This is a genomic window from Methanothermobacter sp. KEPCO-1 (assembly GCF_008033705.1).
Taxonomy (GTDB): domain Archaea; phylum Methanobacteriota; class Methanobacteria; order Methanobacteriales; family Methanothermobacteraceae; genus Methanothermobacter; species Methanothermobacter marburgensis.
In genome coordinates this window covers 427,501-532,500 of sequence record NZ_CP042937.1, presented here as the reverse complement: position 1 = coordinate 532,500, position 105,000 = coordinate 427,501, and the positions used below count along the sequence as shown (strand labels likewise).

At 48.2% G+C, this 105,000-nt stretch carries 121 protein-coding genes (2 of these 121 cut by a window edge); 60 read left to right on the top strand and 61 right to left on the bottom strand.

What is annotated here, in order from left to right:
- The 8 genes from FVF72_RS02875 to FVF72_RS09385 all read right to left on the bottom strand — a co-directional run.
- Positions 1 to 180, bottom strand: the beginning of a protein-coding gene (locus FVF72_RS02875; RefSeq protein WP_255503778.1) for a phosphomannomutase. Its footprint begins 1,122 nt before the window's first position; 180 of the gene's 1,302 nt are visible here — the first part of the coding sequence; the start codon lies at positions 178 to 180; the stop codon falls past the left edge of the window.
- A gap of 5 nt (positions 181 to 185) precedes the next feature.
- Positions 186 to 1,340 (bottom strand): sugar phosphate nucleotidyltransferase, encoded by a 1,155-nt coding sequence (locus FVF72_RS02870; protein ID WP_147671147.1) that lies wholly within the window; start codon positions 1,338 to 1,340, stop codon positions 186 to 188.
- A 92-nt stretch (positions 1,341 to 1,432) separates the two neighbouring features.
- Positions 1,433 to 2,227 carry a trehalose-phosphatase gene (gene otsB / locus FVF72_RS02865; protein WP_013295165.1) on the bottom strand — a complete coding sequence of 265 codons (795 nt, stop codon included), beginning with the start codon at positions 2,225 to 2,227 and terminating at the stop codon, positions 1,433 to 1,435.
- Positions 2,220 to 3,287, bottom strand: a complete 1,068-nt coding sequence (locus FVF72_RS02860) for a hypothetical protein (RefSeq protein ID WP_147671146.1) — start codon at positions 3,285 to 3,287, stop codon at positions 2,220 to 2,222. Before FVF72_RS02860 ends, otsB begins: the two co-directional genes overlap by 8 nt.
- Positions 3,288 to 3,311: 24 nt before the next feature.
- Positions 3,312 to 5,240, bottom strand: a complete 1,929-nt coding sequence (locus FVF72_RS02855) for an endonuclease MutS2 (RefSeq protein ID WP_147671145.1) — start codon at positions 5,238 to 5,240, stop codon at positions 3,312 to 3,314.
- A gap of 82 nt (positions 5,241 to 5,322) precedes the next feature.
- Positions 5,323 to 7,719, bottom strand: coding sequence for a U32 family peptidase (locus FVF72_RS02850; protein ID WP_147671144.1), 2,397 nt, complete (start codon positions 7,717 to 7,719; stop codon positions 5,323 to 5,325).
- A 29-nt stretch (positions 7,720 to 7,748) separates the two neighbouring features.
- The gene (locus FVF72_RS09390; protein WP_255503810.1) at positions 7,749 to 8,219 is read right to left on the bottom strand and encodes a GAF domain-containing protein; all 471 of its coding nucleotides are present in this window, start codon (positions 8,217 to 8,219) and stop codon (positions 7,749 to 7,751) included.
- A gap of 17 nt (positions 8,220 to 8,236) precedes the next feature.
- Complete coding sequence (locus tag FVF72_RS09385) at positions 8,237 to 9,073, bottom strand: response regulator (RefSeq protein WP_255503777.1); 837 nt, start codon at positions 9,071 to 9,073, stop codon at positions 8,237 to 8,239.
- Between the two features lie 132 nt (positions 9,074 to 9,205).
- Here FVF72_RS09385 and tmk point away from each other — a divergent pair, with 132 nt between their 5' ends.
- Positions 9,206 to 9,790: a dTMP kinase gene (gene tmk, locus FVF72_RS02840; protein WP_147671143.1), complete on the top strand. Its 585-nt coding sequence runs from the start codon at positions 9,206 to 9,208 to the stop codon at positions 9,788 to 9,790.
- A gap of 19 nt (positions 9,791 to 9,809) precedes the next feature.
- Here tmk and FVF72_RS02835 read toward each other — a convergent pair whose 3' ends face one another.
- Genes FVF72_RS02835 through mcm form a run of 5 tightly spaced genes read right to left on the bottom strand, consistent with a single transcriptional unit; the run spans position 9,810 to position 14,508 of the window.
- Positions 9,810 to 10,019: a hypothetical protein gene (locus FVF72_RS02835; RefSeq protein ID WP_147671142.1), complete on the bottom strand. Its 210-nt coding sequence runs from the start codon at positions 10,017 to 10,019 to the stop codon at positions 9,810 to 9,812.
- A complete protein-coding gene (locus FVF72_RS02830) occupies positions 10,020 to 10,979 on the bottom strand; it encodes a tyrosine--tRNA ligase (RefSeq protein ID WP_147671141.1) in 960 nt (319 codons plus the stop codon).
- A 4-nt stretch (positions 10,980 to 10,983) separates the two neighbouring features.
- Positions 10,984 to 12,039, bottom strand: a complete 1,056-nt coding sequence (locus FVF72_RS02825) for a 60S ribosomal export protein NMD3 (RefSeq protein ID WP_147671140.1) — start codon at positions 12,037 to 12,039, stop codon at positions 10,984 to 10,986.
- Between the two features lie 26 nt (positions 12,040 to 12,065).
- Positions 12,066 to 12,473 carry a translation initiation factor IF-2 subunit beta gene (locus FVF72_RS02820; protein ID WP_013295174.1) on the bottom strand — a complete coding sequence of 136 codons (408 nt, stop codon included), beginning with the start codon at positions 12,471 to 12,473 and terminating at the stop codon, positions 12,066 to 12,068.
- Between the two features lie 37 nt (positions 12,474 to 12,510).
- Positions 12,511 to 14,508, bottom strand: coding sequence for a minichromosome maintenance protein MCM (gene mcm, locus FVF72_RS02815; RefSeq protein WP_370511837.1), 1,998 nt, complete (start codon positions 14,506 to 14,508; stop codon positions 12,511 to 12,513).
- 111 nt (positions 14,509 to 14,619) lie between these two features.
- Here mcm and FVF72_RS02810 point away from each other — a divergent pair, with 111 nt between their 5' ends.
- Entirely contained in the window at positions 14,620 to 15,054 is a 435-nt protein-coding gene (locus FVF72_RS02810; protein WP_013295176.1) for a hypothetical protein, read from the top strand.
- A gap of 45 nt (positions 15,055 to 15,099) precedes the next feature.
- Here FVF72_RS02810 and FVF72_RS02805 read toward each other — a convergent pair whose 3' ends face one another.
- From FVF72_RS02805 to FVF72_RS02790, 4 genes are all read right to left on the bottom strand, one after another.
- Positions 15,100 to 15,735 (bottom strand): RlmE family RNA methyltransferase, encoded by a 636-nt coding sequence (locus FVF72_RS02805; protein WP_013295177.1) that lies wholly within the window; start codon positions 15,733 to 15,735, stop codon positions 15,100 to 15,102.
- A 4-nt stretch (positions 15,736 to 15,739) separates the two neighbouring features.
- Positions 15,740 to 16,258: a metallophosphoesterase gene (locus FVF72_RS02800; RefSeq protein ID WP_147671138.1), complete on the bottom strand. Its 519-nt coding sequence runs from the start codon at positions 16,256 to 16,258 to the stop codon at positions 15,740 to 15,742.
- Positions 16,259 to 16,499: 241 nt separating this feature from the next.
- Positions 16,500 to 16,931 (bottom strand): DUF2507 domain-containing protein, encoded by a 432-nt coding sequence (locus tag FVF72_RS02795; RefSeq protein WP_147671137.1) that lies wholly within the window; start codon positions 16,929 to 16,931, stop codon positions 16,500 to 16,502.
- 146 nt (positions 16,932 to 17,077) lie between these two features.
- Complete coding sequence (locus FVF72_RS02790) at positions 17,078 to 17,434, bottom strand: DUF5518 domain-containing protein (protein WP_013295179.1); 357 nt, start codon at positions 17,432 to 17,434, stop codon at positions 17,078 to 17,080.
- 95 nt (positions 17,435 to 17,529) lie between these two features.
- Here FVF72_RS02790 and FVF72_RS02785 point away from each other — a divergent pair, with 95 nt between their 5' ends.
- Positions 17,530 to 18,975, top strand: a complete 1,446-nt coding sequence (locus tag FVF72_RS02785) for a cryptochrome/photolyase family protein (RefSeq protein WP_147671136.1) — start codon at positions 17,530 to 17,532, stop codon at positions 18,973 to 18,975.
- Between the two features lie 4 nt (positions 18,976 to 18,979).
- Here FVF72_RS02785 and FVF72_RS02780 read toward each other — a convergent pair whose 3' ends face one another.
- On the bottom strand, positions 18,980 to 19,675 hold the full coding sequence (locus tag FVF72_RS02780; RefSeq protein ID WP_147671135.1) for a hypothetical protein: 696 nt from the start codon (positions 19,673 to 19,675) through the stop codon (positions 18,980 to 18,982).
- 94 nt (positions 19,676 to 19,769) lie between these two features.
- Positions 19,770 to 20,495: an ion transporter gene (locus FVF72_RS02775; RefSeq protein ID WP_013295182.1), complete on the bottom strand. Its 726-nt coding sequence runs from the start codon at positions 20,493 to 20,495 to the stop codon at positions 19,770 to 19,772.
- Between the two features lie 432 nt (positions 20,496 to 20,927).
- Between FVF72_RS02775 and FVF72_RS02770 the strand changes: the two genes are divergently transcribed.
- Together FVF72_RS02770 and FVF72_RS02765 are read left to right on the top strand one after the other, a co-directional pair.
- Positions 20,928 to 21,485, top strand: coding sequence for a YIP1 family protein (locus tag FVF72_RS02770; protein ID WP_013295183.1), 558 nt, complete (start codon positions 20,928 to 20,930; stop codon positions 21,483 to 21,485).
- Positions 21,485 to 22,315 carry a hypothetical protein gene (locus FVF72_RS02765; protein WP_013295184.1) on the top strand — a complete coding sequence of 277 codons (831 nt, stop codon included), beginning with the start codon at positions 21,485 to 21,487 and terminating at the stop codon, positions 22,313 to 22,315. Before FVF72_RS02770 ends, FVF72_RS02765 begins: the two co-directional genes overlap by 1 nt.
- A 6-nt stretch (positions 22,316 to 22,321) precedes the next feature.
- Here the strand turns inward: FVF72_RS02765 and FVF72_RS02760 are convergent, their stop codons facing one another.
- The 3 genes from FVF72_RS02760 to FVF72_RS02750 all read right to left on the bottom strand — a co-directional run bounded on the left by FVF72_RS02760 (position 22,322) and on the right by FVF72_RS02750 (position 25,772).
- Positions 22,322 to 23,710 carry a B12-binding domain-containing radical SAM protein gene (locus FVF72_RS02760; RefSeq protein WP_147671133.1) on the bottom strand — a complete coding sequence of 463 codons (1,389 nt, stop codon included), beginning with the start codon at positions 23,708 to 23,710 and terminating at the stop codon, positions 22,322 to 22,324.
- Positions 23,711 to 25,075, bottom strand: coding sequence for a radical SAM/SPASM domain-containing protein (locus tag FVF72_RS02755; protein WP_083772480.1), 1,365 nt, complete (start codon positions 25,073 to 25,075; stop codon positions 23,711 to 23,713).
- An 82-nt stretch (positions 25,076 to 25,157) separates the two neighbouring features.
- Positions 25,158 to 25,772: a TetR/AcrR family transcriptional regulator gene (locus FVF72_RS02750; protein WP_013295187.1), complete on the bottom strand. Its 615-nt coding sequence runs from the start codon at positions 25,770 to 25,772 to the stop codon at positions 25,158 to 25,160.
- A 44-nt stretch (positions 25,773 to 25,816) separates the two neighbouring features.
- Between FVF72_RS02750 and FVF72_RS02745 the strand changes: the two genes are divergently transcribed.
- Positions 25,817 to 26,158 carry a hypothetical protein gene (locus tag FVF72_RS02745; protein ID WP_013295188.1) on the top strand — a complete coding sequence of 114 codons (342 nt, stop codon included), beginning with the start codon at positions 25,817 to 25,819 and terminating at the stop codon, positions 26,156 to 26,158.
- On the opposite strand, the gene rfbB is transcribed toward FVF72_RS02745, so the two are convergent.
- Genes rfbB through FVF72_RS02715 form a run of 6 tightly spaced genes read right to left on the bottom strand, consistent with a single transcriptional unit; the run spans position 26,155 to position 30,380 of the window.
- Positions 26,155 to 27,165: a dTDP-glucose 4,6-dehydratase gene (gene rfbB / locus FVF72_RS02740; protein ID WP_013295189.1), complete on the bottom strand. Its 1,011-nt coding sequence runs from the start codon at positions 27,163 to 27,165 to the stop codon at positions 26,155 to 26,157. The two genes, FVF72_RS02745 and rfbB, sit on opposite strands and share 4 nt — an antisense overlap.
- Before the next feature lie 10 nt (positions 27,166 to 27,175).
- Entirely contained in the window at positions 27,176 to 27,733 is a 558-nt protein-coding gene (gene rfbC / locus FVF72_RS02735; RefSeq protein ID WP_013295190.1) for a dTDP-4-dehydrorhamnose 3,5-epimerase, read from the bottom strand.
- Entirely contained in the window at positions 27,726 to 28,604 is an 879-nt protein-coding gene (gene rfbA, locus FVF72_RS02730) for a glucose-1-phosphate thymidylyltransferase RfbA (RefSeq protein ID WP_013295191.1), read from the bottom strand. The genes rfbC and rfbA overlap by 8 nt, the downstream gene beginning before the upstream one ends.
- Positions 28,601 to 29,455, bottom strand: a complete 855-nt coding sequence (gene rfbD / locus FVF72_RS02725) for a dTDP-4-dehydrorhamnose reductase (RefSeq protein ID WP_013295192.1) — start codon at positions 29,453 to 29,455, stop codon at positions 28,601 to 28,603. Before rfbD ends, rfbA begins: the two co-directional genes overlap by 4 nt.
- On the bottom strand, positions 29,456 to 30,172 hold the full coding sequence (locus FVF72_RS02720) for an HAD family hydrolase (RefSeq protein WP_238523388.1): 717 nt from the start codon (positions 30,170 to 30,172) through the stop codon (positions 29,456 to 29,458).
- Complete coding sequence (locus tag FVF72_RS02715) at positions 30,156 to 30,380, bottom strand: hypothetical protein (protein WP_013295194.1); 225 nt, start codon at positions 30,378 to 30,380, stop codon at positions 30,156 to 30,158. The genes FVF72_RS02720 and FVF72_RS02715 overlap by 17 nt, the downstream gene beginning before the upstream one ends.
- Positions 30,381 to 30,461: 81 nt before the next feature.
- On the opposite strand from FVF72_RS02715, the gene FVF72_RS02710 reads away from it, so the two are divergent.
- Genes FVF72_RS02710 through tsaA form a run of 3 tightly spaced genes read left to right on the top strand, consistent with a single transcriptional unit; the run spans position 30,462 to position 31,909 of the window.
- Positions 30,462 to 30,809 (top strand): metalloregulator ArsR/SmtB family transcription factor, encoded by a 348-nt coding sequence (locus FVF72_RS02710; protein WP_013295195.1) that lies wholly within the window; start codon positions 30,462 to 30,464, stop codon positions 30,807 to 30,809.
- Positions 30,810 to 30,824: 15 nt separating this feature from the next.
- Positions 30,825 to 31,478, top strand: coding sequence for a cyclase family protein (locus FVF72_RS02705; protein WP_013295196.1), 654 nt, complete (start codon positions 30,825 to 30,827; stop codon positions 31,476 to 31,478).
- Between the two features lie 26 nt (positions 31,479 to 31,504).
- Positions 31,505 to 31,909 carry a tRNA (N6-threonylcarbamoyladenosine(37)-N6)-methyltransferase TrmO gene (tsaA, locus tag FVF72_RS02700; protein WP_147671132.1) on the top strand — a complete coding sequence of 135 codons (405 nt, stop codon included), beginning with the start codon at positions 31,505 to 31,507 and terminating at the stop codon, positions 31,907 to 31,909.
- Positions 31,910 to 31,974: 65 nt separating this feature from the next.
- On the opposite strand, the gene FVF72_RS02695 is transcribed toward tsaA, so the two are convergent.
- A complete protein-coding gene (locus tag FVF72_RS02695; RefSeq protein ID WP_052292714.1) occupies positions 31,975 to 32,463 on the bottom strand; it encodes a flavodoxin in 489 nt (162 codons plus the stop codon).
- A gap of 472 nt (positions 32,464 to 32,935) precedes the next feature.
- On the opposite strand from FVF72_RS02695, the gene FVF72_RS02690 reads away from it, so the two are divergent.
- Complete coding sequence (locus tag FVF72_RS02690; protein WP_013295199.1) at positions 32,936 to 33,610, top strand: class I SAM-dependent methyltransferase; 675 nt, start codon at positions 32,936 to 32,938, stop codon at positions 33,608 to 33,610.
- Between the two features lie 200 nt (positions 33,611 to 33,810).
- On the opposite strand, the gene FVF72_RS02685 is transcribed toward FVF72_RS02690, so the two are convergent.
- From FVF72_RS02685 to FVF72_RS02675, 3 genes are read right to left on the bottom strand one after another with little or no spacing between them, the layout of a single operon-like run.
- Positions 33,811 to 36,396 carry an ATP-dependent helicase gene (locus tag FVF72_RS02685; protein WP_147671130.1) on the bottom strand — a complete coding sequence of 862 codons (2,586 nt, stop codon included), beginning with the start codon at positions 36,394 to 36,396 and terminating at the stop codon, positions 33,811 to 33,813.
- A gap of 5 nt (positions 36,397 to 36,401) precedes the next feature.
- A complete protein-coding gene (locus FVF72_RS02680; protein WP_147671129.1) occupies positions 36,402 to 37,148 on the bottom strand; it encodes a metallophosphoesterase in 747 nt (248 codons plus the stop codon).
- Positions 37,145 to 38,089, bottom strand: a complete 945-nt coding sequence (locus tag FVF72_RS02675) for a prenyltransferase (RefSeq protein WP_147671128.1) — start codon at positions 38,087 to 38,089, stop codon at positions 37,145 to 37,147. The genes FVF72_RS02680 and FVF72_RS02675 overlap by 4 nt, the downstream gene beginning before the upstream one ends.
- A 122-nt stretch (positions 38,090 to 38,211) precedes the next feature.
- Between FVF72_RS02675 and FVF72_RS02670 the strand changes: the two genes are divergently transcribed.
- The 4 genes from FVF72_RS02670 to FVF72_RS02655 all read left to right on the top strand — a co-directional run bounded on the left by FVF72_RS02670 (position 38,212) and on the right by FVF72_RS02655 (position 42,189).
- The gene (locus tag FVF72_RS02670) at positions 38,212 to 38,760 is read left to right on the top strand and encodes a HEAT repeat domain-containing protein (protein ID WP_147671127.1); all 549 of its coding nucleotides are present in this window, start codon (positions 38,212 to 38,214) and stop codon (positions 38,758 to 38,760) included.
- A gap of 134 nt (positions 38,761 to 38,894) precedes the next feature.
- A complete protein-coding gene (locus tag FVF72_RS02665; RefSeq protein WP_147671126.1) occupies positions 38,895 to 40,370 on the top strand; it encodes an NAD(P)/FAD-dependent oxidoreductase in 1,476 nt (491 codons plus the stop codon).
- A gap of 53 nt (positions 40,371 to 40,423) precedes the next feature.
- Positions 40,424 to 41,284 carry a phytoene/squalene synthase family protein gene (locus FVF72_RS02660; protein WP_255503775.1) on the top strand — a complete coding sequence of 287 codons (861 nt, stop codon included), beginning with the start codon at positions 40,424 to 40,426 and terminating at the stop codon, positions 41,282 to 41,284.
- Between the two features lie 20 nt (positions 41,285 to 41,304).
- On the top strand, positions 41,305 to 42,189 hold the full coding sequence (locus FVF72_RS02655; RefSeq protein WP_255503774.1) for a prenyltransferase: 885 nt from the start codon (positions 41,305 to 41,307) through the stop codon (positions 42,187 to 42,189).
- A 48-nt stretch (positions 42,190 to 42,237) separates the two neighbouring features.
- Here FVF72_RS02655 and cruF read toward each other — a convergent pair whose 3' ends face one another.
- Genes cruF through FVF72_RS02640 form a run of 3 tightly spaced genes read right to left on the bottom strand, consistent with a single transcriptional unit; the run spans position 42,238 to position 44,369 of the window.
- Positions 42,238 to 42,972: a bisanhydrobacterioruberin hydratase CruF gene (cruF, locus tag FVF72_RS02650; protein ID WP_147671123.1), complete on the bottom strand. Its 735-nt coding sequence runs from the start codon at positions 42,970 to 42,972 to the stop codon at positions 42,238 to 42,240.
- Positions 42,965 to 43,807: a carbon-nitrogen hydrolase family protein gene (locus FVF72_RS02645; protein ID WP_147671122.1), complete on the bottom strand. Its 843-nt coding sequence runs from the start codon at positions 43,805 to 43,807 to the stop codon at positions 42,965 to 42,967. Before FVF72_RS02645 ends, cruF begins: the two co-directional genes overlap by 8 nt.
- A 10-nt stretch (positions 43,808 to 43,817) precedes the next feature.
- Positions 43,818 to 44,369: a manganese efflux pump MntP family protein gene (locus FVF72_RS02640; protein ID WP_147671121.1), complete on the bottom strand. Its 552-nt coding sequence runs from the start codon at positions 44,367 to 44,369 to the stop codon at positions 43,818 to 43,820.
- Between the two features lie 247 nt (positions 44,370 to 44,616).
- On the opposite strand from FVF72_RS02640, the gene FVF72_RS02635 reads away from it, so the two are divergent.
- Genes FVF72_RS02635 through FVF72_RS02625 form a run of 3 tightly spaced genes read left to right on the top strand, consistent with a single transcriptional unit; the run spans position 44,617 to position 47,583 of the window.
- Positions 44,617 to 45,534: a S1C family serine protease gene (locus FVF72_RS02635; RefSeq protein WP_238523390.1), complete on the top strand. Its 918-nt coding sequence runs from the start codon at positions 44,617 to 44,619 to the stop codon at positions 45,532 to 45,534.
- 53 nt (positions 45,535 to 45,587) lie between these two features.
- Complete coding sequence (locus FVF72_RS02630) at positions 45,588 to 46,445, top strand: MoxR family ATPase (protein ID WP_147671120.1); 858 nt, start codon at positions 45,588 to 45,590, stop codon at positions 46,443 to 46,445.
- Between the two features lie 28 nt (positions 46,446 to 46,473).
- Entirely contained in the window at positions 46,474 to 47,583 is a 1,110-nt protein-coding gene (locus tag FVF72_RS02625) for a VWA domain-containing protein (RefSeq protein WP_147671119.1), read from the top strand.
- 110 nt (positions 47,584 to 47,693) lie between these two features.
- Here FVF72_RS02625 and FVF72_RS02620 read toward each other — a convergent pair whose 3' ends face one another.
- Both FVF72_RS02620 and nucS read right to left on the bottom strand, forming a co-directional pair.
- Complete coding sequence (locus FVF72_RS02620) at positions 47,694 to 47,975, bottom strand: hypothetical protein (RefSeq protein WP_147671118.1); 282 nt, start codon at positions 47,973 to 47,975, stop codon at positions 47,694 to 47,696.
- A 229-nt stretch (positions 47,976 to 48,204) separates the two neighbouring features.
- Positions 48,205 to 48,957: an endonuclease NucS gene (nucS, locus tag FVF72_RS02615; protein WP_147671117.1), complete on the bottom strand. Its 753-nt coding sequence runs from the start codon at positions 48,955 to 48,957 to the stop codon at positions 48,205 to 48,207.
- Positions 48,958 to 49,100: 143 nt separating this feature from the next.
- On the opposite strand from nucS, the gene FVF72_RS02610 reads away from it, so the two are divergent.
- Positions 49,101 to 50,495 carry a M48 family metallopeptidase gene (locus tag FVF72_RS02610; protein WP_147671116.1) on the top strand — a complete coding sequence of 465 codons (1,395 nt, stop codon included), beginning with the start codon at positions 49,101 to 49,103 and terminating at the stop codon, positions 50,493 to 50,495.
- Between the two features lie 40 nt (positions 50,496 to 50,535).
- Here FVF72_RS02610 and FVF72_RS02605 read toward each other — a convergent pair whose 3' ends face one another.
- The gene (locus FVF72_RS02605; RefSeq protein ID WP_147671115.1) at positions 50,536 to 50,862 is read right to left on the bottom strand and encodes a hypothetical protein; all 327 of its coding nucleotides are present in this window, start codon (positions 50,860 to 50,862) and stop codon (positions 50,536 to 50,538) included.
- 108 nt (positions 50,863 to 50,970) lie between these two features.
- On the opposite strand from FVF72_RS02605, the gene FVF72_RS02600 reads away from it, so the two are divergent.
- The 5 genes from FVF72_RS02600 to FVF72_RS02580 all read left to right on the top strand — a co-directional run bounded on the left by FVF72_RS02600 (position 50,971) and on the right by FVF72_RS02580 (position 53,255).
- Complete coding sequence (locus FVF72_RS02600; RefSeq protein ID WP_147671114.1) at positions 50,971 to 51,201, top strand: ferredoxin; 231 nt, start codon at positions 50,971 to 50,973, stop codon at positions 51,199 to 51,201.
- A 25-nt stretch (positions 51,202 to 51,226) separates the two neighbouring features.
- On the top strand, positions 51,227 to 52,189 hold the full coding sequence (locus tag FVF72_RS02595; RefSeq protein ID WP_147671113.1) for an alpha/beta fold hydrolase: 963 nt from the start codon (positions 51,227 to 51,229) through the stop codon (positions 52,187 to 52,189).
- Between the two features lie 22 nt (positions 52,190 to 52,211).
- Positions 52,212 to 52,484 (top strand): DUF5750 family protein, encoded by a 273-nt coding sequence (locus tag FVF72_RS02590; RefSeq protein ID WP_242451264.1) that lies wholly within the window; start codon positions 52,212 to 52,214, stop codon positions 52,482 to 52,484.
- Between the two features lie 67 nt (positions 52,485 to 52,551).
- Positions 52,552 to 52,818 carry a hypothetical protein gene (locus FVF72_RS02585; RefSeq protein WP_147671111.1) on the top strand — a complete coding sequence of 89 codons (267 nt, stop codon included), beginning with the start codon at positions 52,552 to 52,554 and terminating at the stop codon, positions 52,816 to 52,818.
- Positions 52,815 to 53,255 (top strand): HIT family protein, encoded by a 441-nt coding sequence (locus tag FVF72_RS02580; RefSeq protein WP_147671110.1) that lies wholly within the window; start codon positions 52,815 to 52,817, stop codon positions 53,253 to 53,255. The genes FVF72_RS02585 and FVF72_RS02580 overlap by 4 nt, the downstream gene beginning before the upstream one ends.
- Positions 53,256 to 53,377: 122 nt before the next feature.
- On the opposite strand, the gene FVF72_RS02575 is transcribed toward FVF72_RS02580, so the two are convergent.
- Positions 53,378 to 53,785: a ferritin-like domain-containing protein gene (locus FVF72_RS02575; RefSeq protein WP_147671109.1), complete on the bottom strand. Its 408-nt coding sequence runs from the start codon at positions 53,783 to 53,785 to the stop codon at positions 53,378 to 53,380.
- Positions 53,786 to 53,891: 106 nt separating this feature from the next.
- Here FVF72_RS02575 and FVF72_RS02570 point away from each other — a divergent pair, with 106 nt between their 5' ends.
- The gene (locus FVF72_RS02570; protein ID WP_147671108.1) at positions 53,892 to 54,992 is read left to right on the top strand and encodes a DUF362 domain-containing protein; all 1,101 of its coding nucleotides are present in this window, start codon (positions 53,892 to 53,894) and stop codon (positions 54,990 to 54,992) included.
- Positions 54,993 to 55,040: 48 nt separating this feature from the next.
- Here the strand turns inward: FVF72_RS02570 and nadA are convergent, their stop codons facing one another.
- The 5 genes from nadA to rnz all read right to left on the bottom strand — a co-directional run bounded on the left by nadA (position 55,041) and on the right by rnz (position 59,528).
- Positions 55,041 to 55,958: a quinolinate synthase gene (nadA, locus tag FVF72_RS02565; protein ID WP_147671107.1), complete on the bottom strand. Its 918-nt coding sequence runs from the start codon at positions 55,956 to 55,958 to the stop codon at positions 55,041 to 55,043.
- A 139-nt stretch (positions 55,959 to 56,097) separates the two neighbouring features.
- Entirely contained in the window at positions 56,098 to 57,126 is a 1,029-nt protein-coding gene (locus FVF72_RS02560) for a roadblock/LC7 domain-containing protein (protein WP_187239659.1), read from the bottom strand.
- A 134-nt stretch (positions 57,127 to 57,260) separates the two neighbouring features.
- Positions 57,261 to 57,869, bottom strand: a complete 609-nt coding sequence (locus tag FVF72_RS02555) for a class E sortase (RefSeq protein ID WP_147671105.1) — start codon at positions 57,867 to 57,869, stop codon at positions 57,261 to 57,263.
- A complete protein-coding gene (locus FVF72_RS02550; protein ID WP_147671104.1) occupies positions 57,866 to 58,630 on the bottom strand; it encodes a mechanosensitive ion channel family protein in 765 nt (254 codons plus the stop codon). Before FVF72_RS02550 ends, FVF72_RS02555 begins: the two co-directional genes overlap by 4 nt.
- Positions 58,608 to 59,528 carry a ribonuclease Z gene (rnz, locus tag FVF72_RS02545; RefSeq protein WP_013295229.1) on the bottom strand — a complete coding sequence of 307 codons (921 nt, stop codon included), beginning with the start codon at positions 59,526 to 59,528 and terminating at the stop codon, positions 58,608 to 58,610. The genes FVF72_RS02550 and rnz overlap by 23 nt, the downstream gene beginning before the upstream one ends.
- 101 nt (positions 59,529 to 59,629) lie before the next feature.
- Between rnz and nadC the strand changes: the two genes are divergently transcribed.
- Both nadC and FVF72_RS02535 read left to right on the top strand, forming a co-directional pair.
- On the top strand, positions 59,630 to 60,469 hold the full coding sequence (gene nadC, locus FVF72_RS02540) for a carboxylating nicotinate-nucleotide diphosphorylase (RefSeq protein ID WP_147671103.1): 840 nt from the start codon (positions 59,630 to 59,632) through the stop codon (positions 60,467 to 60,469).
- A 140-nt stretch (positions 60,470 to 60,609) separates the two neighbouring features.
- Entirely contained in the window at positions 60,610 to 60,999 is a 390-nt protein-coding gene (locus tag FVF72_RS02535) for a hypothetical protein (RefSeq protein WP_147671102.1), read from the top strand.
- On the opposite strand, the gene FVF72_RS02530 is transcribed toward FVF72_RS02535, so the two are convergent.
- The 3 genes from FVF72_RS02530 to FVF72_RS02520 all read right to left on the bottom strand — a co-directional run bounded on the left by FVF72_RS02530 (position 60,996) and on the right by FVF72_RS02520 (position 62,994).
- The gene (locus FVF72_RS02530) at positions 60,996 to 61,586 is read right to left on the bottom strand and encodes a ZPR1 zinc finger domain-containing protein (protein WP_147671101.1); all 591 of its coding nucleotides are present in this window, start codon (positions 61,584 to 61,586) and stop codon (positions 60,996 to 60,998) included. The genes FVF72_RS02535 and FVF72_RS02530 overlap by 4 nt on opposite strands.
- Before the next feature lie 72 nt (positions 61,587 to 61,658).
- Positions 61,659 to 62,618, bottom strand: a complete 960-nt coding sequence (locus FVF72_RS02525) for a 3H domain-containing protein (RefSeq protein WP_147671100.1) — start codon at positions 62,616 to 62,618, stop codon at positions 61,659 to 61,661.
- Between the two features lie 28 nt (positions 62,619 to 62,646).
- On the bottom strand, positions 62,647 to 62,994 hold the full coding sequence (locus FVF72_RS02520) for a roadblock/LC7 domain-containing protein (protein WP_010877438.1): 348 nt from the start codon (positions 62,992 to 62,994) through the stop codon (positions 62,647 to 62,649).
- A 128-nt stretch (positions 62,995 to 63,122) separates the two neighbouring features.
- On the opposite strand from FVF72_RS02520, the gene FVF72_RS02515 reads away from it, so the two are divergent.
- The 5 genes from FVF72_RS02515 to FVF72_RS02495 all read left to right on the top strand — a co-directional run bounded on the left by FVF72_RS02515 (position 63,123) and on the right by FVF72_RS02495 (position 67,343).
- Positions 63,123 to 64,175 carry a DUF1611 domain-containing protein gene (locus tag FVF72_RS02515; RefSeq protein WP_147671099.1) on the top strand — a complete coding sequence of 351 codons (1,053 nt, stop codon included), beginning with the start codon at positions 63,123 to 63,125 and terminating at the stop codon, positions 64,173 to 64,175.
- Positions 64,176 to 64,535, top strand: coding sequence for a cell division protein SepF (locus FVF72_RS02510; protein WP_013295235.1), 360 nt, complete (start codon positions 64,176 to 64,178; stop codon positions 64,533 to 64,535).
- 7 nt (positions 64,536 to 64,542) lie between these two features.
- Positions 64,543 to 65,637: a DUF2226 domain-containing protein gene (locus FVF72_RS02505; protein WP_147671098.1), complete on the top strand. Its 1,095-nt coding sequence runs from the start codon at positions 64,543 to 64,545 to the stop codon at positions 65,635 to 65,637.
- 72 nt (positions 65,638 to 65,709) lie between these two features.
- A complete protein-coding gene (locus tag FVF72_RS02500; protein WP_147671097.1) occupies positions 65,710 to 66,489 on the top strand; it encodes a septum site-determining protein MinD in 780 nt (259 codons plus the stop codon).
- A gap of 20 nt (positions 66,490 to 66,509) precedes the next feature.
- Positions 66,510 to 67,343, top strand: a complete 834-nt coding sequence (locus tag FVF72_RS02495) for a carbohydrate kinase family protein (RefSeq protein WP_147671974.1) — start codon at positions 66,510 to 66,512, stop codon at positions 67,341 to 67,343.
- On the opposite strand, the gene FVF72_RS02490 is transcribed toward FVF72_RS02495, so the two are convergent.
- Positions 67,340 to 68,089, bottom strand: a complete 750-nt coding sequence (locus FVF72_RS02490) for a TatD family hydrolase (protein WP_255503809.1) — start codon at positions 68,087 to 68,089, stop codon at positions 67,340 to 67,342. The two genes, FVF72_RS02495 and FVF72_RS02490, sit on opposite strands and share 4 nt — an antisense overlap.
- A 105-nt stretch (positions 68,090 to 68,194) precedes the next feature.
- Between FVF72_RS02490 and FVF72_RS02485 the strand changes: the two genes are divergently transcribed.
- Together FVF72_RS02485 and FVF72_RS02480 are read left to right on the top strand one after the other, a co-directional pair.
- Positions 68,195 to 69,043, top strand: a complete 849-nt coding sequence (locus FVF72_RS02485; RefSeq protein ID WP_147671095.1) for a winged helix-turn-helix domain-containing protein — start codon at positions 68,195 to 68,197, stop codon at positions 69,041 to 69,043.
- Between the two features lie 130 nt (positions 69,044 to 69,173).
- Positions 69,174 to 69,941, top strand: a complete 768-nt coding sequence (locus FVF72_RS02480; protein ID WP_255503773.1) for a winged helix-turn-helix domain-containing protein — start codon at positions 69,174 to 69,176, stop codon at positions 69,939 to 69,941.
- A 2-nt stretch (positions 69,942 to 69,943) separates the two neighbouring features.
- Here FVF72_RS02480 and glyS read toward each other — a convergent pair whose 3' ends face one another.
- The 5 genes from glyS to tfrB all read right to left on the bottom strand — a co-directional run bounded on the left by glyS (position 69,944) and on the right by tfrB (position 75,633).
- The gene (gene glyS, locus FVF72_RS02475) at positions 69,944 to 71,635 is read right to left on the bottom strand and encodes a glycine--tRNA ligase (RefSeq protein ID WP_147671973.1); all 1,692 of its coding nucleotides are present in this window, start codon (positions 71,633 to 71,635) and stop codon (positions 69,944 to 69,946) included.
- 18 nt (positions 71,636 to 71,653) lie between these two features.
- Entirely contained in the window at positions 71,654 to 72,247 is a 594-nt protein-coding gene (gene dcd / locus FVF72_RS02470) for a dCTP deaminase (protein ID WP_013295244.1), read from the bottom strand.
- A 66-nt stretch (positions 72,248 to 72,313) separates the two neighbouring features.
- Positions 72,314 to 73,390 carry a DUF1512 family protein gene (locus FVF72_RS02465; RefSeq protein ID WP_147671093.1) on the bottom strand — a complete coding sequence of 359 codons (1,077 nt, stop codon included), beginning with the start codon at positions 73,388 to 73,390 and terminating at the stop codon, positions 72,314 to 72,316.
- Between the two features lie 39 nt (positions 73,391 to 73,429).
- On the bottom strand, positions 73,430 to 74,152 hold the full coding sequence (locus tag FVF72_RS02460; RefSeq protein WP_147671092.1) for a TrmJ/YjtD family RNA methyltransferase: 723 nt from the start codon (positions 74,150 to 74,152) through the stop codon (positions 73,430 to 73,432).
- An 11-nt stretch (positions 74,153 to 74,163) separates the two neighbouring features.
- Positions 74,164 to 75,633 (bottom strand): fumarate reductase (CoM/CoB) subunit TfrB, encoded by a 1,470-nt coding sequence (tfrB, locus tag FVF72_RS02455; RefSeq protein WP_013295248.1) that lies wholly within the window; start codon positions 75,631 to 75,633, stop codon positions 74,164 to 74,166.
- A 218-nt stretch (positions 75,634 to 75,851) separates the two neighbouring features.
- Here tfrB and iorA point away from each other — a divergent pair, with 218 nt between their 5' ends.
- The gene (gene iorA / locus FVF72_RS02450) at positions 75,852 to 77,708 is read left to right on the top strand and encodes an indolepyruvate ferredoxin oxidoreductase subunit alpha (RefSeq protein WP_147671091.1); all 1,857 of its coding nucleotides are present in this window, start codon (positions 75,852 to 75,854) and stop codon (positions 77,706 to 77,708) included.
- A complete protein-coding gene (locus FVF72_RS02445; RefSeq protein ID WP_147671090.1) occupies positions 77,705 to 78,295 on the top strand; it encodes an indolepyruvate oxidoreductase subunit beta in 591 nt (196 codons plus the stop codon). Before iorA ends, FVF72_RS02445 begins: the two co-directional genes overlap by 4 nt.
- Before the next feature lie 185 nt (positions 78,296 to 78,480).
- On the opposite strand, the gene FVF72_RS02440 is transcribed toward FVF72_RS02445, so the two are convergent.
- Together FVF72_RS02440 and FVF72_RS02435 are read right to left on the bottom strand one after the other, a co-directional pair.
- Positions 78,481 to 78,912, bottom strand: coding sequence for an ACT domain-containing protein (locus FVF72_RS02440; protein WP_147671089.1), 432 nt, complete (start codon positions 78,910 to 78,912; stop codon positions 78,481 to 78,483).
- A 14-nt stretch (positions 78,913 to 78,926) separates the two neighbouring features.
- Positions 78,927 to 80,228, bottom strand: a complete 1,302-nt coding sequence (locus FVF72_RS02435) for a phenylacetate--CoA ligase (protein ID WP_147671088.1) — start codon at positions 80,226 to 80,228, stop codon at positions 78,927 to 78,929.
- A gap of 113 nt (positions 80,229 to 80,341) precedes the next feature.
- On the opposite strand from FVF72_RS02435, the gene FVF72_RS02430 reads away from it, so the two are divergent.
- Together FVF72_RS02430 and FVF72_RS02425 are read left to right on the top strand one after the other, a co-directional pair.
- Positions 80,342 to 81,922 (top strand): sodium:solute symporter, encoded by a 1,581-nt coding sequence (locus FVF72_RS02430; RefSeq protein ID WP_013295253.1) that lies wholly within the window; start codon positions 80,342 to 80,344, stop codon positions 81,920 to 81,922.
- A 65-nt stretch (positions 81,923 to 81,987) separates the two neighbouring features.
- Entirely contained in the window at positions 81,988 to 82,179 is a 192-nt protein-coding gene (locus FVF72_RS02425; protein ID WP_013295254.1) for a symporter small accessory protein, read from the top strand.
- Positions 82,180 to 82,372: 193 nt separating this feature from the next.
- On the opposite strand, the gene FVF72_RS02420 is transcribed toward FVF72_RS02425, so the two are convergent.
- Positions 82,373 to 84,268, bottom strand: a complete 1,896-nt coding sequence (locus tag FVF72_RS02420) for a YhgE/Pip domain-containing protein (protein WP_147671087.1) — start codon at positions 84,266 to 84,268, stop codon at positions 82,373 to 82,375.
- Between the two features lie 148 nt (positions 84,269 to 84,416).
- Between FVF72_RS02420 and FVF72_RS02415 the strand changes: the two genes are divergently transcribed.
- Both FVF72_RS02415 and pyrE read left to right on the top strand, forming a co-directional pair.
- On the top strand, positions 84,417 to 84,650 hold the full coding sequence (locus FVF72_RS02415; protein ID WP_013295256.1) for a PRC-barrel domain-containing protein: 234 nt from the start codon (positions 84,417 to 84,419) through the stop codon (positions 84,648 to 84,650).
- Between the two features lie 133 nt (positions 84,651 to 84,783).
- Positions 84,784 to 85,329, top strand: coding sequence for an orotate phosphoribosyltransferase (gene pyrE, locus FVF72_RS02405; protein ID WP_147671086.1), 546 nt, complete (start codon positions 84,784 to 84,786; stop codon positions 85,327 to 85,329).
- A gap of 148 nt (positions 85,330 to 85,477) precedes the next feature.
- Here the strand turns inward: pyrE and FVF72_RS02400 are convergent, their stop codons facing one another.
- On the bottom strand, positions 85,478 to 86,008 hold the full coding sequence (locus tag FVF72_RS02400) for a molybdenum cofactor biosynthesis protein B (RefSeq protein ID WP_147671085.1): 531 nt from the start codon (positions 86,006 to 86,008) through the stop codon (positions 85,478 to 85,480).
- Between the two features lie 41 nt (positions 86,009 to 86,049).
- On the opposite strand from FVF72_RS02400, the gene FVF72_RS09245 reads away from it, so the two are divergent.
- The 12 genes from FVF72_RS09245 to mtnA all read left to right on the top strand — a co-directional run bounded on the left by FVF72_RS09245 (position 86,050) and on the right by mtnA (position 95,647).
- Entirely contained in the window at positions 86,050 to 86,214 is a 165-nt protein-coding gene (locus FVF72_RS09245; RefSeq protein ID WP_187239658.1) for a hypothetical protein, read from the top strand.
- A 367-nt stretch (positions 86,215 to 86,581) separates the two neighbouring features.
- The gene (locus FVF72_RS02395) at positions 86,582 to 87,079 is read left to right on the top strand and encodes a type II toxin-antitoxin system VapC family toxin (protein ID WP_147671084.1); all 498 of its coding nucleotides are present in this window, start codon (positions 86,582 to 86,584) and stop codon (positions 87,077 to 87,079) included.
- Between the two features lie 31 nt (positions 87,080 to 87,110).
- Entirely contained in the window at positions 87,111 to 88,232 is a 1,122-nt protein-coding gene (locus FVF72_RS02390; RefSeq protein WP_147671083.1) for a DUF2117 family protein, read from the top strand.
- A 22-nt stretch (positions 88,233 to 88,254) separates the two neighbouring features.
- Complete coding sequence (locus FVF72_RS02385) at positions 88,255 to 89,241, top strand: methanogenesis marker 2 protein (RefSeq protein WP_147671082.1); 987 nt, start codon at positions 88,255 to 88,257, stop codon at positions 89,239 to 89,241.
- 10 nt (positions 89,242 to 89,251) lie between these two features.
- A complete protein-coding gene (locus tag FVF72_RS02380) occupies positions 89,252 to 90,793 on the top strand; it encodes a methanogenesis marker 3 protein (protein WP_147671081.1) in 1,542 nt (513 codons plus the stop codon).
- Positions 90,768 to 91,214, top strand: a complete 447-nt coding sequence (locus tag FVF72_RS02375; RefSeq protein ID WP_147671080.1) for a methanogenesis marker 6 protein — start codon at positions 90,768 to 90,770, stop codon at positions 91,212 to 91,214. The genes FVF72_RS02380 and FVF72_RS02375 overlap by 26 nt, the downstream gene beginning before the upstream one ends.
- Positions 91,215 to 91,225: 11 nt before the next feature.
- Positions 91,226 to 91,597 carry a DUF2111 domain-containing protein gene (locus FVF72_RS02370; RefSeq protein WP_147671079.1) on the top strand — a complete coding sequence of 124 codons (372 nt, stop codon included), beginning with the start codon at positions 91,226 to 91,228 and terminating at the stop codon, positions 91,595 to 91,597.
- Complete coding sequence (locus FVF72_RS02365) at positions 91,594 to 92,040, top strand: methanogenesis marker 5 protein (RefSeq protein WP_147671078.1); 447 nt, start codon at positions 91,594 to 91,596, stop codon at positions 92,038 to 92,040. Before FVF72_RS02370 ends, FVF72_RS02365 begins: the two co-directional genes overlap by 4 nt.
- Positions 92,033 to 93,271: a methanogenesis marker 15 protein gene (locus tag FVF72_RS02360; protein WP_147671077.1), complete on the top strand. Its 1,239-nt coding sequence runs from the start codon at positions 92,033 to 92,035 to the stop codon at positions 93,269 to 93,271. Before FVF72_RS02365 ends, FVF72_RS02360 begins: the two co-directional genes overlap by 8 nt.
- A gap of 1 nt (position 93,272) precedes the next feature.
- Positions 93,273 to 93,830 carry a methanogenesis marker 17 protein gene (locus FVF72_RS02355; RefSeq protein ID WP_147671972.1) on the top strand — a complete coding sequence of 186 codons (558 nt, stop codon included), beginning with the start codon at positions 93,273 to 93,275 and terminating at the stop codon, positions 93,828 to 93,830.
- Between the two features lie 4 nt (positions 93,831 to 93,834).
- Positions 93,835 to 94,701 (top strand): FeMo cofactor biosynthesis protein NifB, encoded by an 867-nt coding sequence (gene nifB, locus FVF72_RS02350; RefSeq protein WP_147671076.1) that lies wholly within the window; start codon positions 93,835 to 93,837, stop codon positions 94,699 to 94,701.
- Positions 94,702 to 94,717: 16 nt separating this feature from the next.
- Positions 94,718 to 95,647 (top strand): S-methyl-5-thioribose-1-phosphate isomerase, encoded by a 930-nt coding sequence (gene mtnA / locus FVF72_RS02345; protein WP_147671075.1) that lies wholly within the window; start codon positions 94,718 to 94,720, stop codon positions 95,645 to 95,647.
- 49 nt (positions 95,648 to 95,696) lie between these two features.
- Here mtnA and FVF72_RS02340 read toward each other — a convergent pair whose 3' ends face one another.
- Positions 95,697 to 96,713 (bottom strand): class I SAM-dependent methyltransferase family protein, encoded by a 1,017-nt coding sequence (locus FVF72_RS02340; protein WP_013295271.1) that lies wholly within the window; start codon positions 96,711 to 96,713, stop codon positions 95,697 to 95,699.
- Positions 96,714 to 96,800: 87 nt separating this feature from the next.
- On the opposite strand from FVF72_RS02340, the gene dph5 reads away from it, so the two are divergent.
- Positions 96,801 to 97,595: a diphthine synthase gene (gene dph5 / locus FVF72_RS02335; protein WP_013295272.1), complete on the top strand. Its 795-nt coding sequence runs from the start codon at positions 96,801 to 96,803 to the stop codon at positions 97,593 to 97,595.
- Here the strand turns inward: dph5 and FVF72_RS02330 are convergent, their stop codons facing one another.
- On the bottom strand, positions 97,596 to 97,793 hold the full coding sequence (locus FVF72_RS02330; RefSeq protein ID WP_013295273.1) for a hypothetical protein: 198 nt from the start codon (positions 97,791 to 97,793) through the stop codon (positions 97,596 to 97,598). It lies immediately after the preceding gene.
- 223 nt (positions 97,794 to 98,016) lie between these two features.
- Between FVF72_RS02330 and FVF72_RS02325 the strand changes: the two genes are divergently transcribed.
- Positions 98,017 to 98,601, top strand: coding sequence for a class I SAM-dependent methyltransferase (locus FVF72_RS02325; protein ID WP_013295274.1), 585 nt, complete (start codon positions 98,017 to 98,019; stop codon positions 98,599 to 98,601).
- On the opposite strand, the gene FVF72_RS02320 is transcribed toward FVF72_RS02325, so the two are convergent.
- Positions 98,595 to 99,332 carry an archaeosine tRNA-ribosyltransferase gene (locus FVF72_RS02320; protein WP_147671074.1) on the bottom strand — a complete coding sequence of 246 codons (738 nt, stop codon included), beginning with the start codon at positions 99,330 to 99,332 and terminating at the stop codon, positions 98,595 to 98,597. The genes FVF72_RS02325 and FVF72_RS02320 overlap by 7 nt on opposite strands.
- Positions 99,333 to 99,560: 228 nt before the next feature.
- Between FVF72_RS02320 and hdrC the strand changes: the two genes are divergently transcribed.
- The 7 genes from hdrC to FVF72_RS02285 are packed head-to-tail and all read left to right on the top strand — an operon-like array spanning position 99,561 to position 104,330.
- On the top strand, positions 99,561 to 100,514 hold the full coding sequence (gene hdrC / locus FVF72_RS09380; RefSeq protein ID WP_255503771.1) for a CoB--CoM heterodisulfide reductase subunit C: 954 nt from the start codon (positions 99,561 to 99,563) through the stop codon (positions 100,512 to 100,514).
- Positions 100,515 to 100,526: 12 nt separating this feature from the next.
- Positions 100,527 to 101,435: a CoB--CoM heterodisulfide reductase subunit B gene (gene hdrB, locus FVF72_RS02310; RefSeq protein WP_013295277.1), complete on the top strand. Its 909-nt coding sequence runs from the start codon at positions 100,527 to 100,529 to the stop codon at positions 101,433 to 101,435.
- Between the two features lie 56 nt (positions 101,436 to 101,491).
- The gene (locus FVF72_RS02305) at positions 101,492 to 101,758 is read left to right on the top strand and encodes a DUF749 domain-containing protein (RefSeq protein ID WP_147671073.1); all 267 of its coding nucleotides are present in this window, start codon (positions 101,492 to 101,494) and stop codon (positions 101,756 to 101,758) included.
- A complete protein-coding gene (locus FVF72_RS02300) occupies positions 101,755 to 102,279 on the top strand; it encodes a DUF2096 domain-containing protein (RefSeq protein WP_147671072.1) in 525 nt (174 codons plus the stop codon). The genes FVF72_RS02305 and FVF72_RS02300 overlap by 4 nt, the downstream gene beginning before the upstream one ends.
- 18 nt (positions 102,280 to 102,297) lie before the next feature.
- Positions 102,298 to 102,969, top strand: coding sequence for a metallophosphoesterase (locus tag FVF72_RS02295; RefSeq protein WP_147671071.1), 672 nt, complete (start codon positions 102,298 to 102,300; stop codon positions 102,967 to 102,969).
- A 52-nt stretch (positions 102,970 to 103,021) separates the two neighbouring features.
- Complete coding sequence (locus FVF72_RS02290) at positions 103,022 to 103,942, top strand: 2-phosphoglycerate kinase (RefSeq protein ID WP_048176423.1); 921 nt, start codon at positions 103,022 to 103,024, stop codon at positions 103,940 to 103,942.
- A 19-nt stretch (positions 103,943 to 103,961) separates the two neighbouring features.
- On the top strand, positions 103,962 to 104,330 hold the full coding sequence (locus tag FVF72_RS02285; RefSeq protein ID WP_048901268.1) for a CBS domain-containing protein: 369 nt from the start codon (positions 103,962 to 103,964) through the stop codon (positions 104,328 to 104,330).
- Here the strand turns inward: FVF72_RS02285 and FVF72_RS02280 are convergent.
- Positions 104,317 to 105,000: the 3' portion of an inorganic phosphate transporter gene (locus FVF72_RS02280; RefSeq protein WP_147671070.1), read on the bottom strand. It continues 306 nt past the right edge of the window; only the last 684 of its 990 coding nucleotides appear in the window; the start codon falls outside the window, past its right edge — the gene reads right to left on this strand; its stop codon occupies positions 104,317 to 104,319. The two genes, FVF72_RS02285 and FVF72_RS02280, sit on opposite strands and share 14 nt — an antisense overlap.

Sequence of the window (105,000 nt, the reverse complement as noted above, 5' to 3'; positions counted from 1 at the left end):
AGCCATCAAACCTGTCCCTATGGCCCTCTTTATCATCTGAGATGGTGTATGCGCGTCTCTGCCTATCAGGACACGCTTGCAGCTTACATAGTCGCCTATCAACATTCCAAGGTTGAGGGCAAATGAACAGTCTATGTCTCTGTTAACAGAGCCCCTTATATCCTGGACGTACCTCGCCATTGGAATCACTGTTCAGCCACAAGGGGGTAATCTGAGTCAAGCAGGGAACCTGAAAGTATCCTGAGGTTGTTGCTGACGCTACAGTGGGATCTGATAATGGTTGATGGTTCCAGAAGGGCACCGCGACCGATCATGGCGCACCTTTCAACGATGCAGTTCTCTCTGATATCGCAGAATTCATCAACAATACAGTTTACAAGCTGGGAACCCTTCTCAATTCTGCTGCCATCAAGAATAACGGACCCCCTCACAAAACTATCACTTCCCACGTAAACTCCCGATCCAATCACGGTTCCTCTGCCTATGAATGCCCCATCCTCTATCATGGTACCATCACCTATGACCACCGGTCCAGCTATACGAACCCCCTCACCTATAAGCACATCCTGACCTACCCATATATCTCCAAATCGACCAGGAACCTCATTTAGAAGTTCACCTTCAGGCGTGGGGGTTATCTGGCCATTGAGAGCATCATGGTTGGCCTTAAGGAATGTGTCCGGTTTACCCGCATCATTCCAGTAACCAGTGAAAACAAATCCGTATAATTCCTTGTTTTCATTTATCAAAGCAGGAAAGATATCAGATGAAAAGTCAGAGTTTCCTTCAGGTACGTAATCGAAGATCTCAGGTTCCATCACGTATATACCTGCATTTGCGATTTTGCTGAAGACTTCCTCTGGACGGGGTTTCTCATGAAAACGTGTTATCCTTCTATCATCATCGAGAACTGCTATGCCGTAATGTGAAGGGTCCTCAACTGGTGTGAGGGCCATGGTAACAATTGCATCCTTCTTTCTGTGGAACCGAACCATTTGCTGGAGGTCAAGGTCAAAGAGCACATCTCCGCTGATGACGATGAAGGTATCATCTATATCACTTGCCGCTGCCCTCACACCCCCTGCGGTTCCAAGGGGCTTCTTCTCGGATGAAAATCTGAAATCAAGGTCCGGGTACCTTGAGGAGACATATGAGCTTATCTGACCCTTAAGATATCCCAGTGTCATTATAATCTTACTGTAACCGGAATCAATGACCCTCTGAATTATATAATCCAGCATAGGTCTATTTGCAACAGGTACAAGTGGTTTGGGTCTTGAAAATGTTAGAGGCCTTATCCTTGTACCCTTACCCCCCGCCATGACAACCACAGATGTCATGGATAATATTATGTTGCCCTCATCTAATAAGTATTTTCAGCCAACCGGGCATATCATTAAAAAAATGAACATATAAATTACAAAAGGGTAACCTATTTTAAGAGCCACCTAAAGAATCTGAGGACCTCAGGAACCCCCGACACATAAAAGGAGGCCGAATCCTTTATTTCATCGGGTATCTCCTCTGAAAGTACAATTACAGATGCGGCTTTTATCATCATTTCAGATTCAAGTTTTCTGAGTTCCCTGAAGGCATCGGCATCGGTGACGTCGTCTCCAAGGTACACTGCCGATGATACGTCTGATTCCTCTATGATTTTTCTAACTATAAGGCCCTTGTTGTACTCCACTGGGGGTTTGAGCTCAACGAGCATTCTCCCGTGATCCACACGTATTCTTCTGGATTCCGGCATCTCTCTTAGGGTATCCATTATCCTTTCCTCTGTAAGTTTCGGGTCAGGGCACTGCCTGTAGTGTATGGAATAACAGATACCCTTGTCCTCAAATATGATATTCTCATCGGGGGTTTTCTTCTTAAGTTCAATGGCACATTTCCTGATAATGGGAAGGTAGTCATCAACCTCTCTCAAGCGTTCGTACCTTCCATTTATGATGTACTCAAGCCCATGGTTTCCAACATATATTGCCTCAGGGACCCCAACCATCCTGAGTGCCTCATGCACAGGCCTTCCACTTATAAATGCAAGTACCCTGTAGCGTTCTGAGATTTTCCTGAGAATTTTCCTCATCTCTTCATCCACATGGGCTTCCTGGGGTGTTGGAGCTATTTCACTTATTGTACCATCGATGTCGGTGATTATAGCTGTCCTCTGGGGATCCTTCAGGTATTCAAGCTCATCAAGAAAATCAAATAAATACTCAGGCATCAAGGGCACCTTTAATTCTTTCAAATATGATGTAGGGGTCGCTTCCGATGACTGAACTTCCAAAGAGTTCCATACCACCCATATCAGATGATGCTGATGCAATGTTTCCGCGGTCTACGATTCTTATAATGCCCGGGATCTCCATTTCTGCATTAAATGGGTGCATCGACAGGTTGAAGCTGTAGACACCACATTCATCTATCAGGCACCTTAATATCTTGAAGAGGTGATTCTGGAGATCAGAATCCTTGGAGGCATCTGTCTTAAATGTTATGATGATCTCCTTTTCCTTAAGGGGGGTTATAGTTGCATATACACGCGCTTCTCCTGATTCAGCACCAAGTCCAAGGGCACGGTGGACTGAAAAGACATCATCATGGTATGATGAACCATAACGTTCCCTGTATCTCCTGGAGACATCATCAAGGAATGCAATCCTTGCATAGGGTCTCCTGCCCAGGAGAAGCTGCATGTGACCGTGGATCTGGGATGCCCCCGCCCGTGGAAGGCAGTTCCATACCAGGAATGGAAAATGAAATCCCGAGGATTTCTCTGCCATTTTAAACCATTCTGAGGCTGTCATGATGTAATCTGAGAATTCCTCAAGGGTGAAGTCAAGGGGGTCATGTTTTCTGAATATCAGAAGGCCGCTCCATGCATCGTACTTGGCTATGTTTGATGCTGTAATGGAGTGCCTTCCCACAACACGTCCGAAATTATCTTCAGGGGTGTACAGTTCTGGTTTGCAGAAGTCACACCTCTTTTTATCCTTGATAAGTTCATCAAGAACCTTTCTGGCGGTTTCAGTATCCGTAACGGGCTTTTTAAGGCGCATGGAATTAAAAAGTGATCCTTCACCAGTCCAGCGGTTGTATGTGCTTATTATCCTTTGATTTTCAGCGGATTCAATAAATTTTGTCCCAAACCTCTCTTTGAGGCCTTCACTCACCTTAAAGTGTCCTTCACCACATTCAAAATCGTATATGCGGTTGAATATCTCATGGATGTCCTTCTGCTCTCTTTTAAGATCCAGGAGATAGTCCCTGAGATGGGTTATCATGGTAAATGATATATATTTTCAGATTTATCCGTTTTTCTGAAACTTTTCAAGTATCCTCTGGTAAACCATCCTCTCCTCGTCACATGACTTCTCATATATCATCCTTATGATCAGTTCAGGGGTGCTCCTTGCAAGATAGTCTATCCTGGGTGTTCTATCCACAATGAGATTATAGTTCTCATCAAGCCCCCGCGCCTCGATACCATCAACCCGCACATCCACGTACTTGAGTATTTCACGGGCCATGTGGGTCACAATAACTGCGATGGATTCAGATTCCCTTATGAACTCTATGAAGGTTGCTATGATCTTCACTGCGGCATCAAGTTCTGTTATCGCCTCAAGTTCATCGAGGAGTATGAGCTTTGAGCTTCCACTCATTGTTACGGGGGTGAAAGTCCTTATGAATGACTCGAAGGCACCGGCATCCAGGGACCTCTTCTTTGAGATGAAGTGAATCTCCTCAACTGGTCTTACCATGGCCTCAAGGGCACATACCGGAAGCCCCATCTGGGCCATCATGGTCACCTGGGCAAGTGTCTCAAGAAGGGTTGTTTTTCCCCCACTGTTGGCACCGGTGAGGAGCACAACATTATCGGGGTTACCCAGTTTGTAGTCAATTCGCTGCGGGTTTTCTGATCCAACAAGGCTGAGGTGCAGTGCCCCCCTGAGGATGATCTCATCACCGAATTCTGGTTCAACGAGCCCGTAATCATGGGCGAAGAGACCAAGGGCGAAGCGGTAGTCGAATTCCATCAGCTCCCTTATTTCATTTTCAACAGCCTCTCTGAGTTCACTGAGCCTTGATGCCGCATCGACCCTCCTTTCAAACCTCCTTATATTTCTTGATGCCGATTCAAGACGTTTAACCCTTTCAAGTTCCTGCTGATCGATCTTGAGGGGATACGACTTTATGAAGGGATCGAACTCAACACCTGTCTTTCTCTTTATCATCTCACAGGCCTTTTTGAGGACATCATCGAATATCCTCTCCAGTTTACCAGTCATACCCTGGTTGAGGAGGGCCAGGACCTCCTCGCCTTTAAGGTCGATATCCTTTATGAGGTCCCTTAATTCTGAATCAGCCCATGCCTTCACAGAGTTCACGGCCTCATCAATGTCAACTTCTTCCTCTTCGAGACTACCCAGCTCGTCCATTATTGCAAGGACCTCATCAAGACAGGTTTCCATACCCAGAATCCGTTTGATTTCAAGGGCGCCACGCAGGAGGTCAGTGTTCTCCCTGAAATATCCGAGGACATCCTCCGGCACGATCTCATGTCTTTCTGAATCTGCGGTAACCATTACCGTGTTGAATGTGTCCTCAAGGTCAATCATTCCCTCGGAGTAGACATAGATTATCAGTTCGTATTCATCGAGTTCGCCCTGTTCAGGGTTCATTATCACTGGATGGTAACGGTTGAGGCCCATGTCTATCATGTGATCATAGTCCTCTCTTGTCTCCACCAGTATGGCCCTGGATGGATTGAATGGGGGCTGGGGGTTTTCGGGCCTCTTAATTTTTTTCAGAAGATCCCTTAAATCTTCAACAGGAAGTTCAGAGACAATTTTCTTTGATTCAATGACCATTTCAATATGGCTCCTCATGGCATCAGTATCTGTTGAGGGGTGGAGGAGCATTAGCCGGTTACGGGCATAGTCGGTATGGGCATATGAACTGATGGTCTCAACTATTTCCTGGTAAATCTGAAACGCCCTTTCAGTTTTCAGGAAGGATGGAACAGGATTTCCCAGGAGCTCACTGGTTATTTCGATGGCCTTACGCTGACTTATACCTTCAATTGATGCGATTCTATCAATTTCAAGGTTTTCAACCGCCTTTAAAAGCTCCTTTTCTCCCCCGAGTTCGTCTATTATCTTCTGCGCCAGCCTTTCCCCTATCCCGCTGACATCTGTGAGGGCTTCCCCGACAGAATTCATGGACTTCATCATGCCCACTATGTGGAGTACTGGAATATATATGAATTCAGAGTGCACATGGAAAGTATTCCAGGTGGGCATCTGTAAGGACCCATTATTCCGCAAGACCCCTCCTGAAGTGTGATGCCGTTACCCCTGAGGGACTTTCCATTACAGTGCGCTCCTTGATATCAGGGATCCTTTCGGGTGATTCAAGGGCACTCACATATGATTCAACAAGTAACCCGGTCCTCCTGGGGGATTGAATACGGCAGTCGATGGAGAAGTTCCTGAAGCCCGCATCAAGAAGGGAGGGCAAAAAGTCAATGAGGCAGGTCTCCCTTGAATTCATGATTACCGTTTCACAGCCAAGGAGCTGATTTATGGGAAAGACGTCGCCCCTCCTATCCATGATCCCCCACCTGGAACCGGTGGATGTATCTAAGTCATGGGGTGCAAGTTTCCAGAGGTTGTCCCGGGTCACCATTGCGGTGAGGTTCCCATGCACGATGATTTCAGAGGGGACCTGAATCCTCTGGAGATCCTTCCAGGATAGTTCAGGTGAGAGGGTCAGGAGGTGAAACTTGCCTGATAGGAGGGACGCTGATCGGTTGTTGAATATGTTGAGGGCGGGTGATCCATAAAACTTCACATCACGGTTTATCAGGTCAGGGATACCGTAACCACCCACCATGAGGTCCATGGAGAGTTCCCCTTCAATTTCAAGGAGTCTTTCAAGGAGCCAGTCATGGGTTATGTCAGGCCACTTCCATACAGTTTCAGCACCGTATCTGGATGAAACATCAGAGGCCCTCTCCAGAACACTGATGACGTCGTCACCGTCACAGCTTCTGAAGTCACCATGAACCTGGGGTTCCAGGTAAACCCTACCTGCACCGGCCCTGAGGGCGGATTTCATTGCCTTGAGGTCCTCAACATAGACTGATATACAGGGGTCCTCTGGAAGTCTCATGGCAGGGTGATCAGATGCAGGTTTGGGATTGTGATGGTGGGGTCTTCTCTCTCTGAGTATCCTTCTTTCGACCCTCATCAGAAGTTCCCTTCTGAGGGCGTTGAGGCGGCTGATGGGGTAGAAGAGCCCTCCGGGGTACCTGAATTCGGTCAAGGTAAGCCTGAATGGTTTATCCCCGACCCTCAGCAGGTGGTCCTTTATTGTATCCTCATTGAGGGGTCTTTTGAGGGCCCTCTCAAACTGTGTTTCAACCGATTCCCTGAGCTTCAACCCATTCATCATCCATTCTGCGGTTAGATTCACCATTCCCTCTTTATCTGCAGTGAATTTCAGTTCAATATCCCAGCACTTTCCTGGAGATGATCTTCTGAGTTTTTCAGTGAATTTCTGTAGGCTCTTCCTCCCTGTGAGGTAAACCCGTGTACCCTCTTTTACAGGTCCTGAAGGAACGGAGAGTAAGCTGCCATCGTACCTATGGTCATGGACATACATTCCTTTACCTGTTCCCTGGAAGAAGAGTCCATCACCTGGTTCTGGTTTTATACGGGAGGTTATCCTTATATGGGCCCTGCCACCTGCGTACCTTTCAACATGGCCCACAGGGAGGCCCCTGTCACCAGGGTATTCCCGTCCCATGAAGTTCTCCCTGAAGAGGTGTCCTCCTGTGAGTGTCCTGTTGAAGGTAAGCCTTAGCTTTTCAAACTCCTCCTTTGATGGCTTCCACCCACCCCTCTTTATCTCATCAAGGGCCCTTCTGTAGACGCTCACTGTTGTGGCAACGTATTCAGGGGACCTCATCCGCCCCTCTATCTTAAGGGATCGGACTCCGGCTTCAACCAGTTCCCTGAGGTGCATGTAGGCTGAGATGTCCCTTGTGGATAGGAGGTACTCCTCCCTTAGCGGCACACTCCTCTTTGAGGGTTTTAACTGAACGAGTTCATACCTCTTCCTGCATGGCTGGGCGCACCGGCCCCTGTTGCCGCTTCTACCACCTATAAATGAGGATAGAAGACACTGGCCAGAGTAACTGTAGCACAGGGCTCCATGTATGAAAACCTCAAGCTCCATGTCTGATTCAGCCGCCAGGGCTCTGACCTCATCAATGGAGAGCTCCCTTGCAGGTATAACCCTATCAAGGCCCATCTTCTCAGCCCATCTTATCCCCGCCCTGTTGTGTATGGTCATCTGGGTTGAGGCATGGAATGGGAGGTCAAGGGATAAGTCATCCCTCAGAACCAGGAGTGCTGGGTCCTGTATGATAACAGCGTCTGCACCTGCACTGGAGAGTTCCTGGAGGTATTCAGCAACATCTGAAAGTTCAGAGTCCCTTAGGAGGGTATTGACAGTTACATACACGTTTCTGTCATGCAGGTGGGCGTATTCCACTGCCTCCTGGATTTCCTGCAGGCTGAAATTCTCTGCATAGTGCCGTGCACCGAAGTCCTTCCCTGAGAGGTAGACGGCATCGGCCCCTGCATTGATGGCGACCCTGAAGGAGTCAGGTGAACCTGCAGGTGCAAGGAGTTCCGGGATTTCCAAGTACTGTTACCTCCAAACAGAATAAGGATTTATTTTATCTCCTCAAGGACCTCGGTAACTATCTTGAGGAATTTCTGTACAAGGGCCCTGTTCTTCTCCTCACTGGCCCTGACACGGTCCTCTTCAATTTTTCTGTGAATCGCAATTGCATATATATCTGCAAGGCGCTCCATTACCTCAAGATCCCTTTCATCGTAGTCCCCATCCTTCCCTGAAACTGCGAGTATTCCAACAAGTTCATCGTTGAGTAGCGCGGGGCATGCCAGGAAGTTCTTTATTTCAATGTGGCCCTCAGGGACCCCAGTGGATTCAGGGTGTGAGGAGGGATCATTTACGAGAACCGGTTCCCTTTTCCTGAGCACAAGGTTCCAGAGACCACCCATCTCTGTGGATTCGGCGTCTGGATGACATTCCTCCCCCACCTCCTCTGAGGGGAAGTAATTCCTCAGGTTGCCATCTGATTCAAAGAAGCCCGCCATGCAGTATCTGCTGCCTGTCAGTTTTTTTGCCCTTTCAATTATGCTCGCAGATATCTCCTCGAGTGAAGGGGGGGTAGGAGTTTCTTTGATATCTCTGCAAGGCTTTTGTTTATGGCAGTCTCCCTTTCAAGCGCCCTTCTTGCAAGTTCCTTTTCGGTGACATCCCTGTGGACACCCACAACCCCATTTATATTGCCCTCAAAGTCACGGAGCGGTGATAGGGTTGTTTCAAAATGAAATTTACCCTTGGGCTTCCAGACCCACTCATAGCTAACGGTTTCCCCCCTGAGCGCCCTTTCAATCATTTCGCTGTGAATCCCGTCACCGAAGACCTCGCTAACCTTTTTTCCCTGAACTTCATCTGCATCAAGGCCGTATTCTGCAAGCGGCCCTGGTGATATCATGGTTAGGCTTTCATCACTGTCGGCAGTGAACAGTATATCCCTTATTGATGAGATTATGGCCCTGAAGAGTTCATCGTTCTCTGCAAGCCTCCTCTCCAGCTGGTGTTTGTGGAGTGCGACCTCTATGACGCTGTGAAGTTCCCGGTCCTCAAAGGGCTTTATTATGTATCCAAAGGATCCTGTTATCTTGGCCCTTTTGAGGGTTTCCTCGTCGGAATAGGCGGTTATATAGATTATGGGAACCTTCATCCTTTTGGTTATCTCCTCGGCAGCCTCTATACCATCCATGTCCCCCTTGAGGACAATATCCATCAGTATGATGTCTGGCCTTGTTTTTTCAGCCATCTCAACGGCCTTTTCACCGGTGGAAACTGTGGCTGTAACCTGGTAACCCAGGGCTTCAAGGCGCTGGCTTATATCAATGGCAACTATGCTCTCATCCTCAACCACCATGACCTTGGCTTTTGACATGTTCCACCTCTATAAACTAAAATAACCTTAAACAACTTTGTAACTAAAGCATTATAAAGTTATGTCATGCTTTCATGTCGTGATTCAAAGCATAGGGGAAGATATTTTACCTTCACCGATAGATTAATCTCTATGTACATATGCTTTGAGGGAATTGACGGATCAGGTAAGACGACACATTCCGTCCTCACCGCGGAGTGGCTCAGGGAAAACGGATACAGGGTCTTTACCGTCAGGGAACCAACAGACTCCAGGATAGGGGGCATCATAAGGGAGATGCTCTCCAGTCCAGATGCCAGGACCCCTGATGGGCAGAGGATACTGGCACTACTCTTTGCAGCGGACCGCCTGACCCTCAGGGGCAAAATAGAGGGGGAATGGGGTGGAAGTGTTGTGGTGAGTGACAGGTGCTACTATTCCAGCATGGTTTACCAGGAACCCGCGGAATGGGTTTCTGAGATAAACAGGTTTGCACCACAACCTGATATGGTCATACTCCTTGACCTTGATGTTGAACTGGCAATGGAGAGATGTGGCGGTACCGATGAATTCGAGGACCCCTCATTTCTTTCACGTGTGAGGGAGAGGTACCTTGAACTGGCCGATAAAAATGAATTTTACATTGTTGATGCGGGGAGGGGCGTTAACATCATCCAGAGGGATATAAGGAGGATAATCGCCCCCCACCTTGGAATATGCCCTGATGGGATAAAATAGATTCAGTGGATTGATACACTCATTTTTCCATGGAACCTGGATTCTCGAGTTCCTCTATCCTCTTCCTGATGGACTCAAGGATACGTTCCCTTGCCCTTTCAAGTTCCTCCAGCTCACCCCTCAGCACGGGTCCATCGTCTGTCTGTATCAGTTCAACCTCATATTCATCAATTATCTCAGCCATTGTTGTGTGTGTTATACCTGGCGGGAGTCTCATGTCGTACAGCATCTAAACACCTTCCATGTATTCCCTTACGGGTCCCAGCATGTCAATAAGGTAATCTGAGACCGCATTCTTAAGATCCAGCGGGTGAAGGTCTCCACTGGAGTAGGTATTAAGGAGATCTTCAAGTCCCAGCTCAAGGTCGCCCCCGAATTTCTCCGGGCGCCTTATGGTCATCCTGCCATATTCTGGCATTATAAAGTACTTCACGATTTCGATGATGGGGTTACCCTCCAGCTCCCCCATGGGACAGTAACTCCCCTTCACCTTTTCCCTTATCTCATCGGGGGAGTCGTCCACTGCAATGAAGTTACCCTTGCTGGAGGACATCTTATCTGAACCGTCGGTCCCGTGGAGCAGTGGGGTGTGTATGCATACCGGTGCATCGAAACCGAGCCTGGGGAGGTTCTCACGTGCCAGCATATGTATCTTTCGCTGCTCCATTCCCCCCAGCGCCACATCCACATCAAGGTAGACCATGTCGATGACCTGCATGAGGGGGTAGATAACCTCTGCAACCTTGTGGTCCTCTGATTCCCTTGTTATCTGGGCCATGCTCCTCCTGGCCCGAAGGAGTGTTGTTATGAGGGCCATTCTGTATACCAGATCTGTGTACTCTGGCTGAGTCTGGAAGGATGAACCCAGAATGAACTCGGTTCTATCAGGGGAGAGTCCAAGCGCCAGGAAGCATTTCCTGTTGTAATCGGCCATCTCCCTTATCCGCTCCATGCTGCCCTTACCATTGAGGTATGCGTGGTAGTCGGCAAGGAGTATCTTGACCCTGAAGCCAGCATCCTGCAGTTCCCTCAGTTTCCTTATGGTTATGGCGTGTCCCAGATGAACCTTACCCGAGGGCTCGTAGCCTGTGTAGACAACAGGTTCATCCTTCTTCAGCACCTCCAGCAGTTCATCGGGTGTTATGACCTCAAGAACATCACGGGTTATGGTTTCGAGCGTATCATCCATCAGATCATTCCTCCGCCTCATCAATGATGTAGAGTCTCTTCTCAATTTCTATAACAGGAACCTGTTCTCCTATCTCAAGTTTTGATGTGTAACTGTCAGCTTCAAGGTCCACTGGTTCAAATGTTTCGGGGTGAAGCACCTGTATCCTTCCAGGGGATCTCGCAGTTACCGTTGTTGTTTTCACATCAGCGGCCCTCGCAACGAGGTCAATATTTTCATATTCTCCCCAGAGTATGTTCCTCACGTCACGGGTCTCAAGGTCCTTCACGCTCACCCCCCTCTTTCTGAGGTCAAGGACCGCGAGAGTTCGATCCTGGTGCAGGAGGAAGTCTCCTATTCTGAAATCAGGGAGTCTGAGTGAGATCCATGTCCTGTAGAGTCCCTTGCCGCTTGACCTATCCTGCCCCATTAGCCGTGGCGACTCACTGGCAATGCCACCGAGTTCCTCCCTGAGGGCGCTCACAACCTTTCTGGCGGATTTATGAGATCCTATGTAGTAGTCGACCCCCTCCTTAACCTCAACCCTCTGGGGGAGGTATGCCAGCTTATCCCTCCTTGAGAGCTTCAGAAGGGTCCTTTTAACTGTGAGGTCAGCCCTTTCTATTTCTGATTCATCCAGTTCCCTTCCATCGGCCCTTAACTGTATCACAGCCTCGTAGTAGCCTGATGCCCGTTTGCTGCAGGCCGGGCAGACAGTGTTTGTGAGGCGGACCTCCACCCCGTACTCCTGGCTCACCATCCTTCCAAGGACCTCAGCATCCACCTCCACCATGCACTGGTAGATGGTGCCCCTCTGCTGTATTATTTCCAGTTCGATTTCAGGGTTTTCAACAGGGGGTTCCCAGCTGATATTCTCCTCAAGGGCCCTGTATACTATTTCCTCCTCAGGGAGGCCCTCATCCACCCACTGACCACTTATCAGTTTTGCATGGCAGTGGCTGCACACATAAACCTCTATTCTGGAGGGAATGCTGAGGATGGTGTAGTCCTCAAGGAAACAGTCCCTGCATAGCCCATCATATAATTCAGAATCAGAACTACCGCATCTGACACAGAACATTTTCTATAGCTGCTCCTCTATCTTCTCTAGACGTTCTTGAGGGGTGCCTTGGCACCGCATGCCTCGCACTTGAGAAGGGATATCCGCCCCTCCCTGATTATCCTTGTATCAGGTCTGTTGCATTCGTGGCATATGACAAATTTGTTGACGTAGTCCTCTATCCTCTCGTTTATGAGAAAGTGGGTGAATTTACCCTGGAGTATGGCCCTTCCACCCTCAAGGTTACCTGCGGTACCCAGTTCTCTCAGAAGGAATTTCAGAAGGTGCTGGGGGTCCCTGTTGAGTGCATCTGCAACCTCCCTGAAGTTCTGTATGAATGTCCTGTTTCCCTGTATAACTGAGTACGCCTTTGGAACCTCGAAACGTTTTGTTTCAAATACCTCTGGGGGCAGCTGCTCTATGGCCCTTTCAAGTAATTTTTCGTAATCATCCATAATCTATACCTCCGGTAAAAAGTGTGTAATGGAAAATTCAGACCACCTTAAGGTATCCCCTGGCGGGCTCAAATATTGCGCCCTTGTCCTTGAGGATCCTTATCAGTTCCTCAACCTTTTCCTCACTCACGTTATATCTATCCATCATCTCAGTTATAAGAATATTGGTGGGTGCCCTGCCACCGTAGTCCTCCTCGTATTCCCTTATGAGTTCAAGTAGCAGGCGGAACTTGTCCCTCTCAGATTTGGGTGTTCTCCCCTCAACCTTGTCGATGTCTATCTTACCGGTCTCAGGGTCGTACCCCACCTGCTTAAGGCATGCCTGGGACAGCTTTATGACCTTCCTGGCGTCCTCTGCCTCCACGTGTTCCTTGAGTTTTATCTTTGCACTGGCCTCTGAGAGTCGCACGAGGGCCTCCAGCTGCCTTGCTGTTATGGGGACCGGTGAGTCCTCATCGGCTGCACTGGCCCTCATTGATACGTAGAAGTCCTCGAGGACCTGCATCGCCTCATCTGTCAGCACGGGTCTCACATTCTTCCTTGCATAGGCTATGTACTTCCTCAGCAGTTCTGGATCTATTTCAAAGGGTGTGTGGTCCTCCTTATGTGTTTTCAGGATGTGTCTTGCAAGTTCTCTGTCCTTATCCTCATCGGGTTTGTCCTCCACAACGAATATCAGGTCAAAACGTGACAGTATGGTTGATGGAAGATCTATTTGCTCTGCGATTGATTTATAACTGTCAAATCTCCCGAATTTTGGGTTTGCGGCTGCCAGGACAGAGCACCTTGAGTTGAGGGTTGCCATTATACCTGCCTTGGCTATGCTTATGGTCTGCTGCTCCAGTGCCTCGTGGATGGCTGAACGGTCCTCATCACGCATCTTATCCAGTTCATCCACACAGACGTTACCCTTATCCCCCAGGACAAGGGCACCGGCCTCAAGGGACCATCCACCGAATTCATCCCTCACAGCGGCGGCGGTGAGCCCAACCCCTGAGGTACCCTTACCGCTTGTGTATATCCCCCTGGGGGCCAGCTTTGACACGTACTTGAGCATCTGGGACTTACCTATACCAGGGTCCCCGACTATGAGGATGTGTATGTCCCCACGGAGGCGGGTCTTATCATCGAGCTCCTTCCCGGTCCCCCCAAAGAGCTGAAGGGCTATGGCCTCCTTTACCTCACGGTAACCGTGTATTGATGGTGCGGTGGACCTTATGATCTTCTCGTATATGTTGGGGTCGGCTGCAAGCTCCTTTATCTTTTCCTCGTCCTCCTCACTTATCTGGAGCTCCTCGAACTCCTGTTCAAGGAACTCGGTGTAATTTCCGTATATGAAGTTCTTGAACCGCCTGGTTCTCTCATCTCGGACTGTCCTCAGTGTACCTGTGACCCTCACGATGTCCCCCGGGGTGAGGGTGTCAACCAGGTCATCCTCAAGGACGACGGTTATCTGGCGGGGCTGCTCACCACCTGAGAGGTTCTCAAGTGGCTCCTGGAGTTTCAGTGTCTGGGTGTCCAGGAACTCTGATTCGTCCTGCAGGAGCCTGAATGACCTGCCACCACACTCTGAGCAGAGTGATGGCTCTGTGATCATGTTGGTGGACTGGCTGACCTCATGGAGCCTCATACAGCCCCGGCACTCAAAGACGGCCTTAACTATCCTGGGCCTTATCTCATCTGTCTTCCTCACAATACCGTCAACTGCAACGAATTTACCTATGAATTTACTCCGGAGTTCCCTGAGGGGTATGACGTTGCTGACCCCACTGAACCTTATGTTGAGGTCAACGTTCTTCCTCAGAGGATCTATGTTCCTTATGGCCTTCTGGGCGGCCCTTATCACATCGTCTGGTTTTTCAATTAGAAGGTCTGCAAGATCTGGATCGAACATTTCAAGGTCAAGGTAGTCAACTTCAATGGATCTGACATTGGGATACTTCTCTATGGACTCAAATACCCTGTCCTTGTACTTCTTGAGTGAAAAGAATTCCTCGAATTTTGTGAGTGTCTTGCTCTTATCCACGGTTTTCATCATGAAAGTATATTATAACGACATTATAAAACATTATTGAGTGGGATAAACTTGGTTCTAATCGTATGAACATGAACATTTTTTCACAGTAGCTGGATTTAAGGTGATATCATGAAGAGATCAAGGATAAACCTCTTTAAGGTAACATCAATGACCATATCAATTCTGGGAGTGCTTCTCATAGCAGGGACCATACTGATATTTGCATATATAGGTGTAGACGCAATATCTGATGCCATATCAGGGAGTGTGGAGAAGGGTGCTGAGTACGATGAACTCGCAAAGCTTCAGAGCGATTACTCGGCACTCAAGGTCCAGTATGACTCGGTTAAAAAGGAGGTCTACCAGAGGAACAACGATAACCTGACAAAGACGTACCTGAATGCTGAGATAGAGCTTGTGAAGGCCAAATCAGCGATTGACGATGTTAAAAGTGCTCTGGAGACAAACAAACCAAAATCTGAGGTTGATGGTCGCATAAAAACAGCCAGGTATCAGCTTCAGGTTGCCTCACAGGCCCTGAATGATCTGAGGGCACTCATGTGAGACTGATGATGATTCTTTCTCATTTTTCCCTAAGTCCCGCCCGACCTAGTGGATGATTCTCTTCCATTTCCTTTTACCCTTGAAGTCCCGCCCCACAATGTACATCTCTGCGCTCGCCTTTCTTGATGAGGCGGGTTTTGTTGTTTTGAGTTTCCAGAAATCCTTCTTCATCTCCTTTATGACCTTATCGAGTTCAGGGCCCTGGAATGCCTTGATCAGGATGTTCCCCTTCCTTTCAAGGACCCTGTATGCTATATCAAGGACATTCTCAACGAGATCCACCGAGCGGAGGTGGTCGATGTCCCTTATACCGGAAAGGGATGGTGCAGCGTCTGATATAACCACATCTGCCCTTCCACCAAGCTCCTCAATTATCCTCTCCTTTATCGCAGGGTCTGTGAAGTCCCCCATTATGGCCCTGAAGTTCTCTACGGGGAAACCCTTTATCCTCTGGAGGTCAACTGCAACCACAAGTCCCTCCTCACCGACCTTCTCAAGGGCGACCTGTGACCATCCCCCGGGGGCGGCCCCGAGGTCAAGGACCCTGTAACCCTTCCTTATCAGTCTGTAGCGGTTGTTGAGCTGCAGTAACTTGTAGGATGCCCTTGAACGGTAGTTCTCCCTCTTGGCACTCTTGTAGTAGTGGTCCCTTTTCCTTTCAGCCTGCCATCGTTTTCCCATGGGGTCACCTCCTGAAGTTCAGTGATCTGCAGACAGGTGCCCCTGTCCTGATGATCCTGGCATCAAGTTTTTCACCGTCGATTTCAAGGATCATGACGCTTGGATCTGTGAGTCTGGGCACTGTGGGGCTTCCAGGGTTGAGGAGGAGCATATCCTCAAGTTCGGTTATGAATGGCTGATGTGTATGTCCGCTTATGAGGACATCAGCACCAAGCTCAAGCCCCAGGTACCTAAGCTGCTGGGTATCACCACGGGGGTAGACCTCCCCATGTATGAGACCCACCCTGTATGATCCGATCTCAAGTACCCTGGACCTTGGGTTATCTACACCATATCGGCGGTCCATGTTTCCCTGAACGCACTCAACAGGTGCAATGGTTTCAAGGTCGTTCATAACCTCCATGGAGGTCAGGTCACCGGCGTGGAGTATAAGTTCAACGTCCCTGAAGGCCTCAAATACTGCCTCAGGGATTTCATCTGCCCTGTCAGGGATGTGCGTATCTGATATAACACCTATTAGCATTCTCACTCTCCTTATGTAGATTATGGGATGGATTCTTGGTTGATATCAGCCGGGTAAGCAATAAGATTACACAGTCCTATATCTTTTTTATTTTTAAAATAAGTTTTCTGACGGATCTGTATCTGGGCTGGGAATAAAATGTACCCTGTCGGGCTGCCCTCTGATTCCAGAGGTATCTGTATTTCTGACCTGTATCGATACCCTAAGGTATTATGAGAGGAAAAAATAAATGGGGTGGTGGTTATCGAACAAATTCCTCAAATTCACAGGTACGGTCACCTAGGCCCCAGCACCTGACCTCACGGAGGTCAACCAGTCTCCCGCTCATTGATTCAAGTATTCCTGCAAGGAGGCCCCCCTCAAAGTGACAGAGGGCCTTACCTGAAGCAGGAAGCCCTGCACAGCTGAGACATTCATCAACCCTAAGGCGGTAGGGGTTCTCTTCAAGAATCTCAAGCTCACCGACCCTGTTATCATGGAGGAATTTCACGGCCTCATCAGTGTTTTTCAAACCCATACTTCGTCCAAGGTCCTTACCACTCTTGTAGAGGATACCGTTGGCCCCCTCCCCTATGATGGAGTAGGGCATGAACCTCAGTATCCTGAACAGTTTTATATCTGTCATGGTACCAAGGGATGGTCTTTCCGCCACAAGGTCTCCAACATCATACATATCTATCACCTTTTAATAAAGACCATCTCATAATATTTAAATCTTTATTATTACTGGAGTACTTAAAAAATAGTAATAAGTCGGAGAGAATTATTATATCTGGCAGCATGGTCACAGTTCTTCATTACGGATTAAAAAATTAATGATCAGTCACCGGCAAGGAAACCCCCTATGGCACCACCGATGCCCATGAAGATCATTGAAACAAGAATGAGCACCACTACAAGCAGCGTTCCGGCTAATGCACCAAGGAACAAACCGCCAAATCCGCCAATGACCGCACCAAAGACTGTAAAGAGAACTGCAAGCACTATGCCACCAAAAGCGCCGGCTACGGTGGCATTCCAGAACCCCCCAACGGCCCCCTCCTTAACCATGAGGCCAACAACAAATCCGGCAAGGAATAAACCCAGCAATGAGGCCTGGTCAATGAAAGGACTCAGAATGATCGGAAAAACGACTGCAAGTATGAAACCAGTAATTACAGCTCCCCACTTAACCATATAAACACCATGACAATTTATGTCACGCTATCCTTAAAAAACTTTCAGATTTATAGACACCTCCCGATATAATATTATACATGCCAGGGGAATCTATGGCAGTTGTCTTCCCACATCATCTCATGGAGAATCATCCAGCTGCAGAGAAGACATCAGATTTCATTGTGGTGGAGGACCAGCTCTTCTTCGGAGATCCTGTATTCAACCTGAGGTTCCATAAGAATAAACTCCTACTGCACAGGGCCTCCATGCGCTACTATTATGACCACCTGAAATCAAGGGGCCTGAATGTCAGCTACATAGATTACACGCCGGACCCTGACATGGGGTACCTTAGGGACCACCTTGAGGGATATGAGAGGGTCTACACACTGGAACTCCTTGACCATGAACTTGAGAGGAGATTGGGGCGGCTCTGCAGTGAAACCGGCACAGAACTCGTTGAAATTGAGGGACCATTCATCTTCAGAAGGAGGCTCATGGACAGTTACTTCAGGGATGGCAGGTTCTTCCTCACATCATTTTACATAAGGGAGAGGAGGAGGCTCTCCATTCTCATGGAAAACTCAAGACCTAAGGGCGGTAAATGGACATTTGATAGGGAAAACAGGAGGAGGCTGCCGCGGGGAATTAATATTCCAGAACCCATAGAACTGCCTGAAAACAGTTATGTGCGTGAGGCCAGGAGTTACGTGGCTGAGCGCTTCCATGATAACCCGGGCTCCATGGAACACTTCAACTACCCCACAACCCACAGGGAGGCCCGGATATTTTTGAGGGATTTCACAGGAAGAAGGCTCAGGAACTTTGGAAGCTATCAGGACTTCATATCCCGTGATGAGACGTTCCTCTTCCACTCTGTACTCTCTTCCTCACTCAACATCTGCCTCTTAACCCCCATGGAGGTTCTGAAAGCAGCGCTATCTGCAGATGCCCCCCTCAATTCTGTTGAGGGATTTGTGAGGCAGGTCATGGGCTGGAGGGAGTTCATAAGGGCAGTTTACATCCTTAGGGGATCATATCAGAGGACCAGGAACTTCTTTAACCACAGGGGAAAACTCAATCATAAAATGTACCTTGGCAGCACCGGTCTGGAACCATACGACACTGCCGTGAGGAGGGTTTTAAGGCACGGTTACACCCACCACATCGAGCGCCTCATGGTCATAGGTAACCTCATGCTCCTCCTTGGCACTGACCCTGATGAGGTTTATCGCTGGTTCATGGAGATGTTCATAGACTCCTACGACTGGGTGATGGTCCCCAACGTCTATGGCATGAGCCAGTACGCGGATGGGGGCCTCATGGCAACCAAGCCCTACATATCATCGTCGAACTACATCCTGAGGATGAGTGACCATGCACGGGGTGACTGGTGCAGGGTATGGGACTCCCTCTTCTGGACATTCTTAAGTGATAAGAGAACTTACATAGGTGAGAATCCCCGTATGAGGCTCCTCTACAGGTACCTCACAGATGAAAAACTTGAGGACCTCCAGACGGTTAAAAAAAGATTTTTAGATGAACTCAGAGGGCCCTGATCGGTTACTCATAGCCTGTGTAGTCCAGGGCACCTGAATTGTAGAGCCTCTGAAGGTCAGATGCATGGGTGAGCTCATATGCAGTGTAGGGGTTGTTGAGGTAGGGGTGTATGAGGCCCTTTATGATGTAGTAGTAGGCTCCGAGTCTACCGTACTGCCTCCAGACTATCTGCACATAGAGGGGGAAGCCACAGCCAGGGTTTATGAATACGTTGCCCTCCCTAACGGTCCCATGGAAGACCATGGGCATGGGGCCCTGCTGACCCTTTTCTGCTGCCAGCCTCTCAACGTAGTCCATGGCCTCGTCGAGGGTGTCGAATTCATATCCATCGGCCCGGTAACGGTATTTGCCGTCGGGCACACCGAATATGAAGGATTCAAGAACCTCGGTCCAGTCTATGTCTGTCCTGTACTCTGAACTGATATATGCGAGTTCTATTATGGTGACGTTGCCCTCCCTGTAGTGCCTGTAGTTTGAGCTACCTGCATAGTGGACCACAAGGGCACACTTTGACCCCCTCTGGGCCGCGTACTCTGCAAGCACCTTTGACTGGGGGTGGCCGGGGTACATGTCAGGGTTTGCAAGTTTGACAAAGGCCAGACGCCCAACAGGCTCCACAGGGCTAACGGCTGTTACACCGTAGAGGTAGACCCCGAATATGAGAATGGCTGCAATGATGATATAGGATGATCTTGCCATGTTATCCTCATTGATTTATCTATTTATTTATGCTAAGGGCCCATTCTGTATAAAAGTAACGGTTCGTTGATCATATTCAGCAATGTAAAGCGCATCATTTCTCCCTTATTAAGTCCTTGATTTCCCTGATCTCCCTTTTAAGATCTCCTATACTTTTTTCGATGTTTTCGATCCTGTCATGGATCTCCTTTTCTTCTTCAGGGTTTTTAACGAACCAGGAGGCAAGGGATGCTGTGAGGAAACCCACGAAGGTGACACCCACAAGCATGAGTATTCCTGTGATGACCTTACCGTAGAGGGTTGTTGGGGGTATAACCACCTCCCCCACCATTGTGGTTGTTATGCTGTACCAGAGGGAGTCCACGGGGTCATGGAGGGACTTGTTAACACCGGATTCTATCATGTAAAACAGAAGGGTACCCCCCACAATTGCGAAGAGGAGTATTCCCACTGCCTGGTCGAGGTGAGTGTCCACAAGGAATGTGAAGAACTTCTTGAGATACTTTCTGAAGAGTGCAAGTACCTTCACAACCCTTATTATTCTTATGAATCTGAAGGCCCTGAAGAAATCCACAGGCATGAAGGCCACTATATCCATCCAGTTTTCCCTTAAGAATCTTTTCCTGTCATCGGACCGTTTGAGGTTGATGGAGAATTCGATAAAGAGGATGATACAGAGGAAAAGGTCAAACTGGTTGATGGCATTCACGGTCCCTGGATTTGAGGGGTAGAATGATATGTAGCTTAAGAGCACTATGTCAAGGATTATGAGTATGAGAAGAGTGAGTTCCTTGAGCCTGATGATTTCTCCGTACTCCATGGGGACCACATTATAGAGTTGGGCTTGTGGCATCATAAATACTTTGCAGTGTGATGGGTTTCACCTGACCGGAGAGCGGTGTTCATGCAATCCATTAATCCTACACAGCACTGACTTCGTTATAGGATACTATTGCGAACATAGGGTCCGCATTAAAGTCATTTCATGAAATTCCTGGGGCTTCTGGACAGGTCTGTAGAATCAAGCAAGAAATAAATCTGATATCACACCAGAAAGACGATGGATACGGTTCCCAGATGAAACCCGCAATTTTTTATAGAATGGATGGAAATATAGTAATTGTTATTATCTAGGGGGTGATTGCAGAATCTGGCACCTTTTTAGTGGTTTAGGGAATTTGGATGCATTCTATCAAATCAGACATGATATCGTTTCTGGATTCTTTTCACAATTAAAGGGGAGGTTAACGGTTTGAACAGGATAATGAACTTTTCCAGGGACCTTGTGGGGGTTCTGGCATCACCTGAGAAGGCCCTAAGCAGGGCGAAAGACAGGGGGGTTGAAAACCAGGGCCTTTACCTCTACGTGTTCCTATCAGCATTTCTTGGCTACATGCTGGGAGGGGTAATCTCGGCTGCAACAGGCGCCGGTATAATGGTTCCCGTGCTATTTGCAGTGGCTGTCCTTATTGTATCCTTCATAAAACTGATAGTATGGGCTCTCATATCCCATATAATTGCTGCTGTGGTATTTGAGGGTAAGGGGACATTCGCAGGCACCCTGAAGATGATGGGGTTCGCAGCGGCACCCTTTGTGGTGGGAATATTCGCCCTCCTAACAATGACACTTCTCGGGACATTCTTCACATCATCAATGCTGTTTGTGGTGATGTACATCTGGACGATAATGATTGCCGCCGCTGCAGTGGCCGCTGAACATGAAATGGGTTATGGGAGGGCATTTCTATCAGTATTTGCACTTCCAGCCATTGTAATAGCACTTCTTGTGATGCTTGTGGGGGTATTGTAATGGACAGAACCGACATTGCAGGGGCTATAATCCTCATAGTGCTGATTGCTGGGTTCATCGTGGCATCAGCAGCCTCGCTTCTACCCGGGACTCAGGATGATGCTGCCATTGTTGAAAATTTCACTCTGAACTCTGCAGATGTCTCGGGCGTTAAGTACGTGAATGTTAACATGGAATCCAATACAAGCGGGACTTATATTGGATTCACAGATAATGCAGATAGCGTTTACATGGTCGAGACAGAGACTGACCCTGGCGATGAAAAACCAGAGGTTAACTATACCGTTGAGGGGGATACCCTGAATCTCAACATTAAGATGGATAAAGGCGGTGCAAGGATACTCCTATCAAACAGGTACCAGTACAATATAACCATGAGGAGCAAGGTTGGAGGGGTTACACTGGTCCTTGCAAATAACTCAAGGATCGACAGCATCAATTCAACCATCCAGTACGCCGGCGGCGGAACCGTTCTCCTGGGAAACACAAGCTTCAGGAACGCATCATTCAATGTGAATACCGGAGGATTCTACATAGCGGACCTCGGTCAGGGTGTGAGGCCCACAGGTAATATGAGCACTCAGGTTACGGTTGGGGGAACATCAATAGCCCTGTTTCCGGCATACGCCGTCAGGGTCACAGGATCAGTGGACTATGGGGCTGTTGGATTCCAACCAGAGGGATTCAGGGTCATAAGAAATTCAACCAGTTACCTTGAAATTGAAAGCCCATCCTATGGGAAATCAGCCGGCGGACTTCAGATGATGAACAGTGTCGGACTCGGCGGAATCAACGTGGGTGTCTTCAGGATGCCGGTAACACCACAATAAATCATCTTAATTTTTTTTGAAGGGAATTTTAGGCTCGATGTATGTCCTATACAGTGTTTCAAGGAATACGCGTATCATGTAACTATGCCTCAGGAGATAGGAGGGCCTTGAGTAGAACCTGAGGTACGCCTTCACAAGCTTTTTCTGGATGAGTTCACGGCTCAGACCAAGCTTCTCGTATTTGATAACGGGCTTTATGACGGTGTAATTTTCCCAGTCATCTTCGATGAGTCCCTGCCTCCTGAGCTCCGCGTAGAGGGGGGTTCCCGGGAATGGTGTAAGTATGGAGTACTGGCTGTAGTCCGGGTCAAGTTTTATCGAAAAGTCTATGGTCCGGTCCATCTCTGAGGGTTTCTCACCTGGATACCCGAGGATGAAGGAGGTTATTACCTCCACCCCAGCCTTCCTGGCAGCCCTCACAGCATCTTCAGCCTGCTTAACAGTTATGCCCTTCTTCATCATATCAAGGACGCGCTGACACCCGGATTCAACACCATAATATATTGTTTTCATCCCCGCGGCCCTGAGGTCCCTGAGAAGGGATTCCTGGACCATGTCCACCCTTGAGGATGTGACAAAACTCACATCAATGTTTCTCCTCTGGATCTCCTCAGCGATCTCCCTGGCCCGGCGCCGGTGGAGCATGAAGGTGTCGTCGAGGAATGCTATATCATGGAGGCCGTAGACCTCCACGAGCTCCTCAACCTCATCGACAACGTTCTCAGGGCTCCTGAACCTGAACTTCTTACCCATTATGAGGGATGATGAGCAGTACCTGCAGGGGTAGACACAGCCACGGCTGGTTATCATTCCACCGGCATCCTGACTGGAGGTTTCATAATCCCTGAATGGTACAAGGTGCCTCGCAGGGAAGGGTATCTCATCAAGGTCCTCTATGAGGGGCCGGGCCCTGTTTGTCCGTATCCTGTCACCCTCACGGTAGGTGATGCCTGCAACATCATCAAGGGACCCGGGGCCTCCCTTTTCATAGGTCTCTGCAAGATCAATGATGGTGGCCTCTCCCTCACCCATGACAACAACATCAAGGTCCCTGCATTCCTGGAGTGTATCCACAGGGAGAAATGTGGGGTGTGGGCCCCCTATAACCGTCAGGACGTCAGGTAATCGATTTTTTATCGCCCTTATGTACTCAAGGGATGTTCTTATTGTTGCAGTGGTTGCTGTTATCCCCACAATGAGGGGGTTAATTCCTTCAACTATTCTGGCAACCCCTTCAGCTCCCATTCTCCGGAGATCATCATCGATTATCTGAACAGTGAAGGATGCCCTTTCAAGGGCAGCTCCAAGGTACATCAGATTGAGGGGTGGCAGAACAAAGCCCAGTTTATTCTTAACCGCTGTCCTGTCCTCGGGGTTTATGAGTACAACGTCCAATTAAACACCACCGGTTTGTTTTTCTCCAGAAATTCTTCGCCATTCTCCAATGTTGTTCACACAGCCAGGGTCCGGCGAATGGATGTCCCCCAGATAGGAGAGGGCACGTGCCCTGCAGCCGCCACAGATGTATCTGGATTTGCATGATCCGCAGTGGTCTGAGAGTTTATCCCTATCCCTGAGGTTCCTTAGTACCCTGCTGGTCTTCCATAACTCTTCAAAGTCATCTTCTAGGATGTTGCCCACACAGAGGTCATCCAGGTGCGGGAAGAATACGCAGGGATAGATGTCGCCGTCCGGTTCGATGCTCAGGTAGAATCTTCCAGCGCCACATCCACCTATAAATTCGGCAAGATGGAGGGTCTCATCTGTGTATTCGGGGTTATAGAAGTGGGTGGGTATCATCCTCTTATCCTTGCTGAGGCCTGCTGCGATGGGTGCGAACTGTGGTGCTGTTGAGAGGACCTGGATTTTACCATGGAGGTTGCTGTGGTAGGCTTCACAGAGGACCCTGTACCTTTCCGGGGGGCCTATGTCCAGTTCAGGGTTCTCTTTTCCCCGACCCGCGGGGATGAAATTGTAGAGCATGAACCAGTCTGCGCCCAGCTCATGGAAGAATTCAGCCATTTCAGAAAGGTGCATGAAGTTCTCTGAGGTCACGGTGGTTGCAACCTCCACAAAGATGTCATACTCTGAGAAGTTTTTAACGGCCTCACATGCCCTCTCCCATGAGCCATCAACACCCCGGAATCTGTCATGGACCTCTGGCTTCATGGAATCGATACTTATCTGTACAAACTGCAGGCCCGCATCGACGAATTTCCTGCAGACGTCCCTGTCCCTGAAGATGTACCCATTGGTTGCCATGGCGGTGTACATGCCGTTCTCATGGGACCTGGATATGTAGTCCATTATGGCGGGGTGCATGCTTGGCTCTCCACCTGAAAGGGCAAGGGATGTTACGCCTGCATCTGTAAGTATGTCTATGACCCTGAGGCCCTCCTGGGCTTCCAGTTCATGTGGCCTCTGACTGTTGTATTCGTAGCAGTGTTTGCATTTGAGGTTGCAACGCCCTGTAATGTTCCATACCACCTGGAAGGGGGCTCCGGGTATGAATGGTCTGTTAACACCGAATAACCCGATCCCCTTGAGGACGCTGATGAGGCCCCTCATCCAGTGCGGATCATGCATCTGTTCCCTCAGATCCTCTTCATTCACGCCAAAGGCATCTGCTCCACTGCTCAATATGAGGCCAATGATGCTGGATAGTAGCCTGCACTCGAAGCAGCATTCTTCGTCATGGAGGTAGTGTCTAAGGGCGTTCTCTATCCTTGGAGATCCATCCCTCCGGCACTCCCCCATCATATGTTTCAGAAGAACCCTTGAAGCGGGGTTTTCAGAGACCCTTCTGAATGTGCCTATAAGGTCCCTGAGGTCTCGTCTGGAACTATTCCTTAATCATACCACCTCCTTCTATACCCCTCCATAATATGTCTATGAAACTCTCCGCTGCTGGTGTTTCATGTCCGCGGAAGTGTGAACTGAGGCTTGCATGGGAGATGTAACTGATTATCATCTCTGCAGCGGTCCCCGGATCCACGACCCTTATGGAGCCCTCACTGATCTTATCCCTGAGATAATGCTCAATTGAATCGTATATCAATCTGGCAGTTGAATCATGGATTTCCCACCCATCAAAACCGTGTTCTTCAAGTTCCCTTTCAACCATCATCAAAAAGAGAAGGTCGATCTTCTCCTGGACCATGACCATGATCAGTTTCTGGATGACTTCCTTCAGCACATCACGCGGGTCACCATCTCTCCTGAGGACTTCAAGGACCCCCGATATCCTTTCGCTGCTCTCATCCATTATCCTTTTGAGAAGGTTTTTCTTGGATCCAAATTTTCTGAAGACCGTTACTTCACTTACACCGGCCCGGGATGCAATTTCACGGGTTGTTGTACCCCTGTATCCCCTTTTTATGAAAAGTTCCCTTGCGGCTTCGGTTATCCTCTTCTCTGTGGAGACCATGATACCACTTATGTAAGTACTTACTAACATTATGGGGTTAGTGTTATATAAACATTATCGCCACAGATAGTACCATGAGAATAACCGAGAAGGATGTTATTGAATCACTGGAACTCTTCACAAGGGTACCATCATTCCTACTAAGACGCTGGGTTCGGAAAGAGATAAACCTGGCATCAAAATTCAGATCACAGATAATAGATGGCTATTCACAGCTTTCAGAATATGACAGGGAGAGGTTGAGGGCCATACTTGAAATGGATGTCTCTGATATCCAGGATATACTTGGGGAAGCCCACAGGAAAACAGGAAAAGAGCAGCTAAAAATACTTTCAGATCCATCAAGCAGGAAATTCATAGAGATTAACCTGGAAGAGACCAGGAATCTCATCTCTAATGAAAAAAGGGACAGTTAATCCCGCAGCCTCTCGTCGTACATTCGCTCATAGTATCTCAGGTACTCTCCGCTTTTTATATTCTCCCACCATTCTCTGTTATCAATGTACCATTTTATGGTCTCCCTGATACCCTCCTCAAAGGAGTAACAGGGCTTCCAGCCAAGTTCACTCCTTATCTTACTTGCATCGATTGCATATCTCCTGTCATGGCCAGGGCGGTCCTCAACGAACCTTATGAGGGATTCATCCTTGCCAAGCTCCCTGAGTATGAGCTCAACGATCTCTATATTCCTCCTCTCACTGTTACTCCCTATATTGTAGACCTCACCTGCACGTCCACCGTGCAGAACGAGGTCAATTGCCCTGCAGTGGTCCCGGACATGTATCCAGTCCCTCACATTCATGCCGTCACCGTAGACAGGGAGGGGTTTATCCTCAAGGGCATTCGTTATCATGAGGGGTATTAGCTTCTCAGGGAACTGGTAGGGTCCATAGTTGTTGGAGCAGCGTGTTATGTTAACCGGCAAACCATAGGTACGGTTGTATGCCCTGGCTATGAGGTCTGCAGAGGCCTTGCTGGCAGAGTAGGGGCTGTTTGGTGCCAGCGGGGTCTCTTCGGTGAAATAGCCCTCCTCCGTGGAGCCGTAAACCTCATCCGTTGAGATCTGTATGAACCTCTCAACACCCTGCCTCCTAGAGGCCTCCAGGAGCGTCTGAGTGCCCATGACATTTGTCCTTATGAATATGCCCGGGTCCTCAATACTCCGGTCGACATGGGATTCTGCCGCGAAGTTCACAACAACATCAGATTCTGCTATGAGGTCGTTAACAAGTTCCTTATCAGTTATGCTGCCCTTAACAAATATGTACCGTGGGTCATCCTCCACTCCGGCGAGGTTTTCAAGGTTTCCACAGTATGTGAGAGCGTCAAGGTTGATTATCTCATAGCTGTGGTTCTCAAGCATGTACCTTATGAAGTTGCTACCTATGAAGCCGGCTCCACCGGTTACTAGAATTCTTTCCATCTAAATCTCCTCAGAGGTAAACTGGTCTTTCACGGAGGGGCTTCCAGTTCATGTCCTTATCTGAAATTATGAGTTCATCCACCAGCTCCAGGGGCCACTCTATACCGATGTCAGGGTCGTCCCATGGAATGCCAGAGTCGTATTCAGGGAGGTAGAGTTCTGTGCACTTGTAGTTAACTATGCACTCATCTGCGAGGGCCAGAAATCCGTGTGCAAATCCCTCGGGAATGAAGAATTCCCTCCTGTTCTCCTCTGAAAGGTGAACACCCACCCATTCACCGTAAGTCTCTGAGTCTCTGCGAAGGTCCACTGCAACATCAAAGATTTCACCCTTCACAGCCCTGATGAGTTTTCCCTGGGGCCTCTTCAGCTGGAAGTGAAGGCCCCTGAGGACGCCCCTGCGGGACATGGATTCGTTGTCCTGGACAAATGTGATATCAAGGCCATGGTCCCTGAATAGTGCCTGGTTGAAGGTCTCCATGAAGTATCCACGTTCATCTCCGTAGACCTCCGGTTCTATGATGATTGCACCATCAAGCCTGGTTCTCTGGAATCTGAAGTTACCCATGGAAGTTTCCCTCCGCAAGGTCTCTGAGGTATCTGCCGTATTCTGTCTTCTCAAGTTTTTCTGCCATTTCAAGGAGATCATCCCTTGTGATCCATCCATTGTTGTATGCTATCTCCTCAAGGCATGCGATGTAGAATCCCTGCCTCTTCTGTATGGTCTCTATGAAACTGCTTGCCTCCAGAAGGCCGTCATGGGTACCGGTGTCAAGCCAGGCCATCCCACGGCCCATGAGCTCCACACGGAGCTTCTTCATCTTCAGGTACTCCTCGTTGACGGATGTTATCTCAAGCTCCCCCCTCTCTGATGGCTCTATCCTGCTGGCAATTTCAACCACCTGGTTGTCATAGAAGTATAGGCCCGGGACAACGTAGTTGGATCTGGGTCTTTCAGGTTTTTCTTCTATTGATATAACCCTTCCTTCCCCGTCGAACTCAACAACACCGAAGGGTCGCGGGTCCTTTACATAGTAACCGAATATGACAGCACCCTCCCTGATGGACGCAGCCCTCTGGAGTATTTCACTGAACCTGTGCCCGTAGAATACGTTATCACCCAGCACCAGGGCAACCCTGGAATCTCCAATGAACTCCCTTCCCACAAGGAATGCATCGGCAATACCGCGGGGTTCCTCCTGCACCTCATAGGCGAACCTGACACCGAACTGTGACCCGTCCCCCAGGAGGTCCCTGTAGAGTGGAAGATCCCTTGGGGTTGATATCACGAGGATATCCCTTATACCCGCGAGCATCAGCACAGATAGGGGATAATATATCATTGGCTTATCATATATCGGGAGAAGCTGCTTTGAAACAGCCCTTGTTATGGGGTAGAGGCGGGTTCCTGAACCCCCTGCAAGCACTATGCCCTTCATGGTCCACCTCCATTAATTGATTTCATTTCCTCAAGGTAATCCTTAAGGGCTTCCCTGTAGCTTCTGAGGGGCTTAAAGCCCTCCATGATCCAGTTATAATTTTTGAGGACAGAGAATGATGGTCTGCGGGCGGGTCTCGGGAATTCATGGCTCCTTACAGGTTTCAACTTAACACCCATCTGCAGCGCATGGAATATCTCCCTGGCAAAATCATACCATGAGCAGTGGCCAGAGTTTGTTATATGATAAACACCATATGCGGGCCTTTCAATAAGCTTCCCGATTGCACCTGCAAGGTCACGGGTGTATGTTGGGGATCCATACTGGTCATCAACAACACTTATCTCATGACCCCTCTCTGCGAGTTCCACCATGGTACTTACAAAGTTTCTCCCGTTCCTCCCAAATAGCCAGGAGGTCCTTACTATGTAGAATTTATCTGTCAGATCACGCACAGCAAGTTCACCCAGGTACTTGGTTTTCCCGTAAAAGTTCAGAGGATCCGGTTCATCAAATTCAAAGTATTCTTCACCCTTCTTACCATTAAAAACATAATCGGTGGATATGTAAACCAGACTGGCGCCTGTCTGTGATGCAGCGGCAGCAACGTTCCGGGTCCCGAGAACGTTCACCTGATAGGCTGTTTCACGCTCCGATTCGGCACAGTCAACGTCTGTGAATGCAGCTGCATGTATGATGGTATCCGGACGCTTTTTGGCTGCAAGTTCCATGACACCCTCAAGGTCCCGGATGTCAAGGTCTCCTGACGTTAAAACCTCATGTCTTTCTTTCAGGACATCAATGAGGTCACTTCCAAGCATACCCGAGGCCCCGGTTACAAGAACCTTCATTCAATCACCCATAACGCTCACTGCAGTACCATAACCTGTTATCTCAAGGAAGGCATCAACGTCACCGAGACACTCAAGGACGTGGTCGGCACCGGCTGCCTCCAGTTCATCAACCGTGAAGTCCCCTGTGGCAACCCCCACGGTCCTCAAGCCAAGTTCCCTCCCGGCTTCAATATCCCGTGGAGTGTCACCTACGGTTATAACATTTTCCCGCCGTAGCCGCCCGTAAATTGAGGAGGCCCTTTCAAGGGCAAGCCTCAGTATCGAGGCCCTGCTGCACCCCTCGTTGCCAAAGCCCCCGAAGTTGAAGTATCCATCAAATGAGGCCTCTCTGAGCTTCAACCATGCAACAGGCTCAATGTTTCCGGTCACAACTCCGAGGGGTGTTCCGGCTTCACTGAGCCTTTTAAGGATAATTTCTGCACCATGCAGGGCTCTTATGTTATCCCTCTCAAGGTTCAGGCGGTAGTTATAGGAAATCCTATCCACTATCCTCACAAAGTCCCCATCGCTGATTTCAAGACCGTACTTCCATGCGGTCTGGAATATTATCTCCTTATCGGTCATCCCCTGGATTCTTTCGATGTCTATTTCAACATCAGCATTGAAAAGTTCCCTGAACGCCTGCCTGAAGGAGTAGAAGTGACAGTGGGATCCCACAAGCAGCGTTTTATCAATATCGAATATGATGGTGTTCATCTTAGACCTGCCTCTCATACTTTTTCCTGAGGTGTTCGGAGCTGTACTCATAGTAAACTATGTTTGATTTCAGAAAGACCCTCTGGGCAGGGTTGCCATTCCTGAGGTAGGTGACGGTTATCTTCCTCTCACTGACCCGTATGTCAATTGCATTTCCACGGGGACCTGTGGCGTAGGTGTGTTCAGCCCCCAGAATGTCCATTATTCTTATCCAGTCCACTGCCATGGCTCTTTACCCGTTCTTTAATCCTGCTTCACCATCATGGTGACGTTATTATTATCTGCAGTTTCATCTATAAATTATTCTATGAAGAGTGATGTCTGTGAAATCGATGATGCCAATGAGGCCCGGGTGCTCATGGTGAGGGAGTCGATGCCTGACGACGATGAAATAAAAGGACTCTGTGACCTCTTCAAAATATTATCCGAGCCCACAAGGCTCAGGATAATCGAGGCACTCACCGTGGATTCACTGTGTGTCTGTGAACTCGCATCCCTCCTTGAGATGACCCAGTCAGCGGTTTCTCACCAGCTCAGAATTCTGAGAAGTGCGGGAATCGTTGACTATGAAAGGGATGGTAAGATGGCACGCTACCACCTCACCGATAGGGGCGTGGCGGATATTATAGAAAACTGCAGGAGCAAATGTCCTTAGTACAGGGGATATACCATGTATGAACTTCTTTCGCATCCACTGGAGGATGGTTCACCGGTTCACCCGGCACTTGACGATGTGAGGATATCAATCAGGAACATGATACCTGTGGATGGGTATGAGACCCACACCATCATCACATCCAACCATGCCGGGACCCATGTAGATGCCCCGGCCCATTTCATTGAGGGCGGAAAGAGGATAAGTGAATACAGTATTGAAGAACTTGTATTCAATGACGTCTGCACTGTGGACGTTGATGTGGGGCCAGGGGACCCCATAGGGAGCGGTGACATTGAGATTCCCGACTGCGACCTCCTCCTCATAAGGACGGGCTTCGAGTCAGTGAGGGGTGGGGACACCTACCTGCAGGATAACCCCTGGATAACCCCTGAACTTATTGATAACATAAGGAGGAACTTCAGGGGTATCAGGGCCATAGGGGTGGACTGCATATCAATATCAAATCCAGAACACCCATCTGAGGGCGAGATGGCCCACATAATGGCCTTCACTGAGGACCCTGATTATGGGGAGCCAGTTCTCATCCTGGAGGATATGAAACTGATGAGTGCTCCGGAGGTTATTGAGAGGGTTTTTGTGGTTCCGTGGACCATTGAGGGGGTTGACAGTGCACCATGTACCGTTATAGCGGAATTTAAGGTTTAATTTTCAGGGATCTGTGGAGGGTATCTGTGGAGATAAAGATAAGGCCTGTTGGATTTGTGAGATCCCCATTCATGGGGAGGGGGGAGGCACCTCACCAGGGGAGGCTCTCAATGGAGGAGAGCGAGATTCACATCTTCCCGGAGTACCGTGACGCCCGGGAGGGAATTGAACTTTTCAGGTACCTCTTTGTTCTCTACTGGCAGCACCTGGCTGAAAGGGATGTTCTTAAGGTTGTTCCGCGGGGTAAAAAGAAGAAGAGGGGTGTTTTTTCAACAAGGGCCCCTGCAAGGCCCAACCCGATAGGGCTGTGCCTGGTGGAGCTGCTGGAGTCAGGTGATTTCCTCAGGGTGAGGGGCCTTGATGCACTGGATGGCTCACCTGTTATCGATATAAAGCCATACCATGAGGATATCGATTCACCCGGGGACTGAAAGGTCAGAACGCCTTTTCACTGCAATTAGCAGGCAGTTATTGAGGAAGATGCTTAAGATCCGGACTATTCCTCAGTTCTGAATGCTGCTTCAACGTCCCTTACAAAGGGTTCTATCTTGCAGTCACAGGTATTCTCCTTTATCTCCCTCTCGGTTATGGCGACTGTCTGGATGGGTTCCTTTCCTATGGTCTCGCTCATACGCCTGAATGTTCCCTCTGCACCGCTTCCACCATATGTACAGAAGAAGGCAGCATTCTTTATCTTTGATGCGTTTTCCCTGAGGTAGGTGCCCACCGGTACCGATGGATTACCTGCCCAGACAGGTGTACCAACTATCACAAGATCATAGTCTGAGGGGTCCCTTTCATAGGGTTCAAGTACGGTGTCCTTGCCCCTCGCAGCCTGGTAACCTGATTTTAAAAACCCTATGATACCGGTTCGATTCTGGGTGTCCCTTATCTCCTCGATGTCACATTTGAGTTCCCTGGCGATCTGAGATGCCACATCCCTGGTACGCCCGGTTCTTGAATAATATACCACAAGTGCCCTCATGGTTACTGATATGTTGATGGACGCATAAATACTGTTCTCTTTGTGATACTCAGAGGTTATAAGAACCTGGTGATAATGGAGTCATGAATATCATGGAGGAACTCTCAAAATCAGAATCATCTGCTTGCCTTAGTATGGGGGGTAGCTTCCAGAGATTTAAAGGGGGGTTGTTAGGAGTGAAAAAACGGGGAGGTGCTTTTTCGTTTTTTATCTCTGGAAGCTGATTTTTTGGTGCTTTCAACAGAACAAAATATCCCGGAAGTTGAAAGCAATAATTTAAGGGGGTGATGTGTGTATGAGACACACAAACCTATATGTTAGAATTCTAGTATATAAATATTTCGGTTGTGTGGGATGGTTTGCAAGCTAAGGCATCACATAAAGATTAGTGATGGAGGTCTACACACAGGTCCTCTTCACCATGGTGCATGCTAAAGTATCACATACAACACAACTATAGACAGGTGACATTATGCAGGTTATAGAGGGACCCCTCTTCACCGCCCGCACATGCCAGGAATACATGAAGATGTTTGATCTCAGGATAAACGAACTTAAGGGGTTGCGAATACTTGACTGTCCAGCGGGTGCCAGCTCATTCACACCAATCATGGCGAAGAGGGGCCTTGATGTGAGGGCCTGTGACATCATGTATGGTGAGGAGGCAGATACTCTTGGGAATATGTGCAGGGAGCACCTCATGGCACTCACAGATGCCCTTAAGAGGATCAGGAACCATTTCGTGTGGAGGTTCTACTCTTCACCTGAGGAGATGCTTGAAAAACGCCTGAATGCCTGCGGGTGTTTTGAGGAAAGCTACAGAGAACACCCTGAACTTTACGTGAGGGGGGACCTCAGGGATTTACCCTTTGATGATGATGAGTTTGATCTCCTTCTCTCATCCCATCTCCTCTTCATATATGACCACAGGCTTGACAGGGAATTTCATGAAAGGGCCATTTCTGAGATGATACGCGTCAGCTCAGAGGTGAGGATATACCCGATTGTCAAGGAGAACGGAAAACTCTCAGATTATGCAGAAGGCATACTGGAGGATAAAAGAGATGAATTTGATGCATTCACGGTCTCGGTGGACTATGAGTTCAGGAGGGGAGGTAACATGATGCTTGTTCTTAAGGGAATATGACACCAGTTTCTGGTTCTTTTTCATGACTTTGCTTGTTCTTAAGGGAATATGACACCAGTTTCTGGTTCTTTTTCATGACTTTGCTTGTTCTTAAGGGAATATGACACCAGTTTCTGGTTCTTTTTCATAACTTATGATTACCTGATTTCATCCTTGAAGAAAAGATGATATCAGTTTTCTGTTCTTTCTGCGTTGGAAGATCATCTGATCTCATCTAATATAGCCTGATGCATCCTCCTGATGAATTCTATCCGGTCCTCATACTTGAGCACGTCCAGGTAACCCTGGGCAACCAGGTTAAAGGCAAATGGAGAGGGTATCCTCGTGTCAAACTGCTTGATCTCCATCTCACCATCACGGATCCATTCCAGGACCCTGATGGCATTCTCGATGTCCATGTAGTCCTCCATAACCTCCCTGCGGGCCTCCTCGAGTATGGGGAACCTGTCATCCAGTTCACTCACAAATTTAAGTAGTATCTTACCCCTCACCTGCTGCCTGCCAACAGACTTCTCCTCCCCCCTGTACCTGCGGAGTATCATGAGGGCACGGCCAGCGCAGTGCCTGAACCTGCTTGCAAGGGTTTCTGTCCGGTCAAGGGCCTTCTTAAGTATCTCCCTGAGGTTCTCAGGTTCAAGTTCCATGAATGACTCGAGACCACCCATCTTTCCCTCTGAACTCAGATAGAATCCATTGTCAGATACAGATATCATAACGTCCCGCCGGTAACGCCTTGCAATGACATAGGCAACGGCCCTTGATAGGGCGTCGTTAACCCTCCTTCCAAAGAGGCTGTGGAAGACGATGAATTTTCTACCCCCGAAGCCAGTGTAGTACTCAACAAGCATCCTCCTGATGCTGGGTATTGCCGCGTAGAGGTACTGTTCACGGAAATACTCGTAGATTGAACCTGCGGCCCTCTCATCCACGTGGAGGTAGTCCATTATGAACTCTGTTATCTCTGCCTTTGAACGCCCGTACTGGAACTTACCATCCATAATGTCCCTGAAGCGCTGTATGTCAACTGCAAGGTCAAAGGAGAGGGGCAGCTGCTCTGAGAACCATGATGGAATGTTGGGGGGTCCTGAGGCGGGGCTGACATTGACGGTCATGCCCCTTGCATAGTTGAATCTGTAGATCTTCCCGCCGAGAACAAAGGTGTCGCCCTTCCTGAGTTTCTCCATGAAGTCCTCCTCTATCCTCCCCACAACCTTTCCGTTGCACTTAACAACCGCAGCGCTCCTATCGGGTATGGTCCCTATGTTGGTGGAGTAGAGCATCCTGGCAAGTTTACCCCTCCTCCCGAACATGTTCTTGTCGTGGTCAACCCAGATCTTGGCGTAGACGTACCTCTCCTCGAGCTCCGCATACTCCCCTGCAAGGTAGCTGAGTACAGAGAGGTAATCCTCCCTTCTGAGGTTCCTGTAGCAGTAGCTGTTCCTTATAACCTCCAGGGCATGGTCAATGTCCCACGGGTTCTCAATGGCCATCCCGTATATGTGCTGGGCCAGGACATCCAGGCAGTTCTCGGGTACCCTTATGGAATCTATTTTACCCTCAACGGCGTTCTTGAGTATGAGTGAACACTCAACAAGGTCGTCCCTGTCCACGACAACTATCCGTCCCTTTGATTTCTCATGAAGCTGATGCCCGCTTCTCCCGATACGCTGCAGTGCCCTTGAAACAGATTTTGGTGAACTCAGAAGAACCACCAGGTCAATGTACCCGATGTCTATCCCGAGTTCAAGGGACGTTGACGATACAACCGCCTTCAGCTCACCCCTCTTGAGTTTCTCCTCTGTTTCAAGCCTTATCTCCCTTGAAAGTGATGAGTGGTGTGCCATGATGTTTTCATCGGTGTAACTCTCAGGGAAGCGACTTTTCAGGTTGTAAACCACACTCTCGGTCCCGCTCCGCGTGTTGGTGAAGATTAGGGTTGTCCGGTGTTCCATTATGAGGTCGTGGAGGATGTCGTAGAGGGCATTACCAATTTCCTCAGGGTCAGCGGCCACGATGTCATCAACCGGGCAGATGAGTTCAATGTCAAGTTCTTTAAGGTAGTTAACGTCCACTATTATGCAGTCCCTTTCATTACCATAACTGTAACCCACCAGGAATTTTGCAACACGCTCAAGTGGATGGACCGTCGCAGATAAACCGATCCTTGTGAAGTTACCGACAAGGTGCTGCAGCCTCTCAAGGCTCAGTGAAAGGTGAACACCCCTCTTATTATCTGCAAGGGAGTGTATTTCATCCACGATAACATAGCGCACAGTTGAAAGCTTTTCACGGAACTTTGGGGCCACAAGGAGTATTGAGAGCGTCTCAGGGGTCGTTATAAGGATGTGTGGGGGATTTTTGAGCATCCTGGAGCGCTCATAGCTAGTGGTGTCACCGGTCCGCACAGCCTTCCTTATCTCAAGATCCCTGCCCTCCTCCTCTGCAATCTCCCTTATACCCTGGAGGGGTTCCTCAAGGTTCCTTTCTATGTCATTATCAAGGGCCTTAAGGGGTGAGATGTATATGCAGTAGACACTGTCCTCCAGTTCACCCCTATCCGCAAGTGTGGTGAGTTCACTGATTATGGAAAGAAACGCGGCGAGTGTCTTACCTGAACCTGTTGGTGACGATACAAGGACGTTCCTCCCCATGTGTATATCCATTATCGCATACTTCTGGGCCTCTGTGAAGTCATCAAAGGTTCTCCTGAACCATTCGCTGACCCAGGGGTGGAGGACAGAGTGTATTCTGCTGCCTGAGTATTTCTTCTTCTGCCTGACTATCATGGGCCTCACCACCCACCATTGAATCCTGTGGATGAGGTGAACTCCATGAGGGCACCCACCGTCCCGAAATCGAAAACCTCAAAGTCCTCAACACCATAGACCTGGAATTCCTCAAGTTCAGCCTTCCTGAGGAAGGGTGATAGTACAGCCTCATGGAGGATGTCGGAGCCCTCGGTTATGAAATTGAAGGATGGCATGACAACGAGGTTCATATCCCTGAAGGGCCCCAGGAGGAAGCATTTGATCTTTTCAACCCTTTCACCGCTTCTGAGACCCACGCATGGGTGTTCGTGGCCTATGATGATGTTTTCAGCGTCGAGTCTTTCAGGTATAACATGGCCATGTGTCAGGAGGAAATCGTCCACCTTCATGGTTTCATGGATCGCAATACCTGATATCCCAGACATGTGGGGTACTATGGGGTCATGATTCCCCTTGATCAGTGTTATCTCCCTGAAGTTTTCCTGGAGGTAGTCCATCATCCGCATGATTTCCCGGTTCTCCTGACGGCTCACCCTCCCGAATTCATGCTTGAGGTCACCATTTATGATGATACCCGAGGCACCCGATGCGTCCCTTATGGATTCTATCCGCTCAACTATCTTTCTGAACTGGAATCCAGGGACCATCACCCCCTCACTGGTGAGGTACTGTTCATACCCCAGGTGGAGGTCGGCTATTATCATTGAATCCTCAATGAGAAGTGACAGGTCACATATTTCCAGCCCATCCATCAGTTTAAACGTGTTCATTGCATCACCAGGACACTGATGAGGTAGAGGAGGTCAAGGACCCCGAAGGCTATGAGTGAGTTCATTACAACCTCAGATCCCCTCACATTGACTTCATCTGGGTTATGGATGTAATAATAGATGCAGGGAACTGTGAGTGTGAGTGAAAGTAGAGCAATCAGCGGGAAACTGATCCTGGGATCAAAATGGGGGGAGAATTCAAGAAGACCCAGTGCAACCGTTGCAGCAGCCGCACTTAAGGCCATAACCCTTCGGGATGCTCTGACACCCATCCTGACAGGAAACGTCATCTTACCACCCAGCAGGTCCTCCTGGAGGTCAGGTATCTCAACATTTATGATGAAAACAAGCTGCAGCAGCATTATGGGGATGGAGAAGAGGATTAGAGGGGTATCAATCACACCCATGATTACAGAGTAACCCATGGCAGGGAATATGAAGCCTGTCAGGGCTGTTGCAACCTCTCCAAAACCCCTGTATGATAGCCTCGCTGGTGGGGCACTGTAAAACCATCCAAGCAGATTACCGGCAACTGCAAGGAGAAGAACTGCAGGGTTACGGTAGATGAGAGTGTAGATAACTGCAAGTGTCAGGGATACTGATATGAGAAGGACAGCGAACTTCCAGGCAAAGCCTCTGAGTTCAGGGTGTCTCTGGAGAACCCCGCTTCCACCGGTATATGCTGTTGCAGCCTCAGGGTTGTCCAGTTCAAAGTCATAGTAGTCGTTGCTGTAGGATACAGAAAGATGGGCTGGCATCACGATCGCATATCCCATGATGAACTGGTCGAGGGGGAGGTAACCCCTACCTATACCTGCAAGAACAGCCCCTGTGGCATAGAGGATCAGGCCAGCCCCGAGAAATGGAAGTCTACCCAGTTTGATAACCTCAGACAGGAAATACCACCTGGAGTTTTTTTTCTTGACATCCAGTTTATGCATTCACATCCTCCTACCAGCCGGGAATTGGGGTCCATTAACATTTATATCGGCTGCGGAATAAAAGATTATCATCACGGTTTATTATCACAGAATCAATCAGGTGAATTTATCAGGTGATTCTCATGGCTGATAGTACCTTGAAGGATAGGATTTGCCTCATGGATTCAGAGGAAAAGATGAAGGTCGTGGATGAACTTGAACCATCAGAGGAATCAGTTGAAATACTTGCAGGACTTCTGGAGGATGAAAGTCATCCTGTTAGATTTAAGGCCGCAGAAAAACTTGCAGAATTTGGAAAACTGTCCCTTGAAAGGCTCATTGAAATAATGGACACTGCAGAGGGGGAGGTCAGGAGGTACGCCACATTCGCCCTCAAGAAGATAGGGGATCCCGGCGTTGTGGATCACTTCATTGGGGCCCTTGAGGATGAGGACTGGGGTGTGAGGAAATTCGCTGCAAGGTCCCTTGGGGAACTGGGGGATAAGAGGGCCGTGGAACCACTCATAGGTGCCCTTGAGGATGAGGACTGGGGTGTTAAACTTGCCGCCGTGAGGTCCCTTGGCGACCTGAGGGATCCGAGGGCCATAGAACCAATCAAGAAGGCCAGAAGAAAGGGGGATAAGGACTTCAAGAAGGCTGCCAATAAGTCACTCAAAAAGATCCAGTCATAGTCCTCCTGCTTTTTTGTGTGAAGTGTTCATCAATTACTCAATTCAGTAATATTGTTTATTGCAGTCCCCATGAAACTTTTATATTTTTTAAGTGTCGTTATATAACTATATATAATATTTTAGCCGGTGGTTTCATGAGGATAGTGATAGTGGGGGCTGGATTTGGAGGTCTATCTGCAGCAGCGCTTCTTGCAAGGGGTGGGATGGATGTAACTGTTATTGAGAAAAATGAGGGTCCAGGTGGACGTGCAAGCGTCTACAGTGAGGGGGGGTTCACATTTGATATGGGCCCATCATGGTACCTCATGCCTGACATATTTGAGAACTTCTTTGCAGAGTTCAGGAGAAAACCTGAGGATTTCTACTCCCTGAAACAACTTGACCCTGCATACAGGGTATTCTTTGATGATGATAAGGTTGTAAATGTCTCATCCGATATTGAAAGGAATTATGAACTCTTTGACAGCTTCGAGGAAAACGGGGGCGAGAAGCTCAGGGAATACCTCCATTCAGCAGGTGAACTCTATGATTCTGTTGTAAAGGAGATGCTCTACAGGGACTACCGTTCCATCCTTGACTTCCTCAATGGCAAACTCCTGCTTCAGGGGATAAGACTCAACATACTCGAATCCCTTGAGCACTTTGTTAACAAACGCTTTGAGAGTGATGAGGCAAGAAAGATACTCCAGTATTCCATAGGCTTCCTTGGAAGCGCACCGCAGGATACACCCTCCATGTACCATATCATGTCCCACATTGACATGACACTGGGGGTTTTCTACCCTGAGGGTGGCATAAGGAGGGTTGCAGAGTCCATATATGAACTTGCACTTGATAACGGGGCCGAATTCCACTTCAATGAAGAGGTTAAGAGGATAGAGGTTACAGATAAGATGGCCACCTCTGTTGTAACCGACAGGAACATCCACGATGCCGATGCAGTTCTTGTGAATGCAGATTACCCCCACAGTGAACTTGAACTCCTTGATGCCGACCACAGGACCTATGATGAGAACTACTGGAATTCAAGGGTACTGGCACCATCAGCCTTTGTGGCCTACGTGGGTGTTGACCGCACAGTAGACGCCCTTGACCACCATAACCTCTTCCTTGAGAGGGACTGGGCAGACAAATTCCAGCAGGTCTTTGACCCTGAAAAGGCATCCTGGCCTGAGAGGCCATCATACTATGTTAATGTTCCCTCAAGGACGGATAAAACAGCTGCTCCTGAGGGATCAGACACCCTATTCATACTGGTCCCCCTGGCACCTGGCATGGAGGATAACCAGGAGCTGAGGGAGGGCCTCTACAGCAGGGTCATGGATGACCTTGAGGGGAGGACAGGTATGAAGATAAGGGACCATGTGGTGGTGAAGCGTATATTCGCCATAAATGACTTCAGGGAACGATACAATGCATACAGGGGGACAGCACTTGGCCTATCCCATACCCTCAGGCAGACCGCCCTCTGGAGACCGGCACATAAAAGCAAGAAGGTTAAAAACCTTTACTACACTGGACAGTACACCCATCCAGGTATAGGGGTGCCAATGACACTCATATCCTCCCAGATTGTCTGCAGAGAGATACTGGAAGAAATGGGTGAATAGTCCAGAATCCTTCAGGCAAAGCAACTTTAAAAGGTTATATGGGTGATAGGCTCTTGATTGATGAAAAAATCTATTCAATATTCAAAAGGGGAAGCAAAACATACTTCTACAGCACCCTCTTCTTCCCACCAAAGGTTAGGAGGGACGTTTTCATACTCTACAGTTTCCTGAGAAAGGCGGATGACTATGTTGATAGAATACCCCAAGATACCGGGGGGTTCTACGACTTTGTTGAACGCTACCGGGCGGCATCATCAGGTGAAAAAACAGGGGATGTGGTTGTTGATTCGTTCGCGGAACTTTCAGCCAGAAAGGCTTTCAATAAAGAGTGGACAGAGGCCTTTCTAAGATCAATGGAGATGGATATAACTGTATCATCCTACAGGACAATGGCTGACCTTGAGGAGTACCTACTTGGTTCATCTGAGGTTGTGGGCCTCTTCATGGCATCCATCATGGGCCTTGACACGGATTCATATCCCCACGCCCGCTACATGGGGAGGGCCATGCAGTACGTCAACTTCATAAGGGACATAGCAGAGGATGTTGAACTTGGAAGGCTCTACTTCCCGCTGACTGAACTTGAAAGATTTGATCTGGAGTCACTGGATTTAAGTGAAATAAGGGGAAGGGAGGATAATTTCAGGTCCTTCCTCAGGGCTCAGATTGATATTTACAGGGACTGGCAGAGGAGGGCAGAGGAGGGTTACAGTTACATCCCCTACCGCTACCTGGTACCCATAAAGACCGCCGCCGACATGTACCTCTGGACGTCCAGGATAATCGAAAGGGACCCCCTCATAGTCTACCGGAGGAAGGTGAAGCCCTCAAGGGGCCGGGTGGTCTCAGGGGCCCTCCTGAACATGCTGAGGCTCATCAGACCCAGGGCAGCCGTTAATGAGGGGAGTATTTAGGGGACCTTCAAATGTCTCAGATGACCCCAGGATCCCTTTTTAATTCCATAAAAGATTACACGGGCTTTCTGGTCGGCATATCCCGATTCAGGTTCTGGATATACACCGGGGGGACGTATGTAATTGGGTACACCCTTGCAGCGAAGGGGTTCACTGATTTTCTCTCACCAGCCTATTACATCTACCTCATCTACTTCTTTTTCCCGGCTAACGTGTTCATCTACGGTGTCAACGACTACTGGGATGAGGATACAGACAGACTCAACCCCAAAAAGGGTTCAAGGGAGCACATGCTGATGCAAAGTGAGCGGAGGAAACTCAGAAATTCACTGCTTGCAGTTACAGGTATCAGCGTCGCCCTCATGTTTTCACAGAAACCACAGGAGGCCATTCTTTTCCTTGGGTTTTTATTCCTATCATATTTCTACAGTGCACCCCCACTCAGATTCAAGGAGAGGCCCTTCCTGGATTTTTCATCAAATTACCTCTACATAATGCCCGGTGTATTTGCCTACAGCCTTGCATCAGGAAGCCTTCCTGAACCCATAATCCTCCTTGCAGGCTACTGTCACATCGCTGCCATGCACATATTCTCTGCCGTACCTGACACAGAGTATGATAGGAGGGCAGGAATCAACACAACGCCTGTCTTCATGGGTGAAAAGGCGGCACTTGCACTTTCAGCAGCCTTCTGGCTGATATTATCTTTCATCACCGTCTATCTTACGGATCTACATCCCCTCAGCTTTCTGGTATTTGCGTATCCTGCATTTTCCCTTTCTGTACTTCTTTTCGAAAGAATAAGGATAGAGAGGGTTTACTGGTACCTGCCCTACGTCAACACAGCCTTTGGAGGTCTGCTCTTCCTTGCGCTCATAAACCACAAGATCTTTCACTGGATTTGATCTTGAAGTTTTTTTGCTGTAGTTTTCTGGATTTAACTATTCAGGATCCTACCACAGGTTTGCCTTTGTTTTAATGAGTATGAGTGCCAGGAGGATTAAACCGGTTATGAAGGGGATCTCAAGTCCAAGGAAGAGGCAGGCCGCTGTCCAGAAGCACATTATCAGGTAGAGGCTGGAGATGGCCCCTGATTTCATTTCCTTCGTAGAATCACCCAGAACCACAAGCAGAATAAGGGATGCAATGAAACCTGAGAGCACCCATCCAGCGAAGTTCTGCAGGGGCACACCATAGAATATTCCTGGATTACTCCAGATCCAGAACTTGAGGGTCACGGCTGCAGGGTCAATCACAACATCTGTGAGGACCACAAGGAGGGTTGAAAGGCCCAGAAATTTCAGTTTCCCACCAACAGATTCCTTTGCAAGATAGGCCGACCCAAGGAAGAGGGGCAGCCATGCGAATGGGACCGTGAAGGGGGTGTGTCCAAGTATCTTCAGTCCAATGAGTCCGGTGTAGTGGAACTCCGAGTAGGGAAAACCCGTTACTATGGCCAAAGTTTCGATCAGAATTGCATAGGCCCCCAGAACAAGTATCAGAATAACACCACGACTCCTGAGGTCCCTTATCACCGAAATAAATGATGGGAGGGCCATGGATATGATGAAAACAACCGATACCGCGGAATAACCCCCTATATCCACGTTGGCTACAAAGTATGATGAGAATGCAAGGATGATGCCCACGAGGAGTATGATGATGGATTTCCCGGAGGGTCTATTCATGGTCAGCTCCCTCCATCCACCTGTAAACATCTGGTCTCCGATTCCTTAGAAGTGGAAGCTCCCTTCTCACTTTCTCCACCATTTCCATATCCAGGTCGGCTGTTAGAACACATTCTGAGCTACCTGCATCAACCATAACCGAACCCCATGGGTCGGCGACAAGTGAGTGACCGTATGCAACATAGGATGCCCGGGGGTTTCTTGCAGGGGACACTGCGACACAGTAGCACTGGTTGTCAAGGGCCCTCGACCGCACAAGGAGCCTCCAGTGGGCTGGACCGGTTGTCATGTTGAATGCACCGGGAAATATGAGAACCTCCGCACCCCCCAGGGCCATCATCCTTGAGAGTTCAGGGAAGCGCATGTCATAGCATATACCAACCCCGATCACAGCAGAACCTGTTTCAGTAACGGTCACAGAGCTACCTGCAATAAGAGTGTCGGATTCCCTGAAGGTTATCTCACCCTCCACGTCTATATCAAAGAGGTGAACCTTCCTGTGCCTCGCCACGACTTCACCACCATCATCAATGATGAATGATGTGTTGTATATCCCCTCAGGGGTTCGTTCGGGAATTGAACCTGCAACCAGATGGACCCCCAGTTCTGCTGCAACGGAGCTCATTGCGGTTATGGTCTCTCCATTCTCATCCTCCGCATATTCAGGGAAGAGTTCAGAGTCGTAGGGGCATGTGAACATCTCAGGAAGAACCACAAGTTCAGCACCCTGGCTGCACGCTTCCCTTATCATCTCAGAGGCCTTTTTGATGTTTTCTTCCTTTCTCTCATTTACCTGCATCTGACAGATTCCAACCCTCAGACCTGGCACCCCCATAATATGGTCCTCAGAGGACGTTGTTCTCCAGGAGTATCCTTAAACCAATGAGGATGAGGATGACACCACCCAGTGCCTCTATACGGTTTTCAAAGATGTGACCTATCTTCTCTCCAAGATAGCTTCCCGCAAGGGAGAGGAAGAATGTGATGACTCCTATGATTATTATGGGTAACCATATTGATATGTTAAGGAGTGCAAAACTGACACCCACAGCAAAGGCGTCTATGCTGGTTGCAACTGATAGCAAAAGGAGTTCTCGGTAACTGAATTTGAATTCCTCCTCCTCAAGCATGGTGCTCTCGTATATCATTTTCAGCCCGATCAGAAGGAGGAGTGTAAATGCAACCCATGGCGCAAAGGCTGACACGAGGCTCTGGATTTCAATGCCGGATATCCATCCGAGGATGGGCATGAACGCCTGGAATGCCCCGAATGAGAATGCAGTTATGAGGGCGTAGTTGATTCCTGATTCATGGCCCACAAGACCGCGGCTCACTGATATGCTGAATGTGTCCATCCCCAGGCCAATTCCAATGAAAACCATCGATAGAAGATCCATGGGTATCACCATTGAGTAACCATATAATTCTCTCACCAGCTACTTATAAAATCATCTGCAGATGCAAAAACTTTATATACCACAATTTTAATAACTTAAGTTAACTAAATTTCTCGGGTTCTGAAAAACACCTAAAAAGATTTGAATATGGGTTTAAAAAATTTCAGGAAATTTAAAAATGTTTAAAGCCAGAAATAAAAGCATAAGTCATGAATTTGAGGAAAAGGAGTTAGAAGAATCAGAAATAATGGATGCATATTCCAGGGCCGTCATTGATGCCTCCGCGGCGGTGAGCCCCTCGGTTGTCAGGGTAACAACACAGTCAAAATCAGGAAGCAGAGCAGCAGGCGGGGGTTCAGGGGTCATCTATACAGAGAGCGGCCATATAATAACCAACAGCCACGTCATCCACGGGGCAGAGAGGATAGACGTGAACCTCCACACAGGGGAGCACCACACAGCAGAGGTTGTGGGTGATGACCCCCACACTGACATTGCAGTCATAAAAATTGAACCTGAAACAGAACTCCAGGTACCTGAATTCGCAGACTCCAGCAGGGTGAGGGTTGGTCAGCTCGCCCTTGCAATAGGCAACCCCTTTGGCTTCCAGTTCACTGTCACAGCAGGGGTGGTGAGTGCCACAGGAAGATCCCTCAGGACAATGACAGGAAGACTCGTTGATGGGGTCATACAGACCGACGCGGCACTCAACCCTGGAAACTCTGGCGGCCCACTGGTGGACTTCCGGGGGAGGGTACTTGGAATAAACACAGCACTCATAAGGCCAGCCCAGGGGCTCTGCTTCGCCATACCCTCAAACACAGTCCGGGAGGTTGCAGATAAACTCATAAAGGACGGCAAAATAAGGAGGGCCCACTTAGGGGTTTCATGCCAGAACATAGTCATCAGGGATGAACTCAGGGAAAAACTCGGCTTAAACTCAGAGAGGGGCGTGATGATAGCATCACTCCAGGATGGCCCGGCAAGGGACGCTGGAATGATGAGGGGCGATGTGATAGTGGCAATCGATGATGAGCCGGTGGAGACAGTTGACGACATCCACAGGATACTCTGTGAGGAAAAAATCGACGTGGAATGTCACGTGGATGTGATAAGGGGATCAGAAGCCTTTAAAGTCCAGGTAAGGCCCTCAGAGCTCCAGTGACTCCCCACCAAAATTTTTATGGGTGCACAGAACCATAGGTTATCCGTGGTAAGATGAAACCGTCAGAAAAACTGGATGAAATTGACTCATCACTGAGGGGGGTGGGCTACGTACCAGACAGGGAGATCCTGATAACACTCTTCCTGGCGCTGGAACTTGGAAAGCCCATCCTTGTGGAGGGCCCCCCAGGCACAGGAAAGACAATGCTGGCCAGAAAGGCAGCCGAGGCCCTGGGAAGGGAATTCTTCAGGATACAGTGCTATGAGGGCATAACATTCGAACAGATAGTCGGGGAATGGAACTACCAGAAGCAGCTTCTGAGCCTTGAAAGGTCCCGGATCAGTGGATCCCCAGAGGACGTCTTCAGCGAGGAGTACTTCATAAAGAGACCCCTCCTGTCAGCATTCATCAATGAGAAACCCTCACTCCTCCTCATAGATGAAATAGATAAGGCCGACGAGGAGGTTGAGAGTTTCCTGCTTCAGGCACTTGGAGAAAAACAGATAACAGTCAATGACCTTGGAACCTTTGACCTTAGAAATGATATACTGGTCTTCCTCACATCCAACTCCCAGCGAAACCTACTGGATGAGACAAGAGACAGGTGCCTCTACATACACATCGACTACCCTGACCCTGAACGTGAAATGGAGATTGTGAGGGCACATGTCCCCTCTGCACCTGCCGCTCTTGTTCAGGAGACCGTCATGTTCATAAACAGGATAAGGGAACTGGGTGTCATAAAGAAGCCCTCAATAAGGGCAACGGTGGACTGGCTCCGAACCATCATGGCCCTTGGAAAGGAACACATTGACCGGGAAACGGCTGAAGAGACCCTGGGTGTCGTTATAAAAAACAGGGCAGACGAGGGCAAGGTCCGGGGACTTGTGGAATCCCTTGATGAGAGTTAACCACCAGTGAAACTGGAGCACAGGTTTCATGGAGAAAATAATTCTTCTTTCGAATATTTTAAGGGATAAGGGACTTCCTGTAAGTATAAGGAGCACCAAAGACGCATTTTCAGCCTATAAAATATTCAAAAACAGACCTGAGCTCAGGGAGGCCCTCTTTTCAGTTTATGTTAAGGACATGAGGCACTCTGAAGCTTTCATGGACGCCTATAATGAAGTTTTCGGGGTTCTGGATGAAGAAAATGATGAATCATCCGGTTCAGGGAAGGGTGAGAGGATTAAGTCTTCAGAGGAACAGACCCCCGGTGAGGTCACTGAGGGCATCAATATTGAGGATTTAGCGGAAATTCAACCTGAAATCCAGGATATCTTTGACTCCAGAACCGATGAGAGCCAGATCCTTGACAGGGATATGTCCACCCTCAACACATTCGACCCTGAGATATTTGAGCTCTGCCGCAGACTGGGAATGAAAATTGCCAATAGAAGATCCAGGAGGCTCCGCCGTTCAAAGAAGATGCGACCCGATATAAGGAGGAGCATAAGGAGGAACATGAAGCACGGGGGCACGATAATTGAGCTCATGAGGGCAGAGCCCAGGGAGAGAAAGAGCCAGCACATATTCCTGAGTGATGTGAGCGGTTCCTGTGACTGGATAAGCAACTGGTTCTTCTGCATAGTCTACGCGGCCCAGAAGACGTTCTACAGGTCACGTTTCTTCGACTTCGACAGCAGGGTCATTGAAACGACCCACCTACTTGATGAGGATGACCTCTACGATGCCTTCAGGAACCTCAGGGAGTCCAGGATAAGGAACCTCATGCTCCATGGGACATCAAACATGTACACAGCCTTCAGCGACTTTCTTGAAAATGTTAATTTCACAGGAAAGTCCTGTATAGTGATCCTTTCAGACTGCAGGGACTGGGCAGGACCAAGGAAGGATGGTGTCCCTGAAAGCGCTGAACTGGTGGCTGAAATGTCTGAGAGGGCAAGGAAGGTCCTCATACTGAACCCTGAACCAAAAAAGAAGTGGGACGTTGTTGACAGCTGTGTTTCAATTTACAGGGATGCCGGTGCAGCTGTGAAGGAGGTCAGGACCTTAAGGCAGCTGGCAGAGGTTATAGAAGGTCTCTAATGGGCATAACTGTTTTTAAGAGGATATAAAAATGCTCTTAAACCTTTATTCTTTCATCTGTTACTTCAAGAGAAAGGTGACCTGCTGTTTACGTATCAACTGTCCAGTTTTTAAAATGCGCCAGTTGCTCTGTTAACTGCATCCACAAGTTCCTGGAGATTTTCACCGCCACTTTCAAAGGGGAAAAAGCCAACAGGAGCTAAAAAATTCATGGTGTAATTCAAAGTCCGGGATTTTCCTTCATCTTTTATTTCAAGTTTTTTGATCCACTTTATGGGATATTTTTCGTGTTTGAATTTCATGCCAGACCTGAAAAAGAGTTCAAGGAATTTACCATCGAAGGTTATCAGTACTGGATTCTCTTCGCTCATCATCCCTTCCACTTCGATCATTTCAACCCCCTAGAGTCATAGTATTTAATATGGGATTCAGAGTATTTAATATTGCCGGGCCTTTGAGAATGCGGTATTCACATCCGGTTTCATTTTAAAAGCAGACTTCCATGATTTTTATTGCATCAAAATCACTGTTTTTAAGCAATAATGAATATTTTAAACATTTAATGAAACCTGAACTTTAAGCAGATGATGAGGTTATGGGTTTTAATGGATGCAGAGGTTTTCAGAGGAAGTTATCCAGTGTAACCCCTCTGTTTGATTTGAGTTCCCTGGGGGGCTCGATCTCCCTGAACTCCAGCCCCTCATCCTCCAGCATCTCCAAGGCATCATGGGTTATTGATGGGGCCACCAGAATACCCCTCACACCCACCTGGTCATCCCTGAATTCATCCACATATCTCCTGAGCTGCTTAACAGCGCTCACACCAGCCTTTCTGCTTTTAAGTTCAATTATCATGAGTGAACCATTCTCATCCTTACCCAGAATATCAATGAAACCGGAACTGGTGGCATATTCCCTGGCAACGGGTCTGAAGCCAGGTTCGATGAGGTGGGGGTGCATTATTATCATGTCCCCCATGTCGCTTTCATGGCCCGATACGGTGAGCTCATGCATATCCCTTGGAAGGTAGAAGGAGATGAGGTGTATCTCATGGAGCTCAACCTCAAGGCGCTCCTCAGGGGACCTCCTGATACTTTCAAGAAAGAGGCTTCCACGCTTCATGTAGACCCTGCACCTTGATCTGGGGGGCTGCCAGTTAACAGGGTCCACCTTACGGTCCTGGTGGACCATGAATGTTCCATCCGGTTTTATAACGATGAGCCTCTCACCGGCACCAAGACTGCTCCTGGCACGCCCCTCATAGGATGCACTGCAGCAGGCAAGTATCACTATAAGAGAGCGCTTCCTTATACCCTCATCTATCAGCTGGTATGCCTCATTTCTGGATGGATTTTCAGATACCCTGCACTTCATGTTTATCAGCGGCCCAATTTTTCACAGTTCTGACCTTACAGAGGTGTAATTTCTGTTCATCTGGATGTAAGATTTAATATCAATGCTGAAGTTATATATACTCTGCGAGGCAGTGCCACACGAGAAATGAAAGTTGGTTGTCCATGATAAAGGAATTTGTTATAGGAACCGAGCTTGCACCGGCATATTACGGGGATCTCCTTGAATTCATCCGGCGCTACTATCTCATGCCCGGTGACTTCAATGGAATAAAAAGAGATGGCCTGAGGCTTGTTTTCAGGGCATGGATGGGTGAGGGGATAATATACGGGGAGATAATCGCCGGTGAAAACCTCAAACTGATCCTCGAATACCCTGCGGAACTCGGGGAATGGGCAGAGACCATATATGAGGACATATTCACATCCATCCAGGCATTTGAGGATATGATGAGGCAGCACACTGTGTACTTTGCCTGGGTGGAGGGGGAAGATATAATCCCTGAAAGGCCCCCGACAGGGAAGGGAATGGCATCAAAGGGCATATTCGGAAGCAGCATGCTCCTTGTCTATGTGCTCTTCTTTGGTGTCAACATAATCCTATTCATCATCCTGGGATTCTATGCAGTTATAGCGATCCTCCTCATGCAGCTCGGTATAATACTCCTCTCAGACCGCATATACGCCAGGATGGGTGAATGGGTTATAACCCCAGAAAACCCCAGCGTACATATAATCCAGTTCCAGCTCCCTGAAGACGAATTCAAATTCTTCATAGATAAGATGGGTAATGAAGCGATCCTGAAAATCAAACGTGAAATTTACAGGCTTTCCCTTGCAGATAAGAGGCCCCCCACATGTGAGGATGCAAGGGGAGTCCTTGAAATGTACGGCTTCAGGTGCAATCCACTCTATGAGAGGTCAAAGACCGTTAACCTTTACTCCATAATTGAGGACGCTGCCGGGGCATTCGGGATACCGGTACCCAGGATTGTTCTATCAAACACCATGATAGCAAACGCCGCTGCAACGGGCCCAAGCCCCAGCAGGGGACTGGTACTTGTAACAACGGGCCTCCTGGTCCAGTTAACCGACGAGGAGGTGCTTGCGGTTATAGGGCATGAAATGGGGCACCTTGTCGGGCGGGACCCCATAATACTCTTCAGCATAGTGTCTGCCGAGTTTGTAATGAGGCTCACGGTATTACTGCCGGTTGTGCTGGTTTCCCCGCTTCTCTACATAATCATTGCAATGGGTATAATATTCTTTGTGGCTAAGTTCTTTGAGGCAAGGGCGGACCTCCTCTCTGCAATGGTTATAGGAAAACCGGAGGTCCTTGCGAGAGCCCTCAGGAAAATAGGTTACCAGAAACTGGCACTTGAGAAGTCAGGCTCCCAGAGGATATCCGGGTGGACGGCCTGGGACCCCCACCCCCCCATATACTTCAGGATAAAGCGGCTTGAAACTCTGAAGGATTATGAGAACGTGAAAAGTCCCCTCATCAGATCAGCTGTTGATGTGGTAAGGGGATTCAGGGACTCTCTAAGGCAGTTCTTTTAGGTTATGGTTGGTTATCTCAGAAAAACTCCAGCATCTGATTTCATTCAAACCTTGAGAGGACCCCTGCAACATCATCAAGTTTTATCTCATCGGGGCCCCGGATACCATACCTCATGCATATGGATTCAACGGGTTCACGGTTTACAAGGTAATCAAAGAGATCCCTGTACTCATCTTCACTGTAATCATGGCCCTCACGTGTGGCCTCCGCAAGTTCAATTATGGCCTCCCTTAGGAGGTCATCTATTCCCCTTTTACTGGCGAGGCTGTCAAGGAAATCGTTTCTTTTAAGGTCCTCCCCAAAGAATTTTTTAAATGACCTTCTCTGCTGAAGGCCCTTGTAGATGATTATGAGTTTATCCTGCATTTCCCGTGCTTCACCCTTTCTGATAATCTGAAACCCTCCATTCAATCACTAACTATTTTTATCAATTTCGCCATACAATAAAACAGTTCTGATTCTCAGGGTGACACCATGTACAGGCTTGAACTCGATAGGACCATGTGTATATCATGTGGAAACTGTATTGAAAACTGCCCGGAACTCTTTGAATTCGCGGATGACGGTATTTCATCCCTGGTGGGTGTTGAAATATCCGACATTCAGGTTAAGGAATTTGATGACCCATCATGCAGCGAAAAGGCGGCAGCCAACTGTCCTGTCATGTGCATAAAGCTTTACAGGGATGGTGAGGAGATCACATAGTATTGGTTGATTAAGGAGCAGTAAAATGGAGGAAGGCAAACCATCATATTTCAATCTTGGTGAATTCAGATTTGAATCAGGAGAAAAACTCAGAGATGTAAGGGTTGAATACAAAACCATCGGGGAACCCTCCCTGAATGATGAGGGTGAGATAGATAATGCTGTAGTCTATATACATGGGTGGAGTGGGGACTTTTCTTCAGTTAAAAGGATAGCTGACCTCACAGCACCTGGAGGCGCCCTTGACGGGTTCTTTGTGATATCAATGAGCTCCTTGGGGTCACCGGGTTCGGCTTCACCGTCCACAACATCACTTGGAGATGAATTTCCTGCCTATACAGTACTCGACATGGTGAACTTCCAGAGACAGTTTCTCAATGAGAAATTTGGCATAAAAAGGGTCAGGGGGGTCATAGGGACATCAATGGGGGGATTTCAGGCGCTCCAGTGGGCTGCAGAGTACCCCCATGAGATGGAGTTCCTCATGCCCCTTGTAACCTCCTGGAGAACAAGGGGAGTTAACTATGCACTCTTCAGTTACATGAACCACCTCATTGAGTCAGACCCTGACTTTGCCGCGGGCAGAAAACCCAGGAGGGCCCTGTCACTTTCGTCCATGCTCATGTACCTCTATGGACTCTCAAGGGAATACTACAGTGGCCTTGAGAACCCTGAGCTGGAGTCGGCGATGAGGGATATGGGGTCAGAGGGGGAACTCATGGACCCCCATGATGTGCTGTGGAGGAACCGGGCCGCCATGAACCATGACCTGGATGATAAGCTCAGCAGAATAAGGGCAAGAACCCTCATATTCGGGGTGAACCAGGACCAGTACTTCCCACCGGAACTTGACACGATCCCCATGGCCGAACTCATACATGGCTCCGAGTTGATTCTATTTGATTCTGAGTGCGGACATCTGGGAGTGAATGAGATAGGTAAATATGGTGAACTCATAGCTTCATTCATTAAAGGTGACAGTGAATAAGAAGGAAGGTGTTTATTTGCAGGTGAAGGTTGAGGATTTTGGCTTCAGTGAGGATAAATGCATGAACTATGTACTCTACAGGGTGTCAGACATTGATGATGATGTCCGAAGGAAACTCATGGAGAGACTTGAGGAGGACATAGAGGAGGATAACGGAGACCTTCTGATAACAGTTTTCTATGCGCCGGAGTACTTCCCCTTTGGTTCAGAGGAGGCAAAGGTGCGCATGGACGACTTCATTGCAAGGGAGGAAATTGAGATGACAGTATTCCTCTCCAGCGTCCTCGAGGACTGAAGTCATCCAGATGACCCTGAGTTGCTGGTTCCGACGGAGATAGGGGGACATGCATTCTGAACCTTCTGTGGAAGTTAAAAAAACCGAAAAATCCGGCGATAAATGGAGGGTTGTCCTGGAACTACGTATTCCAGGATATGGACTATTAGAGATTCTGGATGAACTTGAAAGAAGATTCAGAGACTACTCATTTCGCGCAGATGGCAGGAATATAACCGTTGAGGCATCATTCAGGATCCTCGAACCATGGGAGGATGAACCGGCGGAGGATGTGGCTGAGTCCATGGCACTGGAACTTCTCTCTTTTATAACTGCTGGGGGGACTTCGGGGTGAAATTTGATGGCTACGGGTTCGGCAAATACCTCTATGAGAGAAAGAGGTGGGCTGTGTTTCTCGCACCAAACCAGAGCAACCTTGGAACGTGTGTAGTGGCCCTCAAAAGGAGGGAGGAGTTTCTTGGAAACCTAAAGAAGGATGAATGGGATGAAATGCTCCTTATAATATCTGAACTTGAAAATGCAGTGAGAAAGGGATTTGGGGCCTCCATGTTCAACTGGGGCGTCCTTCTTAACTCTTTCTACCGTGAAAACACCCCTCCACCACAACTGCACTGGCACTTCATCCCCCGCTACAGAAATGAGGTAATAGTAAATGGGGAGGTATTCGATGACCCCTTCTTCGGTTACATGAGGCCAAGACCCCCAAAGAATATTTCAGAGGAGACTCTCCAGGAAATAAGGAATAAAATGCTGGCCTGGATAAAAAGGTAGAATCATTGTGGGATGGATACAGAACGCTTGGGTAGAGAAGCTGGATCATGCCTTGAAATGATGCCTTGGATAAATAAGATTAAAAAATTTATTTGGCCTGCGGGCAGTAAGCATACAGAATTTTATCGAAGACGCTCCAGCCGCTCCCTGAACTCCTTACGGTGCCTTTTTTCTTCATCAATTATATGCCTTAAAACCCCGGTGACCTCATCATCGTCAATTATCTCTATCTGCCTCTCGTACTCTTCAATACCCTCTGTTTCCTTCTGGATCTGCCTTTCAAGGCCCTCAATTATATCTTCACCAAGGTAATCCACTTTGCCAATCTCCATGGAGGGTCTGCCGCCTCTCTTTGTTATGAGGTCCGCAAGCCACCACATGTGCCTCATCTCATCTGCCGCGATTCCTTCAGTTAGCCTGCTGAGGTCACAGTCCTCTATAACAAATGCGTTGTAGGTGTACATCATGGTCGCCTCAAGTTCATGGCGGAAGTCGATATTCAGGAGTTCTATTATCCTTTCAGTGTCCATAAAAATCCACCTCAACGTAATATCTGTCCATCTGGATATATAAGTGGTTCTCAACGTGAGAAAAAGCCCATATACCCTCTGGAATAAATAGTGTAATGGTGATTGGATGCCAGCGGAGGTTTATTTTTCAGATTTCAGGGCAAGGTCCAGGAACGAGAACAGGGGCATGAAGATACAGAGGATATTTGACGCGGCCTTTGGCGAACCCTTCTCCGGGGATGACGTCATGGCTGTTAAGGTGCACTTTGGTGAGCGGGGCAATGACTCCTATGTGAGCCCCGTTCTGGTGCGCCACGTAATTGAAAGGATAAGGGAGAGCGGGGCATCCCCTTTCCTCACAGATACCAACACCCTCTACTATGGTTCAAGGCACAATTCGGTTGATCACATTGAAACAGCCATACTCAATGGCTTTGACTATTCTGTTGCCGGGGCACCCCTTATAATTGCAGATGGGCTCCATGGAAACAATGAGGTAACTGTGTCTGTGAAGGGAAGGCACTTCAGTGAGGTTAAAATCGCGGGTGACATTGCCGGGGCATCAGCAATGGTTGTCATATCACACTTCAAGGGTCACGGGATGAGCGGCTTTGGAGGGGCCCTCAAGAACCTTGCGATGGGATGCGCCACCATCCAGGGAAAGATTGAACAGCACGAGTGCGCAAAACCCGTGGTGAGGGGTGAATGCACTGGATGCGGGGAGTGCGTCTCTGAATGTCCCGTGGATGCCATGAAACTCCATGATGGCGTCATGATAGAATACGATAGGTGCATTGCCTGCATGAACTGCCTTGACACCTGCCCCAGCGGCGTATTTGACCTTGACTGGGAGAGGGACATACCTGAGTTCATTGAACGGATGATGGAATACGCCCTTGGTGTAACATCCACCATTGACAGGATATTCTACCTGAACTTCCTCCTGGATATAACCCCTGACTGTGACTGTGTGCCCTGGAGTGACAGGAACATAGTTCCTGACATAGGGGTGCTGGCATCAGACGACCCTGTTGCAGTAGACACAGCAAGTTACCACCTTGTGAACCTGGAGGAGGGAATCAGGGGGTCAATGCTTGAGAAAAACCATGAGACCGGTGGGGATAAATTCAGGGGTGTGTGGGGTGACGTTGATGGAACCCACCAGCTGGTATATGCAGAGAAACTCGGTATGGGGGTGCGTGATTACAGGCTGATTGAAATACAATAATAAGTGCACAGAGAGGGTATTGAATCGTAACGGAGTGAATTCTGGCTGTTACTGACGGGATACCTCTATCATCCTCTCAACAGCCCTCCTGGCCCTTTCAGCCACATCATCAGGAACCGTTACAGTGAATTCCTCATTGACCAGTGAATTTTTAACCTTCTCAAGGGTGTGCAGCTTCATGTTCTCACATATGGCCTCTGCGAGGAGGGGGATTGTTTCCTTATCTGATTCAAGATCTATACGTGTTTTCATGTCAACCTCTGTCCCGATTATGAAGCGTTTGCTGTCTGACTCTAGGACCCTCCGCAGCATTCCGCCGGTGCTCAGGATGTGGTCCGCCACTTCCTGAACTTCAGGGTCACATTCAGGGTGTATGAGGAGTTCAGCGTCGGGGTACTCCTCCCTCTTTGCAGCAACATCGGCGACAGTGAACATCTTATGGACGTAGCAGTAGCCGTTTTCTGGGATGGGGATTATCCTCTTTTTGGTGTGCTGCTGAACATACCATGCGAGGTTTCTGTCGGGGCCAAAGAGTATGAGGTCCTCCTCCAGACTTTCAACAATCTTAACGGCATTTGCAGATGTGCAGAGGATATCCGCCTCTGCCTTTGCCTCTGCAAGGGTGTTAACGTATAAAACAACTGCAGCGTCAGGGTATCTTTTTCTGGCCTTCCTGACGTCCTCTGCACTTAGCATGTGTGCCATGGGACACTCCGCACCCCTGTCGGGTATCAGGATCTTCTTATCAGGGTTGAGGATGTAGGCTGTCTCGGCCATGAAGTCCACGCCACAGAAAACAACAATGTCCCTATCATGTATTTCACTTGCCTTCATGCAGAGTTCAAGTGAATCCCCTTTAAAGTCTGCAATTTCCTGTATCTCCTTTTTCTGGTAGTTATGGGCAAGTATGATAGCGTTTTTCTCCTTCTTCAACTTCAGAATATCCCTTTGCAGCTGATTTAACATAAGCGTCCCTACTGAAAAATTATATTGATAGAATCAAGAATTAAGGCAATCTATCTATAGGGGTTAATGTTTTATAAATATTTCCATAAAGGAAGCACCCTGAGTGAAATCATCCTTTATTCTGGAACTTTGGGATCCTTTAATCCCATATCTGCCTTAACTCGGGGTGAATGGTCTCTGTTATTCCAAGTTCATCCATGGCATCCCTGTAGGCCCGGTAGATGGCTGTAAACTCTGGCCTTATCATGCCCCTGAATGCACCATATCCCATAACACGCCCGTAATTCTCTGTTATTGATGTGATTATTATTTCCATGTCCCTCTTTATCTCCTCAAGGCTGTATCCTGCAGCTGAGATGTTTTCCCTCAATTTTTTGAAGTCAACTGATGCATTGCTGAGGACACCAACCCCCTCAAGGGTGATTGGACATTCGTCGTGTGGAAGGGATTTGCGGAGCATACCACCTGCGGGGGCCACACCCATAATTTTACTGGCCCCTATTGACATCGCAAGGAGTATATGCTCATAGATAAGAAGTGCTGTTTCCTTCCGGACTTCGGGGTCAGCTGGGACATCAATGGATTTGAGTTCCGGGAGTGATAGTGGTGGCCTTACCTCGGGGATGGCGTGTGACCGCAGGGACGCTTTAACTTTGTCTTCCATCACTGGTTTTTCTATTTTCTCTTCAAGAGGCTCTGGTTTTTTAATTTCAGGTTTTCTGAGTATTTCTACCTGTTCATGCACCACGTCAGTACTGATATCATGCACAGGTTTCTGTTTCTGCCCCGGGGCTTCAGCTTTCTGTTCTGCAATCGTAACATTGATCTCGTCACCCTCAGGGATCCCACTGACGTGGGAACCCTCAGATTGAGGGGTGGCACCTGCCTCAAGCTCCATGGTTGATTTAATCCCTGCAGCTGATGATTCCTCCTTGACATATTCCAGTTCTTGGAGTATTCCAGGGTCTGAAAGTCTCTCCATAACCCTTCTTGCAAGGAGGATCACCTTGCCAAGGTTTGACCTTTTATCAGCAAGCACAAGGAGATGGAGGGCATCGTTGAGCAGGACCATCTTGCCGCCAGGAAACTCAATAACAGCAGACTGGTAGTCTCCCTGCCCTGCCCTTTTGAGGAGTTTACCTGAAGCATCTGCCATTACACTGGCCATGGATCCAAGGTTTCCGCTGGAGGCTCCCCTGCTGTAGAGGATGCTGCCTGAACTGTCAGTTACGATTACCCCCTCAACACCTTCACCTTCCAGGATTTCACCAACTATCTCTTCAAGTATTCTAAAACCCCCACTCAGATGTTCTCTTTACGCACAAGTTTGCAGTGTGTTATCCAGGCAGCCTTCTTTTTGCCTGGAGGATAACACGTTATGAGCATGAGCCTGGCCTCCCCATTCTGGGCGAAGCGCACGGGATTGACCTTATAGTCCCATCTTATATCATCACCGTTGGATGTCACCACATATACGTAGCGCCTTGAGGAGAGATGGTCCTCTATTATAACCATATCCCCCCTCCTGAGGGCACCTATCCTCCTGAATGGTCCTGAATAGGTGGTTCTATGCCCCAGGATCCCACAGTCGCCTGCAGACCCTGGCATAACACTTTCAGGGTAGTGGTAGACCGATTCATAGGCATTCACGGTGTCCTCCCTTATCCAGCAGCTGACGCCTATTGAGGGTATTATGAGCTTCCCAATTACCGGTCCGCGTGAGCCTGCAACTGTGTTGGGGTCTGAAGGGACAGGGTCAAAAAGTTCTCTGGGTGCATTCCTGTAGTTTTCAAGGTGAACCCTTGACCTTTCCAGGGCCTGGTAATCCTCAAAGGCCTTTATAATAATGCCTGAGGTAATCGATACGAAGAAAAGGCATATGATGGCTGCGTAGATGCTGTTTCTTCTCATTCAAAACCCTGCATTTGATCCCGTTTAGAATAACCTTCAAGGACCTTTTTCACATGAGACGCAATCACGTAACGGTATTTTGTTACCTTTCGCGGATCTGGGATCCAGGCTGTCACCTTTGCCTTTATCCCTGTATCTGTAAATTCAAGGACAATGAGCCCTGGCTCAGGGTCCTTCAGTATACCTGGAACCCCCATGAGAACATCCTTAACTTCAGATTCAAATTTTTCAATATCAACGTCGTAGTCAAGGTTGACCCTGAGTTCAACCCTCCTACTTTCCTCTGCACTGTAGTTGACGTAGGCTGTTTTGGAGAAGGTTGAGTTGGGCACTGTTACTATTTTGGCGTCAGGGGTTTTTATTGTTGTTGTCCTGAAACCCACCCTTTTAACCTTACCCTTCTGCCCGGCAACCTCAATGGTGTCACCAACCCTGAAACTCTTATCAGCCAGTATGAACATCCCGGAGATGAAGTTGGATATGATGTCCCTGGATGCAAAACCCACCGAGACACCCGCTATACCCAGACTCACGGTTATGGCGGTCACGTCTATTCCAAGTTCCCTCAGAACTATGCTAAGGGCTATGATGTATATGCTGTATTTTATTATGTCATTGAGGACCTGTATGAGTGTAAGGTCAAGGTCCCATTTTCTGGTGGACCTCTTGAGGAAATAGGATGCCCACTTAACAAGTAGAACAGCGGCCATCACCGTGACTATTATGATGAGGATGGTTTCAGGCGCTGGAACCGGAATCATCAGCCTTCACCTCCACGGTCATGAGGTCATCTGCCACATCTGTTTCAGGGAAAACCTCCCTTGCGGCGTTCAGAATAACCTCGGTCCGTTTGTATCTGGTGCTGAGATGTGTGAGTATCAGCCTCCTGACGCAGGCAGATGCAGCAACCTCCGCGGCTTCCCTTGCAGTGGAATGCCCACTTTCAGCCGCCTTGTCCTCGCTTCCAGCCTCAAAGGTTGACTCATGTATCAGAAGGTCCGCTTCACGGGCAAGATCTATAACAGACTCACAGGGACGGGTATCCCCTGAGTAGCATATCTTCACACCCCGCCGTGGGCTTCCAAGGACCTCCTCTGGTTTTATGATCCTGTCACCAACCCTCACGGGTATGCCCCTGTGCAGCTTTCCAAAGGCAGGGCCCGGTTTGAGTCCGAGTTCAATGGCCTTCTCCCTGAGGAACCTCGGCCTCTTCTTCTCCTCAAAACAGTAGGCGAGGTTGAATACTGAATGGGAGGCGGGTGCCGAGGTAATACGGTAATCCTCCTCCTCAAGGACGGTGCCGCCCTTAACCTCATGCACATGGATATCAAAATCGAGCGTGAAGTAGCCCAGCTTCATGATGGATTCGTGGAGTTCATGGATTCCTGGGGGCCCATATATCTCAAGGGGCTCCTGGCGCCCCCTGAAGCCCATTGACTGTATCATTCCAGGTATTCCAAGAATATGGTCCCCGTGCAGATGTGTTATGAACATCCTTGTAACCTTCATGGGGCTGATGCCTGCAATGGCCATCTGTCTCTGAGTTCCCTCACCACAGTCAAACAGGAATACCTCACCGGGGATTCGAAGTGCTATTGATGTGTGGTTCCTGTTCTTTGAGGGGACAGCTGATGATGTACCCAGAAATGTAACTTCCATCATATCACTCTTTCAGGTTCTTGGAGGATATCTGCTGGAGATTCTGCTTCATGGACATAAAATTTATAATTCTTCCCTTTATATTAATTTAGGGGATCTTCATGATTGACATTCTCAGGGAAATGATCAGGGCAGACGTGGGATTTGAGGATATAACAACCGAGGCAATTGTTGAAAGGGGCACAGTGGCAGTGGCGGATGTCATAGCCGGAGAGGAGGGCATAATTGCAGGTGTGGATGTGGCATGGCTCATAGCCGCAGAATTCGGAATCGAAATAGAAAGGCTGAAAATGGATGGTGATCCGGTTAAAGCCGGTGAAAGGGTTATAATCCTTGAGGGGGAAGCTTCAGATATCCTGAAGATCGAGAGGACAATGCTGAACCTCATGATGAGAATGAGTGGCATAGCCACCCTCACACGAAGCATGCTGGAGCGGGTGAGGGCAGTGAACCCTGATGTGAGGATAGCCGCCACCAGGAAGACAACTCCTGGTCTGCAGTGGTTTGAAAAGCAGGCAGTTAAAATTGGTGGTGGTGACACCCATCGTTTCAGGCTTGATGACTGTGCAATGATCAAGGACAACCACATAGCAATCGCTGGAAGTGTGGGGGACGCGGTGAGGCGGGTTAAGGAACATGTGAGCTTCACAAAGAAGGTTGAGGTTGAGGTTGAAAGGCCAGGTGACGCTGCACTGGCTGCAGAGGCAGGGGCCGACATCATCCTGCTTGATAATATGAACCCCGGGGACGTCAGGAAGGCACTGGAAGAACTCGAAAGTGCCGGGCTGCGGGATGGGGTGATTGTTGAGGCATCAGGGGGCATAAAACCTGAAAATATAGATCTTTATGCTTCCACTGGAGTTGATGTGATATCAATGGGGTTTATAACCACATCCGCCCATCCAGTTGACCTCAGCCTTGAGATAAGGGAACTGAAATGACCTTTAATTCTGGTAATCAGAACACTTAATTTAATTAAAGAGGGCCTATATTTTCTGTTGTTATATTCGGTGTTTCTTTGATTATATGGAATACATTTATATACCTTGAGCCTGATATAGTCACATGGAGGTAGAAACCTATGGAGAATGAAGAGATTCAGAATAACAATGCTGATATGGAAGCTGAAGAGGAAACCGAGGAATTACCCTTTGCCAAGGCAGAGGTTGTCAGGCTCATGAAGCAGCACCTTGACAGTGACAAGATGATACGTGAAAGGGTCAAGGTTGAGATGAATAGGTTCCTCGGAGAAATCCTTGAGAAGGTATGCCAGCAGCTTAACCAGTACCCCTATGCCACAGTGGAATACGAGATGCTCAAGGAGTGCATATACCCCTACAAGAACATTGAAAGGATAAACCAGGAAAAGGAACGCCTCCTGGCACACCTTGAGGCAATAAAGGCCGACTGTGATGCAATGGGTATGGATATCAAACGCACACTCAAACTAAGGGATGTTGATGAGGACTAATCCTCCTCATCAATCTCATCTGACTCAAAAACCAAAAATCCTGTCTTGAGGGATTTTATTTCTTCATCTGAGAGCTTTTCCCTCACAGCACTGGGGTGGCCAACAAAACTCTGCCCAAATGGGTCCTCAATTATAACTGTGACATTCCTTTTTCCCCCGCGAACTTCACGGAGCATTTCCAGGATCTCTGAGGCTTTTTCCTTTGATTCATCCTCCTCAAAGAGGTTGATGGCTGTTTTAACAGCAGTTTCAAATCTCTCAACAACACCCTCAATGTTGGAAATGTAACCTGTTGACCTGGGGCCAGGTTCAACTTTGAGTCCGAGTTCAGGTATCCTTATGGTTGCTGACTGGGACTTAACGACCCTTGCGTTGAGTGTTTTGTCACCCACCTCGATTGTGTACCTTGATGGTTCCTTCTGCTCAAGGCAGATTATATCTGTGCTTCTGTAGCCACACCTGCTGCAGATGAGTACGGATTCCATTATCTCACCGAAGTAGGGGATCTTCTCAACCCTACTGATGGCGGTCATACACTTCTCTCCACTGCAGACTGGGCAGTCGATCTTCATATCTTGCTGGTTCAATCTGTCACCCCTGTACTCCTGATTACAGAACGCAAATTAAGTGGATGGATCATCAAATTTACACTGTGATATTCAGTTCTCTTCCCGGTAGATAAGTCCACTTTCCTCAAGTTCATTCAGTATTGCCTGAAGACTCTCAGGGTCCGGTGCACATATCCTGTGGCTGTGGATGTTATCTGAAAGCGTGTAAAGCCTTTCAAGATCCCTTTTTCGCTTTGGACTCTCATTTAACCGCTTAAGAAACCTTTCAGCCTCAACAGGATCGTATACGTTGACCTCACGTTTGAGTGGCTGTGAAAATCCAGGTATTGGATATGATACGTCAACGATTCTTCCGCCATGCCTCTTAATGATGATGTCTATAACCTCACCGAGGCGTTCAACAGGGTGCTGAAGCGTTACCTCGGCGCAGTTTTCCCTTATGAATGACAGCATCCTTTTGATGGTGCACCTTATGTCGTCGTTGTTGATCACCGGCACGTCATGCTCCCTTGCCTTTCTTACAAGGTAGTCATGGATGACACGGTTCTCACGGAAGTATTCAAGGTGTTTTCCACCCCTCTTTACCTCCATGGCCCTCTTAACGAAGCGCTCCTTATGGACATTCTCCTCGGCAGAGAGGACAAAAAAATGAATTGATGCGTTTTCCTCAAATTTTTCAATGTCCAGGAGGCCGGGAAGGAGGTGGACGCCCTCTATGGTCACATCATCAGAGTCAGCAACAGCCCTTTCAATAACCTTCTCAACTGCAGGAATAACGAATGAGGCGTGCTCCTCAAAACCCGCACATATCAGTGACTCAATGTTGTTGTTGCGGAAGCGCTCTTTATCCCTCAGTGTTGTGTAGGCATCAAATGAGGACTTATGGAGCGCGGGAGCATAATCTGGCCCTATTATGCCCCTTACGATCTCCCTTATGAAATCTGTTTCTATAAGGTGCTTTATGTTTAACTCCCTGGCAAGTTCCGATGCAACGGTGGACTTTCCAATTCCTGAAGCACTTCCTATAAGTATCACATAGGGTTTTCTCAATTTTCACGCCCCATATTTAAAATAGAGGTTATGTAAGGAGATCCTTAACGCGTTCGGCACTTCTCCTCATCTCGATACGAATAAGACCAAGATTTATATCAACGTCGGTTATCAGTACAAGTATTCCCTCCCCGGCGTCTATCATGAGGGTCTTACCCCGGGTACCCTCAATCATAACCTGTTCAAGGGGCTCATGCTTTATTTCCTCGGCGGACCTTTCTGCAGTACCGAAAACTGCTGAAGCCATTGCAGCGACCAGTTCCCCGTCTATATCGGATGGAACCTCACTTTCGATTACAAGACCATCCTTACCAACAACAAGGGAACCATTTACCCCATTGATCCTACCTAAATCTTTAAGTATTCTTGCTATCATACTATGCCTCCATAAACAGAGTATTCTACCCAAAATATATATGCTTTAAGCATTTATTAATTAAATGAGTATGACTAACTAATTAACAGTTTCTATTTGATTCCAGCAAGTATTAAAGGAGTGATTATTTGCACATATTATCTTCTGTTGAGGAACTGAGGGAGCTGAATCCGTTTATAATCATTGGATGTGGCGGTGGAGGAGAAAAATTTGCAAATTTTGAGGGAGTCGAACCTGTCGGATTTGTTGACGATGACCCCAGAAAGCATGGAAAGGACTTCTGTGGATTTAAGGTATCATCAAGCCTCCTTAAGCTTATAGATGAGACCGATGCAAGAAGTGTTGCAATAATGCTCCCCATAGGTGCAGAGGGCACCGCCCTCAAGTATGCTGTGCAGGCGATAAATGAGGGTAAGAATGTTGTGACCTCATTCAGATCACTCCCACTGGCAGATAACACTTCTCTCATAAAATTTGCAGAACAGATGAATGTAACAATCAAGGAGATAAGCCCCCGACTTGACAACGTAAGGAAAATATTCGGGGTTGCACCCACACGCTGCACAGAGGTACTTCCAAAGATAAAATACAGGCACAGGGCACCTGTGGTATTTGTTGGGGGCACCTCACAGGAGTGCGGCAAACGCACAACCACAAGGCTTCTGGGAAAGGAGGCAAAGGAAAGGGGCCTTGAGGCGGGAGTTATCTCAACCGATGAGATGGGTCTTGAACAGCCGGTTGACATAAATTTCCGGGCAGGGAGCCTCTCTGTTATGGATGTTGCAGCGGCTGTTATAGGTTCGGTGAAGTACCTTGAGGAGGAGAAGGACCCTGATATAATATTCATAGAGGGCCAGTCAAGCCTCACTGAAAGGAAAAACCCCCACCCAAGGGGTTTATCGGCCTCAATACTTATAGGGGCGATGCCCGACGTTACGGTGCTCTGTCACAGGCCAAACCATCCCTACAGAAAACCAAGGGGGGTAAAGGAGGAGATAAGGGCCATAGAGGCAATCGAGCCAACGAGGGTTATAGGGATTTCCTTAAATTTAAGAAACATGAATGACAGATCAATAATAGAAAGGTATGAAGCACGGTTTGGGCTTCCTGTTGTTGATGTTAAGAATGGGGGGGCTTCAAGATTAATGGACGTGATCATGGAGCACATAGGGGAGATTTAGTTGAGGGACATTCTCGAAATGCTGAAGAAAAGCGTGGGACTTGATGAGGAAGTTAAGGAACCTGAGGAGACGGAAACCATAATAGTGCCGGAGCACTCCTTCTATGAGATCATTCTCCTGAAGGCAAAGTCCATTGGGGATGTGGACGATGCCCTCTCTCAGGTGACCGATGAGAAGAATCCGGTTATACTCGATCTCACCGAGATCCAGAGAGATAATCCATCGGATTTCAAGACGGTGGGGGAACGCATAAAGGATCTCAGGGAGAATCATGGTGCAGAGGCGATACTCCTCTGCAATAAGGAGAAAAATGTGGTGATAATAACTCCACGGGAAATTAAACTCATCAGAAAGGGGTAGTGAACATATGGAGCTTCCGATAACCAAACCATCCAAGATTTCCTACGGCGATGAGATAGATTTCAGTGAACTTCTTGAAAAACTTGCCTCAGATGAATACAATGGATTCATAAGGATTACCCATGCGTCCGATGAGGGCTACATTCTATTCAGGGATGGGGTACACGTTGCAGCATCATACGACAGATTCATGAAGGAGGAAGCTCTTGAAAGGATAATGGAAGTGGCAGATAAAACAGATACCCTCATAGAACTCTTTGATCTTAAAAGATCACAGCTGGATTACCTCATGGATATAAACAGGATCTACACAATAGAACAAAAAGAGAGGGTAATCGAGCCTCAAGTGGTGGAAGAGGAAGACTACTTCAATCCAAAGGAGGCAAGCTACAGGCAGCCCATAACAGATGAAGAGACGCCTGAAACGCCTGAAATAGCCGCCGATACTTCCCCTGACATTGAAGATACTGAATTCACAGGTGCTCTGGAAGGTGAAGATGCAGAATCAACTGAAACCCAATCAAAGCCTCAGGTAGATGTTACAGGAGAAGTTACTCAGGAACCCCAAACTTCAGAGACCGAAGAGTCCCCTGAAATTCCCGCTGCTGATGAATCGACTGATGTCAACACCGGAAAGGAAGAGGAACTTAAGAATGAAGCTTCAGAATCCATGGATGTGACTGACTCCAAACCACTCAGCAGAGACGAGCTCATGAAAAAATATGGCCTCAGGGATATAGGTGAAGAGGAGGTCGAAAAGGTCCTTGAGACATATAAGGGTGGCGCGATCACAGATATCGATCCTGAAAGGGTTGAACTGACCCTTATGAATAAAATAAAAATGTCTATACTGGGAATACCCCGTATAAAGGGTGCTGAGGTGATCGTTTTCCTTGACAACACATATGACCTTAGTGGAAGGATCAAGATAATGGTTGAACATGAGGGTAAGGGTATCTTCTCAAGGATCATGGGGGATTCAAAGGAGGAGGAGAACCTCAAGTTTCATATAATGGATATCGTTGAGATGGAACTCAGGAAAACATTCAGGGATTTTCCTGAGATAGTGGATAACTTTGAGGTGAGTATTGAGGTTCGGTGATCTGCTTTTTGCTGTACTGGACATCAATATTTATATTAGGATGACTGTTATTATCTATGTGGAGGTATTGGAATGACAAGAGTGATTACAGTCGCATCAGGTAAGGGAGGTGTGGGGAAGACAACCATCACCGCTAACCTGGGTGTTGCCCTCTCAACCTACGGTGAAAGGGTTGTTGTGCTTGACGCTGATATAGCAATGGCAAACCTTGAACTCATCCTGGGGATGGAGGGAAAATCCGTCACACTTCATGATGTTCTCGCAGGTAACGCTTCAATTGAGGACGCGGTTTATGAGGGTCCCAATGGCGTGAGGGTGGTACCTGCCGGTATATCACTTGAGGGGCTCAGAAACGTTAAACTTGACCGCCTTGAGGATGCCCTTGCATACCTCATAGAGGATACTGATATACTCCTTATAGATGCTCCTGCAGGTCTTGAGAAGGACGCTGTTGCCGCACTTGCAGCTGCAGATGAACTTCTGCTTGTCACAACACCCGAGGTGCCATCAATAAGTGACGCCCTCAAAACAAAGATCGTCGCAAGTAAACTTGGCATCAACATAATAGGTGTTGTCATAAACCGTGAGCAGTACGATAAAACCTTCCTGAGTGTTGAGGAGATTGAGACGATACTTGAGGTTCCTGTTATTGCGGTGATACCTGATGATCCTGAGGTGAGCAGGGCGGCAGCCTTTGGTGAGCCTATAGTCATTAAGAATCCAAAGTCACCTGCAAGCAATTCCCTGATGAAACTTGCAGCGGACCTTATCGGTGAGGACTATCAGCCAATAGAACCAGACAAGCAGGGTGTTATCGCCAAACTCATAAGCGGTCTGATGGGGCGAAGGTGATCACCCGGTGATTTATTTTGATGAGTGTTGTCAGTGTTGGAACCTGCAACATGGATTTTATTTTTCGGGTGCCCAGATTCGTTGAACCGGACTCTGAGATGAACATAGAAGATTTAAATGTCATTCCAGGCGGTTCAGCGTTCAACTTTGCCGTCTGGATCTCCCACCTTGGATTTAAGGCTGGTGTTGTGTCGTCGGTGGGCAGGGATTTTTATGGGGACATGATCACATCCCTTCTGGAATCCAGGGGCATTGATACATCCTGCATATCAATGCAGGCTGAAAAAACTGGCATGGCCTTCATATCAGTGGATGATACTGGAAGGAGGTCCATTTATTCTTACATGGGTGCAAACGCCACTCTTGAAATTGGTGAGACAGAATCAGAATATATAATGGCTGCAGATGCAGTTCATCTCAGCGGCTGCTACCTTGAGGTTGCCAGCGCGGTTTCAGGTATCAGGAACGTCTCCTTCAGCCCGGGCACACTCCTGGCATCATATGGCATTGAAAGGCTTTCAGGTGTTCTTGAGAGAACCAGCATAATATTCCTTAATGATGATGAACTTGAGATGCTAACCGGCTCCGGGAGGTCAGGGATTGAAAGACTTCTTGAGGCCGGGGTCGGGAACGTTGTTGTGACCCATGGACCCAGAGGCGCATCCTTCTTTTCAGAGGACCACTCAGAGACCCTGGAAATTGAGGCTGAGGATGCGCTGGATACCACCGGGGCAGGGGACGCCTTTGCAGCGGGTTTCATGTCAATGTGGCTTAGAGGTTCAGAGCCAGCTGAGTGCCTGAGAAACAGTCACAGGGTGGCACGCAGGGTGATTTCAAGGATTGGCGCATTTTAGATTGGGCTGATTTTAAGGAGATCCCTTATGTTTCCATCAGAAACCCGCCTTATGTCACTGCGGCTGAAACCCTCCATCTTCATTCTCTGAACCGTTCTTGGAACTGAAAGGGGATCAGATGGCGCTGAGCTCATGTCACTGTTAAGTACAAACCTGTCTGTTCCATATTCACGCAGAATTTCAACGGCTTCCTCTGGCGTGAGCTTTTCAGGCTGCACAGTCAGTCCCAGCATGCACTCAGTTTCCACAAGCTCCGGGAGAACCTCCAGGTTAACATGTTCAACCACCACCATGGACTCATCAATTGTACCATCGATTACATCCATTATCTGTGGGGTAACATCGGCCTTTCCTCTCCTTGGAGTGTGGACAATCACAGGGTAACCAAGCTCATCAGCCACTTTCAGCTGGGCTTTAAAGACATCCTTTTCAATTTCTGAACCAGAGTCAAGACCCACCTCACCAACAGCAACCACAGACGGATTTCTGAGGAGATCTGGGAGTTTTTCAATCACCCTTTCAGGGTCACGGGGTATTGCCCGGGGGTGTATTCCCAGTGCTGTATGGAGTTTTAACCCATTGCGGGCGGCCCTCTCGGGGTCCACTGTTAGCAGTCTCCTGAAATGCGCCATGACAACATCCGATGATGTCATCTCCAGGGGGTCATGGGCACAGGTAAGGGCCCCCTCTATACCACTCACAGCCATAAGTTCAAAATCTTCAGAGGGTCTTGTATCCGCATGTATATGGCTATCTATCAGTTCAAATCCTCCTTTAAACCACTACAACTGTAAATTACTCAATAAAATATTTAAAATCTGATGAATATAAAGACATAAGGAGGCTGTTTGATGTACGAGGAGAGGCTCACTGACGTATACGAATATCTCTATGAGGATCTTCAGTTCATCCTCAAATCCAGCATAAGGTTCAGGATAATGGTTTCGCTTCTCAGGTCACCAAAAACCTTTGATGAGATTAAAGGGGAGGTTAAGGTGAGCCTTCCAGCACTTTACAGTAACATAAGATTACTTCTTGAGGAGGGGTCCATCACCAGGAGGGGGGACTCTTACAGCCTCACATCAGAGGCAAGCCTAAAAACCCTCTCAGCACTGAAATTAATGAACTCTGTGAGGGTTATAAATGGATTTGATGAAGTCTGGCTGAATCATGATATTAGCGGGATTCCTGAGTACCTCATTGAGGATATTGACTGGCTCATAAATTCTGAACTCATCAGGTCAGCGCCTGAGGATATATACAGGCCCCACAACACCTACAGAAAACTTATAGAGGATTCTGAGGAGGTTTATGGCGTATCCCCCATCGCTCACAGGGACCTGGTTGATATCTATGAGGGGCTCCTGGAAAGGGGGGTTCATGTTGAACTTGTCCTCACAGATGGCGTGATACGGGAGATGGTTTTAAATGCAAGTTTCGGGCTCCTCAGGACTGCAATTAAGAACAGAAACCTTAAGGTTCTCCGATTTCAGGGCCCATTGAAGATTGCGTTCACGGTGACCGATAAGTTCCTCTCACTGGGTCTTTTTGATAGCAGAGGATTTTATGACCAGAACAGGGATATCATGAGTACTGACAGGAGAGCCATTGAGTGGGGCTTCCGGCTCTATGAACATTACAGGGAGAGATCTGAAAAGCTTGGCATCAGAAACCTGACTGGAATAATGTTATCAATGTAGGGGGCAGAGGATGGAACTTAACAGTGATTTTAACCTACTTTCAGGGTTTTCGGATGACATTCATGATTTGCTTGCTGAGATCAGATTTATAGCGGGATCCCGGGTGCGATCAGGGGTAATACTCAATCTTATGGACGGAGAAAAAAGGGTTTCTGAGATCAGGGACATCATAAGGACCTCAAATTCAGCCACCACACATGCACTCATGGAGCTGGAGGAAAGGAGGCTGGTGGAGAGGTCCTCAGACACATGCAGACTAACGTCAAAGGGGAAACTTATGGGAATCACCCTATCAAAATTTATGAACTCAATGGATGCTGTGAGGCTTCACAGGGAATTCTGGAACAAACATTCAATTGGATCAATTCCAGCGCGGTTCCTCATGGATATAAACGTCTTCAGGGACGCCTACATTGTTGAGGCAACACAGGATGACCTCCAGAGACCATACACAACCTACCTTGAGATGCTGGATAACGCCACCCACCTCAGGGCAATGCTTTCATCCTGCCTTCCCAGGCACACAGAATCAATAGCAGGGTTCGTTGAAACTGGCGGAAGGGTGGAGCTCATTCTGACACCTGACACATATCATGTTTTTCTTGGGGAGTCTGGCTTAATGAACCTCCATGAACTCATGGATTCAGATTTACTGAGAATTGGTGTTCTCCCTGAGAAACAGAAGATCTCGTACCTGATATCTGACACTTTTTTCTCAATGAGCCTCTTTAAAAGGGATGGCTTTGATTCATCAAAAACGGAAATCCTGTTGGGTCATGGGGATGAGATTCTCCAGTGGGGGAACAGGCTATTTGATTACCACTGGAGCCTCTCATCGGTGCTGGACAGTGAATCTCTGGGCAGCGTCAGGGAGACCCCGCTTCCTCTGGAGGAGTAGTTTCAGGATTTTATAAATTCCTCTAACCTTGAATCCAGTTCCTCAATTTTCAACCTTATCTGGCTGCAGTCATCCCTGCTCCTGAGGGTCACTGTTCCATCCTCAAGGGTTTCATGATCCACTGTAACCGCGAATGGAACCCCTATCTCATCTGAACGGGCATACCTTCTCCCTATGGTCCCTGAGGAGTCAAATTCAGCTATGAACCCTGATTTTCTGAGCTTTCTTTTTATGTCAAGGGCAACATCAACCATTTCTTTCTTGTTTACAAGGGGGAAAACGCTGACCTCCACCGGCGCAACATGCGGTGGGAGTCGGAAGTAGGTCCTGTCATCCTCATCCACAAGGGAATGTAAGAGAAGGGTGTAGATTATTCTGTCTATACCGAATGATGGCTCTATGACATGTGGATAGACCTTTTCTCCTGTCACAACCTCCTCCACATCCTCAAAGGTGACATCATCTGGCAGTATTTCGAATTCACCTTCAAGGATGAATTTGCCCTCGTCCCTGAGTGCTTTTTCCACTTCATCAGCTTCAATTTCACTGAGGGCCTGGGCTATCCTTGCAGCGTCCTTGCGGAACCTTGGACCGAGCCTGCCCATGTCAGGTTTAACAGCGCGCCTTTTAATTTTCCTTGGTTTCTCGTATTCTATGAAAACCCTCAGGTCCTCTCCGCTGTACTGGCTGTGGGATTTGAGGTCATAGTCTGTCCTGTCGGCTATCCCTATAATCTCTATCCAGCCATAGGAATCTGTGAATGCCTCAACGTCCCAGCAGTCAATTGCATAGTGGGCCATTTCAGATGGAAGGTGCTGCCTGAACCTCAGGGCATCCTCGGGTATGCCTATATCTGTGAGGAACCTCTTTGCAAGGCAGAGGTGGTATGTCAGTATTTCACTTGATACAATGCCCCTTTCAACTGCTTCAGCCGCAGTCATCTCAGAGGGCTCTGAACCATCAAGCTGGTCATCTGCAGAATATAATCTGAGTTTATCCCCTTTAACAGTATCAAACTCCGGGTGTGACTTGTCTTCAGGGTTGACGAATATCTCTGCCTCTGCCTGTGTGAACTCACGGAGCCTTATAACACCCTGCCGGGGTGATATCTCATTGCGGTATGATTTACCCAGCTGAACAACGCCGAATGGCAGGCGGTTTCTGAAGAACCTCAGAAGCCTCTTGAAGGGTATGAATATCCCCTGGGCAGTTTCAGGTCTGAGGTACCCTGTTTTTTTTCCTTTAGCCCCTATCAGGGTCTGGAACATGAGGTTGTAGCTCCATACATGGGTCAGGTGTCCACCACACCTCGGGCACCTTATAGCCTCATCTGATATGATCTCTGTAAGCTCCTGGTTTTCGAGGCCCTCAACATCCCTTCCTGTTGCATCCTCGATTATGTGGTCGGCCCTGTAGACATCCATGCACTCCTTGCACTGGGTCATTGGGTCATTGAAGTGGTCAACGTGTCCTGATGCCTTGAGGGCCTCCTCTGGCATTATGGTGGGGGACTCTATTTCATAGAAGCCCTCCCTGACCACATAGAATTCACGCCACCTGTTCATTATCTTGTTCTTGAGTGTTGCTCCAAGTGGTCCGTAATCCACGAAACCTGCCACACCTGAGTAGATTTCAAATGAAGACCACAAAAAACCTCTCTTCCTTGCAACGGTCATTGTCTTTTCATGATTCAACATGATCACTCCTTTTCATCAGATCCTTGAGGTTCTTATTTCATAATCATCCTTTATCCTGCTTGTCTGGGGTCTTGTCTGGCCGATGTATTTGCTGTCACGTGATGGGTGACCATACGGTTTCTCTGCAGGACTTGTCATTGTCTCGAAGACTATCTGGCAGACCCTCTGGCCAGGGTAGAGGGCCACCGGCATTTTACCTATGTTGGATATCTCAAGGGTTATCCTTCCATGGAAGCCGGGGTCCACGTATCCTGCAGTTACATGCATGGTTATGCCGAGTCGCCCGATGGATGAACGGCCCTCAACCCTTGCAACAAGGTTATCTGGGAGCCCTATGTATTCATAGGTTGTTGCAAGGGCAAATTCACCTGGATGTATTATGAATGGACCCTCCTCAACATGAAAGGTTTCCATGTATGATTCTATATCCGCAGGGTCCTTGGGGTCTATGCAGGGTTTTCTTATAACCCTGAATCCCCTGAATTCATCGCCTATTCTAAGGTCAACTGAGGATGGCTGTATCTGCCTTTCAGGGTCATCAAGGGGGTCTATGGTTATCAGTCCCTCCTCAAGGTACCTCTTTATGTCACGGTCGCTGAGTATTGCCATTAAAACATCTCCTCTTTATTCTGGGGGTATTTTTCTTTCACCTTGCTCTTCCCAAGCATCTCCTCTTTATTTTCGGGTGTCATCCTTTTCTCTCACCTTGATCTCCTTGGGGTTTTCAACGGCGTCAGGTATGCCGCTGCTGTTACCCACACCGATTATGAGGATTGAATCTGCATCTGATCTGGATATTATATCCTCTATCCTTGAGCGGGCGACGCTGCAGGCGTCAAGTATTTCCCTCGTCATATGGGACATCGCCTCCTCGGGGGACATCTTTATTATGATGGCGTGGGTTCTGTGTTCAAGTATCATGTTCTCCATGAACCACTTTTCAACCCCCAGGCCACCTATGGCCACCCCGACCCCCTCAGCCACTGTACCTGTTTTTTCACCCTCCATTTTAGCGGCAGCATCCACCATTATAACCTCGTCGAACTCATCCTCACTGAGGATCTCCTCAAGGGCCTTCACCACCATTCCAAGCCTTGAACCGGGACCATGTGGCTTCAGAATACCAATATCCTTATCCATGAATCTTTTCCTTACATAGACCATTTCATGGAGGTGTTTTTTTCTGTCCTCTTCATCTATGAGCATCCCTGCTGTGAGGGGGCCGGCACCGTCACCCAGGGGGAGGGAGGATGAGATTGCCTGGCAGCCATCCAGGTATGCCCTGGCGGTCCTCATGATCAGCTCAAGGTTCATCTGGAGTGCAACCAGAATCTGAAGGTTTCCTGTCTTCCTTGATAGTTCAAGGTTATGCCTGAGAAATTTGAGGATACCTCTGATACCTGCGGTCACCTTCATGCACATTATTATGTTAGCCTTTTTTTCACTGTCCGCATCTGGGGAAAGTTCTTCAATCATCTCCCTGATACGGAGGTCTCCCATCTCAAGGAGCCTCCTGAATTTATCTGCAAGTCCTGATGGATCAATATCCGAGGGGGGTACTATGAAGAACTCCAGGTAGTCCTCCAGGAGACCCTCATCTGTGATGCCGCTGAGGTCCATTATTATCTTTCTGGCCTTCTTCTCCATATCATCCAGTTCCCTGATGGCCCCCTCAACCGCAGAGAACATCCTCATCCTGATTATAACAGGCAGGAAAATGATGAGTACGATGAAGATAATGATACCCACCATATCAAGTAAACCGAAAAACAGACCAAGACCTCCTGAACCTTATTCTTTCATCCTGTTTTTTATTCTCCGGAGGACACCCTTAAGTGTATGGGCCTCCCTTGCTGTTATGAAGGCCCTCCCGGTCACATTCCTGAACACCCTCGAGGCAACCCTCTCCTTGTGTGGGGGAATGTCAATCAATGAGAGTATCTCGTCCATCTCATCCACGAGAAGTTTTTTTTCAACTCCTGAGGCATCCTCAAGTCCTTCGCAGTCAAAATCTCTTTTTTTGAATATCTCATAAAATATTATTGCGGCGGCGTGGGTTATATTCATTATGGGGTATTCCCTATCTGTGGGGATACTCACCACCATGTCGCATAGGCCGAGCTCCCTGTTTGAGAGCCCATCCCCCTCACGCCCAAAGAGGATGAAGGTCCTTGAGGAGGGGTTGATGGCTGAGGCGAGCTGGGATGGTCTCAGGGGTATTCTGTCAACGTTGTAGCTCCCTCCAGGCACACCGGTTGTTCCAACAAGAAAGTCAGGTTCAAGGTTTTCTATCATCTCATCAAGGGTCTGGTAGATGATGGCATCCTCAACAAGGTCCCTGGCATGCATTGCCTGGTAATAGGCCTCATCCTCAAGGCTGCAGGGGTTTATGAGGATGAGATTTTGAAGGCCGAAGTTCTTCATGGCCCTCGCAAGGAAACCCACATTCCCAGGGGTTTCAGGTTCCACAAAGACGACCCCAATGTTTCTGGAGAGGAGCTCGTAAACTTCCATATCCAGCCCCCTCAGTCATCGGAATAGGCCATGTCGAGGAGTTCAAGGATGTTCATAACCTTCACGTCCCCAAGACCCTCCTTCTCAAGGGAATCCTTTATATGGAGCTGGCAGAAGGGGCATATTGTTATCACGGCGTCAACATTGAGTTTGCGTATCATCTCAGCCTTCTTCTTTCCCAGGCTTTCGGCTATCTCAGGTTTACCGGATTTCACACCTCCACCTGATCCACAGCACTGCCCCTGTTTTTCCATTTCAACAAATTCAAGGCCCGGGATGCTGTTAAGTATCTTCCTTGGCTCCAGTTTAACGCCCTGACCCCTCAGAAGGTGGCAGGGATCATGGTAGGTCACCCTCATATTGACAGGCTTCATTTTAATGTCGTCGATCCGATCTGCCAGGAATTCGCTGATGTCAAGGACGTTCAGTTCAACGCCATAACGGGGATAGTCCTTCTTGAGGGTGGCTCCGCAGCCAGCACAGACTGTTATTATGGTGTCATACCCCTCGAGGGCCCTCCTGTTTCTCTCAACAAGATCCTCAACAATGTCGAGCTGTCCTGTCCTTATCATGGGTGATCCGCAGCACACCTGACCATCAGGGACGTCAACCTCGAAGCCGTGTTCTCTCAGCACCCTCAGAAGTGCCATTCCAACATCAGGCATCCTGTAGTCGACCAGGCATCCTGTGAAGAAACCTATCCTTGAGCCCGGGTTCTGCCCCACTGATTCAATGAAACCCTTTCCTATATGGTCAACGGATCTGCCTGTCTCTGAAATGAGTTTTTTGATCTTTCTGTGGGCATCGAGGGGTCCTGCGCCCTCTCTGCATGCCATGGCCCTCAGCTTTTCAATCGCATCCCCGGGTACATTGAGTTCCTTGGGGCATACCTCGGCACATTTACCGCAGGTGGTACAGCAGTAAAGTCCTTCCTCCACACCCCCAGCGGCTCTTTCGGCCTCATCACGTGGATCGAAGGCAAATTTTGATATGTACCTCATGAAGTAGGGTCCTGCATACTCTGTGCTCTCCTTTATAACAGGGCATGAACTTATGCAGGAGAAACACTCTATGCATCCCCTCAGTTTTTTGGTGTCCTGGTAGTCCTCTGGTTTGATCCTCTGGATGCCCCTTGCTTCTGACTGGAGGTAGAGGCCCATGGCCCTCACCTTATCCTCTATTTCGCTCCTGTCAACCATCAGGTCCTTTATAACCGGGAGGTCCACCGGCTCAATAACGGCACCATCCTCCACCTCTGCCCTGCATGCCAGGACAACCTCTCCGTTCATCTTAACAGCACATGAACCGCACTGCCCTGCCCTGCATGAGCTTCTGAAGGCAATATTGGCATTATACATTTTATTTATAAGCTGAAGGGCATCAAGAACCTTCATTTTTTCCTTTGAAGGTATATCATAACTTTCAAGATGTGGTTTCTCATCTACACCTGGTTCAAACCTTAAAACCTTAACATTTATCATTTTTATCTCCGCACCGAATCATGTGAAGAAATTATTTAGAATTAACTGAATCCTAATTGTTCATGGTCCATATTAAGGTTTGTGATTCCAACTGATAAATTTTTTATAAAATGTTAATAGATGTATTCTGAGTACGGTTGCTATGTGTACTGACAGGATGTATCGCCTTGCAGGCCATCCACAGCAGAGTACTTAAATTATTACTCCGAGGTGATTTCATGGAACTGGATGATATCCTTGACGCCGGAAGGGGCGATAGATTATTCTTACTTGGTAACGAGGCAGCGGTGAGGGCCGCAATAGAGTCGGGGGTTGGTGTAGCAAGCACCTACCCGGGGACACCATCATCAGAGATAGGAAACGTCCTATCAAAGATTGCAAAGAGGGCAGGGATCTACTTTGAATTCTCGATAAATGAGAAGGTGGCACTTGAAGTCGCCGCGGCAGCCGCTGCATCAGGGGTCCGCTCATTCACATTCATGAAGCATGTGGGGCTGAATGTTGCATCAGACTCATTCATGAGTGTCGCATACACCGGTGTGAGGGCCGGAATGGTTGTCCTATCTGCCGATGACCCCTCGATGTTCTCATCACAGAATGAACAGGATAACAGGCACTACGCACGCCTTGCATGGGTTCCACTCCTCGAACCCTCAAATCCACAGGAGATCCTTGAATACATGAATCATGCCTTTGAACTCTCAGAGGAATACAGGATACCGGTACTTTTAAGGACCACAACCAGGGTCTCACACATGAGGGGAGTTGTGGAGGCTGGCGAGAGAAGGGCGGAACCAGTGAAGGGGTTTTTCAGAAAGAATCCAGAGCAGTTTGTACCTGTACCTGCAACCGCAAGGGTGATGCGCAGGGAACTTGTTGAGAAGATGAAGAAACTTAAGAGAGTTGCAGACACCTCAGAACTGAACAGGGTACTCAATGAGGACTCTGAATCGGATCTGGGAATAATTGCATCTGGAGGGGCTTTCAACTATGTATACGATGCACTCCAGACACTTGGACTTGATGTCCCGGTCCTGAAACTGGGATTCACCTACCCCTTCCCTGCGGGACTTGTAGCCGAGTTTCTCTCTGGACTTGAAGGGGTGCTTGTTGTTGAGGAGGTGGACTCTGTAATGGAGAAGGAGGTCCTTGCAGTCGCAACATTGGAGGGCCTTGATGTGGGGGTCCATGGAAAACTGGACGGCACACTCCCTGAGATATATGAGTACAGTGAGGACATAGTTAGAAGGGCCATTTCAGGACTCACAGGAATCAAAAGCCATGAAAAGGGAATAGAAGCGCCTGAGTTACCTGAAAGACCCCCTGCACTCTGTCCCGGATGTCCCCACAGGGCCATGTACTATTCGGTGAGGAGGGCCGCCTCTGAACTCGGTATTGAGGGGGAGGATCTCATATTCCCCACCGATATCGGGTGCTACACCCTTGGGATAGAGCCCCCCTACTCTGCGGCAGATTACCTCCTCAGCATGGGGTCCAGTGTGGGTACCGCCTGCGGGTTTTCGGCTGCAACATCCCAGAGGATAGTTTCTTTCATAGGGGATTCCACCTTTTTCCATGCAGGTATACCGCCACTCATAAATGCTGTCCACAACAGGCAGAGGTTCGTTCTGGTTATACTGGATAACAGGACAACTGCAATGACCGGCGGACAGCCACACCCGGGGCTCCCCGTTGATGGGATGGGGGAGGAGGCCCCAGCCATATCCATAGAGGATATCGCCAGGGCCTGCGGTGTTGAATTTGTGGAGACCGTTAACCCCATGAACATAAGGAGATCCTCTGAAACCATCAGGAGGGCCCTTCAGCACGAATCTGTGGCTGTGGTTATATCCAGATATCCCTGCATGTTATCTGAGGGTGCTGTCCGCGGAAGGCCGGTGAGGGTTGATGAGGAGAAATGTGACCTCTGTCTTGAATGCCTCAATGAACTTGCATGTCCAGCGATGGTTGAGGAGGATGGAAGGGTATTCATAGATCCCCTCTACTGCAGGGGATGTACAATATGCCTCCAGATATGTCCAGCAGGAGCCATAAAACCGGAGGGAAAAAGATGAACTACAACATTTATGTGTGTGGTGTTGGCGGTCAGGGGATAATAAAGACATCTGTTATAATCGGTGAGGCCGCCATGAATGAGGGGATGAATGTCGTCATGAGTGAGATCCATGGGATGGCCCAGAGGGGTGGTGCTGTCTCAACGGAGATAAGGTTCGGTGATGTGAGGGGTTCCATCATACCGCAGGGTGAGGCTGACCTTGTATTAGCATTCGAACCCCTTGAGGCCCTGAGAGCACTCCCCAAAATGTCCGAAGACGCCTGTGTAATTGTGAATACATCAAAAATACCCCCATTCAACCTGATAAAAAGTCCACACCCCTATCCTCCCCTGGAAGAGATAATTAAAACTCTCGAGGAGAATGCAGGAAGGGTGAGGAGCTTCAATGGGGAGAAAATCGCTGTGGAGGCCGGTCACATACTATCACTCAACATGGTTATGCTGGGCGCCGCAGCGGCCACCAGCGGGTTTCCCCTGGGAAGAGAGACACTTATAGAGTCCATGAAGAATAACCTGCCCCCAAAGTTGATGGAAGTGAACCTGAGGGCATTTCATGAGGGGTTTGAAGCCGTTAATTGGGAGTGAGGTTAAAGGATTTAGAGGGTGTGGATATCCTCGGATGTGAGGTTGTTGCTAGTCTGATGGTTAAAGGATTTAGAGGGTGTGGATATCCTCGGATGTGAGGTTGTTGCTAGTCTGATGGTTAAAGGATTTAGAGGGTGTGGATATCCTCAGACGTAGGAAGTTAATTGTGACTGAGGGTTAAGTATTTAGAGGATGTGGATATCCTCAGATGAAAGTACGGGGATCCCCGCATCCTCAAGTGCCCTTATACCCTCATCAACATCCTCTGTCCTTATAACAACAACTGCTTTTTCCCCCTTTTTCTCAACGAATGCGTAGATGTATTCCACGTTTATATCCCTCTCTGTGAGCACACCCAGTATACCGTCAAGTCCTCCGGGCTCATCAGGCACCTCAACGGCTATAACATCGTTGACCCTTACCACGAAGTTCTTCTTCTCAAGGGCCTTCCTTGCAGCTTCAGGATCCGAAACTATCATCCTCAGTATCCCAAATTCGGATGTGTCTGCAATGGAAAGGGCCCTTATATTTATACTTTCCTCTGAAAGGGCGTGAATGGCATTTTTCAGTCTGCCCTTTCTGTTTTCAAGAAATACTGATATCTGCTTCAGTTTCATTTAAGGCACCTCCATTAGTCAAATTTCCTCTTATCTATGACCCTTATGGCTTTACCCTCACTTCTTGGAAGGCTTCCCGGTTCCACAAGTGTAACGTTAACACGCAGACCTATCTCACTGTGTATATGCTTTTCTATCATCCTTCTGGCCTCTTCCACATGTTTAACCTCATCGGAGAAGAGTTCCGGGGACGCTTCAACCTGGACCTCAAGTTCATCCAGAAACTCGGGCCTTGTGACGACTATCTGGTAGTGGGGTTCAAGACCCCTTATCTTGAGAAGGGCCCTTTCGATCTGTGATGGGAAGACAATGACACCCCGGATCTTGAGCATGTCGTCGCTTCTACCGGTTATCCTGTCCATCCTCACAAGGGTACGACCGCAGCCACATTCATCGTTCCTGAGGGCTGTTATGTCCTTTGTCCTGAACCTGAGGATTGGCATACCCTCCCTTGTGAGTGTTGTGAGTACCAGCTCCCCCTTCCTGCCATAGGGGAGTTTCTCTTCTGTTTTAGGGTCTATTATCTCAGGGTAGAAGTGATCCTCAAATATGTGGAGGCCGTTCTTCTCGGTACACTCCTGGGCGACTCCTGGCCCTATTATCTCTGTGAGGCCATAGATGTTGAGGGCGGTGAGTCCCAGCCTTTCCTCTATGGCATTTCTCATTTCTTCGGTCCACATCTCGGCACCGAATATGCCTGATTTGAGGTTCAGACTTTCAATGTCGACGCCCTCCTTTTCAAGGACCTCTGCAAGGTAGAGTGCATAGGAGGGTGTGCATGTTATTATTGTGGTCCCGAAGTCCTGCATTATCTCGATCTGCCTCTTGGTGTTACCCGCTGAGATTGGGATGACGGTCGCCCCGATCTTCTGGGCCCCGTAGTGGACACCAAGGCCCCCTGTGAAAAGCCCGTACCCATAGCAGTTCTGTATACGGTCCTTCTTTGTTGCCATCCCCATGGTCAGGGATCTCGCCATTACCTCCGACCATATTTCAAGGTCCCTCCTGGTGTAACCGGAAACAACTGGCTTACCGGTGGTTCCTGATGATGTGTGGACCTCCACTATATCCTCATCTGGCACTGCAAACATCCCGAAGGGGTATGCGTCCCTGAGGTCATTCTTTGTGGTGAAGGGCAGCTTCTCTATATCATCCAGTGTTTCTATGTCCTCTGGAAACACCTCTAAATCGTTTAAACGTTTGTTGTAGTATGGCACGTTTTCATAGGCCCTTTTAACTGTCTCCTGCAGTCTCCTGAGCTGTAATTCCTGTTTTTCTTCCTGACTCATGCATTCTGCTTCAGGGTTCCATATCATTTTGATCTCCTTTGAATGTGATTCTCTCAGTTTTCTTTCTGTAAAGACTTATATGTTAATTATCATTATCGTTAATTATAAATTGTAACTGATAAACGTAAGGAGGATGTTGAATGGATTTTCTGGTACTGGGTATCGTTGTTCTCATCTACTTCCTTCTTGTGGGCTACGTTGGTTATGTGGCCTGGAGGAGGACGGAGACCTCAGAGGACTACATGGTGGCCGGTAGGAAGACCCATCCTTACATCATGGCCATGAGTTACGGCGCCACGTTTATAAGTACGGCGGCGATTGTGGGTTTTGGTGGTATGGCCGGTGTGTTTGGGATGGGGATACTCTGGCTGGTGTTTCTCAACATACTTGTGGGTATTTTCATTGCCTTTGTGTTCTTTGGTAAGCGCACGAGGAAGATGGGTCATAACATGTCTGCCCTCACCTTCCCGGAGTTCCTGGGGAGGAGGTTCAATAGCAGGTTCCTCCAGTCATTTGGGGGGGCCATAATATTCCTGGGAATGCCACTCTACGCATCAGTGGTCCTTATAGGGGCCGCAAGATTTATTGAAACTACCCTCGGGCTTAACTTCAACATAGCCCTCATCCTGATGGCTGTTATTGTTGCTGTTTATGTCGTGCTGGGAGGTATACGTGGTGTGATGTATACTGATGCCCTTCAGGGTACCATAATGTTTCTGGGTATGATTTTCCTGGTTGTGTCAACCTATTACATTCTTGGTGGTGTGGTGGATGCTCATCAGGCCCTCACCAGCATGTCTCATCTGGTGCCTGCAAAGGCCAGTGCTCTGGGTGCAACTGGCTGGACCAGCATGCCTGTTTATGGCAGCCCCTACTGGTGGACCCTCCTGTCAACCATAATACTCGGTGTGGGTGTGGGTGTCCTTGCCCAGCCACAGCTAATAGTGAGGTTCATGACGGTGAGGTCCAACAGGGAGCTCAACAGGGGTGTTCTGATAGGCGCACTCTTCATATTCGTGATGACCTGGAGCGCCTATGTGGTCGGGGCCCTTTCAAACGTTTACTTCTTCAAAAAGGCAGGTGTAATTGCCCTTCAGGCTGCTGGCGGCAATGCGGATAAGATAATACCTGTCTTTATCAATTCTGCCATGCCTGAGTGGTTCTCCTATATCTTCATGCTGACCCTGCTCTCTGCCGCAATGTCCACACTCAGCGCACAGTTCCATGTGCAGGGTACAGCCATAGGAAGGGATGTGTATGAGACCATAAGAAACAGAAAGGGCGAAAGGTCAGTCCTCATAGCAAGGGGCGGTATTATCATTGCGGTTCTGATCGCGGTTGTTCTGGGCTACCTGCTGCCAGGGAGTATAATTGCGCAGGGGACGGCTCTCTTCTTTGGTATTTGCGCTGCTTCCTTCCTGTCGGTTTATGCTGCGGCTATTTTCTGGAGGAGGGCCACCCGTGAGGGCGCGATTGCAGGTATGGTTTCAGGCGCCATCGTGAGCCTCTTATGGCTTCTTTTCGAGTATAAGAAGACTGCGGAGGCTCTTGGGATTGCCAAGGCCATCTTTGGAGGTCCTGTTATTTCTTCGATGCCCTGGCCTGTTGTTGACCCGATACTGATTGGGGTGCCTGTCTCAGCGATCTTCATGGTTGTTGTGAGTCTTCTTACGGAGCCACCGTCCCGTGAGCATGTTGAGAGATGTTTTGAGGGAGTCTGATGTGGAGGTTCTGTGATGGTTTATTTGCAGGAAGTTTCTGGAGACTCTGATGTGGAGGTTCTGTGATGGTGCTTGGTATACCTGATCCCTGGGTCTGGAGTGCTTACCTCCTCTGCATCCTTGTGACGGTTTTCTGTGTACTTTATGGTATTGTGAACTGGAACCGTGGAGGTGAGGATGAGGAGGAGCAGATAATGGAGGAACTCCAGTGGGAGGAAGAAGAGAAGAAGATGGAAGAGGATGAACTGGGCCTCTAGGCCCCCCCTTTTATTTATCAGGCGATTATTGTTGAAACCATTCTCATGATATGGGCCATTAAATTTCTAAAAACTGCTTTCTGCTGAAAATTTTGAAATCGTTCGGGATGTGATAATTTCCTAGAATCACAATTCTGCCAATAAAAATCAGGATCAAGCCTATCTGGCAAAAATAAAAATAAAAATAGTTTAATCAGAAAAGACCGCTTTCTTCTAGTTTGCTCTCCATCCAGTGGGCCCTTTTATCCATTTTCTCCTTTACAAGTACCGTGATAAGGAAGGTCACCACAGGGAAGAGGGCAAGAAGTGCAATATTCTTCCAGTAGATACTCCAGATCACACCAGCGACCACCTCCCTCAGAGCACCCACAGCGTAGGTGAGTGGAAGGTACGGGTGGATTGCCTGGAAAAATGGTGGCAGGAGTTCAACAGGGAATATGCCCCCTGTACCTGTGATCTGAAGCACAAGGATTATTATTGAAAGGGCCTTTCCGGCGTTCCCCAGGGCAGATGTGAGGGAATAGATTATGAGCATGGAACAGATGCTCACGTAAATGGCTGTCAGCAGGAACAGCAACCTACCTGTTATCTGCACCTGGAGGAGCAGGGCTCCGGCTGCAACAACAAGGGCCTGACAGATGGCTATTATGATGAAGAGCCCCATCCTTCCAAAGTACACCTGTATGCTGCTGTATTCACCGTACTTCACCCTCATGCTTATCATTGCAACTGCGATAATACCTCCTATCCAGAGGGATATGGGTATGTAGAAGGGTGCAAGCGCGGATCCGTAATTCTTCACAGGGTAGATGTGCTCCTTCTCCATCTTCACAGGGCTTCTGAAGTATTCCCTCACAGCGGAAGGATCAATGTCAGCCAGTCTCACAAGGCTGTTGAGGTCATCCTCACTGATCATGCCAAGCTTTCTGTGGGCGTCCTGGATCGCTGACCTCATAACTGGCCATTTTGAGTTTGCGATGCCCAGTTTTGATGAAGCATCCCTCATGGCAGCATCTATCTGTGCCCTGTTATCCATGAGCTTGTTCAGTGCACTGTCCATTTTGTTGAGGGATTCTCTGAGCTTCACAAGGCGTTCTGTGGTCCCCTTTGTTTTGAGGTCTGTTTCTATACCCTCAAGTATACTCAGAACTGAGGTGGCCTTCTGGATATTGGCGTCTATCTGGTCCATCGCTGTTTTTAACTTAGGATCCCCGGTGGCGGAATATAAACTGCCAAGAACAGCCTTCAGGTATTTCATTGAGGTTATTGCCTCTGAGAGATGGGACTCCATGGACTGGACTGTTGATAGGGCCTTAGCAGGGTCTTTTCCAATGTAACTCTCCAGTAGACTGTATTTCTCCTTCACAAAGTTTGCGTTTTCCTGAATTTCTGGCAAATCACTCTTCAGCCCTGACCAGAGGTTCTGCCCCTTTTCAAGGTCTGAATTTGCCGTGCTGAGGGTTTCATCGATTTTACCAAGGTTTGCATTTAGTTCGCTGATGAATTTCTTTGTCCTGAGGATATCATCCCTGTTTGCCCTTGCCAGTTCACCGGCACTGCTTATCTTACCGAATATTATTCCGTCAATGGTCTTAACGACTTCACTGTTTATCTTTGCCTGAAGTGCATCTGCCCCTGCGTTTGTTATTCGTGGAGCCACAGGGTTCAGCTTGTCATTCACTATGTACTCGATGCTGGCCTGCCTGGGGGTGCCGTTCTTGATGGACAGGAGGTCTGAGCTGAAGTTTCCTGGTATTATGAGTACGGCGTAGTAGTCCCCCTCCCTGAGTCCATTCATGGCCTCTGAACGATCAACGAACTGCCAGTCGAAGTTTCTGTTATTTCTGAGTTCATCCACGAATTCTGCACCCACATTGAGCTTTTCACCCTCAAAATTCACTCCCCTGTCCTCATTGACCACCGCAACCTTGATGTTGGATGTCTTTGAGTATGGGTCGAGGGTTGCCTGTATGTTGAAAACTGCATACAGTGCCGGGATACAGATAATCACTGCAATGACGAATAGCACCACGGGACTGTTTTTAACGGTCTTGATGTCATTCCAGAATATTTCCAGGGCTTTTTTCATTGGTTTTATGCCTCCAGAGAATAAAGTATATTCATGTAAGAAAAAGAAGATAGTGAATTTCATTATATAAAAAGGTTTTGGTTCAGCACATTTAAAATTTTAAATACCCATGAGAACAATAATAATACAGTGACTGAATGGTGGTACCATGAGGATAGTTGAAGAAATAATCGGCAAAGAGGTTCTTGACAGTTCCGCAACGGTGATAGGCAAGGTAAAGGACGTTGAGGTTGACATAGAATCCCAGACAATAGAGGCACTCGTTCTTGGAAAGGGTGGAATATCAGAGGGTCTTGGGCTATCAAAGGGGGAGACAATAGTTCCCTACGAGATGGTTAAAAAGATAGGGGACAAGATACTACTAAGGGGCGGCGAGGAATAACAGGGTGAAGGTCCTTGCAGCTTAAGGGGATCTGCGGCCTCTGTGGCAGGGCGGACTTTCTCCACACCTGCAGGCTATGCGGATCAATGGTATGTTCAGGTTGTTACAGCGCCGAACTGGGGGTCTGTAAATTATGCAGGTCAAAGATCAGGAGAAACTCAGAGAGACACTCATAAAACTTCTTTCAGAGAGAAATGTCATTCAGAGGGGTAAGTTTGTTCTCTCGTCAGGAAGGGAAAGTGATTATTACGTTGATATCAAGCGAGCTATAACCGACCCTGAGGTCCTTGATGTGATAGCGAGGCTCATAAAGGGTGAGGTGGGGGGTGCAGACAGGATTGCGGGCCCTGCCCTGGGCGCGGTCCCCATTGCAACTGCAGTGTCCATTTACTCCAGAAAACCCCTCCTCATGATAAGAAAGGAAAAGAAGGGTTATGGAACATCAAAACTCATTGAGGGTGAACTGAACACCGGTGAAAGAGTCGCTGTTGTGGAGGACGTCACAACAACCGGAGGATCACTTCTGAGGGCTGTGAGGGCGATCCAGGAAAATGGAGGAGTGGTTGAGAAAACATTTGTTGTGGTTGACCGTGAGGAGGGGGCGGTTGATGAATTCAAAAAAAGGGGTATTGAACTCATACCGCTGATATCGGTCTCTGATTTCAGGGATGATCACTGATTAATTAATCTTTTTTTGAGCTTCTAATTCAGGGGATCATATCCTATTTTGAGAAAATCTGCTTTCACAGTTAATTATCCAACGATTGTCTCATGATAGGGCACTCAAATGATGCAGAATCCTCGAAGCATCTTTAAAAAAAGCATATTCATTCCCGGAGGTGCTTAACAAGGTGGCCGAGTTCAGGGACAGCAATTTCAATCCCAAGTTCCACCGCGTTCGGTGACCCTGGAAGTGCAAATATCAGTGTTTTTCTGTATACACCCGCCGTTGCCCTGCTGAGTATCGCCCCTGCTCCCAGCTTTTTAAATGAGAGGTGCCTGAATATCTCACCGAAACCATCCAGTTCCTTTTCAAAGATACCCCGTAGGGTCTCCACTGTTATGTCTCTACTTCCAATTCCTGTGCCACCGGTGGTAAATATAACGTCAGCACCCTTATCTATCATATCATCAACTGCAGATAGAAGTTCATGTCTGTCATCGGGTATTATCCTGTATTCCTTAACAGAGTAACTTTCAGACAGTGCCTCCATGAGTTTTCTGCCTGATAGGTCACCTTCAGGTATTTCACCGGTTTTTCTGAATTCCTCATATTTTGAATCACTGAGGGTGATGACAGCGCATATTATGTCCTCTGGAGCCAATCTCCTGTGCTCCTCCATGCTGGAACTTTTCATATCAATCAACCGGTATCTTAATAATAAACTGTGGATGTAACATGCTATTTATTGTGGGTGCAATTTATAAGTCTTTTGGTTTTTCTGTAAGCGAAAGTGAGTATATTCACGTTTCTGACAAGGAGAGAAAAGTAATAAAAATTTATGGCGGTTTGGTCTGGGTAGGGTTTGATATTGGATTGGAGGCGGTTTTAATTCCAATTTAAAAGACCAGAATAAGTTTAAAAGTCCTGGACCCTACCCGTTTACTATATATTGACACCACTATTTATAAAGTTTTCGTTAGATTGGTTCAACCGTTCTCAAGAACTTTTAAGCGCATTTAAGGGTTTTTAAACCATCTAAACATGAAAATAGCTGTTTTAATGGACTTTACAGAACTTCATGGTAATACTTTTTTGCACCTGCCCGATTATCCACATGGTCGGTTGATGGGGTGTATCTGGGGTTCTTCCACAGGGAAAGCCACCAACCCGGTACTCCCCCATGCGAGGGTAAATTTATTACCATGCTTCACCAAACTGAAAAATGGAAACTTATTATATTATAATCCCTGATTAATACGTGGTCTTGATGAAGAGGGTTCTTGATGCATCTGCATTCATAAACGGATACATACCTGAAGGCACTGAAAACTACACCGTGAAGTCTGTAACAGATGAGATAAGGGACTTCAAGTCGGTCATGGTCCTTGAGAGGGCACTCAGTGATGGCAGACTCAGAATAATGGAACCTGACCCTGAGAGCATGAGGGAGGTGGATGAGGTCACCAGCAGATCAGGGGATGCCATGAGGCTTTCCAGTACAGACAGGGAGGTTATAGGACTTGCCGTTTCACTCAGAAAGAGGGGAGGGGTAACTGTAATCACCGATGACTATACAATACAGAACACCCTCAGAATTCTTGGAATAGATTTCAGCAGTGTCCTCACATCAGGTATAAAGGAGACCTATCAGTGGAGGAAGATATGCACTGGATGCAGGAAGGTGTACCCTCAGGACTACCAGTTTGGGGAATGTGAGATATGTGGTTCAGAGATAAAGAAGAAAAGATACAGATCCCGCCGTTAGAGGGGATCTTGCAGGAAGCGCAGGTGATCTTATGAGAATAGGCGTGGTTGTCCATGGACCACAGATGGTTGATTCAGGATACGCAGCAAAACTCATAGATTTTCTAAAAAAATATGGGGAGGTCAGGGCAAGACTCGGGGGCACCATGGGGCGGACCGCGGTCTATGACGCCCACCTTGAGGATGTTATAGACATCTCAGAGAAGAGACTCCCAAGTGAATCGGTTGATCTCTTTGCAGATGAGGGCGCCGACATTGTTGTCCTCATGAACTACGGAAAGTCCCGTATCACAGGGCACGGATTTGGATACAAGGTTTTCCAGAGATCAGAAAAAAAACCGCCAGTTGTTCAGATAGAAAGACCAGGCGAACCCGATGGAAGTGTTGTGGCATGGAAGAGGGAGGCCGAGCCATTCGCAGAGAAACTGGCACGTGAACTTGAACTCGAAATGGTGGATCCAGAGGAGGTATGCAGGGAAATCTTCCATGGAGAGCCCTGCGGTGAACAGAAACCTGACAGAAGGGAGTACCGGAGGCTCGTGGGTGTCTCAGAGAATGAGAACATATTCGTAAATGGTATAGTAGTGGGGGTCTCAACGTCAGACGACGTCACCCTCGTCGCAGAGGACGGTTTGATCACTGAGATAAGAGGGGGAAGGATAAAGGAACACGGGGTTGAAAAGCTTGGAAGGGTTAACCTCAAGGACGCGGTCGTGAAGACAGGACTTCTCCGCCGCTCGGAGGTAAAACCCAGAAAGGTGAAGGTAAGGGAAAATAATAAAAAGAAGTACCGGGTTTCGTTCTTAAACCACGCAGCAGAGGACATATACACTCTCCATGACTCTGATCTTGTTGTCACGGTTGGAGATGACACAACGCTCGTGGCTGCAGATATACTCTACAGATTCGATGTTCCCATAATAGGGATAACAGACGGTGATATAGATAGGGTGGTTAAGAAGGGCTTCAAATGCGCAGATTCGATCATAATAGAGTTTGAGGGGGGATGGGACGATATAGTTGGTGAAAGAATCCACAGGGAGCTCTTCAGGGGTAAAGACACCATTGAAACCCATGATTTGGAAACTTTTAAAAGGGATCTACTACAGATTATAGATAATATAGGTGCAAGCTACACCGTGAGATACACCTAAACCGATAAAAAGAGGTGTGGAATTGGATTTAGATGATATCATCCATTCCCTTAAAAATTTTGAGGGTGTAACAAGAAAACGGCCAATAAGGAACATAGTTTCTATTCTTAATGATGCATTCAGTGTCTCGGGAAAAACACATCTCGGTTACGGTGATGACGCATCGGCCATCAGGATTGGAGACGGAAAACTTCTTTTACTGGCAGCGGATGGAATATGGGGGCGTCTGATGGAGGCTGACCCCCACTGGGCCGGTTACTGTTCTGTACTTGTTAATGTTAATGATATTGCAGCCATGGGCGGCAAACCCGTGGGCATGGTCAACGTTCTCTCAATTAACTCACGGGAGACCTGTTACAGTGTGATGGAGGGTATAAGGGAGGGGGCAGAGAAGTTCGGTGTCCCAATGGTGGGGGGCCACGTGCACCCTGACACACCCTACGACGCCCTTGATGTTTCAATTGCAGGTATAGCATCGGAGGATGCTCTCATAACAAGCTGCGACGCAGAACCCGGCGACAGGATTATAGTGGGCATAGACCTCGATGGAAGGCCACACCCATCATTTTCCCTGAACTGGGACACAACCACCCATAAAACACCTGAGGAGGTGCAGTTCCAGATTGAGGTAATGTCCATCATCGCAGAAAGAAAGCTGGTAACTGCAGGTAAGGATATAAGCAACCCGGGGACCCTTGGAACACTGGGGATGCTGCTTGAGGCATCGGATGTGGGTGCATGGGTGGAACTGGAATCAATACCACGTAACAGATCAGTTAAGTGGGAGGACTGGCTTCGAATGTACCCTGGCTCAGGTTTTGTGCTGACAGCACGCCCAGAAAATGTTGCTGAATGTATTGAACTACTCGAGTCTGCCGGAATAACTGCATCAGACGCCGGGGAGATAGTATCCGAAAGAAAACTCCACTTAGTCCATGATAATGATGAAAGGGTCCTCTTTGACTTTGAAAGGGACATCATAACAGGTGTGATAGAAGAAAAGATATGAGGGAGATCTGATGTTTGTTAAGGTTAATGGAGTGGAGGTTGAACTCCCGGAGGGGGCCACAGTGAGGGATGCCATCGATGCTACAGGAGCCCCCTATGTGGAAGGCGCCCTTGTGGGTCTCATAAGCGGCACAAGAGAACTTGAAAGGACAATAGACACATACCGGATCAAAACAACAGCAGGAAGCATCCTGATTGAACTGCTCCCTGAGGAAGCACCTGAAATCGTTGAGACATGGAGGGAGGTCTACAGCAACCTCGAAAACCTCCGTATAAGGTGGACAACACCATCCGAGATTTCAATGGGACCCCTGAAAACAGAACTGGAGCCGTCAAGGAAGGAATTCTTCTACGACGAGAATGAGGTTATAATGAGCCTCTCAGGGTTCAGCCCGGATTCAACCCACATAATAATCTCCAGGGACCCCCATTCATCAGTATACGGCGCCCCGGCTGAGAACAGGGGTGTTTTTGCAAGGGTAACCGGAGGGGGAAGAACCATTGAGAGACTGACAGACCGCGATGTGATAAGGTCAGTGGAACCAGTTGTTGAGAGAAAAAGCATAGTTGAGAGCGCCGCAGTAACAGACCTTGAAACACCACTTGAGGACGGAAACCAGATATTCACCTACGTTAAGGTAAAACCATCCCACGACTCCCCCCAGTCTGTTGAACACTTCTTCACAATGGTGGAGGAGGGGAAACTGAGGGTCGACTATGAGGCCAACTCATTCATAGGTTTCTACTCCCTTCAGGGAATAAAAAAGGATCCCGAAAAAATAGCAAAGAGAAACAGGGGTACGGTGACCCTTCGAAACGCTGGAAGGGGCGCTGGAAGGGTTTACATATACAGGGAGGACAGGGTTTCAACACCATCCCACAACCTCATAGGAAATGTTACAGATGGAATGGAACTGGTGGATATAGCAGGGGAAGGGGACCACATCACGGTGGAGTGCGAACCCGGCAGGATAATGACAGTATCCATGACCCAGAAGGAAGCAGAGGAATACCTTCAGGGGTACGGTGTTGAGCAGATACGGGACGGCATAATGGTTGACGATGCAATCGTTGTGGCCCAGGACCCACCCTACACCATGGACATACTCAAGGAGGGAAGGGTCAGGACAGTGGGCATAGAGGCCGATAAAATCCTTGAGGTTGAACTTGACCCTGATGCACCCAGGTCCTCATGGTACTTCCGCAGACTCACAGGCCTCATCGACACACCCATCGGATCCCTCAAGGTACACTTCGCCTTCCCTGGCATGAAGGTGGTGATGTTTGAGGGTGACAGATCCCTGGCAAAGGGCCTTGTACCTGAGAAAACACCTGAAAACTGCGTTAAAAAGGGCAGCATTGGCATAACAAACATGTCAAGGAGACACATAGGCATGGTTGGTGTTAGACTCGAGGACAACGATGAATACGGCCCAACAGGGGAACCATTCAACGGCACCAACATAATAGGCAGAATCACAGAGGGCCTTGAGAATGTTGAAAAATTCAAAGAGGGGGACACCGTGTATGTCCGGGAAAGAAAAAAACCATGAGGAATCAACAAGAATGATAATACTTGGGCCGTCATCAAGGCTTAGCTCATCGGAACTTGTCCAGAGGCTCCACCTCCTTGGACTGCCACTGACCATAAAATCAACATGCTACGGTGCGCTGGTGCATGGGGACACAGAGACTGTGATGGAGGCTGTGAGGAAAATACGCAGCCTGGACCCGGCCAACATATTCACAAAGGAGAGGGGGTTCCCACCAGGGGACCCCAGGAGATGCAGAGGACACAGAGGGGCAGCAAGGGAGGGTTACCATCAGCTTGAAAAGGAATTCAAACTACTTGGATACGTGGGCGAGGCCCTTGAAAGGCCCCAGAAGGCAGAACCCGAAAAAAAGGAGAAGGTTTCTGTTGATGAATTCCGCGATGTAGTTGAGAGGAGTCTGAAATCCAGACAGAAAACATAGGGCTGATTGAAATGAAAATAACTTCATCATCCACTGGAGAGGAACTCAAGGAACTTGGAATGTGTATACATGAACTTGTAAGCCGCCTTCCCCTCACAATAAGGAGCCGGGAAGCAAAGGGTCTTCGAATAGAGGACGGCCGGGTGATCGATGACAGCTACACCGGACCGGTACTGGAAAAGGTCCTTGAATCAGGGGAGATAGCAAGGGAGACACCTGAGAGGGGACCCTACAAGGGAATACCCGTGGTCGTGGTACCCCTGAAGGAGAAGGGTGAGGTTCTCTGTGCAGTGGGAATCGTTGATGCCACAAAGGGTCTCTTCACAGACATGGTTGAAATAGCCAGAAGGCCCCAGGAGGGAGACAGGGGGGAATTCTATTGAAGATAGCGATATTTCCACCAAATTCACTTATACTTGCAGATCTTGTTGAAAGAAGGGGACATGAGCCCCTTGTAATCCAGAAGGAAATCAGGCAGAAGGTAACAGACCCTGAAATCGATTCACCACCCTTCAACATAACCGAGGAGGACCCGATAAGGGGCCTGAAATACGCGGCAATAGAGGTTCCCTCAGGTGTGAGGGGGAGAATGGCAATCCTTGGACCCCTCATAGAGGAGGCAGATGCCGCCATAATAATGGAGGAGGCCCCCTTTGGTTTTGGGTGCATAGGGTGCGCAAGGACCAATGAACTCTGCGTATTCCAGCTCAGAAAGAGAGGTATACCCACACTTGAACTGAAATACCCCACAACAAGGGAAGAGACAATAGATGTGGTTAACAGGATAAACAAATTCCTGGACGAACTGGAGGCTCAAAATGGTTAAAATAGCCCAGATTTCATGCGGAACCGACTACAGCGGTGTTCAGAAGGAAATTGAAAAGGCAGCGAGGACCTTCGGGGCCGAAATAGTGATCCCCGAGGCCGACCTTGACTACATAGATGAGGCCTATGAAAAATTTGGGTTCAACTGTGCCAGTTCAAGCCTGAAACTCATGATAGCAAGGGCAATGTCAATCGTTGAGGGCAAAACAGATGCAGATGCGGTTTTCATAGCAACCTGCTTCAGGTGTGCAGAGGGAGCCCTTGTAAGGAATGAGATAAGGAGGTTCATACAGCAGAACACAAGGCTTCCGGTTGTAACCTACTCATTCACAGAGAGAACAAAGGCCGATGAGCTCTTCATACGTATGGAGGCGCTCTCAACAATAGTGGCAAGGAAGAGCATACTTGCAAGGGAGAAACAGGAGGGCCTAACCCTTGGAATCGATTCAGGTTCAACAACCACCAAGGTAGTGCTGATGGAGGATAACGAGGTCATAGGAACAGGATGGCTTCCCACAACAGATGTCCTTGGCTCCGCAGAGAAGGGCATAGAGGAGGCCCTCGCAGGCACAGGTTACACGATTAAGGACCTTGATGGGATAGGAGTTACAGGTTACGGCAGGTTAACCATAGGGAAACATTACGGGGCCGACCTCATACAGGAGGAGCTCAGCGTGAACTCCAAGGGTGCGGTGTTCCTTGCAGACCACCAGAAGGGGGAGGCAACGGTCCTGGATATAGGTGGTATGGACAACAAGGTCATAACCGTCAACGATGGAATACCCGACAACTTCACCATGGGAGGTATCTGCGCCGGTGCATCAGGGCGTTTCCTGGAGATAACAGCCAGGAGGCTTGGAGTGGAGATAGATGAACTTGGAAGCCTGGCAATGAAGGGGGACTACCGGAAGGCGATGCTCAACAGTTACTGCATAGTCTTTGGTATACAGGACCTTGTAACCGCACTTGCAGCGGGAGTTTCAAGGGAGGATGCAGCAGCCGCGGCATGCCACTCGGTGGCCGAACAGGTATATGAACAGCAGCTCCAGGAGATAGATGTGAGGGAACCCCTCATACAGGTGGGTGGAACATCCCTTATAGAGGGCCTTGTTAAGGCGGTAAGTGATATTCTGGGCGGCATCGATGTCATCGTACCCCCATATTCACAGCACATAGGCGCAGTTGGAGCGGCCCTCCTTGTTTCTGGAATGAAAGACATCAGTGAGGGTTAAAATGGGGATAAATGTTGAGTGCTACGACCCCCGGGGTGCAGAGGTCTATGAGATAATAGCCCGCCAGGTTCTCCAGGATCTCCAGCTTGCAAGGGCAGTTGATGACCTGAGGATATGGGTTGATCCCAGGGAGCCGGTCTTCATCATAGCGGTTAAGACACAGAGGACCTCTGAGCCGATTTACCTTGAGGACATGGCTGAGATGGAGGTTGATAAGGCCACCGGAGCAGTCCACCTGAGGATAAGGGACGAAACGTACCTTCCACAGCTACTTGAAAGGCTCTGGGAGACACAGGGACGTGGCAGGGTACGGCAGCCCTCCCGATTTGAGGTGGTGGTTGAGGACCCCATCTCGGATATCAGCGGAATGACGGTCCACGACCCCTCAATGAACCTGAGGAAGAGGGTCTACGATGCAATATTCCGTATAATACCAGAGGGATTCCGGGTTATAAGGGACCTTTCGGAGGATAACATAATAGCCCTCGTATGTACCGATGAGGTGCTCAGGGATGAATGGATTTTAAAGGCCAGGGAGATAATAGACGATATGAGGTGAAAACATGCCCGACCAGAGACAGACACGCTTTGCCCACATAACAAAGGCTCACCCCTGCTTCAATGAGAAACTGCACGACAGGGTTGGAAGGATCCACCTGCCCATCGCACCCCGCTGCAATATCCACTGCAAGTTCTGCACAAGGGATATCAGCGAATGCGAAAACCGACCAGGGGTCACTGCAAGGATCATGACCGCTGAGGATGCAGTAAAGCACGTTGAGAATGTTAAGAACGAGATGCCCATAAGTGTAATAGGGGTCGCAGGACCCGGCGATGCCCTTGCAAATGAGGAGACCTTCGAGTTCTTCAAAAAGGCCAGCAAGAAGTTCCCGGACCTCCTAAAATGCCTCAGCACCAACGGCCTGCTCCTTCCAGATAAGGCTGATGAACTGGCAGAGATTGGTGTTAACACAGTCACAGTAACCGTGAACGCCATTGACCCTGACGTAGGTGAGAAGATATACTCCTTTGTTATCTACAAGGATAAGGTCTACCATGGAAGGGAGGCCTTCGAGGTTCTCTCAAGGAACCAGCTTGAGGGTATAGAGAAACTTGCAGAGAAGGGTATCATTGTTAAGGTCAACAGTGTACTCATACCTGGCCTCAACGATGAACACATAGTCGACATTGCAAGGGAGGTTAAAAAGAGGGGAGCCTCCCTCATGAACGTTATACCACTCATACCGATGGGTGAGATGGAGGACTACCCACGGCCAACCTGTGAGGAGATCGAGAGGGTCAGGAACGAGGTTGAAAAGATAATACCCGTATTCAGGGCATGCACACAGTGCAGGGCAGACGCCTACGGCATCCCAGGGAAAAAGGGTGCCGACAAGCACCTTGACATGACACCAGCGAGCCACTACTGAAAATCCCGTGATAACCATGAAGACACTGGAATGGAAGGACAACCGACTCATTCTTATAGATCAGAGAAAACTTCCCGATTCACTGGAGTACTTTCAGTGTGAAAACTACCGGGACGTCATATACGCAATAAAAAACATGGTTGTAAGGGGCGCACCGGCCATTGGGGTAACAGCAGCGTTTGGAGTTGCCCTGGCAGACCTTGCAGGCGAGGACACTAAAAGGGCTGCAGAGGAGATAAGGTCGTCAAGGCCAACCGCAGTGAACCTTTTCTGGGCAGTGGACCGTGTAATGAAATCCGGGTCCCCACTTGACGAGGCCCTGAAGATCTACAGGGAGGATATGGAGACCAACAGGGCCATAGGGGCTCATGGGGCCAGCATAATCCATGATGGAGATACAATCTTAACCCACTGCAATGCAGGCGCCCTTGCCTGTGTTGACTACGGCACGGCCCTGGGTGTTGTGAGGGCCGCCAGGGATCAGGGAAAGAATATAACGGTTATATGTGATGAGACAAGGCCCGTGGGACAGGGCGCCCGTTTGAGTGTCTGGGAGATGCAGCAGGAGGGCATACCTGTTAAACTGATAGCGGACGTTGCAGCAGGGTACCTCATGCAGAGGGGAATGATAGATAAGGTTATAATAGGCGCTGACCGTGTGGCAGAGGGCGGTGTGGCAAACAAGATAGGGTCACTCATGGTTGCACTCTCAGCAAAACGGTTCAATGTACCCTTTTACGTTGCAGCACCACTCAGCACCTTTGACAGGGAAAATTCAATTTATGATGTTGAGATCGAGGAAAGAAGCCCTGAAGAGGTCCTATATTATGGCGGCTGCAGGATAGCCCCGGAAAATACCGAGGTCATCAACCCTGCATTTGACATAGTACCCTCTGATCTTATAGACGGCATCATAACAGAGGAGGGTATAGTTGATCCATTGTGATTTCAGCTCTTTTAGGTAATGGTTGGCGTGTTCTTAGCGTGTTCTGATCTCACCCCTTTTTTATTCTTGCGTCGATACCAATATGCCACACACCTGGGCTCCTTGACTTCACCCTTCTCCTATCCAGGATCTCCACTTTGAAGGGTGCCGCGGCGTCCCTCAGGCGTTTCACAGGGGTTTCGAAGTCCCTTGAAAATTCATAGTAGTGTATGATGCCCCCATCCCTGACTGCCCGGATGGCGTCATCAAGAAATTCGCAGGCAGTTCCCGGGAGATTCATGATCACATGGTCTGCAAAGCACTCCTTATCATTTAGGAAATCCTGCACATCACCCTCAACAGGGACTATGATATCCTCTGCCCGGTTCAGACGGGCATTTTCTCTGATGTAACCGACAGCAGCGGGGTTTATGTCAACAGCGTATATCCTGGATGCCTTTCCATGCCTTGCAACTGCAACTGCAAAGGGCCCGGCACCTGCGAACATGTCAAGGACAACATCCCCCTCCTTCACCTGCCTGGCAACGATCTCCCTCTCATTGGCAAGGCGGGGGCTGAAGTACACACTCCTTATATCAACCTTTATACGGCTCCCGTACTCCCTATGGACGGTTTCAGATACCGGAGAACCTGCAATGAGTTCAAGGTCCCTGGTCCTTGTAACACCCTTCACCCCACTCCTCTTCATGTACACGGCACTCCGCCCTGTGAATTTAAGGGCGGCCTCACCTATTGCATGCCTGTACTCATGGAGCTCCTCGGGTATTTCAAGGATAACGGTATCCCCTATTATATCAAAGGACCGTCTGATGGATGCAAGCACGTCCTCAGGGATCCTGGATTTCAGCATATCAGTAAAACTTCGTGGGGAGCGTTTACTTCTCTCAAAAACATCATCGATGACCTCAACATCATCAAATTCCCCTGCAATCCCGGTGTCGATCACCGGTATGTAAACATGGCTTTCATCCCTCTTTATCCTGTAATCCCTGTTAAGGAGAGACTTCTCAGTTAAAATCCTGATTATGTCATTGGCCTTTTTCTTTGGAACCTTTAAACCCTTCATGGTGAACTTCCTGTTACAGTTTAAGCCACTTATATACTGGTTTTCCTGAAACATTATATAACGTTATGATTTATGAGAGGGTGAGAGATGCTTTACATAATTGGACTTGGACTTTACGATGAAAATGACATATCAGTTAAGGGCCTGAAGGCCTTAAAGGCCTGCAGCAGGGTTTACGCTGAATTCTACACTGCAATCCTTCAGGGTGCCAGTTTATCTGCAATTGAGGAGTTAACCGGTAAGGATATAGATATACTGCGCAGGGAGGAAATTGAGGAGGAAAGGATACCACTTCTTGAGGCAGAAAAATCCGATGTGGCACTCCTTGTCCCGGGGGACCCCCTCGTTGCAACCACACATACAGAACTGATCCTGGACGCAAGGAGGAGGGGCATAGAGACAAGGGTCATTCATGCATCATCAATAATATCCGCTGCACCGGGCCTTGCAGGGCTGCAGGCCTACAAATTCGGGAGGATAATTACGGTACCATTCACATCAGAAAATTACTTCCCAACATCCCCCTACGTTAATATAAGGGATAACCTTGAGAGGGATTCCCATTCACTGGTGCTCCTGGATATAGAGGCCCATAAAAGGAGGTACATGACTGCAAATGAGGGCCTTGAATACCTGCTGCGGGCATCAGAGAAACTTGGTGATGACACAATCAATGAAAAGACCCTGGCAGTTGTAATTGCAAGGGCAGGTTCTGAAAGACCCCTTGTGAGGGCTGATGCAATATCCTCACTTATTAAGGAGGACTTTGGGGATCCACTTCACTGTCTTGTTGTCCCCGGCGCACTCCACTTCATCGAGGCCGAGTACCTTGTTGAGGTTGCAGGCGCGCCCCGCTCCATTGTGGAGGGGATGATAATCTGATTACCTTAGGAGGTATTCGCACTTTTCAACGTTTTGCAGGGGTATTATTATCTCCCTTTTACCGAACTCCCTCTCAGAGAAGCTCACCAGTATAAAGCACTTCTCCTTATCAACCTTTATATTTTCCACCCCAAACTCACCCCTCTTGAAGTGGTGTACCGTGCCATTTGTCATGGTGAGCTCCATCTTTTCTATCATATTAAGACACCATTTAATAATTCTCTCCCGGCACCTATTTATAAATGCCTTCGGGATCCGAACATCACTTTTTAAAGCACTGTAATGATGCTCTTCATTGGCGATCCAGTTTGATCATGTTGGTTAAAGCACTGTAATGAACTGCAAAATCAAGGGTTAAGATCCACCAGGGAGATCGTGAAAATTTTTATCATATAAAAAAGAGATACAGTATGGTGTTAACATGGCCCGTAAGATCCATGTCGATGGCGGTAAATCGACAAGGGACCTCATAGATGCTAAAAAGCTCATTGAGATGCTTCCATTGAAGGCCGGGGACACGTTTCTTGATGCTGGCTGTGGCGATGGCTTTATTTCACTTGAAGCAGCATCTGCTGTTGGTGATGAGGGAAGGGTCATCGCGGTTGATGTATACCCAGAATCGGTTGTGATCCTGAGGTCCAGAATAGGCAGAAGGAGTAACATACTACCCCTGGTTGCCGATATAACCCATAGACTGCCGGTTCCTGATAGAACAGTTGACATTTACTTCATGGCCAACGTTTTCCATGGGATAGTGGTCAACGGCGAGGTTGAACCACTGATGGCCGAGGTCAAAAGACTCCTCAGCAGGAGTGGAAGGCTGGTGGTGGTTGATTTTAAAAAGGTAGATGGAACCCCGGGACCGCACATGGATCTAAGGCTGTCAGAGGATGAGGTCATAGAGATCCTTGAAGATCATGGTTTCACTGTGGAGTCCGTGGGGGATGCAGGACCCTATCATTATCTTATAATGGCGGCGCAGGGCTCTGAAAACCCCTATCAGTAGAGGGGGGTGTACTTCTGGAGGAATTCCTGCATTTCATGGTCCAGGATTCTGAGTGCAGACATGTTCTGGGGTGAGGAGGCAGCACGCTCCTCTACGAGGTTTCTCAGTGTACCGTTCTTTATGTGTTCACGGACCTCCCGCAGCACCAGATCCAGTGTCAATCTGTTCCTTTCAATCAGTTCATCTGTACTGTAACTGCAGATCCGGTAGGTGTCCAGGGGATAGGTATGGGTCTCGGTGAACAGAACGTTGATCATACCATAGAACTCTGCAGCGGCATCTGAGAACACATCCACACCCATATATGCAAGCAGGGGGATGAAAGCTGGAGGGGAGAATGCTGAACACAGCATGGTCTCAGGTTTTATGGCCTCACGTATTCCAGTCAGAATCCGAACCATCTCCATGGGTCTCTGGAGCAGTTCATCCATATTTGCCACTATGAGTTTCCTGAAACCAATCTCCTCAAGTTCAAGGGCGCATCTTACTCTGAGGTCAGTATAGCGGGATCCATGTATGAATGCGTATTCTGAATCAGATTCAGAGGCCATCTCCAGGGTTTCACTGACACCCCACTCTGCGATTTCCCGGGGTACATTGTGTGGGATGGTTTCATAGGGGGCGATATCCATCTTTTCATATTTAACAAGCAGGGGAGTTTCAGAATCTCCAAGAAGACCCAGCCGTGCGGGTCCGTCATGTAATTTTATCTGATATTCAGTCTTGCTCATTGCTTACACCGTCTGTTATTTACTTGGAGTCAGGGATTACTTAACCATTACAGTCTTGCTCAGGGTGCAGTCTGTCACTTACCGTTATCAGTGGATACAATCATCATGTGTCACCTTAAAGGTTACACATCGGCAAATTTTAGGAATCTTTATATACCCATAAAAATCACAGTCTAATAAGAAAAATCTGAGGTTTGCTAACCAGGGATCTTTCAGGGTGTGAAAACAATGTCAGTTCTAAAACGCCTAAAAGAAATGTTGATGGGTGAGAAGAAGGAAGAGGACAGTAAAACAGAGAAGCCAGAGAAAACAGAGACCCCAACAGAGTCCACCAAACAGGAAGAAAAACCTCAACCTCAAGAAAAACCTTCAGATGAACCCTCCATATCTGCAGAAACAGAAAAATCAGAGGAACCTCAAAAGGTTGAAGAACCTGTGGGGGCCTCTGAGGAAGCATCAGCTGAAGAACCCGAAACTGCAGATGTTGAGGATGATGAATCTGAAGAAACTGCTGAAACCTCCCATGAGGATGAGGAGGTAGTTGAGGATGAAGACTCTTCGGAGGATTCTGATTCTGAAGAAGAATCAGAGGAGGAAGAGGAGAAAAGCGAAAGGAGTGATATAATGACCCTACTGCAGAGAGAAGAAAACATAATCAGAAAGGGTAATATTGACAAGGAGTTCTCTGAAAAAATAAAGGCCGCAGGCGGTGACAGTCTGGAATACTGTTTCCAGTGCGGTACATGCACAGGATCCTGCCCATCTGGAAGAAGAACCCCTTACAGGGTAAGACAGATAATAAGGAAGGCAAATGTTGGATTAAAGGATGAAATAATCTCAGATCCAACCCTCTGGATGTGCACAACATGTTACTCCTGCCAGGAAAGGTGCCCACGTAAGGTCAAAATCGTGGATGTCGTGAAACTTGCAAGGAACGAAGCAGCCAAAGCAGGATTCATGGCACCAGCACACAAGGCAGTTGGATCATTCGTTATAAAAACAGGTCACGGAGTACCAATCAACGACGCAACAATGGAGCTTCGAAAGGCTGTTGGTCTTGGAGAACTACCACCAACAACACACCAGTTCCCTGAAGCACTTGAAGAGGTTCAGAAAATCATCAAGGCAACAGGCTTTGACCAGTTAATAGGCTACAACTGGGAAACAGGTGAACTTGAATAAGGAGGCATGCAAATGGAAATCGCATACTTTTTAGGATGTATCATGAACAACAGGTACCCTGGAATTGAAAAGGCAACAAGGGTTCTATTCGATAAACTCGGAATCGAACTGAAGGACATGGAAGGAGCATCCTGCTGTCCAGCACCAGGAGTATTCGGTTCATTCGATAAAACAACATGGGCCGCAATAGCAGCAAGGAACATAACAATCGCCGAGGACATGGGCGCAGACATCATGACCGAGTGTAACGGATGCTTCGGTTCACTCTTCGAGACAAACCACCTCCTCAAGGAAGACGAGGAGATGAAGGCAAAAATCAATGAAATCCTCAAGGAGACTGGCAGGGAATACAAAGGTGAAGTCAACGTCAGGCATTTTGCTGAAGTACTGTACAACGATGTTGGACTTGACAAACTCTCAGAACTAGTTGAAAAGCCCCTCAACCTCAACGTTGCAGTGCACTACGGATGCCACTTCCTCAAACCAAGCGATGAGATAAACATAGACAACCCTGAAAGACCAACCATACTGGACGAAATCGTTGAGGTAACCGGTGCGAAATCCGTTGAATACAAGGACAAGATGATGTGCTGCGGTGCCGGTGGTGGAGTGAGATCAAGGGACCTGGACGTTGCACTTGACTTCACAAGGGAAAAACTCACAAACATGAAGGAAGCCGGTGTTGACGCAATAGTAAACGTCTGCCCATTCTGCCACCTCCAGTTTGACGTTGGTCAGATGGAGATAAAGGACAAGTTCGGCGAGGAATTCGACATTCCGGTACTTCACCTCGCACAGCTACTTGGACTTGCAATGGGTCTTCCAAAAGAGGACCTTGTGGTTGACGCCCACCAGGTATGCGTCGACGAGTGCCTTGAAAAGCTCGAGGAACTCGACCGCCTGGCACCTGGAAGCGGTTAATACCACAAATTAATTATTTTTTTCAGGGATTTAAAATCCCAAAGTGAGGTGTTTTTTTGTTTATAGCTACTTTGAAGGGAATATTTACTTTGAAGGATCTTCCAGAAGAATTCAAATCCTTTGTGGACTACAAGGCAGGCCTTGAGAAGAAGGAATTATCTGATGACGACGAGGTGGCCATACTATCCATCCAGGGCACACAGAGCAACCATGTGCTCATCCTCAGCTCCTACAGTAACGTTGAGGAGATCCGAAAGGAACTTGAAGAGGCAGGTGCAAAGATAAACCACACAACCCTAAAAATTCTGGAAGGACATCTATGACACTCCCTGTTGAACAGACATGGTTCGTGCTTGTTGAACTCCTGACAGACCTTCGAAAGAAGGATGTTGATGTCCCAGTGGAAATTACAGAGGATATAAGGCTTGTGAGGACATCAATCAACTTCTATAAATCAGATACAGAGAACCCTGAGATGATCAGGGAGCTTAAGAGAATAAACGATATGCTCAACTCTATCCAGGAGAAACTCCTTGAACTTGCAGAGGCAGTGGCCCCTGATTACCCTGAGGAATGGATTGAAAAATTAAAGAGGGCCTCAAGGGGTGAGGAGGTTCACAAACCCCCCGAAACAAAGTCAAGGTTTATTGTTGGAGCCCCACCGGGATTTGCAGCTGCAAGGGTGCACCTTAAGGAACCAATAGCCGAGGACAGGGTTCAGGATATTGCCGAAACCCACAGCCTTATAATTGAATTTGAAGAAGACGATCTTCTAGCCGTTTATGGCGATTCAGAGGATATAAAAAAGGGTTTAAAGGAGATAGGCTCCTTCTTCAGGGAATAATGTGGAGTGTGATTTTTCATGAAAATCCTCGCTGTAAGTGATCTTCATGGTTCAAACATACCGGAACTTCACAGGTTTATAATGGATAACCGCGTTGACCTCATTGTTGTGGCGGGTGACATAACACACTTCGGGCCGGCGGAACTCGTTGAGGAGCTCCTGAATGATCTGGCATCCCACAACATCCCTGTTGTTGCCGTACCCGGGAACTGCGATCCCCATGGGGCTGTGGCTAAAATAGAAAACTCAAAGGCCGTGAATATTCATGGAAGATCCATTAACATCAAGGATATTGCCATATGCGGCCTTGGGGGTTCAAACCCAACACCATTCAACACACCCCTTGAACTGGATGAGGATGAAATAAAATCGGAACTGGACGACCTCATGGAAAGGTCTGGTGAAGGAGATGTTCTTATTCTTGTAACCCATGCACCACCACATGGAACATCGGTTGATAGAATTCCATCCGGGGACAATGTTGGAAGCATGGGTGTGAGGGATGTTATAGAAAGACACCAGCCCTGCCTGAACATCTGTGGCCACATCCACGAGTCCCCTGGAGTGGACCGTATAGGTGAAACCATCGTGGTCAACCCGGGACAGCTTTCAGATGGCAGAGCAGCCCTCATTGAAATTGAAGATGATGGATCCATAACTGCTGAAATTTTAAATCTCAGATCCAGTTAAATATATAAAAACTGGATTTCAGAGTATGACAAGTTCTTTTTGAGGTGAGACCATGATCATGGTTCAGGGAGAAGTAAGCGGAAAAAAATACACGGAGCCCTTCTCCAAGGGCGTTCTGGCACGTTCACTGACCAGGGCAGAGATGGACCCTAACAAGGCATACACATTTGCTTCCAGAATTGAGGCTCACCTTAAAAAGAATAAGGTCGATGTCATAACAATAGAGGAACTCGTTGATGTGGTCTCAGAGCACCTGAAAAGGGAGGATCCTGAGGTAGCAGAGAAGTACATGCTCTGGAGACGAATAAGGCAGTGCAAGGAGCCCCTGATAATACTCATAGGGGGGGCCTCAGGTGTTGGAACATCATCAATTGCCTTTGAGGTTGCAAACCGCCTTGGCATAAGGAACATGATAAGTACCGACATGATAAGGGAGGTAATGCGTAAAATAGTCTCCAGGGAACTTCTCCCGTCCATATATGAATCAAGCTACACAGCGTACCAGTCCCTCAGAATACCCCCACCACCTGAACTTGACGAGGTTCTCATTGGATTCAGGGATCACGTGGACACTGTGAGCATCGGTGTGGAGGCCGTAATTGAGAGGGCCCTCACAGAGGGTATAAGCATAGTGATTGAGGGCGTGCATATAGTCCCCGGATTTATAAGGGATGACCTCATAAACAAGGAAAATGTTGCAATGTTTGTCCTCACGGTTTCAGATGAGAACGTCCATAAGGGGAGGTTCTATTCACGTTGCAGACAGATGTGGGCCAGAAGACCACTTAAAAGGTATATAAGTTACTTCTGGGCAATAAGGAGAATCCACAGATACATTGAGAGCCAGGCAAAGAAACACAATGTGCCTGTTATTGAGAATATAGATGTTGTAACCACGATAGACTCAATTATAAAATCACTGACAAAAACCAGTGTTAAGGGAGGAGAGAAAGGTGCTGAAAAAACTGAATGAAGTTAAGGTTAAGGATGTAATGACAGCTGATGTTATAACAGTTGAACCATCTGAGGACGTGGTTTTTGCATTTGAGAAACTGATGAAGCACAGGATAAGTGCTCTCCCTGTCCTTGATGAGGGTAAACTTGTTGGAATCGTAACCGCCTCAGACCTTGGTCACAACCTGATACTTGACAACTATGAACTTGGCACAACAGTTGGGGAGGTCATGGTCAGGGATGTTGCCACGGTGGCCCCTGATGAGACACTTGCTGACGCCATTGAGAAGATGAATGACTACTCCTCGGATGAGGGAATAATAAATCAGCTTGTTGTCATGTCCGATGGTGAGATGGTGGGAATAATTGCGGATGGGGATATTATAAGGGCCCTCAAAAGTCTTTAATGCATATAAAGCCTGTGATAGTATAAATTGCAGCTGATAGGATGACGCATGTGGGTATCGTGACTATCCATGTGTATGCTATGTGCCTTATCACGTCATACTCGACTGTTGATGTCCCATGTGCAATCCCAACACCTATCACCGATCCCACAAGGGTCTGTGTTGGCGATACAGGCATACCATAAGCCAGAAAGAGGTAAACGATAACTGCCGCCGATAGCTGGGCTGCAAAGCCCCTGCTTGGTGTGAGGTCTGTTATTCTTCTTCCAATTGTTTCTGTCACCCTGTTGCCAGCCAGCAGAATTCCTGAAGCAAGTCCAAGAGCCCCCAGTATTCTGATCCAGTAACCACCAGCATAACCCGTCGCAAATATAACACCTGTTGCAACTGCTATATCAACAGCCCCAAGGTTAAGGGCTGAAAACGAGGAACTCAGTATCTGAAGATATGAAAATACCTTTTCAAGTCGGTCTCGCATACCCATACCCTGAAGCGGTTTTATTAAAACCCTTCTGATGGATCTGTAGATTACAAATCCTGTGAGAAAACCTGCAACCGGTGACATAATCCAGCTCAGCACTATGAAGCCAACAACATCTGTTCTCATGTTCTGAATGCCGATACTTGCTATTCCGGCACCAATAACTGAACTTACAATGGCATCGGAACC

Coding starts and splice junctions, on each gene's coding strand:
- FVF72_RS02415 (WP_013295256.1), top strand. CDS start 84,417: ATGAGGATAGTTGAAGAAATAATCGGCAAAGAGGTTCTTGACAGTTCC.
- FVF72_RS02425 (WP_013295254.1), top strand. CDS start 81,988: ATGGTGCTTGGTATACCTGATCCCTGGGTCTGGAGTGCTTACCTCCTC.
- rfbA (WP_013295191.1), bottom strand. CDS start 28,604: ATGAAGGGCATAGTGCTTGCAGGGGGTTCAGGAACCCGCCTCTACCCC.
- FVF72_RS02330 (WP_013295273.1), bottom strand. CDS start 97,793: ATGATAGAAAAGATGGAGCTCACCATGACAAATGGCACGGTACACCAC.
- FVF72_RS02395 (WP_147671084.1), top strand. CDS start 86,582: ATGAAGAGGGTTCTTGATGCATCTGCATTCATAAACGGATACATACCT.
- FVF72_RS02570 (WP_147671108.1), top strand. CDS start 53,892: ATGCCAGCGGAGGTTTATTTTTCAGATTTCAGGGCAAGGTCCAGGAAC.
- FVF72_RS02710 (WP_013295195.1), top strand. CDS start 30,462: ATGAAGAGTGATGTCTGTGAAATCGATGATGCCAATGAGGCCCGGGTG.
- FVF72_RS02445 (WP_147671090.1), top strand. CDS start 77,705: ATGAACTACAACATTTATGTGTGTGGTGTTGGCGGTCAGGGGATAATA.
- FVF72_RS02805 (WP_013295177.1), bottom strand. CDS start 15,735: ATGGGAAAACGATGGCAGGCTGAAAGGAAAAGGGACCACTACTACAAG.
- FVF72_RS02835 (WP_147671142.1), bottom strand. CDS start 10,019: ATGCTGTACGACATGAGACTCCCGCCAGGTATAACACACACAACAATG.
- FVF72_RS02495 (WP_147671974.1), top strand. CDS start 66,510: ATGAGTGTTGTCAGTGTTGGAACCTGCAACATGGATTTTATTTTTCGG.
- FVF72_RS02480 (WP_255503773.1), top strand. CDS start 69,174: ATGGACGGAGAAAAAAGGGTTTCTGAGATCAGGGACATCATAAGGACC.
- FVF72_RS02285 (WP_048901268.1), top strand. CDS start 103,962: ATGACAGCTGATGTTATAACAGTTGAACCATCTGAGGACGTGGTTTTT.
- tfrB (WP_013295248.1), bottom strand. CDS start 75,633: ATGATAAATGTTAAGGTTTTAAGGTTTGAACCAGGTGTAGATGAGAAA.
- FVF72_RS02860 (WP_147671146.1), bottom strand. CDS start 3,287: ATGATAACCCATCTCAGGGACTATCTCCTGGATCTTAAAAGAGAGCAG.
- FVF72_RS02610 (WP_147671116.1), top strand. CDS start 49,101: ATGATAAAGGAATTTGTTATAGGAACCGAGCTTGCACCGGCATATTAC.
- FVF72_RS02670 (WP_147671127.1), top strand. CDS start 38,212: ATGGCTGATAGTACCTTGAAGGATAGGATTTGCCTCATGGATTCAGAG.
- FVF72_RS09385 (WP_255503777.1), bottom strand. CDS start 9,073: ATGTCAAAAGCCAAGGTCATGGTGGTTGAGGATGAGAGCATAGTTGCC.
- hdrC (WP_255503771.1), top strand. CDS start 99,561: ATGTCAGTTCTAAAACGCCTAAAAGAAATGTTGATGGGTGAGAAGAAG.
- FVF72_RS02780 (WP_147671135.1), bottom strand. CDS start 19,675: ATGGCAAGATCATCCTATATCATCATTGCAGCCATTCTCATATTCGGG.
- FVF72_RS09245 (WP_187239658.1), top strand. CDS start 86,050: ATGCTATTTATTGTGGGTGCAATTTATAAGTCTTTTGGTTTTTCTGTA.
- FVF72_RS02320 (WP_147671074.1), bottom strand. CDS start 99,332: ATGAGCAAGACTGAATATCAGATAAAATTACATGACGGACCCGCACGG.
- hdrB (WP_013295277.1), top strand. CDS start 100,527: ATGGAAATCGCATACTTTTTAGGATGTATCATGAACAACAGGTACCCT.
- FVF72_RS02390 (WP_147671083.1), top strand. CDS start 87,111: ATGAGAATAGGCGTGGTTGTCCATGGACCACAGATGGTTGATTCAGGA.
- FVF72_RS02675 (WP_147671128.1), bottom strand. CDS start 38,089: ATGCATAAACTGGATGTCAAGAAAAAAAACTCCAGGTGGTATTTCCTG.
- FVF72_RS02295 (WP_147671071.1), top strand. CDS start 102,298: ATGAAAATCCTCGCTGTAAGTGATCTTCATGGTTCAAACATACCGGAA.
- FVF72_RS02340 (WP_013295271.1), bottom strand. CDS start 96,713: ATGAAGGGTTTAAAGGTTCCAAAGAAAAAGGCCAATGACATAATCAGG.
- FVF72_RS02625 (WP_147671119.1), top strand. CDS start 46,474: ATGGAGAAAATAATTCTTCTTTCGAATATTTTAAGGGATAAGGGACTT.
- FVF72_RS02800 (WP_147671138.1), bottom strand. CDS start 16,258: ATGCTAATAGGTGTTATATCAGATACGCACATCCCTGACAGGGCAGAT.
- tmk (WP_147671143.1), top strand. CDS start 9,206: ATGTACATATGCTTTGAGGGAATTGACGGATCAGGTAAGACGACACAT.
- FVF72_RS02750 (WP_013295187.1), bottom strand. CDS start 25,772: ATGTTAGTAAGTACTTACATAAGTGGTATCATGGTCTCCACAGAGAAG.
- FVF72_RS02765 (WP_013295184.1), top strand. CDS start 21,485: ATGGACAGAACCGACATTGCAGGGGCTATAATCCTCATAGTGCTGATT.
- nifB (WP_147671076.1), top strand. CDS start 93,835: ATGCCCGACCAGAGACAGACACGCTTTGCCCACATAACAAAGGCTCAC.
- FVF72_RS02695 (WP_052292714.1), bottom strand. CDS start 32,463: ATGAGGGCACTTGTGGTATATTATTCAAGAACCGGGCGTACCAGGGAT.
- FVF72_RS02855 (WP_147671145.1), bottom strand. CDS start 5,240: ATGATGAAGTCCATGAATTCTGTCGGGGAAGCCCTCACAGATGTCAGC.
- FVF72_RS02645 (WP_147671122.1), bottom strand. CDS start 43,807: ATGGGGGTGCCAGGTCTGAGGGTTGGAATCTGTCAGATGCAGGTAAAT.
- FVF72_RS02720 (WP_238523388.1), bottom strand. CDS start 30,172: ATGAGAGGCAGGTCTAAGATGAACACCATCATATTCGATATTGATAAA.
- rfbD (WP_013295192.1), bottom strand. CDS start 29,455: ATGAAGGTTCTTGTAACCGGGGCCTCGGGTATGCTTGGAAGTGACCTC.
- FVF72_RS02630 (WP_147671120.1), top strand. CDS start 45,588: ATGAAACCGTCAGAAAAACTGGATGAAATTGACTCATCACTGAGGGGG.
- FVF72_RS02550 (WP_147671104.1), bottom strand. CDS start 58,630: ATGATTCCGGTTCCAGCGCCTGAAACCATCCTCATCATAATAGTCACG.
- FVF72_RS02325 (WP_013295274.1), top strand. CDS start 98,017: ATGGCCCGTAAGATCCATGTCGATGGCGGTAAATCGACAAGGGACCTC.
- nadC (WP_147671103.1), top strand. CDS start 59,630: ATGATTGACATTCTCAGGGAAATGATCAGGGCAGACGTGGGATTTGAG.
- FVF72_RS02755 (WP_083772480.1), bottom strand. CDS start 25,075: ATGATGGGGGAGTGCCGGAGGGATGGATCTCCAAGGATAGAGAACGCC.
- FVF72_RS02680 (WP_147671129.1), bottom strand. CDS start 37,148: ATGAACACGTTTAAACTGATGGATGGGCTGGAAATATGTGACCTGTCA.
- FVF72_RS02520 (WP_010877438.1), bottom strand. CDS start 62,994: ATGATAGCAAGAATACTTAAAGATTTAGGTAGGATCAATGGGGTAAAT.
- FVF72_RS02705 (WP_013295196.1), top strand. CDS start 30,825: ATGTATGAACTTCTTTCGCATCCACTGGAGGATGGTTCACCGGTTCAC.
- FVF72_RS02420 (WP_147671087.1), bottom strand. CDS start 84,268: ATGAAAAAAGCCCTGGAAATATTCTGGAATGACATCAAGACCGTTAAA.
- FVF72_RS02380 (WP_147671081.1), top strand. CDS start 89,252: ATGTTTGTTAAGGTTAATGGAGTGGAGGTTGAACTCCCGGAGGGGGCC.
- FVF72_RS02795 (WP_147671137.1), bottom strand. CDS start 16,931: ATGTATGATGTTGGAGACCTTGTGGCGGAAAGACCATCCCTTGGTACC.
- FVF72_RS02745 (WP_013295188.1), top strand. CDS start 25,817: ATGAGAATAACCGAGAAGGATGTTATTGAATCACTGGAACTCTTCACA.
- nucS (WP_147671117.1), bottom strand. CDS start 48,957: ATGAAGTGCAGGGTATCTGAAAATCCATCCAGAAATGAGGCATACCAG.
- FVF72_RS02300 (WP_147671072.1), top strand. CDS start 101,755: ATGACACTCCCTGTTGAACAGACATGGTTCGTGCTTGTTGAACTCCTG.
- FVF72_RS02535 (WP_147671102.1), top strand. CDS start 60,610: ATGGAGAATGAAGAGATTCAGAATAACAATGCTGATATGGAAGCTGAA.
- FVF72_RS02830 (WP_147671141.1), bottom strand. CDS start 10,979: ATGGATGATACGCTCGAAACCATAACCCGTGATGTTCTTGAGGTCATA.
- FVF72_RS02375 (WP_147671080.1), top strand. CDS start 90,768: ATGTCCGGGAAAGAAAAAAACCATGAGGAATCAACAAGAATGATAATA.
- FVF72_RS02355 (WP_147671972.1), top strand. CDS start 93,273: ATGGGGATAAATGTTGAGTGCTACGACCCCCGGGGTGCAGAGGTCTAT.
- FVF72_RS02485 (WP_147671095.1), top strand. CDS start 68,195: ATGTACGAGGAGAGGCTCACTGACGTATACGAATATCTCTATGAGGAT.
- FVF72_RS02370 (WP_147671079.1), top strand. CDS start 91,226: ATGAAAATAACTTCATCATCCACTGGAGAGGAACTCAAGGAACTTGGA.
- pyrE (WP_147671086.1), top strand. CDS start 84,784: ATGCAGGTCAAAGATCAGGAGAAACTCAGAGAGACACTCATAAAACTT.
- FVF72_RS02790 (WP_013295179.1), bottom strand. CDS start 17,434: ATGGTTAAGTGGGGAGCTGTAATTACTGGTTTCATACTTGCAGTCGTT.
- cruF (WP_147671123.1), bottom strand. CDS start 42,972: ATGAATAGACCCTCCGGGAAATCCATCATCATACTCCTCGTGGGCATC.
- FVF72_RS02500 (WP_147671097.1), top strand. CDS start 65,710: ATGACAAGAGTGATTACAGTCGCATCAGGTAAGGGAGGTGTGGGGAAG.
- nadA (WP_147671107.1), bottom strand. CDS start 55,958: ATGTTAAATCAGCTGCAAAGGGATATTCTGAAGTTGAAGAAGGAGAAA.
- FVF72_RS02690 (WP_013295199.1), top strand. CDS start 32,936: ATGCAGGTTATAGAGGGACCCCTCTTCACCGCCCGCACATGCCAGGAA.
- FVF72_RS02820 (WP_013295174.1), bottom strand. CDS start 12,473: ATGGATGATTACGAAAAATTACTTGAAAGGGCCATAGAGCAGCTGCCC.
- FVF72_RS02640 (WP_147671121.1), bottom strand. CDS start 44,369: ATGGATCTTCTATCGATGGTTTTCATTGGAATTGGCCTGGGGATGGAC.
- rfbC (WP_013295190.1), bottom strand. CDS start 27,733: ATGGGTAACTTCAGATTCCAGAGAACCAGGCTTGATGGTGCAATCATC.
- rnz (WP_013295229.1), bottom strand. CDS start 59,528: ATGGAAGTTACATTTCTGGGTACATCATCAGCTGTCCCCTCAAAGAAC.
- FVF72_RS02605 (WP_147671115.1), bottom strand. CDS start 50,862: ATGCAGGATAAACTCATAATCATCTACAAGGGCCTTCAGCAGAGAAGG.
- mcm (WP_370511837.1), bottom strand. CDS start 14,508: ATGAAAACCGTGGATAAGAGCAAGACACTCACAAAATTCGAGGAATTC.
- FVF72_RS02595 (WP_147671113.1), top strand. CDS start 51,227: ATGGAGGAAGGCAAACCATCATATTTCAATCTTGGTGAATTCAGATTT.
- rfbB (WP_013295189.1), bottom strand. CDS start 27,165: ATGGAAAGAATTCTAGTAACCGGTGGAGCCGGCTTCATAGGTAGCAAC.
- FVF72_RS02560 (WP_187239659.1), bottom strand. CDS start 57,126: ATGGCCAGTGTAATGGCAGATGCTTCAGGTAAACTCCTCAAAAGGGCA.
- FVF72_RS02810 (WP_013295176.1), top strand. CDS start 14,620: ATGAAGAGATCAAGGATAAACCTCTTTAAGGTAACATCAATGACCATA.
- FVF72_RS02435 (WP_147671088.1), bottom strand. CDS start 80,228: ATGATATGGAACCCTGAAGCAGAATGCATGAGTCAGGAAGAAAAACAG.
- FVF72_RS02825 (WP_147671140.1), bottom strand. CDS start 12,039: ATGTTCTGTGTCAGATGCGGTAGTTCTGATTCTGAATTATATGATGGG.
- FVF72_RS02635 (WP_238523390.1), top strand. CDS start 44,617: ATGGATGCATATTCCAGGGCCGTCATTGATGCCTCCGCGGCGGTGAGC.
- FVF72_RS02465 (WP_147671093.1), bottom strand. CDS start 73,390: ATGGTGGGTATCATTATCTTCATCGTACTCATCATTTTCCTGCCTGTT.
- FVF72_RS02600 (WP_147671114.1), top strand. CDS start 50,971: ATGTACAGGCTTGAACTCGATAGGACCATGTGTATATCATGTGGAAAC.
- FVF72_RS02775 (WP_013295182.1), bottom strand. CDS start 20,495: ATGGAGTACGGAGAAATCATCAGGCTCAAGGAACTCACTCTTCTCATA.
- mtnA (WP_147671075.1), top strand. CDS start 94,718: ATGAAGACACTGGAATGGAAGGACAACCGACTCATTCTTATAGATCAG.
- FVF72_RS02555 (WP_147671105.1), bottom strand. CDS start 57,869: ATGAGAAGAAACAGCATCTACGCAGCCATCATATGCCTTTTCTTCGTA.
- FVF72_RS02575 (WP_147671109.1), bottom strand. CDS start 53,785: ATGGACACTGAAAGGATAATAGAACTCCTGAATATCGACTTCCGCCAT.
- FVF72_RS02290 (WP_048176423.1), top strand. CDS start 103,022: ATGATCATGGTTCAGGGAGAAGTAAGCGGAAAAAAATACACGGAGCCC.
- FVF72_RS02440 (WP_147671089.1), bottom strand. CDS start 78,912: ATGAAACTGAAGCAGATATCAGTATTTCTTGAAAACAGAAAGGGCAGA.
- dph5 (WP_013295272.1), top strand. CDS start 96,801: ATGCTTTACATAATTGGACTTGGACTTTACGATGAAAATGACATATCA.
- iorA (WP_147671091.1), top strand. CDS start 75,852: ATGGAACTGGATGATATCCTTGACGCCGGAAGGGGCGATAGATTATTC.
- FVF72_RS02620 (WP_147671118.1), bottom strand. CDS start 47,975: ATGATCGAAGTGGAAGGGATGATGAGCGAAGAGAATCCAGTACTGATA.
- FVF72_RS02685 (WP_147671130.1), bottom strand. CDS start 36,396: ATGATAGTCAGGCAGAAGAAGAAATACTCAGGCAGCAGAATACACTCT.
- FVF72_RS02715 (WP_013295194.1), bottom strand. CDS start 30,380: ATGGCAGTGGACTGGATAAGAATAATGGACATTCTGGGGGCTGAACAC.
- FVF72_RS02505 (WP_147671098.1), top strand. CDS start 64,543: ATGGAGCTTCCGATAACCAAACCATCCAAGATTTCCTACGGCGATGAG.
- FVF72_RS02400 (WP_147671085.1), bottom strand. CDS start 86,008: ATGAAAAGTTCCAGCATGGAGGAGCACAGGAGATTGGCTCCAGAGGAC.
- FVF72_RS02665 (WP_147671126.1), top strand. CDS start 38,895: ATGAGGATAGTGATAGTGGGGGCTGGATTTGGAGGTCTATCTGCAGCA.
- dcd (WP_013295244.1), bottom strand. CDS start 72,247: ATGGCAATACTCAGCGACCGTGACATAAAGAGGTACCTTGAGGAGGGA.
- FVF72_RS02870 (WP_147671147.1), bottom strand. CDS start 1,340: ATGACATCTGTGGTTGTCATGGCGGGGGGTAAGGGTACAAGGATAAGG.
- otsB (WP_013295165.1), bottom strand. CDS start 2,227: ATGCCTGAGTATTTATTTGATTTTCTTGATGAGCTTGAATACCTGAAG.
- FVF72_RS02655 (WP_255503774.1), top strand. CDS start 41,305: ATGACCCCAGGATCCCTTTTTAATTCCATAAAAGATTACACGGGCTTT.
- FVF72_RS02360 (WP_147671077.1), top strand. CDS start 92,033: ATGGTTAAAATAGCCCAGATTTCATGCGGAACCGACTACAGCGGTGTT.
- FVF72_RS02460 (WP_147671092.1), bottom strand. CDS start 74,152: ATGGAAGTTTACGAGCTCCTCTCCAGAAACATTGGGGTCGTCTTTGTG.
- FVF72_RS02430 (WP_013295253.1), top strand. CDS start 80,342: ATGGATTTTCTGGTACTGGGTATCGTTGTTCTCATCTACTTCCTTCTT.
- FVF72_RS02785 (WP_147671136.1), top strand. CDS start 17,530: ATGGCAGTTGTCTTCCCACATCATCTCATGGAGAATCATCCAGCTGCA.